The organism is Brachybacterium sp. 107, assembly GCF_052379725.1.
GTDB lineage: Bacteria > Actinomycetota > Actinomycetes > Actinomycetales > Dermabacteraceae > Brachybacterium.
This window is the reverse complement of the sequence record NZ_JBQSYW010000009.1, coordinates 1-111,737: the sequence shown is the minus strand read 5'-3', so window position 1 is coordinate 111,737 and position 111,737 is coordinate 1. Positions and strand designations below refer to the sequence as shown.

Sequence of the window (111,737 nt, the reverse complement as noted above, 5' to 3'; positions counted from 1 at the left end):
CAGCGGCCTCCCTCGCCCGTCCCGGCGGCGCCGCCCGACGTCTCGCCGGCTGAGCGTCCTCTGGGCCGCGGGGCCGCGGGGCCGTGGGGCTGCGGGCCGTTGTCGGCCGTGTGATCCGGACCGGCGGAGGTACGCCCAGCGCGGATCGGCGCCGGGTGGAGGTCCCGGCCCGGCGCGCTGTGCCACGATGACGGGGTGAGTACCCCGATGCCCTCCTCCCTGCCCTGGCCCACCGAGGCCCCCGCGATCCCGCTCCTGACGGCACGCCCCGTCCTGGACCGGATCTCCTCGCTCGCCCGCACCCATGAACAGGACGTCACCCTCGTTCCGGGCCTGGCCGTGAACGAGGAGGAGATCGCCGCGGATCCGCCGCCCGCCCTCGAGCAGATCCTCGACGAGCTCAGCGGCATCGAGCTGCGCGGCATCCCGGTGCTGAACCTGGTGATCGAGGACCGTACCGACGTGGGCCCGTACACGTTGCTGGGGGCGGCCACCACCTTCTACCCGCTGTACGAGACGCCCGAGGCGGCCGTGGTCCTCACGATCGACGACGACGGCGCCCCCGGTGTCGTCTACGGCATCGGGGAGGACCTGGCCCTGCGCCTGGCCGCCCCCGATCTGACCACCTACCTCGAGCGCTTCGCCGACGCCCTCGAGGCCACGCTGAACGCCCTGGCGCTGCGCGACGACGAGTCCGACCCGAAGGGCGTGGCCCGCACGGAGGCCGCCCAGGAGCTCATCGACCTGTACCTCTTCACCGCGCTCGTCGGGGAGGACGAGGACGAGGAAGAGGCCGACGGGGCGGCAGAGGGCGCCGCAGCCGAGGACGTCACCGTCGAGAGCGTCTCCGTACCCCTGCAGGATCCTGCTGCGTCCGGGATCAGCGGGCTTCCCGAGGGGGCGCTCCTGGTGGCCGACCTCCGCGACGCCCCGCTCGGTGCCCACGTGGACCTGATCGACGCCGAGGTCCCCGGCGACCCGCTGGACCTCCGCGTCGCCTGGCGCGAGCACGGCCGCGTCATCACGCTCCACACCAGCTGATCCCGGCTACGGTCGAAGCGACCCCACGATCGAGCCGTGCGTTCTCGGCGGTATCTGCGCCGCCACGGCACGGGACGCACGGATGGATCGGCAGCGCGGACGACGCGGAGGAAGGAGCCCAGCCATGGCCTGGGTGACTCGTCGGCAAAGATTCTGGCGCGCGGTGGAGGGCGTCATCTTAGGGCTGGCCATCGCCCTGGCGGGGTTGGCGCTCAGCCTCGGCCAGGTAGATCTCGGTGCGGTGCACATCGCTCGGAGCCCGATGCTGGGCAGCGCCCTTGCTGCGGCCGGGGCCCTGATCATGGTGTCTAAGGTGATGGCCGCTCGACGCGCCCGACGGCCAACCTCGACGGGCTGAGCCCGAGTCCAGTCCGCGACCTCGCCCTATTCCGACCCTGCGAATTCGAGCCGTACGGTTCGAGCGGTATGGACCGCTCAAGCGCACGGAACGCACGGAACGCACGGAACGCACGGCTGGTGGGGCGGTGACGCTCAGTCCGCCAAGCTGGGGGCCAGTGCGGAGCATCAGCTCCTTCGGCGGCTGGAGGCCGTGATCAGCGCGGCGAGCAGGGTCAGAGCGGCGCCGGCGACGGTCGTGACGGTGAGGTGGCCGGGTGCGGCGACGGCATCGATCACCACCGAGCCCACGATCTGGCCGGCGATGGTCGTCATCGCGAGGGTCAGCACCCCGAGCGGGCCGGCGAGATAGGCGGCCATCGCGATGAACACGATGCCGATCGGTCCGCCGAGGTAGAGCAGCGGGTTCGTCGGCAGCGCCTCGGGCGGCCCCGCCACCAGCAGGTGCACGAGAGCCACCGCGGCCAGAGCCGCGGTGCCCACCACGAAGTTGCCGAGCGTGGCGACCAGGAAATGGCCGCTGTGCTGGGTGACGCGACCGTTGATCGCCTGCTGCAGGCCCATCGCCACGCCCGCGACCATCGGCAGCGCGAGCAGGAACCACGGCGCCTCGGAGCTGAACCCGCCGGACATCGCCAGCACCACCGAGACCACCATGAGGCTCGCTCCGATCACTCGCAGCGGGGTCAGATGGCGGATGCCTCCGGGTCCGAGCCCCACCCGGTCCACGACCAGCCCGGTGACCGTCTGCCCGGCGACCACGCAGACGATGAACAGCGCCACCCCGAGCAGCGCGACCGAGAACGACTGCCCCAGCACATAGACCGCGCCGCCGAGACCGCCGATCGCGAGATACCAGGGGAAGGCGCCGGTGCGCAGCTCCCGCCAGAACCGGCCCGTGGTCCGGCGCAGCCACGGCATGACCGCACAGAGCAGCAGCAGGATCACGAGCCCCGTGCCGAAGGAGATGAGAGCGGCGGCGAACCCGTCGTCCAACTCGGAGGCCAGGTCGGAGTTGATGCGGGATTGGATCGCGCCCATCATCCCGCAGACCACCGCGGCGGGGATCGCCCAGCGGGGAGCGGGCCGATGGGAAGGGGGAGCGCTGACCTCGGAGGAATCGGTATGCGGAGTGGGGGAGGCGTTCGGGGCGGTTCCGGTCACGAGGGGACACTGTACGGGCGGACGGCCACGGAGAGGTGGCCCGTCGGCCCAGCGGTCGCACCCAGGCTGCGCGCGCCGTGGGCCGTGCTCTCCACGGCCCGATGAGCCGCCACCTGGTCCGTCGAACCACGGCATCGCCCGACGGAGCCGTCGCACCCTATGGTGTGCAGGTCACGGGCATCAGGGCAGGGACGGGTCTACCCTGGAAGTCCGACCGCCTCGATCCTGAGGCGCCCTGACCAGGAGCAGCGCCATGACCTCGTCCAGCACGGACACCCCCGCACCGGTTCTCGTCCTCGTCCCCGGCGCGGCAGGGGCTCCGGCCGACGGCAGCGCCCCGTTCCACGTCGCCGACGCCACCGCGCCGCAGCTGTCGATCACCGACCTGGTGGTCACCCGCGGTGACGGCATCTTCGAGACCATCGGCGCCTTCGACGGCACGCCGATCAACGTCGGCCCCCACCTCGCGCGGCTGGCCCGCAGCGCCTCCCTGCTGGGGCTGCCCGCACCGGACCAGGAGGTCATCGCCGCCGCGGTCGATGCGTCGATCGAGGCCCACGCCGACGTCCCCGAGCTGACCATCCGCGTCATGTACACCCGCGGCATCGAGGGTGCCGGCACCCCCACGTGCTGGATCGACGCCCATGTCTCCGACGACTGGGTCCCGTACCGCGCCGGGATCCGCGTGGCGACCCTGGACCGCGGCCTGGCGACGACCGCCTTCGAGGAGAGCCCCTGGCTGCTGCAGGGAGCGAAGACCCTCAGCTACGCGGTGAACATGGCGGCCGTGCGCGAGGCGAAGAGCCGCGGGGCGCAGGACGCCCTGTTCGTCGCGACCGACGGGTATGTGCTCGAGGGGCCGACGTCCACGCTGCTGGTGCGACGCGGCGACACCTACCTCACCACTCCCGTGAGCGCCGGTGTGCTGCCCGGGACCTGCGTGGGCATGCTGTTCGAGGCCCTGCAGAAGGAGGGCCATGAGGCGCGCGAGCAGCTCATGAGCGTCGAGGACGTCGCCACCTCCGACGGCGCCTGGCTGCTCTCCTCGACCCGCCTCGCCGCCCCGATCACGCATCTCGATGACGTCGAGCTGCCGGTTGACGCCGAGCTCACCGCCCACTTCGAGGCGATCCTCACCGGCAGGGCCTGACCGTCTGAGCTCCTCGCCCGAGCCCTCCCGGGGCAGGAGCGTCAAGGGTTCGACCCTTCAGGCGCGGGCGAGGAGCTCGCGGGCCAGGTCGGTGTCGAACACGGCGGTGTCGATGACGCCGCTGCGCAGCACGCCGAGCACACCGGGTGCCCGCTCCACCCCGGCGGCGACGCCCAGCACCTCGGGGATCCGCAGCAGCTCGGAGAAGGTCACGGCGAGCACCCGCTGGTCCGTCGGCGCCCCGAGCGGGATCCCGTGCGCGTCGATGAACCGCCCGCACACGTCTCCCACTGGATCCTGCGCCTCGAAGGCGGCCCGCTCGGCGTCGCTGAGCGCCATCAGGTCCAGCACCTTCGGGGAGGAGTGCACCCCCAGCGAGCCGATGCCCACCACGGCGAGCTCCACCTGGGCGGCGGCCTCGAGCACCGAGCCGATGCTGGACTCGGCGCGCAGGGTGCTCACCGTCGTCGCCGATTCGAGCACCGCGGGCGCGTAGAGCGTCTCGGCGCGGGCTCCGAGCCGGGAGGCGAGCACGCGCACCACGGACTCGCCGGAGTCGAACTGGTCCAGGGAGCTGTGCCCGCCGACCAGGGGGAGCACGCGCGGCGTCGGCCGCAGATGCTGGGCCTCCAGCTCGGTGACGACGCTCTGGACGGTCTGGCCCCACGAGATGCCGATGCTGCCCACGTGCGCGGCCCGCTCGGTGATCACGGCGGCGCCCTCGCGAGCCACCGCGTCGATCCCCGGGGTGCGCGGCGCGGAGACCACATGGGCCTCACGCAGGGAGAACGCCGAACGCAGCGCGGTCTCGAGGGCCTCGTCGCGGCGGGGTGGACCGTCGGGATCGTGGATCGTGATCTCGACGATCCCGCGGTCGCGGGCCTGGGTGAGGATCCGGGAGACGTTGGAGCGGGAGAGCTCCAGCTCGGCGGCGACCTCGGTCTGCGAGCGGCCCTGCTCGTAGTACAGCCGGGCGGCCCGCACGATCACGGAGGTGTCGCGGGGTGCGGGCATGGGCTCTCCTCCTGGGGGATCAGGGCGACGTCGATCCGGACCTGCACGGCGGACCCGGGCGGGCCCTGCATGATCCAGATGCGTGCTGCCGGACCGGGGCGGGGCGAGGTCGTGGCACGATGCACCCGGGAACGACTATGGCCAGCGTACGCATGGCGCTGAAGAACAGGTGCCAGAATCAGGTCACCGATGAGGGAGGCCGCATGAGCTCAGATCCACGACCGCACGACGTCGCGCCCGGCGGGGACGGCGAACCGCCGGTTCCCCTGGGGCTCACGGTGGTCGTGGCCCACCTGGACGTCTCCGACGCGGAGGACGTGCTGCGCTCGCTGGCCGGCCGTCTGCTCGATGCCGGCGCCGTGACCGTGGGCTTCCCCGAGGCGCTGCGCGCCCGCGAGCAGCGGTACCCGACGGGGCTGCCCACGCCGATCCCCACCGCGATCCCGCACGCCGATCCCGAGCATGTGCTCGTTCCGGGCCTGGCCATCGCGACCCTCGCCCGCCCCGTGGCCTTCGGGGAGATGGGCGGGACCGGCGGCACGGTCGACGCCCGCCTGGTCGCGATGCCGCTGCTCACCGACGCCCGCGCGCACCTCGCCGCGCTCCAGAGCCTGATGGGGCTGCTGCGGGACGAGGCGGCGGTCCAGGATCTGCTGGGTGCGACCGACGAGGACGAGCTGCGCGAGCGCACCATGACGCACCTGTCCGGCGGTGCCTCCGATCCGGATGATGCGGCCGACGGGAACGCGGCCGATGCGGGTGCGGCCGACGGCACCACCAACGACACGAGCAAGGGGCATGAGGCATGACGTCACCGCGACTGGGAGTGAAGGCACTGATCGTCCGCGATGGGAAGGTGCTGATGAACCGCTACATCGACCCCGACGGCAGCCACGTCTTCGCGCTGCCCGGCGGGGGCCAGGAGCACGGCGAGGACCAGGTCGCCGCGATGATCCGGGAATGCCGCGAGGAGATCGGGGCGCTCGTCGAGGTGCACCAGGTGGCCTGCCTGTTCGAGACCATGACCGAGAACCGCATGGTCGACGGGGCCCCGATCCCACCGTTCCACCAGGTCAACGTCGCCTACTGGTGCGGCCTCGCCGAGGGGGAGGAGCCGGGGGAGGGCACCGAGCCTGATCCGGGACAGTCCGGTACGGCGTGGCTGCCGCTGGATCGTCTCGGAGAGCACACGGTGCATCCGCCGGAGCTCGCCCGCTGGCTCGAGTCCGACCCGTCCAGCCGGCCGATCTCGCTCGGGGTCAGCAGGGGCTGAGCGCGGGCAGCGTGGGCCCCGCGCTCAGCCCGGTCGCCTACTGCTCCGAGTCGGGCCTCCGAGCCGGGTCGCGTGCTCAGTGGCCGAGGTTGACGTGCTCACGGTGGTGGTCGCCGGACTCGATGAGGTCGACGAGGCCGAGGGCGTAGTCCGCGGCGGAGATCGCGCCCCCGTCGCTCTGGACCGCGACGTCGTCGCCGAGGCGATAGCGGCCCAGCTCCTCGCCGGGCATCCGTGCCCCGAAGCGGAGCGCGGGGCTCACGAAGAGCCAGTCGAGCGTCGCCGGTGTGGCGGGGAGATCCTCCAGGAGGAACGCCGCCCCGTCCCGGATCTCGTCATGGAGCTCCTCCGGGATGCCGCTGAGGTCGCTGACGAAGCGATCCGCCCCGCGCACCGGACGCAGTGAGGAAGCGCCGCCGACGATGACCAGGCGCACCCCCGCAGCATCGGCCACGCGTGCGATGGTGCCGTGGGCGGTGCGCCAGGTGCCGGCCTGCTGGCCGCGCGGGGCGAGCGCGTCGACCACCACGTCGGCCCCCTCCATGGCGGAGGCCAGCGCTGCCTCGTCGGCGGCGTCCACCTGGACATAGGTCACCTGCGGGGTGGGGTGCTCAGGGAACGAGCGGCTCAGCGCGGTGACCTGGTGGCCGCGACCGGCGGCCTCTGTGACGATGGCCGAGCCGGCATAGCCGGTGCCGCCGATGACGGTGATGCGAGACATGAGGTGCCTTCCTGTGGGCTGGGGCCGGGATCGGCTCCTCACTCACCGTAGGAGAGTCACTCTCTGCGGGGAAGTAGGCACTTTCGAGTAACCGGGCAGGCACCTCGGGGTAACCGGTGGCTCTGGGTGGCTGGGCGGCCGGGCGGCCGGGCGGCCGGAACGTCGGGCCCGCGCTCGCCTCAGCCCAGGTCGACATGCAGCCGCGGGTCGATGTGGATCTTCGGGCCGACGACGACGCCATCACCGCCGACACCCACGGCCGTCCCGGAATCGGTGCCCGTGCTCGCTCCCGTCGGGCGGTTCCCGTCCAGCACGCCCGCCACCTGCTCGAGCGAGATCGTCGCGGCGATCAGCGGGCGCGGGTCGACGGTGCCCGCGGCGTAGAGCGAGATGGTCTCCTCGAGGGCCGGGGAGGCGCTCAGCACCCCGACGGCGGTGACGTCCCCGAGTACCAGGTCCCGGCTGTCCAGGCGGCTCGGCTCCCCGGCGATCCCGATGAAGACGACCCTCCCGCCCGGCTCCACCTGAGACAGTGCCCAGGCGGGCAGGTCAGGGGAGGTCGCGGCGTCGATGACCGCGTCCAGGGGCAGGTCCGGGAGGGTGTCCTTCGTCCAGACGTTCGTCAGGCCCAGGCTGCGGGCGAACTCCAGATCCGGCCCGGGCAGGCCCAGCACATGCACCTCGGCGCCGGCGGCGCGGGCGAACAGCGCGCACAGCAGACCGATCGTGCCCGGACCGATGATCAGCACCCGGTCGCCGGGGGAGAGGTCCGCTCCCTGCACGGCGCGCAGGGCGTTCCCGCCCGGCTCCACCAGCGCACCGGCAGCAGGGTCGAGGGCGTCGGGCAGAGCATGCAGCGAGGTGGCGGGCACGGTGAGCTGCTCGGCGAGGGCCCCGTGGCGGTGGCCGCGGATCCCCACCTCCTGGCGCTCCTCGCACACGTGCTGGTTCCCGCGCAGGCAGCGCCGGCAGTGTCCGCAGCCCAGCATCGTGTCGCCCATGACCCGTCGGCCGATCCATCCCGGATCGACGCCGTCGCCGACCGCGGAGACGGTGCCCATCCACTCGTGACCGATGCGCATCGGATAGCGCGCGTGCCCGGAGCGGAGGTAGGCCATGTGGCCCGTGTGGAACTCGAGGTCGGTGCCGCAGATGCCCACCCGCTCCACGTCGACCACCACCTCGCCGGGCTCCGCCCGCGGCGCCTCGACTTCCTGCACGGAGCCTTCCCCGGGGGCGGTGATCACGAAGGCGCGCATCAGGGCGGATCCTCTCAAGAGTGTTCTCACCTGCGGACTCATCGACGAGTGCGTCCTGGCGTGACGTAACCTGCAGGCAGTCATCAGCGTAGTCGACAGCGTGGGAACAGGATCAGCAATGGAGCTCCGCAGCAGCCAGTGGTACGCGGGCGAGGACCGCAACGCCTACATCCACCGAGCCTGGATGCGCCGCGGGGCGCCCGACGACTCGTTCCGCGGCCGCCCGCAGATCGCGATCGCCAACACCGCCAGCGACCTCACCCCCTGCAACGCGCACCTCACCGGCGTGGCCCAGTTCGTGAAGAACGGGATCCTCGAGGCCGGCGGCGTGCCCCAGGAGCTGCCCGTCGTGTCCCTCGGCGAGACCAACGTGCGCCCCACCGCGATGCTCTGGCGCAACATGGCCGCGATGAGCACCGAGGAGATGCTGCGCGCCAACCCCGTCGACGGGGTGGTGCTGCTGGGCGGCTGCGACAAGACCATCCCGTCCCTGCTCATGGCCGCCGCGAGCGTGGACATCCCCGCCGTGGTGGTGCCCGGCGGCCCGATGCTCAACGGCACCTTCCGCGGCGCCCCGCTGGGCTGCGGCACCGGGGTGTGGAAGCTCAGCGAGGAGGTGCGGGCCGGGACGCTTTCGCAGGAGGACTTCGCCCGCTCCGAATCGGCGATGATCCGCAGCGCCGGGCACTGCAACACGATGGGCACCGCCTCGACGATGGCGCTGGTCGCCGAGGCGCTGGGCACGATCGTCCCCGGCATCGCCGGCACGCCCGCGTCCGATGCCCGCCTCAGCGAGGCCGCCCAGCTCACCGGACGCCTCGCCGTGGACCTCGTGAAACAGGGCCGCACCCCGTCGACCTTCCTCACCAAGGGGTCCTTCCACAACGCGATCGTCGCGCTCGCCGCGATCGGCGGCTCCACCAACGCCGTGGTGCACCTGCTCGCGATCGCCGGCCGCCTCGGCATCGAGCTCAGCGTGGAGGACTTCGACCGCATCGGCTCCCACGTGCCGCTGCTGGTGGACCTCCAGACCGCCGGGCGCCACCTCATGGAGGACCTGTTCCGCGCAGGCGGCCTGCTCGCCGTGCTCCGCCAGGTCAAGGACCTGCTGGACCCCGAGGCGCTCACCATCACCGGGAAGCCGCTCGTGGACTACCTCGACGACGCGGAGATCTTCGATCCCGAGGTCATCTCCGTGCGCGAGACCCCGGTCCAGGACGACGCCGGCATCGCCCTGCTGCGCGGCAACCTCGCCCCCGACGGCGCCATCATCAAGCCCGCCGCCGCCACCCCCGAGCTGCTCCAGCACCGGGGGCGGGCCCTCGTGTTCGACAGCATCGAGGACTTCCACGAGCGCATCGACGACCCCGAGCTCGAGGTCGACGCGGACACCGTGATGATTCTGCGCGGCTGCGGCCCCAAGGGCTACCCCGGCATGCCCGAGGTCTCCAACATGCCCCTGCCCACCAAGCTCCTCGAGCAGGGCGTGCGGGACATGGTGCGCATCTGCGACGGCCGCATGTCCGGCACCGCCTACGGCACCGTGGTGCTGCACGTGGCCCCCGAGGCCGCCGCCGGCGGGCCGCTCGGCCTGGTGCGCACCGGAGACTGGATCGTGCTCGACGTCACCGGGCGCCGCCTCGACGTGGAGCTCAGCGCGGAGGAGCTCGCGGCGCGCGAGCCGTCGGCCGCGATGACCGGAGCGTTCGCCGCGCCGACCCGCGGGTGGGAGCGGCTGTACGTGGACCACGTGCAGCAGGCCGACACCGGCGCTGACCTCGACTTCCTCGTCGGCGCCAGCGGCTCCGAGGTCGCGCGCGAGTCCCACTGACCGCGCCTCCAGACCGCGCCTCGCGTCGATCCCGCTTCGGCCCTGCGGACGCGCCCGGGCCCGGGCACCGCGGACGCGACGAGTTGTGAAAGTGCTGGTCAAGACGGGGAGGAAAGCGTTAGCCTAGGAGGGTCCGTCCGGCGGCTCGGTGCCGCCCACCCCGATCACGAGGAGCATCATGCCTGTCTCTCCCTCTGTCACCTTCCACGACGGCCGGTCCATCCCGCAGCTCGGCTACGGCGTGTGGCAGGTCGAGAACGCCGTCGCGGCCGACGTCGTCGTCCAGGCCCTCGAGGCCGGCTACCGCCACGTCGACACCGCCCGCGGCTACAACAACGAAGCTGGCGTGGGCCAGGCGCTGAAGACCGCCGGCCTCACGCGCGACGACGTGTTCGTGACCTCGAAGGTCCCCAACCAGGACCAGGGCCGCGACAAGACCCTCGCCTCCTTCGACGCCACCATGGAGGACCTCGGCCTCGACGAGCTCGACCTCTACCTGATCCACTGGCCCGCGCCCTCCAAGGGCCTCGCCGTGGAGACCTGGAAGGCTCTCATCGAGCTGCAGGAGCAGGGGCGCATCCGCTCCATCGGCGTCTCCAACTTCCGCGTCGAGGATCTCGAGAAGATCGAGGCGGAGACCGGTGTGCTGCCCGTGCTCAACCAGATCGAGCTGCACCCCTACTTCAACCAGCCCGAGCTGCGCGAGTTCCACGCCTCCAAGCAGATCCTCACCGAGTCCTGGTCCCCGCTGGGCCAGGGCGGCGGCGAGCTCACCGACCCGGTGGTCACGAAGATCGCCGAGGCGCACGGGGCCGACGCCGGCCAGGTGCTGATCGCCTGGAACCTGGCGCTTGGCAACGTGGTGATCCCCAAGTCCGAGACCCCCAAGCGGATCGTCTCGAACTTCGCCTCGCTCGAGGTCGAGCTCACCGACGATGAGATCGCACAGATCACCGGCCTGCACAAGGGCGACGCCGGCCGTCAGGGCGGCAACCCGAACGACATGATCGCGCACCAGGGCGCCTGAACCGCCCAGCCCGCGAGGGCTGATCGGCCCGACGGTTCCCGTCGGCCCGGAAGTCCGACTCCATGCGCCTGGCACCAGGCAACCGGGCAACCGGGCGCCCGGCGGATCCGGCATCAGCAGACGCGGTTGCGCGCTGTGCTTCCACAACGGGAAGTACAGCGCGCAACCGCGTTCGGCTGTCTCCGGGACGACGTCTTCCCGTGCGACGGCGCCCGGTGCAACGCTGTCCGGCGCGACGACGTAAAATCTGAAGAAGGACGTCGAACCACGGCCGGAGGACCCCCATGAGCGAGAACACCTACAATGCAGAGGCCGACCCCGGCGACGAGGCGCGCGACTTCACGGGACCCGACGGAGTCGAGAGCGCCGACCGCATCCTCGAGCTGGAGCGTGACCGGGAGCGTGATGGCGCGACCCGATCCGATGACGCCGCCGACTTCCCCCGCGAGCTGGGGGAGGAGGACTCCGCCGCGGCCGATCAGGGCAACCGCGACGGCGACGAGATGGTCGCCGAGGGTGATGACGCGGACGAGGACCGGGCGCTCGACGGTGACGGCGACTCCTTCGAGGCCTTCGAGGACGAGCCCTTCACCGAGGATGATCCGCTGGCACGCGACCGCGAAGCCTGACCTCCCGCGGGCAGGGGGCGACCGAGGGCGTGTGTGCTGTGCGCGCAGGCCCGGCCGCCGTCGGCCGCACGAAAATCCCGTGACCTCCGGATCAGCCCGACGCTACGACCTGGATCGACGGCGGCGTGCTGGGAACCCTCGACCGGCTCGACCTCTCCCTGCGCCCCGGCGGCATCGCGCTGATCGGGGAGCCGTACTGGCGCGAGATCCCCCCGGCCCCGGAGGCCGTGCGCGGCAGCCAGGCCGAGTCCGTCGAGGACTACGCGACACTCGACGGGCTGATCACCTCGGTGCAGGGACACGGTTGGGACGTCGTCGAGATGGTCCTTGCCGACGAGGACAGCTGGGACCGCTACGTCGCCGCGCAGTGGCTGAACATCCGCCGCTTCTGCGACGAGAACCCGAGGACGAGCTGGTCCCGGAGCTGCGCGCCGAGCTCGAGACGGCTCCCGTGCACTATGCCCGTTACCAGCGGCGATACCTGGGATGGGGCGTGCTCGCGCTCATGAAGCGCTGACCGTGACACGCTGACGTAAGGTCGCAGGATGCCGATCCCCACCGCTGCTGCCCCTGATCAGGTCTCCGTCTCCTACTGCCTGCTCGACGCGGAGGGTCGGACGATCTCCGCACAGGGCGCCGAGCAGTCCTACTACGCCGCGAGCACCATCAAACTGCACGTGATGCTGACCGCGCTGCAGGCCACCTCGCGAGGTGCGCTCGACCTCGACCAGCAGGTTCCCGCGACCCGAACCTTCACCGGCTCCGACGGCACCCCTTTCGCTCTCGGCGGCGACCACCTCGACCCCACGCATCCTGCCGACGGGGAGCAGGTGAGCGTGCGCGAGCTGCTGGCGCGGATGATCGATCGCTCCAGCAACGAGGCCACGGACCATCTCGTCGAGCTCGTGGGCCTGGGGGCGGTGGCCGAGACGATCGCGAGCCTGGGCCTGCGAGAGACCCGAGTGGAGCGCCTGATCGGCGACGCGAGCGCGCTCGCGACGGGCGCGACCAACGAGACCAGCGCGGCGGACCTCGCCCGGACGATGCGAGCGCTCGTGCAGCAGGACGGACGCGCAGAGTCGACGACAGCGTCCGTCGAGCTCGCACGTGACGCGCTGCGGGCACAGCGGATCCCCGTGATCGCCTCGGCGCTGGCCGACGGGGTCGACTGGGGCTCGAAGTCCGGCTGGGTCGAAGGGTACCGGCACGACGTCGCCTTCGTCGGCGATCCCGACTCCAAGGAGCTGAGGGTCCTCGCGGTCATGACTGCGGGCCTGGCCCCGGAGGAGGCCGACGAAAGAATCGGCGAGCTCGTGCGCGAGCTGCTGTCCGACGTCGCCGCCTGAACCGGCGCGGCCGCCTGATTCGGCACGGCCGGCCGACCCGACCGGGCGTTCGGGCGACGCTGCGTGTCCGGAGGTCGCCGCACGACCGGTGGCCGTGTTCGGACCTGTCTTCGGGGACCGAGGGGACGGTTCCGACCGCCCTGACCTCGTCGATCGGTGTCGGGTGTCCCCTCGCTGGGGAATCCGCGCAGCGGTCGGTTCGCCGATGAACGGACGGTAAAAAATCGTGCGGGCGGCCGCCGAGGGGTTGCGCACCGGGGTGTGTCCGTGGTCACAGTGGAGGTGCCCGATCACGCACGGCACCGTCGTCCGATCGACCGGAGACCGGACCTCAGGACGGACCGTGCATACGACACGGAGGTACTGACCGTGACCGATCAAGCACTCACCACCCCCAGCCGTCGGAGCTTCTTCCGGGGCGTCGGCATCGCCGGCGCCGCGGCTGTCACCGGCGTCGCCGTCCCCGCCCTCCTCACACCCTCCGCGTCGGCGGCTCCGGTCCCCGGCTACAACGAGGAGATCACTCGCGACCGGGTCATCGAGCGCGCGAAGTTCTGGGTCGACGACCCCCGCGCCTACAGCATGGAGAACTTCGACATCGGCCCCGAGGAGGACTCCGACATCCTGTGGCGCATGGACTGCTCGGGCTTCGTGTCGATGGCCCTGGCCGTCCGCTTCGACGACAACCCCACGGGCCTGACCACCGAGACGTTGCACCCGGACGGCGGCTACGAGATCTCGCACTCCATCAGCAAGGACGATCTGCTCCCGGGCGACTTCATCCTGCAGAAGAACGCCGACTCCGAGAGCGGCGTCGGGCATGTGGTGCTGTTCAACGGCTGGGTCGATGGCGGCTACAACGTCCTCGAGCAGTCCTACGGGGCCGGCGGCACCACCTCCCGGACCGCCAGCTACCCGTACGACGACCTCGCGCACTACCACCCGTTCCGCTACGACCTCATCGTCGACTGACCGAAGAGTGCGGGGCGCCCCGCCCCGACGGGCCCTGTTCGGGCGGAGCCCCCGCATCGACGGGACTTATACGTGGCACGAGGCCCATATACGGGCTCGCTCCACGTATAAGTCCCGTTGTCGCGAGGGGCCTGTAAGTCCCGTTCCTGCGACGGGCCGGGCCGGGCCAGCGGTGGGCTTGGCCAGGGGGTGGTTGAGGGCTGGTGCCGACGTGGAGGTCGTGACTCGGCGGCTCAGCCGGCCAGGGCCACCCGTCGGGCGCCGGCGTACTCGCCGATGGGGTCGTACTCGGTCAGCGACATGATCTCGACGCTGCGCGCGGCGTTGGGGGCCTGCATGATCAGGTCGTCCCCGATGTACAGGGCCACGTGGCGGATCGAGTCGCCACCCGGCTCGGATGCGAAGAACACCAGGTCGCCGCGCTGCAGGTCGTCGCGCTCCACCGGCTCCAGGCCGGAGTGGTCCATCTGATCGCCGGCATCACGGTCGATCGAGATGCCGTGGTGATGGAACAGCGTGTACGTGAAGCCCGAGCAGTCGAAACCGTAGGCGCTCACGCCGGCCCACAGGTAACGCAGCCCGAGGAACCGCTCGCCGGTGGCGACGATGTCCTCGACGGTGGGCAGCGGCGGCTGCTCGCCGTGCTCGCGCACCACGACGTCGTCGGCGGGCAGGTAGGCGTGACGCCCGCCGGGGACCGCGACCTTCACGGCCTTCGCGGTGCGGCCGAGCACCGGCAGGATCGTGTCGAAGGAGACGTCGATCCCGGGGTGGTTGCCCGACGGGGTGCCGGTGAGGGTGCTGGTCAGCGCCGTGACGGTCGCGGTCGGCGCGGAGGCCGACTGCTGGGCGAAGCCCTCGTCGACCACGAGCTGCACGGTGGGCACCCAGCCGGGATAGCCGCGGGGATCGCGCGGGGTGCCCTGCGCGGTGACCACGATGTGCGCCCAGTCGCCGTCGATCTCGTCGACGATGACCTCGCTGCCCAGTACGGCCTGTGACTCGAGCTCGCCGGTCAGCCACTTCCTGGTCTCGGTGTCCTGCATGCTCGCGTTCCAGGCGTCGAGGTCGACGGGGTTCGTGAGCGAGGGGTCATCGATGCCGGGACGGTTCGAGCCCGGCTCCACCCACAAGGTGGTGGCCGTGACCGCGACGTGGGCGGTGGAGCCCGGGGTGAGGCCGACGCCCGGCTCAGGCAGGGTCGTCGGCCGGGCGGCCGCTCTACCTGCGTTCGCGGCCGGGGCGGCGGAGTCATCGGCCAGGGCCTGGCCGGCGCCGAGACCGGCGGCGCCCAGGCCGGCGACGGCGAGGCCGGCGGTGCCGGTCGCAGCCAGGCGCAGGCCGTCACGACGGGTGAGGCGGCAGGCTGGGGTGTGCGTGGACATCTGGGTCTCCTTCGACAGGCCCCCGAGCGGGGACCGCAGGTCACGGGATGATGGGTGGACGACCGGACTTCGGTCGAGAGCGCGGGTGGTCGCGCGGGTCACTGATCACCCCCGGACGGGTCGACGTCGGCCGGGAGGCGCTCGAGCCCGAGACCGGGCCCGCCGAGCAGGCGCAGCCAGCCGTCCTCCTGGGCGTACCCGCCGGCGGGGACATCGGAGGCGAACCAGAACGGCGGGTCGAGGTCGATCATCGTGATCGCCGGGTGGGCTATCGCGAGGTGGGCGGCGGCGGTGATCGAGATGCGCGGCTCCATCATGGCGCCGACCATGCACTCCACCCCCGCCTCGAGGGCGACGTCCGCGATGGCCAGGGCCCCGCGCAGACCGCCCGTCTTGGCGAGTTTGATGTTGAGCATGTCCACGGCGTCGGCCTCTACCAGGCGTCGGGCATCCTTGACGTTCCACACCGACTCGTCCGCCATGATCGGCACCTCGACCGCGGCGGACACCCGGGCGAGGCCCTCGATGTTCGCCGCGGCCACCGGCTGCTCGACCAGATCGATCGGGAGACCGTCCGCGAGGAACCCGGTGATGATGTCGATGGCCTGCTCCGGCACCCAGCCCTGGTTGGCGTCCAGCCGCAGCCGGACCCCGGGGGCCGCCTCGACGACCGCGGCCAGGCGGTGCCTGTCCTCCTCGATGTCGTGGCCGAGCTTGATCTTGAGGATCTGCTCGCCCCCGGCGACGGCTTCGCGGGCATGCCCGGCCATCACCTCGGGGTCTTCGAGGGAGATGGTCATGTCGTTGAGCAGACGATCTCCGGGGCGCCCGCCCAGCAGCTCCACCAGCGGCGCCCCGAGGCTCTGGGCCCAGGCGTCGTGCAGGGCCACCTCGAGCGCGGCCTTCGCGCTCGTGGCCCCGTCGAGCGCGCCGGCCACCCGGGCGGAGAGCTCCGTGATGGTGCCGGTGGCGCCGACGACCGCAGTGCGCAGCGGCCCCTGCAGGGCGACGGAGATGGTGTCGGCAGATTCGCCGGTGACCGCGACGGTCTCCGCCGCGCTGCCCTGGCCGATCGTGCCGTCGGCCAGCTCGACCTCGGCGACCACGTACTCGACCGCCTCGGTGCGGCGCGCCGCCGTCACGAAGGGGCGCAGCAGCGGGGCCCGGTGGCGGTGCGAGCGCACCGCCACCACGGCCAGGGGCGTGCTCAGCTGTGGTGCCGGGGCATCGCGGGGCGTGGATTCCTGGGTCATCGGGTTCCCCTCTCTCACAGCGCGGACATGAGCTGGGCGGCCATCAGGCCCACGAACGTGCCCAGGAACGAGCCGATCAGGGCGAACAGCACGCCGACCGGCACCAGCTGACGGTTGAAGGCCGCGGCGACGACGGGCGCGGAGGCGATGCCTCCGATGTTCGCGGTCGAGGCCACGGCCAGGGAGAACAGCTCGGTCTTGGTGAGCTTCGCGTAGACCACCATGATCGCGGCGTGGATGATCAGCACGAGCAGGCCCATGAGCAGGTAGATCGGTGCCTGGGTGAGGGCGGAGAAGTCCGAGCCCGAGGCGATCTGACCGATCACCACGAACAGCATCAGGCCGGCGACCTCGCTGGACCCGGCGGTCTCGCCGAGCGGCGTGAGGGCGATCAGCAGTCCCAGCACGGAGACGATGAGGATGGTCCAGGTGGTGGCGTTGACGACCGTGCCCCACTCCGGGAGCAGCCCGCCGACCCAGATCGCGAGGGTGGAGACGAAGATCGAGCCGAACACGACGATCGACAGCGAGGTGGCGGTGACCGGCTTCTTGTCGGTCTCATAGGCTCCTTCATGGGCGTCGAGGTAGGAGGTGTCCGCCTTGGTCCACTTGTTGAACTTGGGGGACACGGCGACCGAGGCGAACATCGCCATCAGCCAGACGGAGTAGATGATCGTGTCGGTGATCAGGGCATAGCCGAAGATCGACTCCGGTGCCTGCAGGATGTCCTGCACGGCGACCATGTTGGCGCTGCCGCCGGTCCAGGAGGCCAGCAGGGCGCCGAACACCTTCCAGGCCTCGGTGTGCACGAAGCTCTGGAAGACGACGTACACCCCGACCATCCCCAGGAACAGCGAGGCTGCGGCGACGAAGTACGTCAGCAGCAGCTTCGGGCCGAGCTTGATGATCTTGCGCAGATCGCAGCCGAACAGGAACAGCAGGATCATCGCTGGCAGCAGCACGGTCTTGACCTGGGCGATGGGCTCGCGGGTCGCCTCGTCGTCGCCGAACACGCCGAGCGTGTTGAGAGCCGCGCACAGCAGGTACATCAGCACCATGCCGGGCACGAACTTGAACAGTTTCCAGCCGGTCGTGCGCTCGAGCACGATCAGCACGCACGACAGTCCCAGCAGGACTCCGAGCATCAGCAGGCCATCGGTGATCACGGGAGATCTCCTCGTCGGTCAGGAAGTCGCCGCCGTCGGGCACAAAAAAATCGGAAGCACCAGGGATCGCCGCCTCGGGCGAGGCGTGATCCGGGTGCTTCCGACGGGATCCGGTTCGGTGAGGTTCCGGGCAGACGGTGGGCGCTTTTGAAGTTAGGCGGTGACGTCGGCCGACAAGTCGCGGTACTTCGCGGCGGCGTTGCGCACTGCTGTGGCAAGCGCCCTCTGCGAGGACCCGTGGTACCTGTCGGTGATCGACTCCACCAGGGAATCGTCATCGAGCAACGAACGACCCACCAGCAGTTCGCGAACGAACTCGACGGTGAGGGTCAGCGTGGCGGTGCAATCCGCTGCCGTGATGACGTGGGTCTCAGTATCGACGATGAGACCGATGAAGAACAATCCCCACTGCGATGTGATCGGATTGTTGCTCGGCGCTTTGGCCTCGCCGGTGAGATAGATGGTGGTGCCCATGGGGGAAGCCTAAGCGGCAGCCCCCTGACAGACACCGCGGTCGAACCGGACGACCGCGGCCGACGAGGGCCGACCGCGGCCGACGAGTGCCGACCGCGGCCGAGACGAATGCCGGCCGCGGTCGGGGAGTGGCTGGAGCGATCAGCCCAGGTTCGCGGGGCCTGCCTCCGCGGCCTTCTGCTCGGCGGTGGCGCGACGGTCGGCGCGCTGGGAGTCGAGGCCATCGGCGTGGGCCTCGGGACCGGCGGTCGCGGCGAAGGCCTGGGCCTTCTGCGCAGCCGGTGCGAGGTCGGTGAACTGGCCGCCCATCTCCCCGCGCACGCGGTTGTCGGTGCCGGTCGGTGCCGGATCGTTGCCCTCGCCGGTCAGTGCGCCACGGATGATGTTGCCCGAGACGTCGACGCCGTCGAGGTTGTCCGAGAGGGTCACGTCGGAGCCGAAGTAGTTGCCGTCCTCGCAGTCGACGAGGCCGCCACCGGTGCCGAGCTGCACGCCCGAGTTGCCGGTGAAGGTGGCCGCACCGTCGACCTCGCTGCTGCACAGGGAGGTGCCCTCTTCGTTCGCGGAGACGGTCAACCCCTTCGCGAGGGTCGAGTCGATGATGTCGGTGTACAGCGTGTTCTCGCTGCTCACAGCGCCGTCGATGGTCACGGTCTGCAGGTGCACGAGGCCCTGCTCCACGGTGAGCTTGCCCCCGATCGAGGAGTCGTAGGAGTACAGGAAGGGATCGGCCCCGTCGACGGCACGCCCGGTGTAGGACCCGCCCAGAGCGGAGTCGTCGAGGTAGACGCCGTAGCCGCCCTTGCTGATCAGGTTTCCTGCCACCTCGGTGCCGGTGGCATCGAAGTAGCCCTCGGAGGCGACCACGACGCGATCCCCGATGCTCGAGTCGGTCATGAGCAGATCGGCGCCGGCCTTCACCGTCACCTCGCCCTCGATGGTCACGCCGTCCAGGACGCAGGAGTCGCCCTTGTCGACGACGAGATCGCCGGGCACGGTGACGTCCGCGGCGTCGCCGTCGCAATGGGTGGTCAGTGCCGCGGAGGCGGATCCGGCGCCGACGGCGAGGCCCGCGGAGGCGAGGGCGAGAGCAGAGAATGAGATGACAGTTCGGGAAAGGGGGCGCACGTCGGCTCCTAGTCGCGCCGGGCACGAAGGAGCGCCGGCGGCAGATGGGGGATGAGGTTCCTCCCCGACCGTACCGGCATGTGACCCACATCGCTGAGGAATGCGGACTTTAACGCTGAAACTTTTTACACCCGTTCACCCGACGGTCAGACTCGAGTCAGAGGTACTCGAGGTTGATCTCGTTCTCGGGGTGGAAGAACACGCTGGTGCGGGGCTTGGGGCGCACGTGGATCGTCGTATCGGGCTCGATGCCCTTGAAGCCGTGGTCCAGCCGGAGCACCAGCTGGCTCCCGCGCACGGACGCGGTCATGCCCTCTGTCTCCTGGGCGCGGCAGTGGAGGAAGGCCTCTCCGCCGAGCTTCTCCACCAGGCGCACCGTGAGGGGCATGCTGGCGCCGCCGTCCTCCGGCGCGGCGCCGTGGCCCACGATCTCCCAGTTCTCGGGGCGCACGCCCACGATGACCTGGCCGGGGGTCTTCTCGGCGTACTCACGGGGCAAGTCCATGTCCAGGCCGTGGTCGGGGCCGAGCAGGGCGCGGCCGTCGGAGCTCACCGTGGCCCCGTCGATCAGGGTCATCGCCGGAGACCCGATGAAGCCGGCCACGAAGGTGTTGCCGGGGTGCTCATAGAGATGGGTGGGCTCGTCGACCTGCTGCAGCACGCCCTCGCGCAGCACGGCGACACGATCGCCCATGGTCATGGCCTCGGTCTGGTCGTGGGTGACGTACACCGTGGTCACACCCAGTTCGCGCTGCAGCGAGCCGATCTGGGCACGGGTGGACACCCGCAGCTTCGCGTCGAGGTTCGACAGCGGCTCGTCCATGCAGAACACCTTGGGGTTGCGCACGATCGAGCGGCCCATGGCCACCCGCTGGCGCTGACCGCCGGACATCTGCGAGGGCTTCTTGTCCAGCAGCGGCTCGAGCTCGAGCATCGCGGCGGCGCGCTCGACCTGCTGGGTGATCTCCGCCTTCGGCATCTTCGCGTTCTGCAGGGCGAATGCCATGTTCTGGCGCGCGGTCATGTTCGGGTAGAGGGCGTAGGACTGGAACACCATGGCCACGTCGCGATCCCGGGCGCGCAGCTCGCTGACGTCGACGTCGTCGATGAGGACGGTTCCCTCGTCGATCGGTTCGAGCCCGGCCAGCATCCGCATCGCGGTGGACTTCCCGCTGCCGGACGGCCCCACCAGCACCAGGAACTCCCCGTCGGCGACGGTGAGCGAGACCCGGTTGACCGCGGGAGGGCGGGACGGGTCGTAGATGCGGGAGGCCTGCTGGTACTCGACGGTGGCCATGGTGTTCCTCGTGCTCCTTCAGGGGGTCGGTCGGGTGCTCACAGGTTGGGGGTGATGTCCCGGTCGATGACCTTCTGCGTCTCGTCCTGCAGGTCCTTCATGACGGTCGCGACGTCCTCCTGGGCGATCGCGATGCGGTCCAGACCGGCACCGATGCGCTGACCGCCGCCGCTGACGAACACGCGGGCGTAGTCCTGCGGCGCCGTGTTCTCGCTCAGCTGGCGGATCGCCGTCATGGCGTTGGGGTTCTCCTCGAGGTACTTCGTCTCCTCGGCGTCCTCCATCGCGGACTTCCGCACCGGCATGTACCCGGTGGCCTGGCTGAACGTGATGGTGTTCTGCGTGCTGGTCAGGAAGTCCGCGAACTTCATGGCCATCACCTTGCGTTCGTCGCTGATGCCCTCGGGGATCGCGATGCCGGCGCCGCCGGTGCAGGCGCCGGGCGTCGGGCCTGGCAGATAGGTGGTGTGGAAGTCGAACTCCGCGGATTCCTTCAGGCCGCCCAGGGATCCGGTGGACTGCAGCAGCCCCGAGGAGTTGCCGATGGAGAACGCGTTGGCGGCGTCCTTCTCGATGCCGATGTGTCCCGCGGCGACCTGCTCCTGGAGGAAGGTCGCGGCGTCGATCGAGCCCTGCTCGGTGAACGTCGGGGTCCACTCCTTGGAGTAGTTGCCGCCGAAGGTCCAGATGATCCCCTGGAAGAACCAGTCGAGGTAGTCGGAGCCGTCCGGGATGACGATGGCGGGCTTGCCGCCGTTCGCGTCGAGGATCTTCGGGGCCCATTCGGCGAACTGCTCCCAGGTCTCCGGGCCCTTGTCGGTGGGCAGCCCGGCCTTCTTCATCACCTCGGTGTTGAAGTACATGAGGGTCGTGGAGCGCGAGTACGGCATGCCGTAGTGCTTGCCGTCGTACTCGTAGTCCTCGCGCAGGGTGTCCACGAAGTCGTCCGAGTCGACCTCGGCCTCCTTCCACAGGTCGTCCATCGCGGTGGTGGTGCCGGTGAAGGCGAAGTTGAACCAGGTGACGTCCGAGGCCACGATCAGGTCGGGCAGGCCGCCGCCGGCGAGCGCGGCGTTGAACTTCTGGCCGAGCTCCTCGTAACTGGCGCCGCCGTCGATGAGCTTCGCCTGGTTGTCGGGGTTGTCCTTGTTCCAGGCGTCGATGATCTTCTGCTCGAGGTCCTTCGAGCTGCCGGGGTGGTTGGACCAGAACTGGATGGAGCCGTCGCCCTCCTCGCCCTTGCCGCCACCGCCGCCGCCGGCGGAGGTGGAGCCCCCGGCGCAGGCGGCCAGTGCCAGGGCTGCGCTGCCGGCTCCGGCCATTCCGAGAAGTGAACGTCGCGTCGTTGCCATGTCGATCTCCGATTCGTGTGGTGGTGCGGGGACGGTGCGGGGCCGACGGATAGCGGCCGGGTCGAGGAAGGGGGCGGGGGAGAGGGTAGGGCGCGGTGTTCGGCGCCCGGCCATCACCCCTTCACGGCCCCGGCGGTCAGGCCCTTGATCATCTGCTTCTGCAGGATGAGGAAGACGATGAGCATCGGGACGGTGGTCAGGACGGTGCCGGCCATCACCGGGCCCCAGTTGGTCAGGCCCTCGTTGTCCTGCAGCTGGGTCAGGCCGATCGGCAGCGGTGCCACGGCGTCGGTGTCCGACATGAGGAACGGCCACAAGTACTGGTTCCACTCGTTGACCACGGTGATCAGCGTGAACGCGACCAGGGTGGGCCAGGACATCGGCAGCACCACCCGGAACAGGGTGCGGAAGAAGCCCGTGCCGTCGAGCTCGGCGGCCTCCATGATCTCCTTGGGCAGCGACAGGAAGTGGTTGCGCATCAGGAAGGTGCCGAAGGCGACCGCGGCCAGCGGCACGATGATGCCCTGGAAGGTGTTGCGCCATCCCCAGCTGGCCACGAGGGCGTAGTTGGAGATCACGGTGATCTGGTTGGGCACCATGAGTGACGCGATGACCAGCAGGAACAGCAGGTTCCGCCCCGGGAAGCGCAGGAACGAGAGGCCGTAGGCGGTCATCACGCCGAGGCTGACCTCGACCACGGTGAGGATCCCCGTGATGATGACCGAGTTGCGCAGGTACTTGTCGAACCGCACCTCATTGATCACGTAGGAGTAGTTCTCCGGCGCGAAGGGATTGGGGAACCAGCTGATGGGGTTGGAGTAGATGTCCCCGTGGGTCTTCAGCGAGGTGACGACGATGAAGTACAGGGGGACGAAGAACAGCAGCACCGCGGCCAGCATCCCGAAGTAGCCCAGGAGCTTCCCGGCGGTCCCGCCCTGGAAGGCGAGGTGCCGGGAGGTGGCGCGCTTCTTCTGCGCGGGGGTGAGCTGAGGCGGGTCGTCGTCCTCGAGCCCGGGAACGGGCGGCAGGACGGCCTGTGCGTCGTTGGTCATCGTCATGGGGGTACCTCCGTCCTTGCCTTCCTGGCCTTCTCTAGTCCTGTTTGTCCTGCAGCTTGACCTGCACGAGCGTGACGACCAGGACGATCAAGAACATGATCGTCGCGACCGCGGCGCCGTAGCCCGCTCGGTTGTTCACGAAGGTCTCCTGGTAGACCTGATAGATGAGCGTCGAGGTGCCGGTGCCGAAGGGGCCGCCCTCGGTCATCACCTGGATGATGTCGAAAACCTGGAACGAGTTCAGCAGCACCGTGACGGACAGGAAGAACGTGGTGCCCTTCAGCTGGGGCAGCGTGACCCGCCAGAACTTCCGCCAGGCGGGCGTCCCGTCGATCTCGGCGGCCTCGTCGAGGTCGGAGCGACGACCCTGCAGGGCCGCCAGGTAGATCACGAAGGTGTAGCCGAGGTTCTTCCACACGTAGGTGGTGGTGATCATGAACAGCGCCCAGCCGGAATGCTGATAGAACGCCGGGGTGTCCAGGCCGAGCCGGCCCAGCACGTCCTGGACCAGGCCGTAGCCGGGGTCGAACACGAACTGGAAGGCCACGCCGATCGCGGCGCCGGAGATGACGTACGGGGCGAACACCATGGTGCGCACCATGTTGCGGGCGCGCAGGTGCTGGTCCAGCAGGAGGGCCAGTGCGAGGCCCAGTGCCATCGAGCCGATGACCGCGACGAGCGTGAAGATCAACGTGTTGCGGGCGATCTGCCAGCTGGTGTCGTCGGTGAACCACTCGATGTAGTTCCCCAGGCCCACGAACCGCATGTCCGGCGAGGAGATGTTCCAGTTGTAGAAGGAGATGCGGAAGTTGTCGATCAGCGGGCGGTAGGTGAACAGGCCCAGCAGGATCATGTTCGGCACGATCAAGATGGCAGCCAGGCCGATATGCCGCCAGTTGAGCGAGCGGGAGCGCTTCGTCGGCTCGTCGGACGTCGTCGTCTCGAGCCCCGGGATCGCGGGAGTCGTCACAGCGGTCACAGTACGCGTCGCCGCTCCGTTTGGGAGCCAGGTCACACGGTTCGCCCAGTTCCGTGACCATACTGCGACATCCAGGTGAGCTCCTGGGTGTCGTCCCTGGTCATGGCGTCGTCAGGTCAGCGGGCTCCAGCGTCCCCCGCGGGGTCGTCGGCCCTCACAGGGGCAGGCGCACGTACGTCATCTCGAGGAACTCGGTGATGCCCTCGTGAGACCCCTCGCGGCCCAGGCCCGACTCCTTGACGCCGCCGAAGGGGGCCGACGGATCCGAGGCCACGCCGATGTTGACCGCGACCATCCCGGACTCGATCCGGCCGGCCACGTCGGTGACCTCGCCGAGATCCTCGCCCGCCACATAGGCCATGAGGCCGAACTCGGTGTCGTTGGCGGCGGCGACCATCTCGTCGATGTCGTCCAGCACGATGATCGGTGCGACCGGGCCGAAGATCTCCTCGCGGTTCACGCGGGCAGCGCGCGGCACGTCGGTCAGCACGGTGGGCTCGTAGAAGTACCCGCCGTCGCTGCTTGAGCTGTCTGAGCTGTCCGTGCTGTCCGTGCTGTCCGTGCTGGCACTGCCGCCTGCAGCGAGGGAGGCCGGTGCCGGTCGACGACCGCCCACGAGCACTCGGGCGCCGCGGTCCACGGCGTCCGCGACGAGATCCTCGATCTTCTCCAGTGCGGCGGCGTCGATCATCGGACCCATGGTCGTGCCGGGCGCGATCCCGGGGCCGACCTGGAGCTTCGCGGTCTCCTCCGCGAGGCGCGCCGTGAACTCCTCCGCGAGGGACGAGTGCACGTAGAAGCGGTTCGCGGCGGTGCAGGCCTCGCCGTTGTTGCGGAACTTGCCCAGCATCGCGGCCTTGACCGCCGTCTCGACATCGGCGGAGGGCAGCACGAGGAAGGGTGCATTGCCGCCCAGCTCCATCGACGCCTTCAGCACGTGCTCGGACGCCTGGGCGAGCAGGGTGCGGCCCACGGGCGTGGAGCCGGTGAAGGACACCTTCCGCAGCCGCGGATCGGACATCAGCGTGGAGCTCAGCCCCTTCGAATCGGAGCTGACCACACAGTTCACGACGCCGGCGGGCACTCCGGCCTCGGCGAGGATCTCCATCAGCAGCAGCGAGGTCAGCGGGGTCTTCTGCGCGGGCTTGAGCACCACGGTGCAGCCGGCCGCGAGCGCCGGGGCGATCTTGCGGGTGCCCATCGACAGCGGGAAGTTCCAGGGCGTGATCAGCAGGGTGGGGCCCACGGGGCGGGCCACGGTCAGGATCGCCTCGTCGGCGGCGGGGGCGTGGCGGAACCGTCCAGGCAGGCGCACCGCCTCCTCGCTGAACCAGCGCAGGAACTCCGCGCCGTAGGTGACCTCCCCGTACGCCTCGGCGAGCGGCTTGCCCATCTCCAGGGTCATGAGGAGTGCGAGGTCGTCGGCCCGCTCATGGCACAGGTCGTAGGCGCGGCGCAGGATCTCGGAGCGCTGTCGCGGGGTGGTCGCGGCCCAGTCCTCCTGCACGTCGACCGCCGCATCCAGCGCCTTGAGGCCGACGGCAGGCGCGTCGGCGTCGACCACCTGGGTCAGGGCGCGCCCGGTCGCGGGATCCAGCACGTCCAGGGAGGCGGTGCCGCCGAGGAAGCGACCGGCGACGAAGGAGCTGCGCGGAGTGCGCTCGAGCAGCTCGGCGATGCGGGACGCGGTGATGGTGGGCAGGTCAGCCATGGGGTGCTCCTTCGTCGACGGGTGGTCCATCCAGTCTGCACCCGACGGCCGGGCGGGGCCCGACCGCGTGGCAGGGCCCGACGGCGTGGCAGGGCCCGACGGCGTGGAAGGGCCTTGCCGCGTGGCGGGGACCGACCGCGGAGTCAGTCCCGGGTCGTGGCGAGGGCGTCGACGGCGCGGATCAGGCCCAGGTGGCTGAAGGCCTGCGGGAAGTTCCCGGCCATGCGTCCGGCGCCGCTGTCGAACTCCTCGGCCAGCAGGTGCAGATCGTTCGCGCACCCCAGCAGCTGCTCCATGAGCGCCTCGGCCTCGTCGCGGCGACCGGAGGCGGCGTACTGCTCCACCAGCCAGAAGCAGCACACCAGGAAGGGGTGCTCATCCCCGGGCAGACCGTCCTGGCCCTGCGTGCGGTAACGCAGGATCAGTCCGTCCTCGGTGCGCAGATCCTGCTCGATGCGGGCCACGGTGGCGAGCATGTGCGGGTCGTTCGCCGGCAGGAAGCCCGTGTGGGGGATCTGCAGCAGCGAGGCGTCCACCTCGGTGGAGCCGTAGGTCTGGGTGAAGGCTCCGTCGGCCCCCACCCCTCGGGTCATGATCTCCTCGCGCACCTGGTCTCTGATGTGCTTCCAGCGGGTGACCTGCTCCGTGGTGGCCGGCAGGCCGTGATCCTCGACGGCACGGACGGCGCGGTCGAAGGTCGCCCACACCATCACCCGGCCATGGGTGAAGTAGGCGGGGTCGCCGCGCATCTCCCAGATCCCCTGGTCGGGTTCGTCGATCCGGTCCTCGGTGTAGCGCACCAGTGCCTTCTGCAGCGGCCACGACCAGGCGGTCTCCTCCAAGCCGGCATCGCGCATCGCCGCGAGGGCGATCATCACCTCGCCCACCACGTCCGCCTGGTACTGATCTGCCGCCCCGTTGCCGACCCGCACCGGCACCGAGCCCTCGTAGCCCGCCAGATGCTGCACCTCCCGCTCGGGCAGGTTCCGGTCCCCGGTGATCGAGTACATGATCTGCAGCCGCTCCGGATCCCCGGCGATCGCCCGCAGCAGCCAGTCGCGCCAGGTCGCGGCGGCGTCGACGTGTCCGTGGCCCAGCAGAGCCTCGAGGGACAGGGCCGCGTCGCGCAGCCAGCAGTAGCGGTAGTCCCAGTTGCGCACCCCGCCGAAGTCCTCGGGCAGGCTCGTGGTCGCGGCGGCGATGATGCCGCCGGTGCGGCGGTGGGTCAGCGCCCGCAGCACGAGCAGGGAGCGGGTCACCGGTTCTTCGTACTCGGCGTCGACCCGCACCTGGCCGAGCCAGCCGGTCCACTCCGCGATGGTGGCCTCGAGGGCGGCCTCGCTCTCGAGTGCGGCGGGCACCTGCTGCCAGGAGGGGAACCAGGTGAGCACCCAGCACGTGCTCTCCCCGGCGCGCAGGCGCTGCGTGCCCCGGTGGGTCCGGCCGTGGGGCGTGAGTGCGGGGCCGTGCAGGGCGATGCCGTCCCCGCCGGCGACGGCGATCAGCACACGGTTCCCGGCCTCGTCCTCGCCGCGGCGCACCCAGGGCACCGCCTGCCCGTACTCGAAGCGGATCTTCAGCTCCTGGAGCACCTCGACCTCGCCCTCGTGGCATTCCACATGACGCACGAGGTCCGCGTGGTCGTCGACGTCCCCGGAGAGGGAGGAGGCGCTGCCGGGGCCCGGCGAGGACCCGGTCGCCTCACCCCCGGTGCTGTCGGCATCGGCCACGGCGGAGTCGGAGTCACCGGTGTCGGTGCCGGCTCCGGTGCCGGATTCCCCGCCGCCGGTGATCGGCATGTACTCGGTGACGGTGGCGGTCCCGGTGGGGGAGCGCCACACCGTCTCGAGCACCATCGTGCCGGGCAGGTAGCGGCGCGAGAGGACCTCGCCGTCAGCGATCCGCAGCGACCAGTGCCCGTTCTCGTCGTCGCCGAGCAGCGAGCAGAAGAGGGCGTCGGAGTCGAAGCGGGGCAGGCACAGCCAGTTGATGACCCCTTCCCTGGTCACGAGGGCGGTGGCGCGCTGGTCCGACAGCAGGGCGTGGTCTTCGATGAGCGGGCTGGTCATGGCTCCAGTGTGCACCTGCTGGTTCCGGCAGGGGTGGGAAAACTCTGTCCGACGGGCCGAGTGCCTGCCGGGGTACGGGGGTCCAGGCTTACGGTGGGGCCATGAGCACCTCGACCACTGAACCTGTCCGCGACTCTGAATCTGTCCGAGCCTCTGAACCGGCCCGCGGCTCCGGTGACGCTCCCGAGCTGACCTTCGACGTCCTCGTGATCGGCTGGGGCAAGGGCGGCAAGACCCTCGCCGCCACGCTCGGCGGGGCGGGGAAGCGTGTGGGCATGGTCGAGCAGTTCGACACCATGCACGGCGGCACCTGCATCAACATCGGCTGCGTGCCCACCAAGACCCTCGTCCACGACGCGGAGCAGCGCCGTGAGGACGACGACGCGCAGCAGTTCTGGGCCCGCGCCGTCGAGCGCCGCGACACCGTGGTGGGGAAGATGCGCGACGTCAACCACCACATGCTCGCCGACCTCGACGCCGTCACCCTGATCGACGGCCGTGCCCGTTTCACCGCCGACCGCACGGTGCAGGTCACCGGCGGCGACGACGTGCTCACCGCTTCGGCGGACGTGGTCATCGTGAACACCGGGGCCACCCCGACCCGGCCGGACCTGCCCGGCATCGACTCCCCGCGGGTGCACGATTCCACGACGCTGCAGCACGTGGACCCGCTCCCCGCCCGCCTCACCGTGATCGGAGCCGGTCCCATCGGCCTCGAGTTCGCCTCGATGTTCGCCGGGTACGGGGCCGAGGTCACGCTCGTGAACCGTCGTGAGCGCGTGCTGCCCGAGGAGGACGAGGACGTCGCCGCCGAGGTCACGAGCGTGCTCGAGGGTGACGGCATCCGGGTGCTGCACGAGGCCTCCGCGGTGCGGATCGAGGACGGTTCCGAGAGTGCGGTGGTCCTCGTGCGCGTCGGCTCCGAGGAGCGCCGGCTCGAGGCCGATGCCGTCCTGCTCGCCACCGGCCGGCGCCCCGCGACCGACGACCTCGGGCTCGAGCAGGCAGGGATCGAGGTCGACGAGCGCGGCGCGATCGTGGTCGACGAGCATCTGCGCACGAGCGCCGAGGGCGTGTTCGCGATCGGCGACGTCCACGGCGGCGCGCAGCAGACCTACCTCTCCCTCGACGACTTCCGCATCGTGCTCTCCCAGCTGCAGGGCGACGGGGAGCGCACCACCACGGACCGGGTCGCCGTACCCACCACCACCTTCCTCACCCCGCCGCTCGCGGCCGTCGGCCTCACCGCCGGCCAGGCGCTCGCCGCAGGACGCGACGTGCTCGTGGCCTCGCAGAAGGTCGCGACCATCAAGGCGATGCCGCGCCCGAAGGCCGTCGGCGATCCGCGCGGGATCGTGAGGTTCGTGGTCGACGCACAGTCCGACGAGATCCTCGGGGCGCGGCTGTTCCACGTCGACGCGCAGGAGGTCATCAACCTCGTCGCGCTCGCGATGCGCACCGGCACCACTGCCACGCAGCTGAAGAACGGGATCTGGACCCATCCGTCCTCGGCCGAGTCGCTCAACGAGACCCTGGGCAAGTTCGGACCCGTCGAGAGCTGAGGCGCGCGGCTCTCAGGGCGCCGGGTCAGTCCTCGTCGGGGGCGGCCTCGACCGCTGCGTCCTCGCCGGTCACGAACTCCGCGAGGTGCTGGGAGAGCGCGAGACGGCTGGGCTCGTGGCAGTACATCATGTGCCCCGCCTCGTAGTACTCGATGCGGATCCGCTCGGCGTAGTCCTCCCGCGGGATCGCGAGCTGGGCGAGCACGTGCTCGCTCGCATGGAACGGGGTCGCGGCGTCGTGATAGCCGTGGGAGACCAGGACCGTCGTGTGCGGGGACTTCCGCAGGAGCCGGGAGAGATCCGAGGCGACCTCGACGGAGCGGTTCTCGAAGTCCTTGTAGCTCCACGGGTGCACCCGGCCGGACATGATCTCGTAGACCACGTCGCTGGAGAAGTCGAGCTCCGTGCGCAGGTACTGGTTGATCGTCGCGGTGTACGACGGGGCGAGCTGGTCGATCGACGGGTCCGTCTCCATCGTCGCCGCGTTGCCCGCTCCCGCGGGCGCCGTGAACCGCCCGTCGATGCGGCCGGTGACCAGGCCCTGGTCACGCAGCAGCTCGGCGAGGAACGCCAGGTGCTCGACGCGCAGGTTCGCCCGCTCCACCCATTCCGGGTCGATCCCGATGAGGGCGCCGATCCGGGCCGACGCCTCCTGGACCTGCTCCGACGAGAGCCGCAGGCCCGCGGCGAGCAGCGCCGGGTACTCCTGCTCCGCGAACGCCTCCGCCTCGTCGACCACGTCCTGCAGCAGGCGCCCCTCATGCTTGCCGTGGGCATGCGCGATCGCCGCATAGGTGGGCAGGTAGTGCACGTAGGGGCTGTCGTTGCCCGGGTCGAAGCTGATGGTGCCGAAGTCGAGCACGGGGGAGATCAGCACGACGCCCGCGACCGCCACGTAGTAGCGGTCCATGAGGTGAGCGGCGACGGCGGAGGCGCGGGTGGTGCCGTAGGACTCGCCGGCGAGGTGGATCGGGGAGGTCCAGCGCTGGTTGCGGGTCAGCCAGTCGATGACGAACGCGGCGATCAGGTCGCGGTCCGCCGTCAAGCCGTGATGACGGGCGGGCTTCGCGCCGGGAGCGGGCCGCGAGTAGCCCGTGGTCATCGCGTCGACCACGACGAGATCGGCGTGGCGCAGGATCGTCTCGTGGTTGTCCACCAGCTGGTGCGGGGGAGCGGCCGGGGAACCGGCATCCCCGGAGTCGACCCGGCGCGGGCCCAGCAGGCCCAGGTGCAGCCACACGGTCGACGCCCCGGGGCCGCCGTTGAACGCGAACATCACGGGCCGCTGCGGATCGTCGGTGCCCTGGGCGAGATAGGAGACGGAGAACAGCTCGGCGTAGGCGGCGCCGCGCCCGTACTCCTCACCCTCGGGCTCCTCCCGCAGCACCACGGTGCCGGCGGTCGCGGTGTAGTCCAGCGGCCCGTCCGGCAGGGTGAGCGAATGAAGCGTCGTGACGAGGTGGTCCTCGGGGGCAGGGCTCGCGGAGCTCCCGTCGGAGTCGACCTCGGGGGAGGGGGTCGTGGGCTGGGCGTTCACTCGTGCTCCTTCGTCGGGGACGGCATCGGCGTCGATGCTACGCGGGCGGTGCGAACAGCGGTGCTCGGTGGCGGTGGTGGTGGCGGGCGGCGTCTCCGCTCGGGAGCGGGATGCGCGATTCCCTCGAAACGTGCCCGTGGCGGGACGTTTCGAGGGAATCGAGGTGTGGTGGCGTCCGCTCCGGGGCCCGCTACGACACCCGGGATGCGCGAATCCATTGAATCCCTTGAAACGTGCCCGTGGCGGGACGTTTCGAGGGAATCGAAGTGGGGTGGCGTCACCTCCGGGACTCGCTAGGACGCTCGGGATGCGCAAATCCCCCGATACGTGCCGTGAGTGGCACGTATCGAGGGATTCGATGAAGGTCGAGCGGGTGTCGGCGAGGGTCGAGCGGGTGTCGGCGGGGGCCGAACGGGACTCGGCGGGGCAGAGCGGATGTCGAGCGGGTGTCGGCCCGGTCGGCCCGGTCCGCCCGGTCAGGTCATCGCTCAGTCGAGGGGAGCGATGTCCCGGGGGACCTCGGCGCCGTCCTCGTTCTCGCGGACGACCATGCGGATCGGGTTCAGCTTCGTCCAGACGACGAAGGCGATGGCCACGACGATCATGGCCAGGCCCGCCCACAGGTTGGCGTTCATCCCGCCGGTCTTCGCGGCCGCCGCGTCGTCGAACGCGAACAGGCCCATCAGCGTCAGCAGGATGCAGAAGAGGCCCAGCAGCGTGCCGATGAAGTTGCGGATGTCGAAGGCGCCGGCGGTCTGGACGTCCGCGCCCTCGGGTGCGGCGTCGGCCCCGAGCGGGGCGCTCGACGCCGAGGCGTTCTCCGATGGCGGCGTGGCGGCCGACGTCGGCTCGGCCCCGGTGGCCCGGCGCTTGCCGTGGCTCTGATCCTTGTGTGCACTCATGAGTGTTCTCCTCCGTCCGCGCTCAGGCGAAGACGATGTTCAGGATGACGACGAGGACGAGGCCGATGCCCGCCATGGGGACGGGGCGGCGCCAGAAGGGAAGATCCTTCTCGTCGGCGTCGACCAGATCGGCCTTCGGGGTCTCGGAGTAGACGAGGCCCTTCAGCTCGTGCGCCGGCTTCGGCGCGGTGAACTGGGTGACCACCACGGAGACGATGATGTCGACGACGAACGCGGTGGCCGCGCAGACGAAGGCGAGGCCCTGGCCCGGCAGCTCGAAGAGGTGGAAGAACGTGGAACCCGCCCAGAGGCCGACGGCCGAGAGCGTGCCCGCGACCAGACCGGCCCAGCCGGCGGTCGGGGACATCCGCTTCCAGAACATGCCCAGGATGAACGTCGCGAACAGCGGCGCGTTGAAGAACCCGAAGAGGGCCTGCAGGTAGTCCATCAGGTTCGAGAAGCTGCCGGCGATCAGCGCGGTGAAGATCGCGATGATGCAGGCGGCGAGGGTCGCGAAGCGCCCCACCTTGATGTAGTGCGCGTCGGGCGCATCCTTCTTCACGTACTGCTCGTAGAGGTCGTACGTGATCACGGTGTTGAAGGCCGAGATGTTCGCGGCCATGCCGGCCATGAACGCGGCCAGCAGGCCGGCGATCGCAACGCCCAGCAGGCCGTTGGGGAGCACGTCGCGCATGAGCAGCAGCAGGGCGTCGTTGTAGGTGACGCCGGTGGAGGCGGCGCCGGCGGCATCACCCGCGAAGTCCAGCTTCTTGAACTCGGTCAGCTCACCGACCAGCACCGCGGCGAGCATGCCGGGGATGATCACGATGAACGGGATGAACATCTTGGGGAAGGCGCCGATGATCGGCGTCATCCGGGCGGCGGTGATGGACTTCGACGCCATCGCCCGCTGGACCTCCACGAAGTTCGTGGTCCAGTAGCCGAAGGAGAGCACGAAGCCGAGGCCGAAGACGATGCCGACGACCGAGAGGATCGGGCTGTCGAAACCGGACAGCGCCTGGCCGGGCCAGGAGTGCAGCTGCTCGTCGCCGAGCATGCCGTCACCGGCGATGCGCTCCTTCATGCCGTTCCAGCCGCCCACGCGGTGCAGGCCGATGAGCGTCAGCGGCAGCAGCGCCGCGACGATCACGAAGAACTGCAGCACTTCGTTGTAGATCGCGGCGGAGAGGCCGCCGACGGTGATGTAGAAGAGCACGAACGCCGCGGCGAGCACGAGGCCCACCCACATCGGCCAGCCCAGCAGGCGGTTCACGATGATGGCCAGCAGCGACAGGTTCACGCCGGCGATCAGCAGCTGCGCGACGGCGAAGCTGATCGAGTTCACCAGGTGGGCGCCGGTGCCGAAGCGCATGCGCATGAACTCGGGGACCGAGCGCACCTTGGAGCCGTAGTAGAACGGCATCATCACGACGCCGAGGAACAGCATCGCGGGGATCGCGCCGACCCAGAAGTAGTGCATGGTCGGCATGCCGTACTGGGCGCCGGTGGCGGACATGCCCATGATCTCGACGGCGCCGAGGTTGGCGGAGATGAAGGCGAGGCCGGTGACCCAGGCGGGCAGCGAACGGCCGGAGAGGAAGAACTCGATGGAGTTCGAGACTCCGCGCTTGGCGTACCAGCCGACGCCGAGCACGAACACGAAGTACAACGCGATGATCGCGTAGTCGATCCACTGAGCATCCAGGCGGATGTCGACCATGGGGATGATCCTTGGTGAAGAAGGGGTGAGGAGGCGCCGCTGACGTGCGCGGAAGGGCACGAGGGCAGGGCGGCCGGGGCCACCGCGCGGTCACGCTACCACCGTGAAACTATTTCTCGGCCGCCAGGAATGTCCCACGGAGCCGGACGATGCGCATATCACAATGTAGGGTTCTACGAGGTTCGTTCACGAAGTTGCCAAAGATCGCGTTTGTGATGTGACGCACCCGCAGGTCACGGTCCGAACCGGGTGGTCGCAATCACTCCGGACCCGGCTATCGTGAACGTTCACCCCTCGACGAGGAGGAAAGGAGACCACCCTCATGAAGAGCTACACACGGCGCGCGGCACTCGCCGCCTCCGGTGCCGCCGGCATGGGCGCCGCCTTGGCCGCATGCGCCCCGCCGAACCCCGGCAACGTCAACGCCGAGGCGACCATCCCCCCATCCGACGGCCCCGTCACCATCAGCTACTGGGCCTGGCTGAAGGACCTGCAGAAGGTCGCCGACGTCTACAACGCCAGCCAGGACCGGATCAAGGTCGAGACGACATGGATCCCAGGCGGCAATTCCGGCGGCTACGCCAAGATCCTGTCGGCGGTCGCCGCGGGCGGCGGTCCCGACATCGCCCAGGTCGAGCTGCGGCAGGTCCCGGAGTTCGCTCTCGCCGGCGCCCTGGTCGACCTCACCCGCTACGGCTTCGCCGAGCAGGCATCTGCCTTCGACCCCGGCGCGATCGCCCAGGTCAAGGTCGGCGACTCCTACTGGGCCGTTCCGCAGGACACCGGCCCCGTGGCCACCTTCTACAACCGTGAGGTCCTCGAGGACGAGCTCGGACTGCAGGTCCCGGCCACCTGGGACGCGTTCCGCGAGACCGCGGCCGCCGTCTCCGAGGCCGGCAAGCAGTTCATCAGCCTGGATCCCTCCGACGGCTCCCACCCGATCGCCTGGGCCATGCAGTCCGGCGCGGTCTGGTTCCGCCCCGAGGGGGACGGCTGGATCGTCGACATGCTCGGTGAGGACTCGATGCGAGTCGCCGACTTCTGGGACGAGATCCTCGCCTCGAAGACCATCGGCACCGGCTACGGCTCCTACTCCACGCCCTGGATGGCGGCTGCCGGCGACGGCAAGGTGCTCGCCTCCATCAGCGGCTCCTGGTCCGACGCCCTGACCGAGTCCGTCCCCGGCGGCTCCGGCAAGTGGGCCGTGGCGCCCATGCCGCGCTGGAAGGACGGCTACGCCTCCGGCGGCCACGGCGGCTCGTCGGCCGCGGTGCTGTCCACCAGCAAGCATCCCGTCGAGGCGCTGGAGTTCCTCACCTGGATGTGCACCGACCCTGAGGGCATCGACGCCATGATCGAGTTCTCCGGCATCGGCTGGTCGCCCGCCAAGGACTACATCGGCAAGATCCGTCAGCAGCCCTCCGAGTTCTTCTCCGGACAGAACTACAACGAGGAGGTCATCGTCCCGATGGCGGAGGGGCAGAACCTCGACTGGACCTGGGCGCCGATGATGCAGCGGGCTCAGGCCATCATCGGTGACGGCTTCACGCAGGCCGTCGCCGGCGAGCAGACGCTCGTGGACATGCTCGAGAACTCGCAGAAGGAGATCATCAAGATCATGCGGGACATGGGACTGGATGCGGAGGAGGCACGATGAGAAGCAGAACCGCACCCTGGGTGCTGCTCGCACCCTTCCTGATCGTCTTCATCGGCACGATGATCGTGCCGATCTTCATGGCCATCGGGTACAGCTTCACCACCGTCACCCGCTCCGGCCTGCTCGGCGAGGGTGGCCTGACGAACAGCTTCGCGTGGTTCGACAACTACGTCGCCGCCCTGACGAACGCGAACTTCGTGGCCTCCATCGGCCGCATGATCCTGTTCGGCATCGTGCAGGTGACGGTCATGATCATCGCCGCCACCGTGCTCGCGCTGCTGCTCGAGAGCGCCTCGGCGAAGTGGCCCGGATTCTTCCGCGCCACCTACTTCCTGCCCTACGGCATCCCCGGCGTCATCGCCACGATCCTGTGGTCGTTCCTCTACATCCCGGGCCTGTCCCCGATCGTGGACGTCCTCGGTGCCGTGGGCATCAACATCGACTTCCTCGGCCCGAACATGGTGCTGTGGTCCATCGCGAACATCGTGACCTGGACCTACACGGGCTACAACATGCTCATCATCATCGCGCAGCTGAAGTCGATCCCCGGTGAGCTCTACGAGGCCGCGAAGCTCGACGGCGCCAGCTCGCTGCGTGTCGCGACCTCGATCCAGCTCCCGCTGATCCGCCCGGCCCTGATGCTCACGGTGATCTTCTCGATCATCGGCACCCTGCAGCTGTTCGCCGAGCCGCGGCTGCTGCAGACCATGAGCGCGGGCATCACCTCGGAGTACACCCCGAACATGTCCGCCTATGCGTTCGCGTTCCAGTACAACGACATCGGCATGGCCGCGGCGCAGTCCGTGATCATCGCGGTCGCCGCCTTCCTGCTCTCGGCCATCGCGCTGGGGGTCTCGAACTGGATGGAGAAGCGCGGATGAACACCACCGACAACACCCCCGCGGGCAGCACCGCCACCGCCACCCGGGGAAGCAAGCCCCTGGGCAATGCCGCCAAGGCCGCCCGGGGCGACGACGGCCGCGCCGGGAACCGGGACGCCGGTCGCAAGCCGACCACCACGATCCTTCTCACCGCGATCCTCGCGATCGTCGCGCTGTACTTCCTGGTGCCGGTGTACTGGGTGGTCATCAACGCCACCAAGTCCACCGAGGACCTCTTCGGCACCAGCGGCTTCTGGTTCGGCGAGAACTTCCAGCTGTGGGAGAACGTCAAGGCCGTGTTCGCGGCCAACGGCGGGATCTTCCCCCGCTGGGGGCTGAACTCGCTGCTGTACTCCGGGGTCGGCTCCGTGCTGGCCACCTACTTCTCGGTCGCCGCCGGGTACGCCCTGGCCAAGTACCGCTTCCGGGGTCGGAAGCTCGTGTACGGACTGGTCCTGGGCGGCGTGCTGGTCCCCGGCACCGCCGTGGCCCTGCCGCTGTTCTTCGTGTTCTCCTCGATCGGGATCACGAACACCTACTGGGCAGTGCTGATCCCGTCGCTGGTGAGCCCGTTCGGTCTGTTCCTGGCCTCGATCTACGCGGGCGCCGCGGTGCCCGACGAGCTGCTCGAGGCAGGTCGCATCGACGGCGTCGGCGAGCTGGGGCTGTTCCACCGCCTCGCGCTTCCGCAGCTCACCCCGGCGATCGTGACCATCCTGCTGTTCCAGTTCGTCGCGATCTGGAACAACTACATGCTCCCGCTGGTCATGCTGGCCGACGAGAAGCTGTACCCGATCACCCTGGGCCTGGACAACTGGCGGGCCCAGACGGATCGTCTGCCGGAGTTCTACCAGCTCACCACCGGCGGCGCCCTGCTGTCGGTGATCCCGCTGGCGATCCTCATCCTGGTGCTGCAGCGATTCTGGCGCGGCGGCCTCACCGAGGGCTCTGTCAAGGGCTGACACCCCGCCCGTCGGCTCGGCCGCTGCGTCATCGCGCCGGCCGGGACCCGGCGTCATCGCGACGGCCCAGCGTCGCCGCGCAGGCCCGACGCCTGCGTCGTCGCGACGCGATTGTGCGCTGTGCTTCCGAGTGTGGAAGCACAGCGCACATTGTCGTTCGGGAGGGGATCGGGCGAGAGTCGGCAAGGATCGGAGGGTCGAGGTGGGCGCGGGCCGGGAGGGGATAGGTCAGGGCGGGGTGCTGATCGACGGTCCCTGATCGGGGCGGACGGGACTCTTCCGCACCTCGAGGCGCTTGCATCCGCGGCGTCGGCCCTCTTCGATAGGACCCATGACGTCACCAACCTCCCGTTCCGTGCCGCGTCCCGGCCCTCCTCGCCGTGCCGTGCTCGCTGTCGGGGCGGCGCTCCCGCTGGCCTCCGTCGGCCTCGCCGCCTGCAGCGACGAGACCGGCACGGGCGAGATCGCGGAGCCGGACCTCGCCGCTGACCTGCCGCGCGCGGATCCCGGCCCGGCCGATGGGGCCGGTGCCCTGGCGATCCCCTTCACCGCGCGTCTGCTCGGGGCCGTGGACAGGGCCGAGGTGAACACCGTCTGCTCACCGCTGTCGGCGCAGATCGCCCTGACCATGGCCGGCCTCGGCGCGGCGGGGGATACCCGTGCCCAGATGGAGGAGGTGCTCGGCGGCAGCATCGACGAGCTCGCGGCCACCGCGAACACCCTCTCGAGCGTGCTCGCCGCCGTCGGCGACGAGGAGCGGGAGGAAGCCGACGAGGCCGACGAGGACGCGCCCGAGCCGGCAGTCGCCGCGCTCGTCAACGGCACCTGGCTGCAGGAGGATTTCGCCGTCGACGAGGATTTCCTGGCCAGCCTCGCGACCCACTTCGGCAGCGGCATCTACGAGGTCGACTTCACCGACGGGCGGACACGGGAGAAGGGTCGCGAACGCATCAACGACTGGGTCGCCGACGCCACGGACGACCTCATCGAGGACCTCATCCCCGAGGGGGCGCTCGAGGACTCGACACGCCTGGTGCTGGTCAACGCCCTGCACCTCAAGGCTGCCTGGCCGCAGCCCCTGACCCCGGAGGGAGGCACCTTCGCCACCGGCGCGGGCGAGGAGATGAGCGCGGAGATGCTCCGCGGCACCACCTCCTCCTGGTACGAGGACGACCTGTGCCGCGCCACCGCCCTGGACACCGCCGCTGGCGACCTCGCGCTCGCCCTGGTCCAGCCGGTCGCGGACCTCGCGAGCGTGCTGGACGCCTGGGCCGACGCCGCGGACGATTCCCGCGCCGGGCTGGGCGCCCTGCTCGACGGACTCGTGGAAGGAGGGGCGACCACCGAGCTGACCTTCCCCGGCTTCGACATCGACTGGGACGCGTCCTTGCAGGAGACCCTCCGGGAGCTCGGCATGACCGACGCCTTCACGGGCGCGGCCGACTTCTCCGGCATCACGACCCAGGAGGAACTGGCCATCTCCGCGGTCCTGCAGAAAGCTGTGATCACGGTCGACGAGCACGGTATGGAGGCTGCCGCCGCGACCGCAGTGGGCGTCGGGGCCGTGTCGGCACTGGCGGACGTGCACGAGCTGGTCCTGGATTCGCCGTTCCTGTTCGTCGTCTACGAGAGGACCACGCGGGCGCCGCTGGTGCTCGGCTGGATCGGGGACCCGACGCAGACGCGGTGACGAGCTGACGGGGCGACGCGCTGACGGGCTGACGCGATGACGGGCTGACGGGCTGACGCGATGACGTGATGACGGGCTGTCGGGGCGACGCGCGGACGGGCGCGCAGGCGGGCGTGTGGAGCCCGTCGGCCCGCTCCTCCCTCGGGTCGTCGAATGCATCGAAATGGCTCACCGGTGGGACGTTTCCGTGGACTCGGCGGCCCGAGGCCCGACGTGTCGCACCCGCGGCCCGCGGCCCGGCGTGTCGCCCCCGCGGCCCAAGGCCGGCGTGTCGCATCCGTGGCCCGCGGTGCGGCGCTCGGACGCGAGGGGGCGGGAGGGCGGATGCCGGGGCTCGGATCCGCGGAAATCGCGTGCGGTTGTCCCACCCGCGTGAAAGGTTTGTCCGATGGGCATCTTCGCGGTGGGGGCATGGAGCATCCGGCAGGCGTGGCGGGCGGCCCCGCGCATGGTTCTGGCCGCCGTGGTCCTGGGTCTGCTCGTCGCGGCCGTCCCGTCGCTCCAGGTGATCCTCATGGCGGACTTCGTCGGCTCCCTCACCGGCGCGGACAGCTTCGACGATGTCTCCCGACCTTTCGCGGGCCTCGTGCTGCTCATCGCCTTCACCGGGCCGGTCGAGGCGATCGCCGGCACCATGCAATGGCGGGTCGTGGACCTCATCGGCCTCCACTCCAAGCGCGAGGTCGCCGACACCCTCTCGACCCTCCCGCCCACCGTGCTGGCGGACCCGGGAGCCGCCGCCGACATCGAGGCGGGGAACAAGGCCGCCGAGGAGGAGCTGGCCTTCCTCTACCCCTTCGTGCTCAGCCTGCTGCGCGACATCCTGTCGGTGGTGGGAGTGTTCCTCACCCTGGCCACGATGAGCCCGCTCGCGGCGGTGTTCGTGCTGGTCTCCCTGCTCCCGATGCTGATCGCCTCGCAGCGGATCACGCGCATCAGCTCGCGGATGTGGGACGACATCGGCAAGCTCTACTGGCGTTCGCGCTATCTCCACCAGCACCTGGTCACCACGGCACCCTCGATCGAGCTGACCTCGCTCGGCGCCACCGGGCAGATCTCCTCGAAGGTCTCCTCGACGATCGGCGAGATCACCGACCGCAAGGCGCAGACCTACCTGCCGATGCTCTCCTGGCGCCTGCTAGCAGGAGTGGCGACCTCGCTGCTGCTGGCCGGGGCGCTCGCCGCGCTGGTGGTCGGCGTGCAGTACGGCCCGGCTGCGGCCGGCGGCGTCTACGGGGTGATGGCGGCGATGGGCGCCGTCGGCTCCCTCGGCTCGAACCTCGGGCAGATCGTCGAGGGCGGGGCTCCCTTCGAGCGGTACCAGAAGCTGCTGGCCATGCGGCGCGAGGGACGGGACCCCTCGCTCGCCCGCGATGCGCTCTCCCTCGTGGTCCGGGGCGTCTCCCACACCTATGAGGGCAAGGACGAACCGTCGCTGGTGAACCTCGATCTCCGGATCGACAAGGGCAGCATCGTGGCCCTGGTCGGAGTGAACGGCGCCGGCAAGACCACCTCGGTCAACTCGATCGTGGGCACCCTGGACCCGCAGCACGGCGAGATCAGCATCGACGGACGCACCCGCGCGGACATGCCCTTCCAGGACTGGGTAGGGCACTTCGGCACCCTCACCCAGGAGTTCGGGCGCTACGAGCTCACGGTGCGCGAATCGCTCCAGCTGGGCACCCCGCGCACCGATGTGCGCGACGAGGAGATGTGGGCGGCGCTCGAAGCGGCGAACGCCGCCGGCATGGTGCGTGGCTTCGACATGGGCCTGGACCAGCAGCTGGGGTCTCAGTGGGATGGGGGAGTGGGGCTCTCGGGAGGGCAGTGGCAGCGGATCTCCCTGGCCCGTATCCACCTGCGCGCGGCTCCGATCTGGATCCTCGACGAGCCGACCAGCGCGATCGACGCCGAAGCGGAGCAGGACATCTTCCGCGAGCTGCAGCGCTCGCGGGCCGACAGGATCACGATCGTCGTCTCGCACCGGGCCTGGACCCTGCGCGGCATGGACGAGATCCTCGTGGTCGACGAGGGCCGCGTGGTCGAGCGCGGGCGCTACGACGAGCTGCTCGTCCGTGGTGGGCGCTTCACGGAGATCTTCGCCGAGCAGGCCGGCTGAGAGGGCGCGGACGGCGCGCGCCGCCCTCGGAATTCCTGAGACACTGGGCGTAAGACGTTTCACCGAGAGGACGACCACCGATGACCGCCCTGCTGCAGCCCACGCCCGACGGATTCCTCCGCGCCGGCGACCCCCACCTCGTGATCTCCGGGGCTATCCACTACTTCCGGGTCCACCCCGACCAGTGGCGCGATCGCCTGCGTCGCCTGGTCGCGATGGGCTGCAACACGGTGGAGACCTATGTGGCCTGGAACGTCCATCAGCCGGCTCCGGACGTCGTCGACTTCCACGGCATCGCGGACCTCGGCCGCTTCCTCGACATCGCCGGCGAGGAGGGCCTGGACGCGATCGTCCGCCCCGGTCCCTACATCTGCGCCGAGTGGGAGAACGGCGGGTTCCCCGGCTGGATCCTCGCCGACCGCAACCTGCGCCTGCGCAACCGCAATGCTCCCTATCTCGCGCTCGTCGATGCCTGGTTCGACCAGCTCATCCCCGTGATCGCGCAGCGTCAGGCCAGCCGCGGCGGCAACGTCGTGATGGTCCAGGTGGAGAACGAGTACGGCAGCTTCGGCGATGACAAGACCTACCTCGCTCACCTGCGCGACGGTCTGCTCGCCCGCGGGATCGACGAGCTGCTGGTGACCTCCGACGGGCCGGCCCGCATGTGGCTGACCGGCGGGACCGTCGAGGGCGCGCTGGGCACCGTGAACTTCGGCTCGCGCGCGCTCGAGGTGCTCACGATGGCGCAGGAGGAGCTGCCTGCGCAGCCTCAGATGTGCATGGAGTTCTGGAACGGCTGGTTCGACCACTGGGGCGAGGAGCATCACGAGCGCACCGGGGGCGATGCCGCCGGCGAGCTCGCCGACATGCTCGACAACGGCATGAGCGTCAACTTCTACATGGCCCTCGGCGGCACCAACTTCGGCCTGCGCGCCGGCGCCAACCACGACGAGGCGCTCCAGCCCACCACCACGAGCTACGACTACGACGCCCCGATCGCGGAGAACGGCGAGCTCACCGAGAAGTTCCGCGCGTTCCGTGAGGTCATCGCCCGCCACGTCGAGCTGCCGCCGCTCGAGGAGCACCTGGCCCTCCTGGGCCTCGACGCTGTCCCTGCCCGCCTCCCCGCGGCCGAGGTCGCGATCGAGAAGGTCGTCGCCCTGCGCTCCACCGAGCGCTTCACGCGCTCCGCGGAGGTGCATCCCACGCCGCCGGCCTTCGAGGATCTCGGGCTCGAGCGCGGCCTGCTGCGGCTTTCCCGCGACATCGAGATCGCCGCCTCCGTGCGCGAGGGGCGCACCGAGATCTCCCCGCTGAAGCTCTACGACCTGCACGATCGCGCGTGGGTCTACGTCGACGGGATCTACGTCGGCGCCACCGGCGTGGTGGGCAACGAGGTGCGGGACATCGACCCCGCCACGGTCGAGCTGAGCCCCTTCGCCGACCGACTCCTGCCCGACGGCGGCCGTCGTACCGTGCGCGTCGAGATCCTGGTCGAGAACCTCGGCCGCGTGAACTTCGGTCCGCGGCTGGGGGAGCGCAAGGGCATCCTCGGCGGCGTGTGGCAGACCATCCGCTTCCTCAACGACTGGGAGGCCGACGCCTGGCCGCTCGAGGACATGGGTGCCGAGCTCGCGCAGCTGGCAGTCGGAGCCGAGTCGGTCGGCGCGGAGGGGGCCGACGGGGCTCGAGGGGCCGTCGGTGTGGCGGAGTCCGGCACGTCGACGGTGCTCGACGACGCCCTGCCCGTGCTGGTCAGCGCCTCCTTCGAGGCCGACGGCGCAGCGGACACCTTCCTCGACGTCTCTGCGGCCGGGCACGGTGTCGCCTACGTCAACGGCTTCTGCGTGGGTCGCTACTGGAACATCGGCCCGCAGCAGACCCTCTACGTGCCCGCTCCGCTCGTGCGCGAGGGGACCAACGAGGTGCTGCTGCTCGACCTCGAGAAGCGGCCGACGCGCCTCGCCCTCGCTGAGGAGCATGTCTTCGGCCGCACCGGCGGCTGAGGCAGCAGGACCCGATCCCCGGCCCGTGCCGATCCCTGGACCGGCACGGCCTCGGCGGCCACCTGCTGCGATGGTGCAGGTCAGGTCACGAAGTGGTGACGGATTCTCCGGTCGCTGATCCGCAGTTGACGTTTTCGGGGATCGCCGCTTACGCTTCGTAAATCCTTTTGCGAACGTGACTGTCCGCACATCGCGACATGGTCGTCGCCGGGGTGGGGCACCGTTCTGATGCTCTCCGCGAAGACCGCCCGCGTACCGTCCCCGAGAAGCCGGAGAACCGACGATGACCCGTGAGGCTCAGCGATGACGCAGCCCACCGCGACCGGTCGACGTGAGGTCGCCCTGGAAGAACCGCTCCGCCCGGAGTCCGCTCTCCCCGGCGTGACCGGTGCGAAGCGCCGTCGCGGAGCAGGTGGCCGCGGGGCGTACTTCCTGCGCCGCCTGGGGAGCTATCTCGTGGTGATCTGGGCTGCGGTCACCTTGAACTTCTTCATCCCGCGCTTCATGCCCGGCGACCCGGCCGAGGCGATCCTGCGCAAGATCCGACAGACCACGGGCGAGCCGCCGTCGGATTCCCAGGTCGCCTCCGTGCGCCGCATGTACGGCAACCCCACCGAGAACATCGTCCACCAGTACTTCGACTACTGGGTGGGCGTGGCGAAGTTCGACTTCGGTGTCTCGACCGCGCACTACCCCACCCCGGTCTCCGAGATCGTGCTGCAGGCGCTGCCGTGGACCCTGTTCCTGATCGGGGTGAGCACGATCGTCGCCTGGATCATCGGCACGATCCTCGGCGCGGTCATGGGGTGGAAGCCCGGCAACCGCTTCGACTCCTGGTTCGCTCCGCTGTCCACGTTCTTCCACGCCTTCCCGGGTTTCTGGATCGCGCTGGTGCTGCTGTGGATCTTCTCGATCACGCTGGAATGGTTCCCGGTCTCAGGCGGATACGACACGTCGGTCCCGATGTCCCTGAACAACTTCTACTTCCTCCTCAGCGTCGTGTACTACGGCGCCCTGCCGATGTTCGCCCTGATCTTCATCGGCTTCAACGGCTGGCTGTTCTCGATGCGCAACGTCATGGTCGCCACCGTCACCGAGGACTACGTGCTGATGGCCCGCGCGAAGGGCCTGCCGGAGAAGAAGGTGCTGTTCAGCTATGCGGCGCGGAACGCGCTCCTGCCCAACGTCACCGGTCTGGCGATGGCGATCGGCGGCGTGATCGGCGGCGCGGTGCTCATCGAGGCCGTGTTCACCTATCCCGGCATGGGGTACCTGCTGCAGACCTCCATCACCGGGCACGACTTCCCGGTCATGCAGACGGTCCTGCTCCTGCTGACCTTCACCGCGATCGTCGCGAACTTCATCGCCGACTCGATCTACGTGCTCCTCGATCCGCGCGCGGCCGACACGAACTGAGGCACTCCCATGTTCACCGGATTCCTCCACAACCGCCGCGTGCAGATCGGCCTGGCCGCCTTCGGCCTCTGCGCCGGGATCGCGATCTTCGGCGACCTGATCCTGAAGGTGTACGGCTTCGGCCCCCTGGACGTGGACTACGACTACGTCGCCAGCGCGCCGCTGCGGGGCGGGCACCTCCTGGGCACCACGATCTCGGGCCAGGACGTGCTGTCCCAGCTCATCGCCGGTGCCCGCGGCTCACTCGCCGTCGGGACTCTCTCCGCACTGCTGGCCTGCACGATCGGTGCCCTCCTGGGCGTCTCGGCCGGCTTCATCGGCGGGGCGTACGACACCGTCGTCAATGCGATCACGAATGTCTTCATGACCATGCCGTCCTTCGCCCTGACCCTGATCGCGGCCGGGTACATCTCCGCCGCGGGCGGGCCCGGATCGGCCGGGATGGGCTGGGTGATGATGGCCTTCCTCATCGGCATCTTCGAGTGGCCCGGCATGGCCCGGTACATGCGCGCCCAGACCCTCACCCTGCGCGGCCGCGACTTCTCGATGGCCACCAAGCTGCTGGGCGAGAAGACCTGGCGCCTGGTCCTGTTCGAGATCATGCCGCATCTGCTGGGCATCATCTCCGCGCGCTTCCTGGCCGCGATCATGGCCGGCATCCTCGCCGAGGCCGGGCTGAACTTCCTGGGCGTCTCCACCGGCGGCGTCATCTCCTGGGGAACGATGATCACCAATGCCCAGAACCAGGGCGCGCTCACCCTGGGCTTCTGGTGGTGGTTCCTGCCCCCCGGCCTCGCGATCGCCGTGATCGGCACCGCGACGGCGATGGTGAACTTCGGCCTGGACGAGGTCACCAACCCGAAGCTGCGGACAGGCAACGAGAAGGTCGTCCGCGCCTTCCTCAGACGTCAGCGGGCCGAGGCACGCGCAGAGCAGCGCACCGCCGTCACGGCATCGAACTGACTGTTCCACCCCCTGCAGTTCTCCCTGATGTTCCTTCCGCACGAATCAGAGGTACAGACATGACCACGAGCTCCACGCGACGCACCTTCCTCGCCGGCTCAGCTGCGGCGGCCGCCGTCGGCGCGGCCGCCGGATGCAGCTTCGACAAGACTGCCGGTGACGGGGGCGGCGACGGGGCCAAGGCCTCCATAAACGTCAACTCCTTCGGTCCACGTCCCACGTTCATCGAGAACTTCAACCCGTTCTCCCCGACCGACGGCGTGATCGGCTCGAACTACCTCTACGACACGCTCGGATACGCCGACGTGAACAACAAGTACGAGATCGTCCCGTGGCTCGCCGAGAGCATCGACTTCGATCCGGAGGCCCGGAAGGCCACCGTGACCCTGCGCGATGACGCGACGTGGTCGGACGGCGAGAAGATCACCACCGCGGACCTGGTCTACACGGTGATGGAGCTGCCGAAGCAGGCTGAGAAGCAGAAGGCCACCGTCACCAGCTACGACTTCGAGGTCACCGCGGTCGACGACCTCGTCGCAGAGGTCACCTGGAGCGAGGAGAACGCCGACATCAGCGGCGATCGCAAACTCGCGGAGGTGCCGCTGTACCCCGAGCACGTCTTCTCCGCCGAGGACCTCGCATCGTTCACCAACGCCGATCCCGTGACCTCCTCTCCACTGGTGGTGAAGGAGTTCACCCCGCAGCGGGTCTCCTTCGCCGTCCGCGACGACCACTTCATGGGCGCCTGGGATCACATCGGCACCGTGAACTGGACGCCGTACGGCAGCGCCGAGATCGGCAAGTCGATGATCCTGCAGGGCACGATGGATGTGGCGACCCTCTCGCTGCAGAACGCCGAGGACACGATCGTGGCCAAGGGCAACCACTACTGGACCGTGGAGCTGGTGGGCACGGAGAGCCTCATCTTCAACACGGCCAAGGCGCCGTTCGACGACAAGAACGTGCGCCGGGCCGTCTACGCCGCACTGGACACCGACCAGATCCATTCGCTGTTCGACATCGGTCTCTCCTCGACCAGCCCCACCACGATGGACGAGAAGATCTTCGGCGAGGCCGTGGCCTCGGAGTACCGGGTCCAGCATGCTGCGGACCACGAGGCCGCCAAGAAGTTCCTGGCCGACGGCGGCTGGAGCGTCGAGGGCGGCAAGCTGGTCAAGGATGGCGAGTCCTACCCGGTCTCCTTCAAGACGGTCGCCGACTACGTCAACTGGTCCACCTGGTCCGATGGCGTGAAGGCGCAGCTCAAGGACGTGCTGGGCCTCGATGTGGCGGTGCTGAAGATCCCGGACGCACAGATCTGGGATCAGTTCGGCACCGGCGAGTTCGAGATCGGCATGAGCTGGGTGGGCGGCGGCCCGCATCTCTCCGCGGTCTACGCCGACTTCCACTCCAAGGATGCCCTCCCGATCGGGGAGTCGAGCGATGGGAACTACGGCCGCATCCAGAATCCCGAGCTCGATGAGCTGCTGGACGCCTCCCGCGTCGAGTACGACGAGACCAAGCTCGTCGAGCTCAGCCAGCAGATGCAGAAGATCGTGGTGGAGGAGGGTTACTGCGCGCCGTTCAACGCCTCGGCCTCCTTCCTCGAGGCCAGCGGCAAGAACTTCGAGGGCTTCCCGCAGAGCCCGCTCGGTGAGGGAGACATCGTTCCGCGTCCGTACGGCCCGGAGGGCTGGCAGACCATGGCCAAGCTCAAGCCGATCGCCTGATGTCGTCGGGCGGGTGGTGCAGACGCCCATCCGCCCGACGGATCGGCCGTCCCGGGGCCGCCGGCCCGCTGAACCCCTGAATCCGCAGTCATCCAGTTCTCAAGGAGCCCACCGTGACCCGTCGCGATGTCGGAGATGTCCTGCTCGAGGTGCAGGACCTCAGCGTCGACTACCTGACCCTCAACGGCGCCGTCAGCGCCGTCTCCCATGCGTCCTTCACCCTGCGCCGGGGAGAGATCCTGGGCCTGGCCGGGGAGTCCGGCTCCGGGAAGTCGACGCTCACCACTGCGCTGCTGCGCCTCCAGCGCTCGCCGGCGGTCACCGTCGGCGGGAAGGTGCTCTACCACGGGGACGACGGGACCGTCACGGATCTCGTGCCCCGTACCGACAAGGAGCTGCTGCACCTGCGGTGGAACAAGCTCGCCATCGTCATGCAGAGTGCGATGGACGCCCTGAACCCGGTCAAGCGGCTCGGCGCCCAGTTCGTCGACGTGCTGCGCCAGCACGATCCGCGGATGAGCGAGAAGGCGGCGCTCGAGCGGGCCGGCGACCTCCTGGCCCTCTCCGGCATCCCTCGTGACCGGGTGGACTCCTTCCCGCATGAGATGTCCGGCGGCATGCGCCAGCGCTCCCTGATCTCCCTCGCTCTGGCCTGCGACCCCGATCTGGTGGTGATGGACGAGCCCACGACCGCGGTCGACGTCGTCATGCAGCGGACCATCATGAGTCAGGTGCTGCGGCTGCAGCGCGAGCTGGGATTCGCGATCGTGTTCGTCACCCACGACCTCTCCCTGCTGCTGGAGCTCTCGGACCGCCTGGCCATCATGTACGCCGGGAAGGTCGTCGAGATCGGACCGTCGACCGAGCTCTACCACCACCCCAAGCACCCGTACACGAAGGCGCTGCGGGACTCGTTCCCGCCGCTGTACGCACCGCTGGTCGAGATGCGCGGGATCCCCGGCACGGCGCCGGACCTCATGAACCTCCCCGACGGCTGCGCCTTCGCACCGCGCTGCGCCCGGGCGATGGACCTCTGTCTCACGAAGCGACCCGAGCTGGTGCAGGTGAGCGAGAAGGTCGACGCGGCCTGTCATCTCAACGACCCCCAGAAGGAGCCCGTGGGCGCCGGTCCCTCCGACGCCCGCTCCGAGAACGGACACGCAGCATGACCACGACATCCACCCGCACCGAGCAGCCCCGACAGGACGCCGAGCGTGAGGTCGTCCTCGAGGCCCGTGACGTCACCAAGCACTTCACCGTGCGTGGCAAGAAGGGCAGCGCTGTCGTGCGCGCCGTCGAAGGCATCGACCTCGAGCTGCACCGCGGCGAGATCGTCGCCATGGTGGGGGAGTCGGGGTCCGGGAAGACCACCGTTGCCCGTCTGCTGAGCCTGTACTACCCGACCACCGGCGGGGAGATCCTGCTCGAGGGGAAGCCCGTCAGCCACGTCACGGGGCGCAAGGCGCTGACGTACTACGGCCAGGTGCAGCTGCTGTTCCAGGACCCCTTCGCCTCCTTGAACGCGCTGAAGCCGATCCGCCACATCTTGGGCAGGGCGCTGAAGATCCACGGCAAGGCCCGTGGGGCGAAGCAGGTCGAGCAGCGGATCCATGAGCTGCTGACGCGCGTGAACCTCACCCCGCCCGAGCAGTACATCGACAAGTACCCCCATGAGCTCTCCGGAGGGCAGCGTCAGCGGATCGTGATCGCCCGTGCGCTCGCCGTCGAACCGCGGGTGATGCTCGGCGACGAGCCGATCTCGATGCTCGACGTCTCCATCCGCCTGGATGTGCTGAACCTGCTCAAGAAGCTGCGCGACGAGGAGGGCCTGGCCCTGCTCTACATCACGCACGACATCGCGTCGGCCCGGTACATCGCCGACCGCATCAACGTCATGTACGCCGGGCAGATGGTCGAGGGCGGCAGCTCCGAAGAGGTCATCCACGACTCGCAGCATCCGTACACGCGCCTGCTGCTGGACTCCTCCCCGGACCCCGGCCGTGGCCTGGAGGGTGATCAGCAGTCCCTCTTCGACGAGGTGGGGGATCTCGGCGAGCCGCCCAGCCTGATCACCCCGCCGAAGGGATGCCGTTTCAACCCTCGCTGCCCCTTCGCGATGGACATCTGCAACGAGAAGGAGCCGGAGAAGGTCGAGGTCTCACCCGGTCACTGGGCGAAGTGCTGGCTGCATCAGGAGGGCAGGGCGGATCTGCTGAAGCAGCGGAACATCCAGTTCGGGGTCCCGATCGAGACCGCCGCAGCGGAGGCCGGGATCGATACGGTCAACGCCGAGGACATCCTGGACCGGACCGTCGCCCTAGAGGGCGAGACCACCGCCGACCTGGGACCGTTCCAGCCCTGACCCGGGTGCCGGACGCCGGGCGCCTCAAACCCGGTTCGAGGGGGTGACCGGGACGTCGTCCGGCAGCAGCTCTGAGAACTCCTCGAGGATCTGCTTGCCGCCCTTCTCCTCCCAGTCCCGGAGAGCGGCCTTGAAGTCGTCGATCGTGCCGCGGCCCTGGATCGCCTCGTCGCGCGCCTCGTCCAGGCGGGTCTTGATCTTGGTGCCGAGACGCGAGTTGGTCGGCGAGTACAGGCCCTTGATCGGGCTCTTCTGCGCCAGGGGCAGCAGCTCCTGCTCGCACTCGTAGATGTAGCGGGTGTCCTCGGGGATCGGGTTGTAGATGACGCCTTCGCCCGCAGCCATGATCTGCAGGGCGCTCTGCAGGCCGGGCACGTTCTGGGCCCCCGCCTCCGTGAACACGTAGTTGCCGTCCTCGACCGTGTACTCCTTGCCCTCGGTGCCCCAGTTGACCTGCATGTACTCGGTGGTCCCGAAGGGAGCAGACAGATAATCGACCACGCTCAGCAACTCGCGGATGCGGGCCTCGTCAGCAGTCTTGCGGAACGGGGTGAAACCGACAGTGCCGTACCCCATGTCATAGGTGGGGATGCGCCCGTCGACGGCAGGGAACGGGATCAGGATGTCGCCCAGGAGATCGGGATTGTTCAGGCGAGTCTCCGCCGCACCGCGCGGCCCCACCGAGACCATCGCGGCAAGGGTGCCGTTGGCCAGCAGCTGGGGTGCTTCCGCGAGGTTCAGGTCGGGATAGAACGCCCCTGCGGCGAACAGCTCACGAGCGAACTCGAGAGTTTCGAGGTACTCGTCGGTCTGCTGCGCGGCGGTGAGGCTGCGGTCCTCCTCGACCCTATATCCGTTGGGCACACCGAACCATTCGCCGATCATATGGAACGCATTGGGCAGGAAGGGCTCGAGCGCCCAGCGCTTGCCCGGGATCGACAGCTCCTGGCATTTCTCCAGGAACTGGGCTGCGCTCTCGGCGGTGAATCCGTCCACCTCCTGCCAGACCTCCGGATTGCCGACGTAGACCTGGCCGAAGGGTGTCGACGGGATGGGAGCTCCCCAGATCCTCCCGTTGACCACCGCGGTGCGCCAGGAGTCCTGCCGGAGAGCGGCGAGGTTCGGGTACTCGAGCACTGCGTCGCCGGCCAGGTAGTCGGTGAGATCGGTGAAGGCCGCATCGAGCATCGGCCCGATGTTGGGTATGCCCTGGTTCGGCGGCACCCACATGAGATCCGGCAGATTGCCCGAGGCCAGGGTGGTGGCGAACTTCGAGGGATAGTCGTCCACCACCACGTCGAGATCGAGCACGCCACCCATCGCCGAGTTCAGGCGCTTCCAATAGGGGTTGCGGTCCATCGGCGGAGGAGGGGTCTGGAAGGTCTGGGTCAGGCCGGAGATCGTGCCCGAGGTGATGGGTCTGCCTGAGGTGGTCGAGATCAGCTGCTCGGGGACCGTCAGGTACGCGTCATGGAGACCATCGGCATTGCCGACCAGATCCGGGGCGAGTCCTTCCAACGGCTGATAGGTCGGCAGGGTGATGTCCGGGACGTCGGGAAGCTCCGGCTCGGGCCGGGGGCCGCACGAGGCGGCGCCGGCTCCGAGCGTGAGTGCTCCGGCGGCGGCGAGGACGTGGCGACGTCGGGGTTCGGGGCTCATGGGTGCCTTTCTCGAGGGCAGTTCGTTCAGCCCTTGACGGCGCCGGTGATGACGCCCTTGGAGAAGTACTTCTGGAGGAAGGGGTAGACCAGCAGGATCGGGACCAGCGCCACGACGACGACGGCCATCTTGATCGACTGCGGGGCGGCGGTCTGCTGGACGCCGAGCTGGTCCGCAGTCATCGATGTGCCCTGGATGACGTAGCTGCGCAGGATGAGCTGGATCGGCCAGAGCTCCTGGTCGTTGATGTAGAGCATCGCGTTGAAGAAGGCGTTCCAGTACGCCACCGCGTAGAACAGCCCGATCACGGCGATCACCGCTTTCGACAGCGGGATGACGATCTGCCAGAGGATCCGGAAGTCGCTGGCCCCGTCGATGCGGGCGGCTTCGAGCAGCTCCTGGGGCAGCGCCATGAAGAACGAGCGCATCACGATGAAGTTGAAGGCGGCGAATGCCGTCGGCAGGATCAGGGACCACAGGCTGTCCAGCATGTGCAGTTCTTTGATCATGAGGTACAGCGGGATCAGCCCGGGGGAGAAGAACATCGTCAGCACGATCGCCAACAGCATCGGCTTGCCGAACAGGACCGGGCGGCTGAGGGCGTAGGCCATCGTGATCGTCACGAACAGCGCGATGAGCGTTCCAGCCACCGTCACCAGCACGCTCACACCCAGCGAGCGGAAGATGAGCGGGCTGGCGAAGATGGTGCGGTATGCCTCGAGCGTCGGCTCGGTCGGGAAGAGCACGTAGCCGCCGGCCTCGCGGATCTCTGCGTCCGAGGCGAGCGAGGTGGAGACCACGACGAGCATCGGCACCAGGATCGAGATCGAGATCGCGAGGATCACGAGGGTCTTGAGGAGGGTCAGCGAGGGGGAGGGCCTCTCCATCCATGCGGGCCGTTCCGAGCGTCCGCCGATCAGGTCCCAGAGCCGTCGGTGGAATCCCCGTTCGTCCGGCAGCGCGGAGCGTGTCGAGTTCTCGAGGGGGTGCGTGGTCGATGTGCTCACTTGCTGCTCCCGCGGTAGATGCCGTCCTCACCGAGCAGGTGGGCGATCTTGTTGGAGGCGAGGATGAGGACCGTGCCCACGACTCCCTTGGCCAGGCCGGCGGCCGCGCCCATCGACCAGCTGCCGTCGATCACGCCCGCGTAGTAGCTGTACGTGTCGAGCACTTCGGCGGCATCGGGGCCGACGGCGTCTCGCTGGAGGATGAACTGCTCGAAGCCGACGGTGAGGATCGACCCGAGCTGCAGGATCAGCAGCAGCACGATCACCGGGCGCATGCCGGGAAGCGTGATATGCCAGATGCGATGGAGGCGTCCTGCGCCGTCCGTCGCGGCGGATTCGTACAACGAGGCCGGGATGGAAGCGAGCGCCGCGAGGAAGATGATCATTCCCCATCCGGCGTCCTTCCAGACCACCTGCAGGGTCACCAGCAGGGGGAAAGTGCTCGGGTTGGTCATGAAGGGGATCGTGTCCATGCCATGGGAGGCCAGGAACTGGTTGATGAACCCAGCGCCGCCCAGCATCTGCTGGAACAGGGCGATGACCAGCACCCATGACAGGAAGTGCGGCAGGTAGACGATCGACTGGAAGGCCTTGCGGAAGCGCGGCGTCATCACCGAGTCGACGATCAGCGCGAGCACGATCGGGACCGGGAAGAACAGCACCAGCTGGACGACCGCCAGCACGAGCGTGTTGCGCAGAGCGATCAGGAACTGCTCGTCGTTGAACAGGTCGATGAAGTTCCACAGCCCTACCCACTCGGCCTCGGGGATCGTGATGAAGGGGTAGTAGTCCTGGAAGGCGATGACATTGCCGAGGATGGGGACGTAGAAGAACAGCAGCAGGCACAGGGCCCCAGGGATCATCAGGACGAGCATCTGCCAGTCCTTCCGCACCCGGTTGCGGAAGGTGCCCCGTGGTCTCCGGGGCGCGGACGATGTGCTCCGAGCGGCCCTCACCACCTGCGGGGGCGGTGCGGGGGATTGCGCTGTCGAGGTGGTCAAGAGATCGGTCCTCTCGGTCGGCGCCCCGGGGAGGCGGCACTCACCCGTCGGCATCGGCACCTTGACAGGGTGAGATCGAGAGTAAATGCTTTCACCTACTTTGTAAATCGGTTCAAACTCGTGGAGCGTTCGCCTCCCGCGCCGACCCTGCTCGGGGGAGGATGGGACGAAGCGCGTCATGCACCTCATCGAAAGTGGTTCCCTTCATGTCTGACCTCAAGATCGGAGTCGTCGGCTTCGGCGCCCGAGGCGGCCTCGCCCGCCACGCCCACCAGCCGGGGGAGGGATCCCGCGTCACGGTCGTGGCCGACCCGACGCCTCGCAGCAAGGACTCGGCCCGCGAGCTGTTCGGGGACGACGTCGCGACCGTCGACGACGTCGACCAGCTGCTCGCGGAGCACGAGGTCGACGCGGTCATGATCCTGACCCCCGACTTCGCCCACGCCGAGGTCGCGCTGAAGACGCTCGCCGCCGGCATCCCCACCTTCTCGGAGAAGCCCATGGCGATCCGGGTCGAGGACACCGACGCGATGCTCGCCCTCGCGATGGAGAAGCGCACGCGCCTGTTCGTCGGCCACAACATGCGCCACATGCCGGTGATCCGGCAGATGAAGGCCATCGTCGACTCTGGGCGCATCGGCCGGGTGCGGGCGATCTGGTGCCGCCACTTCGTGGGCACGGGCGGCGACTTCTACTTCAAGGACTGGCACGCGGACCGCTCCAAGGCGACCTCTCTGCTGCTGCAGAAGGGCGCCCACGACATCGACGTGATCCACTGGCTGGCCGGCGGCTACACGCGCCGCGTCTCCGGCATCGGCGACCTCGCCGTCTACGGAGACGTCACCGATCGCCGCGACAACTCCGACCGTCGCATGTGGGACTGGTACGACGAGGACAACTGGCCGCCCACGGAGCAGAAGGAGCTCAACCCCGTCGTGGACGTCGAGGACATCTCGATGCTGAACATGACGCTCGACAACGGGGTGCTCGCCTCCTACGAGCAGTGCCACTTCACCCCCGACTACTGGCGCAACTACACCGTCATCGGCGACGCCGGACGGATCGAGAACATGGGAGACGGCAGCGGCGACCAGATCCACATCTGGGAGTCCCGCCGCTCCGGGCCCGGCCGCCCCGACGCGGTCGAGGTCATCGCGCGGGCCGACGGCGGCCACGGTGGCGCCGACCCGAGCCTGGTCGCAGAGTTCCTGCGCTTCGCCCGCGAGGGCGGGATCACCGACGTCTCCGTCATCGCGGCCCGGGAGGCCGTGGCGACCGGCGTCTACGGGGCCGAGTCGATCCGGAACGGCGGCGTCCCCTACGACATCCCGCCCGTCCTCGCCGACGTCGTCGAGTACTTCGACGGCGGCCAGCAGGCTCCCCAGAACACCCGGACAGTCGCGGTCTGAGCGCATCGCGACGACCCCGGAGAACACCGCTACCCCAGGAGGATTTCCCATGATCGAGTTCGGCACCGGCGGCTGGCGCGCCATCATCGGCGACGAGTTCACCCGGGAGAACGTCCGCCTGCTCGCGCAGGGGCTCGCCGACAGGATGCATGACGAGGGAGTGGTCGAGCGCGGAGTCGTGCTCAGCTACGACCGTCGCTTCCTCTCCGATGTCGCCGCCTGGTGGGCGATCGAGGTGCTCGCCGGCAATGACGTGCCGGTCACCGTGATCACCCGCCCGGTCCCCACCCCGATGTGCATGTGGACCGTGAAGCAGAAGGGCAGCGCCTACGGGATCACGGTCACGGCCTCCCACAACCCCGCTCTGTACAACGGCATCAAGGTGTTCACCGAGGGTGGTCGCGATGCCGAGCTCGAGGTCACCGACGAGATCACCGCGCACGTCAGGACCCTGGACCCTGCTGCGGTGCGCTCCCTGGCCCCGCACGAGGTGGCGGACAGCCCGCTGGTCACCCAGCAGAGCTCGATCAACTGGTATCTCGACGCGATCATCGAGCAGCTGGATCTGGACGCCATCCGCCACGCCCACCTCTCGGTGGTGCTGGACCCCATGTTCGGCGTGGCCCAGACCAGCCTGCAGACGATCCTCGTCAGCGCCCGCTGCGAGGTCTCCGTCATCAACGCCCGCCACGATCCGCTGTTCGGCGGCCGCATGCCGTCCCCCGCGGAGGGCTCGCTCTCGCCGCTGCGCCAGGCGGTCCTGGATCAGGGTGCAGACCTCGGCATCGCCACCGACGGCGACGCGGACCGGCTCGGCATCATCGACGACCTCGGGAACTACCTCAGCCCCAACCAGGTGCTCGTGCTGCTGTACGAGTACCTGCTCACCGGCAAGGGGTGGAGCGGGCCCGTGGTCCGCAACCTCTCGACCACGCACCTGCTGGATCGGGTCGCCGCCGCTCATGGCGAGGTCTGCCACGAGGTCCCCGTGGGCTTCAAATGGATCAGCTCGAAGATGGCGGAGACGGACGCCGTCATCGGCGGCGAGTCCTCCGGCGGGCTCACCGTGCGCGGCCACATCCCCGGGAAGGACGGCATCTACGCCGGCAGCCTGCTGGTGGAGATGGTGGCCCGTTCCGGGAAGACGCTCTCGGCGATCTATGCGGACCTCGTGGCGCGCTACGGCGAGCTGGTGATGGAGGAGTCCTCCTACGGCTACACGCCCGCGCGCCGCGACGAGCTGCAGCGACGGATCTTCGAGGAGCACGATCTGCCCGGCTTCGAGCGGGAGATCGACCGGACCTCCTGGGAGGACGGCTGCAAGGTGTACTTCGCCGACGACTCCTGGCTGACCATCCGCTTCTCCGGCACCGAGCCGGTCATCCGGGTGTTCGCCGAGGCGCCGACCGCCGAGGAGGCCAAGGATCTGTCCCGGACGGTCGCCGACCACTACGGGCTGAAGGCCTGACGCCGGCCCGTCAGTGCGCCCGCCGTCCCGTCAGGGAGCCCGCCGTCCCGTCAACGCGCCCTGCGTACGGAGTCCTTGTAGCCCTGCGGCATCGGGGCGGTGAGCACCTCGTCGGCCGTGAACCAGCGCAGATCGGAGTGCTCCTCGCTGACCTGCAGCGACGAGCTGTCGGGGAGGGTCGCGCGGTAGGTGACGATGCAGACCCGTCCCAGCTCGCCGAGGTCGTAGATCCACGAGTCCAGGATCGGGCCGACGTCGACCGCGAGGCCGGCCTCCTCGAGGAGCTCGCGCCGCAGCGTGTCCTGGGGCGAGGCGTCCTCGGGGTCGGGCCGGCCGCCCAGCAGCTCCCATTCCTGACGCGGGTTCCGTCCCAGCAGCACGCGGCCGTCGGCGTCCAGCAGGACGGCTTTGATCGAGACCGCGAGGCTCATGATCCGGCGCCCGTGGTCGCGGCCGGTCCGACGCCGGTGGCCGCGGCCGGTCCGGCACCCGTGGTCGCGGCTGATCCGACGCCTGTGGCCGCGGCCGTCCCCGTCGGCCCCGTGCCCGCCGAATCCCGCGCCGGCACCGCGCGCTCGTACTGGAACCATTTCTCGGTGACTGCCTCGACCGGGTCGATGCCCATCTGCTGCGCATAGACCAGGCACATGCCGAGCACGTCGCCCACCTCGTCGGCCAGCACCTTCCGCTGAGCATCGGCCGCCAGCCCGCGGTCGCGGCTCTGCCCGGTCGCGGTCAGGTGCGCCTGCGCGAGCTCCCCGACCTCCTCGGTGAGCTTGAGCAGCGCCCATTCGCCGGAGCGCTCGATGCCGTAGACCTCCGCGTACTGGGTGGAGAGCTTCTCGATCCGGGCGGCGATGTCGTGGAGGTCCATCCCGGCACCCTATGTGTGGGGTCGTGCGCTCTCGTCCCGGCGCACCGAGGTCGAGCCCGCCGTTCGACGCCGGGCCCACCGGTCATGCGATGACGTCGTAGGCCGCGAGGGCCGCTCGCACCTCATGGACGGCGGAGGAGCCGGCGTGCACCGGGAGCGACGCGGCCACGTAGCCGTCGGGCCGCACGAGATACAGCCGATCCGTGCGGAGCCGGGCCTGGGGGTCCGGGGAGAAGTGCAGCGGTCCATCGACCCAGGTCGGGACGTCGATCGGCCGGCCGGCGTCGGCCCCATAGGTGTGGAGCTGCCAGCTCATCGCGCGCAGGGCCTCGGCGTTCTCCGCGGTCGGGGGAAGGCGCAGGCCGACGGCGGGATCGGTGGCCCACTGCGGCACCGGCGCCTCCGCGGGCACCGGGTGGTAGCGGATCCGGTACTGGCCGAGCAGGCCGCCGACGTAGGGGCCGAGACGCGTGCTGAGCAGCCGCGGCGCGAGCTCGGCCATCACATCCCGGGCCCGTCGGCGCAGGAAGGCCGTGCCGCGGCCGGGTCGGGCGACGAGCCCGAAGGCGCGGTCGGTGGCGGTGATCAGGGTCGTCGCGACGGGTCGACGCTCGCTGTCGTAGCGGTCCAGAGCCGCCTCGGTGCACCGCCCGGAGGTGACGTCGGCCAGCAGGTGCGCGAGGTGGTGGGCATCCTGCAGGCCGGTGTTCATGCCCTGGCCGCCGAGGGGTGAATGCACGTGCCCGGCATCGCCGGCGAGGAAGGCGGCACCCTGCCGGAAGCGCGGGGCGATGCGGTGGTGCACGCGGTAGGTGGAGAACCAGTCGACCCTGTCGTAGTCGATGTCGAGGTCGGCGCGGGCCTCCGCGAGGGCAGATTCCTGCTCGGGATGCTCATCGCCGTGCAGCCAGATCAGCCGCACATGGCCGCCGGGCCCGAGCGGGAACAGGACCGCGAACTTCTCGTCCCCGAAGCGGGCGGCCAGGGACTTGTCGGGCAGCCCGGTGACGCCGTGGAGATCTGCCACGCAGAACGTCGCGTCATCGGTGACACCGTCGAAGGGCAGGCCCAGCTCGTGGCGCACGGTCGAGCTCGCCCCATCGGCGCCGATGCACCAGCGCGCCCGGATCCGCAGCGGCCCGTCCGGGCTGCTGACCAGTGCTTCGACCGGGCTTCCGGAGGGTGCGTCCAGCGACTCCAGCGCATGCCGCCACAGGACCGGACGGCCCTCGTCGGCGAGGACCCGGGCCAGCAGCTCCTCGTTCCGGGACTGCTCGAAGACCTGGACTCCGGGGAACGGAGTCTGACCCTGCTGCATGCGCTCGATGTCGACGCCGCTCGCGCTCGACAGCAGACCGCCCGACGCGCTCTCCGCACGGATCTGCATGCCCTCCGCGGCCACGGCCCCGTCGATCACCTCCTGCGCGAGACCCAGCTGGTCGTAGATCTCCATGCTGCGCGCCTGGACCACGATCGCTCGCGACTCCCGCGTGGGTCCGGCCTTGGCGTCGATCACGAGGGCAGGCACCCCGCGCCGGGATAGGACCAGGGCGGCCATCAGTCCGGTGGGCCCGGCGCCGACGACGAGCACGTCTGTCTCCAGCAGCGGCAGACCCTTCTCCGTCGCTGCAGTCGATGACTGCGACGTGGCCGACTCCGTCGTCGCTGGTGGTGTCGTCATGGGAGGCGCCTTTCCTCGGCACGTCCGGTATGGGCGTGCTTCTACGGTAGTGCGCGGGGTCAAGGGCAGGAAGGGGAGCACAAGATCAGCCCGCCGTCGCTCAGGCGAGAACCTCATCCCGTCCTGACGACAGAGAGCCACCGACCCGTCCTGACGACAGAACGAGCCGTGCGTTCTGTACGGAGAGTGAGGCCTGTCTGCACAGAACGTACGGCTCGATCAAGGGTGCCGGGCATCGGGACCTGCCCGTCGGATCAGCCCTTCTGCCGACCCTTGAACCGGGGGTCCTTCGTGTTGATCACGTAGATCCGGCCGCGGCGACGCACCACCTGGGCGCCGGGCTTGCGGATCAGGGACCGCAGCGAGGAGCGAACCTTCATCAGGCACCCGCAGTCTCTGCGGCACCGGCACCGGCACCGGCACCGGCACCGGCACCGGCATCGTCAGCGGCGGCCGGCTGAGGGGCGGACTTCCCGTAGCGACGACGGAACTTCTCGACCCGGCCTGCGGTGTCGAGCACGGTCGCCTTGCCGGTGTAGAAGGGGTGGGAAGCCGAGGAGACCTCGACGTCGATCACGGGGTACTCCCTGCCGTCCTCCCAGGTCACCCTCTTGTCGGAGGTACGGGTGGAGCGGGTCAGGAACGAGAAGTCGGCGCTCGCGTCGCGGAAGACGACGCTGCGGTACTCGGGATGGATAGCTGTCTTCATGGTCGAGTCCTCTCCGGGTGATCTCTCACCGGAACGTTGTGGTTGGGGTTGTTGTTGTGGCTGGCAGGCGACCGGACGGGCCCGGTTCCTCACCGCGGCGCGTCGTGGTCACCAGCTGGATTTCGTGATGCCGGGCAGCTCACCGCGGTGGGCTGCGGCCCGGAAGTGGACTCTCGAGAGCCCGAAGGTCCGCAGGTAGCCGCGGGGCCTGCCGTCGATCGCGTCGCGGTTGCGCAGGCGGGTGGGGCTGGCGTCCCGTGGTAGACGCTGCAGGGCACGTTGGGCCTGGACCTTCTCGGCGAGGGTCGTCGACGGGTCCTTGATCGCGGCCTTGAGGGCGGCGCGGTGCTCGGCGTGCCGGGCGACGGTCCCCCGTCGGCGCTGGTCAGCGGCGATCTTCGAGGTCTTCGCCATCAGCGCTCCTCGCGGAACTCGACGACGGCGCGAGCGCGCGGATCGAACTTGCGGGCAGAGAGCCGATCCGGGGTGTTCCGGCGGTTCTTGCTGGTCATGTACGTGTAGCCGGTGCCGGCGGTGGAGCGCAGCTTCACGGTGCCGCGCACGTCGTTCTTCCTGGCCATGGGTATGGCTCCTTTCAGATCTTCTCGCCGCGGGAACGGATCTCGGCCACGACGGCCTCGATCCCGCGGCGATCGATGGTGCGCAGGCCGCGTACGGAGACTCGGAGCCTCACGGTGCGGCCCAGGGACGGGACGTAGAACCGCTTGCGCTGGATGTTGGGGTCGAACCGGCGCGAGGTGCGTCGATGCGAGTGGGAGATGGACTTCCCGAAGCTCGGTGCGGCTCCGGTGACTTGACAGTGCTGGGACATGCTCAGCGATACTATTAATGAGAATCGTTATCGTCAAGTAAGGAAGGTGGTGTCGGCATGACCGACGTCCACGGGTTCGATCAGTTTCAACGACCGCGGGGTGATGGGCATTCCCTGCCTGTCGCCGTGGTCACGGCCATCGATCCGGTGCTCCGGGATGCGCTGGTCGCGAGCCTGCTGCTCGACGGCCAGGGCGTGGTCGAGCTCCGCTACGAGGTGGATGCGGCCTCTGCCGCACTGCGCCGCCTGGTCCTGCGGGCCGACGGTGTGATCGAGGACGAGGTCATCCACCTCGAGCACCCGTGCGTCTCCTGCGCCATGCGCGAGGACGCCGTGCCGACCCTGGCCCGTCTCGCGGGGGATCCCCGGTGCGCCGGTGTGCTGCTCGCACCTCCCCTCAGCGCCGATCCCACGGTCGTGGTGGGAACTCTGCAGCCCCATCAGGACCGCTGGCATCTCGCAGGTGCCGCTGCGGTGCTCTCCTCCGACTCCGCACTGGATGATCTGCTCGGGGACGCCACGCTCGCCGAGCGCGGCGTGCAATGGGCCGACGGGGACCAGCGAAGCGTCGGCGAGGCGCTCGCCGCGCAGATCGAATACTCCGACCTGCTCGTCGTGGACGGAGATCCTCGCTCGGAGGGCGCTGAGCTGCTGGAGCATCTGCGTGCCCCGGATCAGATCCTCGCAGCCGGGCCGCACGAGGTCGGGCTCGACCAGGTTCTCGGAGGGCACCTCGATCATCTCGTCGGCCTGCGCCGACGCGACATGCGATACGTCGAGCCCTACGGCGGCCTGACCGCGCACGGCACCTGGACGCTCGACCTCACCTCCCGGCGACCGTTCCATCCGCAGCGCCTGCTCGAGAACATCGAGGACCTGGGATCCGGGAAGCTGCGCAGCCGGGGTCGGTTCTGGGTCCCTGACCGGCCCGACAGCATCTGCCAATGGGACGGCGCCGGCGGTCAGGTCTCCGTCGGCGCCGTGTGGAAGGCGGGTCTCGAGCTGCCCACGACGCGCCTGGTGGTCACCGGCGTCGACCCGGCCGATCGGGAGCGGGTGCGCGGGGCCTTCGGGCGCAGCCTGCTCACGGCGGACGAGTGGTCCGACGGTCTTGCCCCGTGGCTCGGCGCCGAGGATCACCTTGCGCCGTGGTTGGGGGCCCGGGACGCGACCGTCTGACCGGACGCGGTCAGGCGGTCAGGACCCCGGTGCGGCCGTAGCGGCGACGGAACTGCTCGATCCGGCCCGCGGCGTCGCGCACGGCGGCGCGGCCGGTGTGGAAGGGGTGCGAGGCGGAGGAGATCTCGATGTCGATCACCGGGTACTCCTTGCCGTCCTCCCAGGTCACCGTGGTGGACGACGTACGGGTGGAGTTGGTGAGGAACGAGTGGTGGGCGCTCGCGTCACGGAAGACGACGGGGCGGTACTCGGGGTGGATGTTCTTCTTCATGGTGTTCTCCTCGCCTGCTGGCGGACGCGGCCTGGTGGGGTGCGGTGCCGGTCGACCGACGCTCGTGCCGAGAGCCGTTGACGTGAATTTTCAACGAGGGGAGGGGATGGTGTATTCCCCGCCAGTCGAACGGGTTCCGGCGGCCACCTTCCCGGCGGGCGGAAGGGCCCGCCGCACGAAGGCGCGATGGGCGAGGATCGTGAGCGTCAGCAGGGCGCCGACGCTGATCACACCGATCAGGAAGTGGAGGATCCCGCTGGTGGTCGCATCCCAGGCGGTGTGCATCACGATCGCGCCGACGTAGGCGACGGCCAGGGCGAGCACGCCGCGCAGCTTGTGGGAGGTCTCCACCAGGAACCACAGGGCCGCGCAGATCGCGCCGGTCCAGGCCACGTGCCCGGCCGGCACGAGGATGCCGCGGAGGATCAGGGTCGAGTCGAGCGCGCCGAGTCCGCCGCTCCGGGACAGCAGGGCGTTGAACCCGTAGCCCATGGTCTCCAGGACCGCGAACCCGGTGCCGGCCGCGATGCCGATCACGACGCCCCCGCCCCGGGTGCTGCGATGGGCCAGGCCCAGCACGATCAACGGGACCACGAGCTTCGCGGTCTCCTCGATCACGCCGACCAGCAGGATCGAGGCCTTGCCCAGGAGCAGGCCGGCGATGGTCTCCTCCAGGCCGGCGGCGCAGATCCCGAACAGCCCGCCCAGCGCGACCGTCACCAGGACGGTGCGGGTGGGCACGAGCGGGCCCACCCGGCTGGACTGCGCGAACAGCAGGACCGTGAGGGGGATGGTCGCGGCGCCGACCAGCAGCACGGTGGGCAGCATCGTGGGGTTCCGGGTCAGCAGCATGATCACGAACGTCGCCACATACGCGACGATCCCGGCCACCAGCGCGAGGATCCACGCGAAGCGCAGGTACCAGGGGTAGCGGGCGGTGCCCGCGGTGCCTGACGATGGAGCCGCGGTCAGCGACGGGGCCGGTCCGGGGTGCGGACCCGACGATGCCTGCGGCATCCGCGGGGGAACCGACGGTGCCTGCGGTGTTGGCGGGGGACCGGATGGCGCGACGGTCGGGGCCTGCGGGGGGATGACTGGCTGCTCGCTCATCAGACGATCCTTCCTGGAGCGGGATCGGACCCGCCCACCCGAGGTGCGGCGTCGTCGAAGCGGCGGCGTCGCTCTCAGTATGCGCCCCGGCCGCGGGCGGACGGGGCGATCATCAGGAAGCGTTCTGCGTCTGCGTCTGCGTCTGCGTCTGCGTCTGCGCCTGCGTCTGCATCTGCGTTCGCGTCGGCGTTCAGGTTCGCGTCCGCAGCTCGGCGAGGTGCGGGGGCTGGGCGCCGTGACGCCCTACGGTGAGCGCGGCGCTGCGGAGCGCGATGCGGGCCCAGCCCTCGACCGTCCGCCGGCGCAGGTCACCGGTGCGCACGGACTCGTCGCCGTCCTTCGAGAGCACGGCGTACAGCAGCCCGGACATGAAGGCGTCGCCTGCACCGATCGTGTCGACCATCGATGTCGGCTCGGCCGGCATCCGGCCAGACCACTCGGCGGTGCTGAGGAAGCATCCGCACGCACCGAGGGTGACTACGAACAGTCGCACCCCGGCCCCGTGCATCCTTGCCGCGACCTCGCCCGGTGACGCGCCCGGGTACAGCCACTCGAGGTCCTCGTCGCTCATCTTGACCAGGTGGGCGCGGCCGATGGCGACCTCGAACCGTGCCAGAGCCTCGTCCCGAGGGAGGCCGAGGGACGGCCGGATGTTGGGGTCGAGGGAGACGAGGGTGGAGGCGGTCGCCGCGGAGAGTGCAGCCGAGACCTCGGACGCGCCGGGCTCCAGGACCATCGCCAGGGACCCCGTATGAAGCGCCCGCACCTCACCGACGCTGATCGGGCCCGGGTCCCAGTCGATGTCGAAGGAGTAGATCGCCGCACCGTCGGGGCCGATCCGGGCCACGGCGGTGGAGGTGCGATCGGGCCCGGCCGAGATGGCTGGTACCAGGCCGACGCCCGCCTGCTCGAGATGGCTGCGCAGCTCGTCCCCGTAGGCGTCCGGCCCGATCCGGCACAGCAGATCGGTCGCCACCCCGAGCCGCGCGAGCCCCACGGCGATGTTGGCCGGACTGCCGCCCGGACGCGCCTCCTCGGCGCCGTCGGCCCCGATCACCACGTCGGTGAGCGCTTCGCCGACGACCAGCACGGTCAGGTCGCTCATGCCGAGCGCTCGACCAGCACGGCGACGGTATCGGCAGCGGGGAAGATCTGCTGGGAGACCATGGCGCGGCCGCCATCGAGCTCGAGGTCCACGCAGGAGCGGTCCACGACCAGGTCGAAGGCGACGCCCTCGGCTCCTGCCAGGGGGCTGTAGGGCAGTGACCGGGAATGGTCGGGAGCGAAGGGCTCGAGGTGCGCGCGGCTGCGGTCCAGGACCACGTGCCCCTCCGGGTCCAGGCCCAGCACGAGCTCGCGCTGCGCCGGTCCGGCACCAAACCGGAGCACGATCCGTCGTGCCCCCTGCGGGGAGAGGGTTCCTCGCAGAAGGAAGGGCTCGTCCGCGTCCAGCTGGACGGGCTCCCCGTCGACCGCGGCGTCGAGATCCACGGATCGCAGACCCCCCGGGACGATCGCGTGCTGGACCACGTGGAGCGTCCCGTCCGCGGCCGGCTCCACGTGGAGGGTCCGCGGCAGCGTCATCGCCGAGCGCCACGGCGCGGTCGGAGTCTGCTCCGCATAGGCCCAGTTGTTCATCCAGCCCAGCAGCACCGGATCGCCGTCCACGCCCGAGAAGGACACCGTCGCGTAGCAGTCCTGCCCCAGGTCCAGGGGGACCGGCGACGCGTCGCTCGTGAAGCGGGTCCCGTCGAAGTCGCCGATCAGCGCGTAGGTGCCGGATCCACCGGCCGGTCCACCGGGGTTGGTGCTGATCACCAGGACCCATGCCTCCCGCCCGGGGGCCCGGTCAGTTCCCGGGACCTGCACCCGCAGGAGATCCGGACACTCCCAGATGCCGCCGTCGAGCCCCGGGTGCGTGACGGTCGAGGCAGGCTCCCAGGACAGCAGGTCGGTGGATGTGTGGAGATGAACGGCGTGGTCCAGGGCCTCGACCGTGACCATCACCCAGCGGCCGCTCTCGGGATGGAAGAACACCTTCGGGTCCCGGAAGTTCTCCGAATCTCGTGTGAGCACTGGGTTCTCGGCGTAGAAGTCCCAGGTCGTGCCGCCGTCGAGGGAGAAGGCGATCGACTGCGCCTGGATGCCGGGAGCCGTCGCATGCTCCGGCGTGTACGCGCTCGTGTAGAAGGCCACGAGCGGACCGTCCTCGCCCGGCGCCCCCAGGCCGGAGGTGTTCGCGGCGTCATGGACGATGCTCCCGGAGAAGATCATCTCCGTCTCGGAGCAGAGGAGTGCGACCGGCAGGTGGGTCCAGGTCGCGAGGTCATCGGAGACCGCGTGGCCCCAGGACATGTTCCCCCAGGTGCTGCCGAAGGGGTTGTTCTGGAAGAACGCATGCCAGACGCCGTCGTGGTGGATGAGCCCGTTGGGATCGTTCATCCAGGTGGCCTCGGGGGTCAGATGGAACTGCGGGCGATGCTGATCGGTGCGCTGGCGGGACGGGGAGGTGATGGTCATGGTCTCTCAGTCGATTGTCGTGGGGCCGGCTGGGGACACCGCGTCCAGAGCGGAGCGTGGTGGTGAGCCGTCTGGGTGATCGGGTGTTCGAGGTCAGGTGTTCGAGGTGAAACGGTCGTAGGCAGTCTGGTAGACCTCGACGACCTCGGGAAGGCCGATGCTCTCCAGCTGGGCGACGTAGCCTTCCCACTGGTCCTCGATGCCTCCCTTCACGATCCAGGTGGCGATCTTCTCGGTGACCAGGGTGTTGATGTCCGTCTCGATGGTGCTGATCCGGTTCAACTCGTCCACCGAGAGCATGACCGGTGGGTACTTCTCGTTGGCGCGATGGGGCTCATAGTGCTCGGCGATCTGGGCCTGGCGCTCGGCGGCCCGGGGCTCCGCGAGCACGACCGTCTCGAAGTCCTTCGCGGTGATGATCTTCGGGCCGCCGGGGGCGACCTTCACCCGACGCTCCTGCTCGGTCTCGCCCTCGCCCACGGGGATCTGCTCGAGCAGTCCGTCGTCGTTGATCTCCTGCGAGATGCCGATCGGGCCCCAGTTGGCCTGGGCGCTCATGACCGGGTCGAAGAGCATGTCCGCCCAGCGCAGGGTGGCGGCGGCGTACTCGTTGGTGCGGCTGATCGCGAAGGCGCCGCGGTTGATCTCCTGGTTGTTGGCGACGCTGGCCCGCTGGACGCCGTCGGGGCCGGGGAAGATCGGCACGATCGCGTACTGGTCCGCGCGCTCGGGGCCGACCACCTCCGGGATCTCCCAGAAGTAGAACGATCCCAGGGTCTGCGGATCCGCCTTGCCCTTGGAGACGAACTTGACGTAGTCCTGGGAGAACGACTCCTGGTCGATGAGTCCTTCCTCGTACCAGGTGTGGAGCTCGGCGATCGCGTCGCGGAAGCCCTCGGTGTTCGCGGTGTAGATGACCTTGCCGTCCTGGACGATGCGGTGATCGGGGTTGTCGGGCTGCCCGCCGATCGCCGCGATCAGGTCCGCGATGTCGCTGACCTCGAGGAAGGACAGGGGAAGGACGCCACCGGGCACATTCTCCTTGAAGGCCAGCAGAACCTGGTGGTACTCCTCTACCGTCGTGGGCATCTCCAGGTCGAACTCCTCGAGCCAGTCCGTGTTGAGGAACAGCATGCGAGGGAACTCGACCAGGCCCATCTCCTCGACGGAGGGCAGGGTGTAGATGTGCCCGTCGGATGCCGTGATGGCGGCCTTGATGTCCGGTCGCTCCGCGAGGATCCCCGCCAGGGTGGGGGCGTTCTCCTCGATCAGGTCCTCCAGGGCGATCAGGGTGCCGTTGGCCCCGTACTTGGCGACCTCGGCATCGGAGAGCCCGGTGTTGAACAGGGCGTCGGGAAGCTCACCGCTGGCCAGCAGCAGGTTCTTCTTCTCCCCCCAGACCTCGTCGGGCTCGTTGTTCCAGGTGATCTCGATGCCGGAATCGTCTTTCCAGGTCTTGACCAGCTCCATCGTCTCGAAGTCCGGGGCGAGCGCGGACTTCGCGCCGCCGAAGGCGAGGGTCAGCTCCTCGGTCACGATCGGCACGCCGGAGTCAGTCATGCCGACGTCGGAGGAGAGATCCTCGGTGGTGCGCTCCGAGGGTCGGGAGCAGCCCGAGACCCCGAGCATCGTGACGCCGAGAGCGGTGGCGGACAGGGTGAAATGACGGCGAGAAAGCATAGCGGTACTCCTTCGTAACGGTGATGCAGTGAGGGGGTGATGCAGGGAGGGGATGCGGGGTCAGCTCTTCAGAGCGCCGAGCGTGGCGCCCTTGATGAAGTGGCGCTGCAGGAAGGGGAAGGCGATCAGGAGCGGGATCGTGGAGACGACGATCATCGAGTACTTGAGCAGCTCGCCCATCTTCTGGGCGGCGGCCGTGCTGTCCATGGAGGCCATGTCCATCCCGGAGGCCGAGGCCTGGGACTGGATGAGCACATTTCGCAGGATGAGCTGCAGCGGATACTTCGATTCGTCGTTGAGGTAGATCATCGCGTCGAAGAACGCATTCCAGTTCGCGACGAGATGGATCATCACCATCAGCACGATGAGCGGCTTGGACAGCGGGATCGCGATGCCGAAGAAGAAACGGAAGTCGGAGGCACCGTCGAGCTGGGCGGCCTCTCGCAGCTCTGGGGAGAGGTTCTGCTGGAGGAACGTGCGGGCGATGATCAGGTTCCAGACCCCGACTGCGCCGGGCAGTACGACCGCCCACATGGTGTTGAGCATGCCGAGCTCCTTCACCACGAGGTAGCGGGCGATCATGCCGCCGTCGAAGAACATCGTGATGACGAACAGGATCATGAAGAGGTTGCGTCCGGGCATGTCCTTCCTGCTCAGGGCGTAGGCGCCGGTGAGGATCATGGTCACGCTGAGCGCGGTGCCCACCACCGTGTACAGCACGGAGTTCGCGAACCCGCGCACGATGGTCGAGGTCCCGAAGATGGTCAGGTAGCCGTCGAACGTGATCCCCCGGGGGAAGAGGACGACCTTGCCCTGCTGGACGAGACTCGGGTCGGAGATCGACGCGATCACGATGAAGTAGAGCGGGTAGACGATCAGCACGATCGCCACGGCGATCAGACCGTAGGTGACGACGCCGAACAGGGGATCGGCCATGCGGCGGTGGAGAGGCTCCCGGCGCAGGGAGGTCTTAATGGAGTTCTTCGCGGGGGACAGGGTGCTCGACATGTTCATCACCACAGGCTCGATTGATTGGCCTTCTTCGCGACCCAGTTGAAGGTCAGGAGAAGCAGGAGGTTGAGGACGGAGTTGAAGAGCCCGATGGCTGCCGAGTAGCTGAACTGGGCGTTCTGCAGACCGGTCTTGTACACGTAGGTGTTGATGACCTCGGAGGTGGGGAGGTTGAGGTCTGTCTGCATCAGATAGACCTTCTCGAACCCGAGGTTGAAGATGTTCCCCACGGCGAGGATGAACAGGATCGTGATGACGGGAAGGATCCCGGGGATGTCGATGTGCCGGATCCGCTGGAAACGATTCGCGCCGTCCATCCGGGCCGCCTCGTGCAGCGACGGATCGATGGCCGTCAGCGCCGCGAGGTAGATGATCATCGAGAAGCCGGCGTTCTGCCAGATGTCCGAGCCGATGTAGAGGGGCCGGAACCACTCAGGCGTCCCCATGAAGAAGATCGGTTCGCCGCCCAGCAGGGAGATCGCGTGGTTCACCATGCCGGAGCTGGGCGAGAACAGCAGGTGGATCATGCCCACGATGACCACGACGGAGATGAAGGACGGCGCGTAGAGGATCGTCTGCGTCATCCGCTTGAACCGCTCGCTGGGCAGCTGGTTCACGATGAGGGCGAGGATGATCGGGACCGGGAACGCCACCAGCAGGCCGACGGTGTTGATCGTCAGCGTGTTGGCGACCAGCCGTTCGAACTGGAACGAGGTCACGAAGGCGACGAAGTGGTCCAACCCCACCCAAGGGCTCCAGAAGAACCCGTCGACCGGGTTGTAGTCGCGGAACGCGATCTGGGCCCCGTACATCGGCCAGTACTTGAAGACGACGAGGTAGATGAGCGCCGGGGCGAGTAATACGTATAACTGCCAAGCCTGAAAAATGCGGGTCGGGAGGTGCTTTCTGGCGCGCGGGGGCGGAGGCCCGGGCGATGCTCCCTGAGGTGGAGCGCCGGGGTCGGAATCGGTCGGCGACGTGGTTCCGACATCGGTGGCGGTGAGCGAGTGCGACATCATCGTCCTTTCGGCGGGGCAACGGACTTGCGGTGGATGACCGGGCAGTGGACCAGGTGGACGTCCGCCGGCGCAGAGGGGTCGAGCGCCAGGGCGGCGGCCTTGTCGCCCATCTCGGCGAAGGGGAGGCGGACGGTGGTCAGCGCCGGATGGAAGAAGTCGCGCAGCAGATCCTGGTCGTCGAAGCCGACGACGGAGACGTCGCCGGGGACGTGGAGGCTCAGCTCGGCCAGTGCCTGATAGGCGCCGAGGGCGCTGCGGTCGTTGCCGCAGAAGATTGCGGTGGGCGGCGCCGGCAGGGCCATCAGGTGGCGGACGGCCTCGAAGCCGGAGCGCTGGATGCCCTCACCCTGGTAGACCAGTTCCGGGTCCACCTCGATGCCCACCTCGAGCAGTGCCCGCTCGTATCCCTCACGTCGACCTCGGGCTGCAGGCAGCGTGTCGTGGATGTTGACCATGGCGATGCGGGTGTGGCCGGCGTCGAGAAGGCTGCGGGTGGCCTCGTAGCCTCCCGTGACCTCGTCGGGGATGACGCTGGGAGCTCGACCGTCGAGATCGCGAGCGTTCAGGCAGACGACGTGGGTGTCGAGGGCGGCGGCCGGGACCGTCACTTCACGGTGGTACATCGCGGTGTAGATGATTCCGCGGACCCGATGGGACAGCATCGTCTCGATCGCCGCGCGCTCGAGATCGTCGTCACCGCCGGTATCGACGGTCATCAGCGTGTGCTGATCCTGCCAGGCGCGGTCCTGCGCGCCCTTGATCATCATGCCGGAGAACGGTGACGTGGCGACCTCGTCGCCAACCAGCCCGATGATCTCCGTGACGCCCGTTTTCAGGCTCTTGGCCTGCAGGTTCGTGCGGTATCCGAGTTTCGCGGCGGCATCTCGGACGCGCTGGGCCGTGGTCTCGGAGGCCCGACCGGCGGACGATCCGCTGAGCACGAGGGACACGACGGCCTGCGATACGCCGGCGGCGGCGGCGACGTCATGCATGGTGGGGCGCTGTGCCATGGCCCCTCCTCGGGGTCGGATGCGGATGTGAACTCGGTGCGGTTCGTCGTGCGTCGGTTCGTCGTGCGTCGGTTGCGTCGGCCGTGTCGGCCGTGTCGGCCAGTTCGGCTGCGTCCGCGCAGCGGCGCCAGTGTGATCCGCTGGACGTTATTCGTATGACGAGGATCCTGCACTGCGAACTTCGCGCGTGTCAAGAGCGACGGCGAGTGGGGCCTCTGTGCCCGCTGTCAGCCCGCGTCGTCGTCGCCCTCGCGGTGCTCGCGCCGGGCGGCGCGGTCCACCATCATCAGCACGTCGACGGGCCCGCCCTCGGCGCCGAAGGCGTGGGGGAGCATCGTGTCGAACTCGGCGCTCTGGTTCGCCTCGATCCGATAGCGCCGATCGCCCAGCAGCAGGGTGAGCGTTCCGGAGAGCACCACGAGCCACTCCTGGCCAGGGTGGGCTCGCGCCCGATCCGTGGCGGGCGGCGGCCCGGTCACGCGGCGGCGCAGGATGGTGGTGCCGGGGGAGCGACGCACCGACCAGTGCAGGGAGTCCAGGCCGCGGTCCATCATCGCGTTCGAGACGACCTCGTCCTCCTGGACCTCGACCAGCTCGTCCAAGCTCGTGTCGAGGCCGCGTGCGAGGAGCACCAGCTGGTCCAGGGCGAGGCGTCGCTGGCCGTTCTCGATCCGCGAGAGGGTCGAGGGGCTGAGGTGTGCGCGCTCTGCGAGGTCCCCGAGCGACAGGCCCTGGGCGAGACGCAGGGCACGCAGGCGTTGGCGCACGAGGCTGTCGACATCTCTGATTCCTTGCGTCATGCGCAAAAGACTATGCATGTGCGGCAACGCTGTCTAGCGTCGGGAGCATGACGTCACCACTTACCGCCGCTCCCGTTTCCCTGTCCGACTCGTCCGTGCCCGACGCCCTCGACGCCCTCGACGCCCTCGACGACCTCGTGGATGTCGTCGTGATCGGCGGTGGCGCCGCCGGTCTCAACGGCGCGCTCATGCTGGTCCGCTCCCTCCGCTCGGTGGTGGTGATCGACAGCGGAGACCCTCGCAATGCCCCGGCCGAGGGCATCCACGGCCTGCTCGGCAACGAGGGCACCCCGCCTACCGAGTACCTCGAGCGCGGGCGCGGGGAGGTGCGCCGGTACGGCGGCATCATCGTGCCCGGCGAGGTCATCTCCGCGCGGGCCGCGGAGCCGTCGGCCGACGGGGACCTGCGCTTCACCGTCGATCTCGCGGACGGTCGCCGGCTCACGGCCCGCCGCCTGCTGGTCGCGACCGGGCTGCGTGATGAGCTGCCCGAGATCCCGGGCCTCGCCCGGCACTGGGGGCACGGGCTCGTCCACTGCCCCTTCTGCCACGGTTATGAGGTGCGCGGCGAAGCCATCGGCATCGTCGCGACCCGCCCGGCATCCCTCCACCAGGCGCTCATGTTCCGTCAGCTGAGCGAGGACATCACCGTCTTCGTCCACGGGTTCGAGCTCGACGAGGACTCCCGGGAGCGCTGCGCCGCCCGGGGCATCTCCGTCATCGAGACCGGGATCGAGGAGATCGTCGCCTCCGAGAACGGCTCCGTCGCGGGGGTGCGGCTGGTCGGCGGGGAGGTCGTGCCGCGCACCGTGCTCGTCGCCGCGACCGTGATGCACCCGCGGCTGGAGGGCCTGGACGCGCTGGGTCTTGCCGTCGAGGAGGTGCCCGGCGGGATGGGCGAGAAGATCTCCAGCGGCTTCGCCGGAGCCACCGAGGTGCCCGGGGTCTGGGTGGCCGGCAACGTCACCGATCCCAGCGCCCAGGTGGGGCCGTCGGCCGCGGCCGGGTCGCTCGCCGGGGGACACATCAACGGCATGCTGGTCATGGCCGATGCCGATGCCGAGGCGGCGGTGGCGGCGCACCGGGAACGCTCCGCCGCCTGACCGCCTGACCGCCTGACCGCCTGACCGCCTGACCGCCTGACCGCCTGACCGCCTGACCGCCTGACCGCCTGACCGCCTGACCGCCTGACCGCCTGACCGCCTGACCGCCTGACCGCCTGGCCGCTCACCCCCGGCACCGCTGTCGGGACATCGGGGAACGACGATCGAGCCGTGCACCACCTGCCTTCAGACCGTGGTCTGAGCAGGGAGTGCACGGCTCGAGATGATCGGCCGCTGCCGATGCGTGGCAGATGCCGGGTCTGCGCCGGCTGCGAGGTCAGCCGCGGGCGGCGGCGCTCTTCGAGCGGCGACGGCGGGCGCGACCGGAGCGGCCGGCAGAACCGGCCGTGCCGGTGCGGCGATGGCCGGCCAGATGGGCCGCGGAGGACAGGTCCACCTCGATGACGGGGTAGACGTTGCCGTCCTCCCAGGTCGTCGAGAGGTCCGTCGGGCGATCCGAGCTGGTCAGGTAGCGCACACCGGCGCTCTGGTCGCGGAACACGACGGTGCGGGTGCCGGAAGGCTGCGAGGCGCTGGGGGCGGTCGGGGCCGCCGGGGTGGTCGGACTGTACGTGGTGCTGAGGGTCGTCATGGTGTTCTCCTTCGGCGCCAGCGGAAGGCTGACGCATGCGACGTCGACCGGAGCCGACGCAATGATGTGGGTGCTGGATTCTCACCAGCGAGGTGTCGTGTCACCGGGATGCCTGCCCTGGTGGGCGGCGGCCCGGAAGCGCACGTGCGGCAGGCCTGAACTCTGCGGTTCCCCGCAAGGTCGGGCCGGAGCCTGCACGGTCGCGCGGTGTGGAAAGGTCGCGCGCATCGCTTCGGTGGTAGTAGCTGTTGAGCCGGGAGTTACTCGTCCATGAGGCGCTCAGGACGGTGTTCGGTCACCGTGCTTCGCCGCGGACTCCAGCTATCCACCACCACTACAGTCCCCCACAACGGCGTGGTCCGCAAGTTTATTCCCGTCGGATGTGAGCAGAGCTCGCCACCGCCCGGCAGGGGCGATGGCGAGCAGCGGACGGTGGAGAGGGGGATCCTGCGCGCGGACCGACGGCGAACCTCGCACCGGCGGACCAGCGATGTGCGGGCCGACGGCCCCGAGCGGCCGACGAACCCAAGACGGGCGGGAGAGGTCACCGTGCGTGGTGTGCATCCCGTTCGCGGAGGATCAGCAGGCCCAGAGGGATCAGCACCAGGGCCGCGCCGACGGCGCCGACCAGCAGTGGCCCGCGCGTGCCGAGACCCGAGCTCAGGCTGGCCCCGGCGATGCCGGTGCCGATCGCCGTGCCCAGGTTGAAGATCGAGGTGGGCATCGCCGTGGCCAAGGTCGAGGCCTCTCCGCCGTAACGGTTGGCCAGACCCACCAGCACCGGATTCGCGGACAGGCCGACGAGCCCGAGCAGCACGAACAGCACGAGCACTGCGGCCGGCACCGCGGCGACCTGGAACAGGGCAAGGGCGACCACGAGGGTCGCGATGCTCGTGACCAGCGGGGTGGCCAGGGGCCGGGTGTCGCCCATCCTGCCGCCGAGCACCGAGCCGATCAGCGCGGCGATGCCGAAGCCCATGAGAGCCGCAGGGACCCAGGACTGCGGGAGGCCGGCGCCGTCGGTGAGGATCGGGGAGATGAAGCTGTAGATCGACAGCACGCCGCCTGTGACCATTGCGCAGGTGGCGAGCACGAGCCAGAGCTTCCCGGAACGCAGGGAGGCGAGTTCGGCCCGGATCGAGGGGGCGGGCGAGGGCCCGTCGGCCGTCGTGGTCCCCGGCACGCTGCGCGCGACCGCCACGGAAAGGACTGCAGCCAGCAGCGCGAGCGCCCAGAAGGTGCCCCGCCAGCCGATGACCTGGCCCGCGAAGGCGCCGAGCGGCACGCCGAGGACATTGGCGAGCATGCCCCCGCCCAGCACGATCCCCAGGGCTCGTGAGCTGGCCCGGGGACCGGCGGCGTTCACGGCGGCGACCGAGGCCACGGCCCAGAACGCTCCGGTGGCGATCGCCGTGAGCACGCGGGTGCCCAGCAGCACCGCGTAGTCGGGAGTGAGGGCGCCGATGGCGTGGCCGACGGCGAAGACCAGCAGCGCCGCGGTGAGGGTGACCCGGTGCGGTACACGCAGCGTCGCGAGCGCCATCGTCGGGGCCCCGACGATCATGCCGATCGCGAAGACCGTGATCGCGAGGCCCGCGGCCGCGATGCTCACGGAGAAGTCGGCCGCGACGGCGGGCAGCAGCCCGGCGACCACGAACTCGGTGGTCCCCATGAGGAAGGTGCCTGCGGTGAACACGTAGGTGACGGCCGGGAGCTTCGCGGGAGCGGGAGCGAGTGCGTGCGGGGACGCGGTGCTGGACGCAGCGTCCGGGGAGGGTGCCGGCGAGGGGGCTGCTGGCGGGATCGTGGCGGTCATGGGCCCTTCTCGGGGTGGGGTGTGGGGTCGAGGTGGTGATGCTGGTCCCCGGCGGGCGGGGTTAGAGGGTCAGCAGCACCTTGGTGGCGCGGCGCTCGTCCATGGCGCGGTAGCCCTCGGCGGCGTCGGCCAGGGGCAGGGTCAGGTCGAAGACCTTCCCCGGGTCGATCGTCCGGTCCCAGATGAGCTGGATCAGCTCGGGCAGGTAGCGGCGCACCGGAGCAGGGCCGCCGTGGAGGTGGACGGCGGAGAAGAACAGCTCGTCACCGGGGATCTGCACGTCGTGCGAGACGCCCACGAAGCCCACGGATCCGCCGGGGCGGGTGGAGCGGATCGCCTGCATCATCGACTCCTGGCTGCCGACGGCCTCGATCGTGGAGTGCGCGCCGAGCCCGTCCGTGAGCTCCTTCAGACGCGCCACGCCCTCGTCGCCCCGTTCCTCGATGATGTCGGTGGCTCCGTACTCGCGGGCCAGCGCCTGCCGGTCGGCGTGGCGGCTGACGACGATGATGCGCTCGGCGCCCATCTGCTGCGCGGCCAGCACGCCCATCAGGCCCACGGCGCCGTCGCCCACCACGGCGACGATCCTCCCGGGACCGGCCTGGGCGGCGTCGGCCGCGAACCAGCCCGTGCCGAGCACGTCGGAGGCGGCGAGCAGCGAGGGGATGAGCGCGGCGTCCGGCTGGCCGGGCGTCGCCACGAGGGTGCCGTCGGCGAAGGGGATCCGGGCCCTCTCGGCTTGGGTGCCGATCGCGCCGTCCACGAACACCGCGTTCACGCAGCGGGACTGGTGGCCCGCGCGGCAGATCTCGCAGGTGCCGCAGGAGATCACGAAGGAGCCGACGACGAAGTCCCCGACCTCCAGGGTCTCGACGGCGGAACCGACCTCGTCGACGACGCCCACGTACTCGTGGCCCATGTGCTGGTGGTCGGGCTGGTCGGCGCCGCGGTAGGGCCACAGGTCCGAGCCGCAGATGCAGGTGGCGGTGAGGCGGATGATCGCGTCCGTCGGATCGATGATCCGAGGGTCCTCGCGCTCCTCGACGCGGACGTCGCCGGGGGCATGCATGATGACTGCGCGCATGGGGTGCTCCTTCGTGCTGGGTCGTTCCCGTCCGATCAGGTCCGGTCCGGGGACCGGGATCGCTCGGGTGATGACCCCATTCCACGACCTGCACGCGGCCTGGGGGAGTCCCTGCCGAGGGGTGTACCGGCAGGGGACCTCTCCGGCCGGGCGGCGCGGCTCGCGGAGTCCTATGGTGGCGGCATGGACAATCGAGCCGAGGTTCGCGAATTCCTCATGTCGCGCCGTGCGAAGGTGACGCCGCAGGCGGCGGGGCTGCCCGCGGGCGGCGGGTCCCGTCGGGTGCCGGGGCTGCGTCGCAGCGAGGCCGCGATGCTCGCCGGGGTGAGCGTCGAGTACTACGCCAAGCTCGAGCGCGGGGCGATCGCCGGGGCGTCGGCCTCCGTGCTGGATGCGGTCGCCACGGCCCTGCAGCTCGACGAGACGGAGCGCATCCACCTGCTGGATCTGGCCCGCGCGGCGGACGGCATCCCGACGTCGGGCCGGCCCCGTCGGCGCAGCGCCGCGACCCCCGCTCCGGTGCGCCCCGCCCTGCAGTGGGCGCTGGACTCCCTGACCGACGGCGTCGCCTTCGTGCGCGATCAGTACCAGAACCTGCTGGCGACCAACGAGCTGGGCCGCGCCTTCTACTCGCCGCTGGTCGGTGACGGCACGGCGGGACGGATCCCCAACCTCGCCCGCTTCCAGTTCCTCGATCCGGCCTCGAAGGACTTCTATCCCGAGTGGGAGCGGTTCGCGCAGATGTGCGTGGGGAGCATGCGCGTCGAAGCCGGGAAGGACCCGCACGACGCGACGCTCCAGGACCTGGTGGGTGAGCTGTCCACGTGCAGTGACACCTTCCGACGGCTGTGGGGTGCGCACGACGTGCACACCCACGGGTCCGGGACGAAGCGCTTCGAGCATCCGGTGGTCGGCGAGCTGACCGTCGCCTACGAGGAGCTCGCGCTCACGGCGGAGCCGGGTCGCGCGATGATCGTCTACTCCGCCGAGCCGGGCTCGCAGTCCGAGGAGCGGATGAGGCTGCTCGCGAGCTGGGCGGCGACCCGCCGCGCCGAGCAGCAGCCGGACCGACTGCCGGGCAGCAGCCGGAACGAGATGCCGGGCGGCAGCCGGACCGACATGCCGGGCAGCAGGCCGGATGAGAGCGGGTCAGCTCGCAGGGTCCGCCCAGGGGCGCAGCGGGGAGACGGCGTCGATCCGGTCGCGCCGCCAACCGTCCGGGCCTTGCACCATGTTGGAGGCCAGCGGGATCTGGTGCGAGGCGCTCTCCAGGATGTGCATGAGGTAGCCGGCGGTGTTGGGCAGGGCCACGATGTCTCCTCGGTGGACCCCGTGTGGGAAGCGCAGACGTCGACGCTGGATCAGCTCCGCCTCGATGCAGTAGGCGCCCACCAGGAACGCGTCCACCGGTTCCGATGTGCTCTGCGGCGGCACGGCGCCGGCGCGGACCAGCACCGGGTCCACGAGGAAGTCATCCGAGGTGGATCGGCACTGGGTGCGGTTCATCTCGAGCCCGATCAGGGGGATCCCGTCGCTCGTGGAGGTGCGCTGGATGACCCGGGCCAGGGTCATGCCGCAGCCGTCGAGCATCGAGCGCCCGGGCTCGCAGCGCAGCTCCAGGCCGCGCTCGCGCAGGGCGTCGGCGGCCGTGGTCCCCGGGGCCACCTCGGCGGCGAGGACGGTGGTCAGCCACGGCCCGCGCACCATCTGCTGGTGATACGGATACACCTGTCGCAGCGGTTCCCCGCGCCAGGTCAGCGAGCTGTCCGCCGTGCCGGTCCGGTCCTCGTGCGCGCTCCAGAAGGCGGCCCATTCCTCGGGGTCGTCGAGGTAGGACATGGGAATCCCGCCGCCGATGTCGATGAACCGAGGTCGGTGGCCGAGCGCACGCAGGGCATCGACCAGCTCGATCGCCTCGGTGAGGGCATGGGCGCGGGCGAGGGGGTCGTAGCCGTGCAGGTGGAAGTGGATGCCGTCGAGGCGCAGAGCGTCCTGGACGGGGTCGCGGGACTGGGCCCACTCGCGCCAGGTGCGCGCGGATTCTCCGAACCGGGTGGGGCCGACGGTCTCGCTCGGCGTGGGCGCGAGCCGCAGGGCGACGGGCCGACGGGTGGGGGCCGGGACGGAGCTGGGCGAGGCGAGCAGGGCATCGACCGCGGCGGCCTCGTCGAGGTTGTCCAGCACCAGCATCGCCCCGGAGGTCAGCGCCAGGCGCAGCAGCGGGGACGGCTTGATGGCCGCCGTGACCACGATGTCCTGTGCCGGGACACCGAGTTCGAGGGCCTGCTCCAGCTCGCGCTCGCTGCCCATGTCGAGCCCGAGCCCGGCATTCTGCGCCGCCGTCATCAGACCGAGGGTCTTGTTCGCCTTGCGCGCCACGAAGATGCGCAGGTCGACGCCCTGTTCTGCGGCGGCGTCCGACAGCTCGGAGGCATTGCGGGGCAGCGCCGAGAAGTCGTGCACGTTCAGCGGGCTGCCGTGCTCCTCGAGCAGGTCGCGGCAGGCGACGGGATCGGCGAGGAGCTCGCGCATCCACGGTTCCAGGCGCGCGGTCAGCGGAGGCAGGCCCTGGCAGCCGGACCGGAGATCCGCATCGTCGGGAACGTCGGGGACGTCGGGTCGTTGCAGGCTGGGACGGCGCGGGCTGGGACGGCGTGCGCCGAGAAGTCGAGCGCCGAGGCGGCGAGCCCAGAGCCCCGGCTCGGCATGCAGATGGCGGTTGAGGGTGTCGTGGCCGATCACGTGGTCCTCCGTCGGCCGGCCCAGGAGCGCCAGTCCCTCGACGCGACTCCCGTCGGGCGCGATCGCGGTGGCGTCGGGGTCGATGACCGCGCCGCGACGGCCGGGACGCACCGACACCAGGCCTGTCTCCAGCAGGTGTCGCGCCAGCGGATCGGAGACGCCGACCAGGCCAGGAGGGGGCTGGACCGCGTCGACCACGACATCGGCCGGGGCAGAGCCGGCGGGCAGGCCCTGGATCCCCTGCGCGGTGATCGTGGTGCCGGCGTCGACCCAGGACAGGTCCACCGCGCCGGAGTCGACCATCGCGAGCAGCTCGCGCGCGGTGTCCAGGGGCGGCCCGAAGGCGTAGCGGTCCAGCACCAGCTCGGCCTCCCGGAACCGGGACCAGGCCGTCTCGTCGACCGTGCAGTCTCGCAGCGCCGCGGTGATCTGGGGATACATCAGCACCCAGGCGCGGCCGAGGGCCCAGCTGGGCCCTGGCTTCCGGCTGCCCTCGGCGACGGCCACGCTGCGACGCAGCGCCTCCGCGGCGCGTCCTGGCCCGGAGGGCAGCTCGGGATCGGAGCCCTCGCCGAGCGTGCGGCGCACGGCGAGGGCTGGCGCCGAGCCGGTGTCGACATCGACATCGACATCGGAATCGACATCGTCGAGCAACCGAGCGGCGACGCCCAGCACGATCTCGAGCACCTGATCCGGGGTCAGGGAGCCGGAGAGGGAGGTCTCGTACGCCAGCTGGCGTCGGCCCTCCTCGATCGCCGCCTCAGCAGCGTCGGGCAGGGCGGTTCCCGGATCGGGCTTCGCCTCCAGGAGCAGGCCGTGGCGGGTGGTGGGGAGGATCGCAGACGGCTCCTCGGGACTGCGCTCGTGGAGCAGCCGCCCGGATCCGGCGGAATCGGGGTGGAAGCGGGCGCCGCGGCCGACGGTGAGCGTGAGGGCAGCATCGATGAAGGTCAGGGCCCCACCCCGCACAGCCACCCGGGACCCGGGTGGCACGTGAGCCGCCGCGAGCATGGTCCCGACCGGCAGGACGGCGGGGCGCAGCGGCAGCCCAGCAGACCACCGGCCTGAGGCCCGCGCGGTCGCCAGGGAGCTGTCGTGCCCCGCCGCGTGGCCGGTCGCCACGAGCACCTCGTCGGCGGGAATCTCGCCAGCCGGAGCTGCGGGGGTCTCAGCTGCGTCGGCCGGCGCGAGCGGCGCCGAGCCCTCCCCTCGCGAGACCAGCCATCCGTCGGCGTCCCGATGGACGGCGACGGCGCGGTCGCGGAGCAGGCGGACAGTCCCGAACGGGGCGAGGGACTCCTGCATCCGCTGCCAGCGCTCGGTCAGATAGCGGCCGACGACGGCGCGCGGCGGGTACGGCTCCTCTGCCAGCTCCGGATGCTCACGCGCCGCCCAGTCGGGGAAGGACGCGAAGGCGCCGGCAGCCGGGGCATCGAGGATCCCGGAGCCGACGTTCAGCAGCAGCTCGGGAGGTTGGGAGAGGTCGTAGGCGGCTCCGGTGCCGGGATGCTCGCCGGGGTCGAGGACCGTGATCTCCAGGAGCTCTCGCGGGGAGCCGGCCCCAGGGCGCCCGACGGGTTCCGGGTGACCGACCAGCAGCGCGGCGAGCTCCTCGAGGGCGAACAGGGCCTTGGGGCCGGCCCCGATCACGGCCAGGCGCAGGGGTCCTGTGGCGGCGCGCTCAGCCACGCGCGGCGGTGTCCAGCAGGGACGAGGTCGCGGCGGCGAGGGCGTCGACATCGGCGTCGAGGGTCTGCTGGACCCAGGCATCGTCGTAGACGGTCTCGAGATAGGGCACTCCGCCATCGTGCACGATGAACGCGAGCCGCGTGCCGGGTTCCAGGTGCGGGACCAGCATGCCCAGTGCGTGGACGATCCCGCCGGTGGAGGCGCCGGCGAGGATCCCTTCGCGACGTGCGAGCAGTCGCGCGCCGACCACGCAGTCCAGCCCGCTCACGCGCATCACCTGGTCGGGCTCGACGGTGCGGGAGATGTCGGTGACCACCCCGGCGCCGAGGCCCGGCAGGGGACGCGGCGCGGCGGTGCCGCCGAACAGGACGCTGCCCATGGCGTCGACCGCGATCGTGCGGGTCGCCATGCCGGAGTCCTGGATGTAGGCGGTGCAGCCGGCGATGGTGCCGGTGGTGCTCACGGCGGCCATCAGCACGTCCAGCCGGTGATCGGTGGCCTCGGCGATCTCGCGCATCGTGCCCGCGGCGTGGGCGCCGGGGTTCGCCGGATTGCCGTACTGGAACAGGTTCACCGCGCCGGGGATCTCCTCCAGGAGCTGCTCGACCCGTCGGAACCTCGCCGTCAGCAGATCGCCGGTCTCGGGGTCCGGCTCGGAGACCAGGGAGATCTCCCCGCCGAGCGCCCGGATGGTGGCCACGGTGGTGGCGTTGGTGCGCGAGTCCACCACGCACACGAAGCGCACCCCGTGCGACGTGCACACCCGCGCCAGGGCGACCCCGAGGTTGCCCGAGCTGGATTCGACGACCGTGCCGCCGGCGGCGAGGCGGCCGCTGCGGATCGCGTCGCGCACCATCGCGAGCGCCGGGCGGTCCTTGGTGCTGCCGCCGGGATTCACGGATTCCAGCTTGGCGAGGATCTCGACGCCCGAGTCGGGGAACAGGTGGTCGAGACGGATCAGCGGGGTGCGGCCCACGGCGGCGGAGACGCCGACAGTGATGCCGGGGGCGACAGCGCCGGGCGTGCCGAGGCCGGGCTCCTGGGCGGACTGCGCGAGGTGTGTGGTCACGTTCGTCAAAATACGGCACCACGGGGTCCGTGCCGAGGGTCCTCCCGACCTTCTTCGTAACCGCCGCGCGTGGCGGGTGGAGGACGGTCGACGTGCTAGCAGGAAATCGTCGCAGGCGGGATGGGCGCGCGCAGGATGCCGGTGCGTCGGAGACCTGTGCACGCCCGTGAGAATCGGTACCGAACGGTCGGGTCCGCGCCCGGGATCGGAGGGCGCGAGTACCGTCGGACGGGACAGCACAGGCGACGCGGGAGGACCCCTCATGACCGACGACACCCTGGCCCTGGAGGACGTGGTGGACACGCTCCGCGACGCCGACCTCGTCATGCTCACCACGGCGCTCCCGGGCGGCAAGCTCCTGTCCCACCCCCTGTCCATCCAGGGCGTGACCGACGACGCGGACGTCTGGTTCTTCGTCGGACTGCGCGGCGGCCAGGCCGAGGCGCTGCGCAGCGGACCGCAGGTGAACCTCTCGATCTCGCAGGCAGGGTCGTGGCTGTCGGTCGCGGGACATGCCGAGTTCGTCGAGGACCGCTCTCTGGTGGAACAGCTGTGGACCAAGCGGGCGGCCGCCTACTTCCCCGACGGTCCGGACGACCCGGACCTGGGGCTGCTGCGGGTCAGCGGCGAATCCGCGCAGTTCTGGGGCCTGCCCGGGGGCAAAGTCGCCGGGCTTGCGCAGATCCTCAAGGCGAAGGTGGTCGGGGAGCGCCCACCCGGCGGCACGGCCACCACCGAGCTCTGAGCACGGAGACCGCGGGTCACCCGGTGTCAGCGGCGTGCGTCGCGCCGGGTCTTCAGCCAGCCGTCGAGGATGTCCCACACCGGGATGCCCACGAGCATGAACCAGGTCAGGATTCCGAGTACCCGCATCGAGTCCGGCTCGACGCCGTTGGCGATGAACACCGTCTGCAGGAAGTCAGGGTTCAGCAGGAGGCCGTTGCCCATCAACGTGAGCACCAGAGTCATGGCCAGCATGGCGAGCACGGTGTTGAGCACTGCGAGCCGCACGGTCCAACGACCGTTCGCAGAGAGCATGACGGCCAGGACCGCCTCGAGGGCGATCAGGGCGAGCAGGCCGGCCATCGCCCAGGGCCACAGCCCGGGGTTCAGGATCGACAGCGACTCCCCGTCGATCCTGAGGAAGCCGATGAAGTGGTCCCACAGGAGGGCGACCACGCCGGCCGCGGCCAGGATGAGGGAGGCGATGAGGTCCGCCCGGCCCGTCCCCGTCGAGGTCGGCTCGCGCAGTTGATCCACGTCCCAGCCGGGGCCGGTGTCCGCGCCGGCACGCTCGAGGAGCACGAACACCAGCGTCACCCAGAAGACCAGATGCACCGTGGCGGTGACCCCCACGCCGATCGCCTGCCCGATGATCGCGCCGATCGAGGCGCCGGCGATCACCTGTGCGAGGGCGACTGCGAGGACAGCGCACACCGGCACGATCATCAGCAGGGTCCTCAGCAGCTGCCTCCAGGCGAGGTGGTAGCGGGGGCCCAGCAGGTGCAGCGGACGGTCGGCATAGCCCGCTGCGAGGGCGGCGGGGTCACCCAGCTCGGTGAGCACCTCGCGTTCGGCCGACGTCGGCTCCTCGCCTTGGTCGAGGCGAGCTTCCATGGCGTCCGCGATGGAGCCCTCGAGCTCTTCGCGCACGTCGTCCTGCGCGTCCGGCGGGAGGGAGGTGATGGTGGCGCTGATATAGCGCTCGGTGAGTGAGGTGGCCATGTCAGTTCTCCTCCGGGGTGCCCGGGTCATCGGTGACGGATGCGATCGATCGCGTGAGGTCGTGCCATTCCGTGCTGAGGGTGTCGGCCAGGCTCATGCCCTCCGCCGAGGTGACGTAGAACTTGCGGGGCCGTGTGTCCTCGGTGTTCCACTCGCTGGTCAGGAAGCCCTGTTTCTCGAGCCGACGCAGCAGGGGGTAGAGCGTGTTCGCATCCGTGAGGACACCGTGCGACTCGAGCTGCTCGAGCAGGTTGTAGCCGTAGCCGGGGGTGCGCAGCAGCTGCAGGCACGCCAGCACGACGGTGCCGCGCCTCAGCTCCTGCAGGTGGGTGTCGAAGGACTCGCTCATGTCTCACACCATAGTGTGTGAGACACAGTGTTGTATATAGCGCGGTCGCGCGAGGGGTGGTCAGTCGGGTCTGCGCGCGCTGAAGCGTCGCTGCAGCTGCGGGGAGTGGCCGGGGACGACGCCGTGGGCACGATCCAGCGCGAGCACCTCGGTCAGGGGATCGGCGCGCACGTCCGCGAAACCGGCCGCCTCCCACTCGGCGACGATCTGCTCGGTGCCGGCGCGTCCGAAGGTCAGGCGCTCGAAGGCCTCCGCGTCGTAGGCCGACGCGAAATGGTCCTGCCGCTCGGTCCCGTGGGGCAGCGTGTCCTCACCTCGGAACCAGGGGGCATCGACCGCCACCAGTACCCCGCCGGGACGCAGCAGCTCGAACCACTGGCCCAGCGCGGTCGGGGCATCGCGCAGCGTCCACAGCAGGTACCGCGAGACGATCGCGTCGAAGGTGCTCGGGGCGAAGGGCGGATCCACGGCGTCCCCGACCAGGAACGTCGGCGGATTCGGATGGTCCGCGCACTTGGCGTGCGCCTGCTCGAGCATGCCCGTGGCCAGGTCGATCCCGGTCACGGTGTGGCCCGCGCCCGCGAGCAGCAGGGCCATGTTCCCGGTGCCGGTTCCTGCGTCGAGGATCGTGGACGTCCCCGTCGGGAGCACCTCGGTCCAGACCCGGGACCAGGTCTCACGTTCCTCGGGGTGGGCGAGGCGGCACAGCTGGTGCTCGTCGTACTCGGCCGCGTATCGGGTCCAGTAGTCGTTCCAGCGGGCCTGGGCGGGGTCGGCGGTGGGCGTCAACGTCGGGCTCCTCGGGGGTGGAGGCGGTGGGGAAGAGGGGGCTGGCGGGTGCGCCGGGTGCGCCGGGTGCGCCGGGTGCGGCAGGTGCGGCCGACGGGCCGGGTGCGGCAGGGCCGGGGGGCGGCTCCTGCCCGCGGAACAGGAACTGCGCGGTGCCGTCGTCGGCCGTGGCCCGTTCGGCGGCGACCCCGTAGGTGGCGCTGACCAGGGAGGCGGGCAGTGCCTCGCCGGGCGGGCCCGCGGAGTGCACGAGGCCGTCGGCCAGCACGATGACCCGATCGCAGTAGCGGGCGGCGAGGTTCAGGTCGTGCAGCACCACGATGGTCGCCACGCCCTTGGTGCGCACGATCTGCAGCACGTGGTGCTGGGAGCCGATGTCGAGATGGTTGGTGGGTTCGTCCATGAGCAGCAGATGCGGTCGTTGGGCGAGCGCCCGCGCGATCAGCACCCGCTGCTTCTCCCCACCGGAAAGAAGCCCGAACTCCCGCCGGGCCAGGTGCAGGGCGCCGGAGTCCTCGAGCGCCCGGGTCGCGATCTCCAGGTCCGCATCGGACGTCGAGCCGAAGGTGCTGGAGTGAGGGATGCGGCCCAGCAGCACCACGTCCGCCACGGTCAGAGACACCTCGCCCGTGATCTCCTGCGCCATCACGGCGATGCGCCGGGCCCGCTCGCGCCCGGAATAGCTGCCCAGCTCGCGGCCCTCGAGCAGCACCTGCCCGGCGTCGGGCACGAGCTCGCGGTGCAGGAGGCGCAGGGCGGTGGTCTTGCCGCTGCCGTTGGGGCCCACGAGGCCCACGATCTCCCCGGCCGACACGGACAGGTCCACCCCGCGCAGCACGGGCTCGGTCCCGAAGGCGTGCGTGAGGCCGCGGGCCTCGAGGACGGGTGCGGCGGGCGAGGAGCCGGGGTCGGGACTCATCCCTCGATCTCGAGCAGCCACTCGTGGATCCTCTCCAGCCCCTCCACGACCAGCGGGGACGCGGGCTCGGCGAAGTTGAACAGCAGCGGCAGCACGGCCTCGTCCTGCACCGCGCGCAGTCCGGTCAGCTGGTCCTGGGTGGTCATCTCCGCGGTGACGTCGCTGCCGTCGCCCTCTCCCTGGTAGAGCACGATCAGCACGTCGGGGTCGGCCGCCAGCAGCGGCTCCGAGCTGATCTCGAACACCCGCTCGGCGGTGTCGGCGAAGACGTTCTCGATGCCCAGCGCATCGAGCTGCGCGGTGACCATGGACCCCGCCCCGTAGGTGTACAGCGGGCCGCCGCCGAGCGAGGGGTAGAGCACCGCGGCCGTCGTCGTGCGGAGGGCCTCGGCGGATTCGGAGACCGCCGTGACCCGGTCCGTCAGCGCAGCCGTGAGGTCCTCCGCCTCCTGCGCGTGGTCGAAGATGCGGCCGTAGGTGGCGATCGTGGAGTACAGGGTCTCGAAGCTCGCCCGCTCGTCGTCCGTGCCGCAGTAGATGTCCTGGACCACCACCTGCGCGCCGGCGTCGGCCATCGCCTCGCGGGTCACGCCGTCGGGCAGGCCGAACACGATGTCCGGCGTCTGGGCGATCACCATCTCCTGGGAGATCTGCAGGTGGCCCGAGGCGTCGATGTCGTCCGAGAGCGTCGGGATCTCCTCGACCCGGGCGTCGAGCTCCTCGTCGTAGTACCCCGGGGGGAACACCCCGGCCCGGGCGACGACCCGGTCCAGCACCCCGATCCCGTCCAGCGTGGTCACGGGCGCGGATTCCAGCAGCACGATCCGCTGCGGCGGGGCGTCGAAGGTCAGCGTGGCCTCGCAGTTGGCGAGCTCGAGCGGGAAGCCGTCGGCTCCCTCTGAGCCGGACGTCGAGCCGCCGGCGGTCCCCGAGCTGCAGGCCGTCGCGCTGATCCCGAGGATTCCGGCGAGCCCTGCGAGCGCCGAGCGGCGGCTGAGGGTGCCGGCGGACGGACGGCGGGCGGCGGACAGATCCATGGGGACCTCTTTCTGGGGCGGGGGAGAGGGATGGAGTGGGGCGCTCAGTGCTGTCGGGCGTACATCCGGCGCACGAGGATCAGCAGGAACGGTGCGCCGATCGCCGCGGTGATCACCCCGATGGGCAGCTCGCGGGGCTGCATGACGATGCGGGCGGTGGCGTCGGCCCAGAGCAGGAACAGCGAGCCCAGCAGGGCGCTCGCCGGGATCAGCACCCGGTGCCGGGCGCCGACCAGGCGGCGGGCGAGGTGCGGGATCACGAGGCCGACGAAACCGATCGAGCCGGCCCCGGCGACCGCCGCCGCGGTGCACAGCGAGACCACGATCAGGAAGCCGATGCGGGCACGGTCCGGGGAGATGCCCAGGCCGTGGGCGATCTCGTCGCCTGCGCTGAGGGCGTCCAGCACCCGCGCCCCCAGCAGCATGATGAGCGTGCCGATCCCGGCGGCGAGCACCGCGATCAGCAGGAAGGCGTTCCAGCGTGCGAGGGACAGCGAGCCCAGCATCCAGAACATCACCGAGCGCGACCCCTCGGCGGAGTCCGAGGAGAAGATCAGCAGGTTGGTCACGGCCGTGAGCGCGTAGCCGACGGCGACCCCGGACAGCAGCAGGCGCAGCGAGGTCACCCGCCCGCCGGCCCGCGCGATCGCGAACACCAGCAGGGCCGCGCCGAGGGCCCCGACGAAGGCGAGCACCGACTGCGCGTACTCGCCCATCGCCGCGCCCACACCGAAGAGGATCGCGGCCGCCGCTCCGGTCGAGGCGCCGCCGGAGACGCCGAGGATGTACGGGTCGGCGAGCATGTTGCGCACCATCGCCTGCAGGGCGGCGCCGCTGATCGCGAGGCAGGCGCCGACGGCGGCTCCCATGAGGGCCCGGGGCAGGCGCACGGTCCAGATGATCGCCTCGGTGGCCGAGTCCGCGGCGGATCCCGTGGCCGGAGCGGGAGCCAGCCCGAGGTGCTGGGCGATGACCTGCGTGGTGGTGCCGGGGGCGATGGGGACCGGGCCGATGCCCAGGCAGATCAGCAGGCTGAGCAGGGTGGCCGCGGCGAGCAGAAGGAGCACCAGGGCGGAGCGCCGGGCGCGGGAGCGCACGCCGAGCGGGTCGGTGAGACCCGGCCGACGGGCGCCGGTCGTGGTCGCCATGGCCGCCCCTCCTGCTGTCCGCTCGGTGTCCGTCGCCGAATCCGACGAACTACTTGAAGGACTCTACAAGTATCCGGCGCTCAGGGAGCAGGGCGGTGCCGCTGGCTGTCGACAGTCAGGTCTCGGGGGCGTGCTCGTGGTGGTGGATGCCGGGCAGGTGGTCGGAGCCGAGATCGTGCAGGAGCGAGTGGGCGAACCCGTCGGCCAGCTCGTAGCGCACCTCGCGGCCCGCGCGTCGTGGCCGCACCCATCCGGCCTCGCGCAGCAGGGCCAGCGCATGCGATGCGGTCGAGTCGCTCGCCCCGATGGCCCGGGCGATGTCCGAGCTGCGCACCCCGGGGTGGGCGTGCACGCAGAACAGGATCCGCAGGCGGCGCGGGTCGGCGAGCAGCGCCATGCGCTCGGCCATCGCCTCGAGGCCGGTCACCGAGTCCAGCAGCTCGGTGAGCTCGGCGACCAGGTGATCGTCCGGCGGGGCGGTGTCGTCGGCCCGCACGTGCAGGGGGTGGTCGGCGTCCATGGGCTCAACCTACCGGGGGCTGATCGGGGCCATTTGCAGAACCTGCTCCTGGACCTCCGACCCGACTCCCGTACTCGTACCCGCCGCAGCGTCGAGCCGCAGCTCGTAGGTCGTGCCGTCCACGCGTGCCTGCTGGCCCGCCGTCGGGACGACGCCGACCTCCTCGACGCAGTCGGCGATCATCCGGTGCAGACGGCCGATCCTCTGCGTCGTGGTCATTTCGGGCGCGGCGAACCGCACCTCCGCGCCGCCGAGCGCCGCGAGCCCGGCGGTCCGTGCGGCGTCGTCCGCGCCGGGTCCGTCGGCGCCGATGCTGACCAGCGCCGACTCGGGGTGGACCCGGCACGTGGTGGGCAGCCCGGCCGCGATATCTGCCGAGAACTGTGCGGCGGTGGTCAGATGCCGCTGATGGGGGATCCAGATCGCGAGGGCCTTTCCGGCCTCGACCAGCAGCTGCGCCATCGCCGCTGCGCCAGCCACGGTCGCGCCGTCGCCTGGGCGCTCCGGGGAGAGCGTGAGCACCGTGGCGTGGCTGGTGATCGCCTCGCGGAGCACGGCGAGCTCCTGCTCCGGCAGCGCGGCGAGCTCGAGGTCGTCTGCGAGGGCCGACGGGGCGAAGCGCCCGCCCACCCGCCAGCGCAGCGGCTCGGGACCGATCGGCAGCACGAACTCGTCGATGCCCTGCGCGCCGAGCTGCTCCGCCATGTTCGGCAGCACCCCCTCGAGCACCTGACCCAGATGCTCGGCCGGCTCCCGCAGCAGCACATGCATTCGCCACGGCGCCGGCCCGTCGGTCACGGATTCGCGCGCCGGATCGAGGACCGCGGTGACCCCGGCCCGCTCGAGGCGGTCCAGCACCATGTCGCCACCTGAGGGGACGGAGACCCTCAGCGCGAGCTCCTCGTCGGTGGCCGGGAGCACCGCGAGGATCTGCACGCCACCGGCGGGGGTCGGCGCGTTCATCAGCTGCGGCGGGTATCCGTAGGGCGGGCCGATCAGCGCCCCGGTGAAGGGGACCGACGGGTCGTAGCACGTGCCCAGATTCGTGATGCTGTGGCCCCAGTCCAGCGTGGAGCCGTCCTCACCCGGGATCCGCGCGGTGTCCCGCAGGAGATGCAGCGGCCAGGAGTTCGGGTTCTGTTCCAGCAGCTCGGGCTGGGGAGGATCGATGCCCGGCCATCCTGCGGGAAGACCCATCAGCAGTTCGAGCCGGTACTCCTCGCCGCTCTCGGTGCGCATCGGACTCTCGGACAGACCGAGCGTGACCAGGGTGGCGTGGGGAACCTGCTCCGACGGGGCGAACACGGCCAGGTCGATCGGAGCGGGGAGCCCCGAGGAGACATCGGGACCTGTCGCGCTGCCGGGAACCGTCGTGTCCGTGGCGATGACGTACTGATCCCCGAGGAACTCCGTGAGGTGCGCCAGCAGCGCCTCCCGGTGCGGGGTGCCGTGCGGCGTCGGGTCCATGAGTGCTCCAAGGGTGCGGGTCGATCGGGGATCCGGGGGATCCGTGCACGGTCCATCTTCGGTCATCGGCGCTGTCACCGGCGACGGTTGGGCCGCCGGGCGTCGGCCCCTACACTGGCGCGCGCATCGGGGCTCTGGTCCCGATTCCCGGTTCCCGATCTGCAGTCATGAGGTGAGCGTGATGGTCGACCTGCTCTGGGGCCTCGGTGGAATGGCAGGCCTCCTGCTGATCGCCGTCGCCCTCTCCAGCAACCGCCGGGCGATCCGGCTGCGCACCGTGATCGGTGCCCTCGCCCTGCAGGTGGGCTTCGGAGTGCTGGTCCTGTACTGGGGCCCCGGCCAATGGGCGCTCGGGAAGGTCTCGGCCGGCTTCCAATCCGTCATCGACACCTCCGCCGAGGGCATCTCCTTCCTGTTCGGGCCCCTGATCCCGGCCGACGGAGAGGGCAGCGTCTTCGCCCTCCAGGTGCTCCCGGTGATCATCTTCTTCGCCTCCCTCACCGCGGTGCTCTACCACTGGAAGATCCTGCCCAAGCTCGTCGCGCTCCTGGGCGGCGGACTCGGGAAGCTGCTCGGCACCGGCTACGCGGAGTCCGTGAACGCCGCGGCCAACATCTTCGTGGGCCAGACCGAGGCGCCCCTGGTGATCCGTCCCTACATCAAGAGGCTCTCGCGGTCCGGCCTGTTCGCAGTGATGGTGGGCGGCCTCTCGACAGTCGCCGGATCCGTGCTCGTGGGCTACTCGCTGCTGGGCGCCCCGCTGGAATACCTGATCGCGGCGAGCTTCATGGCCGCCCCGGGCGCCCTGCTCATGGCCAAGATCCTGGTGCCCGAGGACGACCCCGACGCCCTGGCGCGGGAAGCCGCCCTGGTGGAGGCCAGCAACCAGCGATCCGGGGGACGGAGCGCGAAGGCGGCCGACGACGGGGCGGCCACGGCCGGGACAGGCGCCACCGCCCGCACGACCACGACGGCCGAGGACGAGGACACCGAGGACGATCTCGAGGAGATGCAGTACGCCAACGTCATCGACGCCGCGGCCGGAGGAGCGGCCGACGGGCTCAAGCTCGCCGCGACCGTCGGCGCGATGCTGCTGGCCTTCATCTCCCTGATCGCGCTGATCAACCTGCTGCTGGGCACCGTCGGCGGCTGGTTCGGGGCCGGCGATCTCACGTTCCAGCAGATCCTCGGCTGGGCGTTCGCCCCGATCATGGCCATGATCGGCGTGCCCTGGGGCGAGGCCGTGAGCTCCGGCAGCTTCGTGGGGCAGAAGGTCGTGGTCAACGAGTTCGTCGCCTTCGCCGGCTTCGGCCCCGAGATCGACAGCTTCAGTCCGAAGACCGCCGCGATCACCACGTTCGTCCTCACCGGCTTCGCGAACCTCAGCTCCCTGGGCATCCTGCTGGGCGGGCTCGGCGGCCTCGCCCCGAGCCGACGCTCCGAGATCGCCCAGCTCGGCCTGAAGGCGATCCTCGGCGGCACCCTGGCCAACCTCATGAGCGCCGCGATCGCCGGGGTCCTGCTGGGCTGATCGCGGCGCTCCGGCATCTCAGAGGGTCGTGGCGAAGGGGTCGAAGTCGGCCGGCATGGGCTCGACCTCGGTGAAGGTGGAGCTCACCTCGACGATCGAGCCCTCGGCGATGGCGGTCTCGATGCCCACCATGACGTCCAGGACGTGCGCGGCGATCTCGCCCTGGGCGCGGTGCGGGACGCCGGCACGGATCGAACGGGCCATCTCCAGCACGCCCAGCCCGCGGCCGGTGACGGCGCCGGTGGCGGGGATCGGGGTGGCCGTCTCGCCGCGGTAGGTGGTCAGCGCCGAATCGCCGTCGAAGACGTTGGGGTCCGGGAAGGCGAGCGTCGCCTCGGTGCCGTACACCTCGACGAAGCCGGTGCGGGTGTGCGGGGAGTCGAAGCTCAGCAGCACGGTCGCGTTCTGGCCGGACTCGAAGCTCAGCAGCGCTGCGACCTGGGTGGGCACGGTGACGTCGAAGACCTCGCCGGCCTTGGGGCCCGAGCCGATGGTGCGCTGCTCACGAGCCTTGGAGCCCACGGCGCTGACCGAGGTGACCGGGCCCAGCGCGAGCACGAGGGTGGTCGTGTAGTACGGCGCGATGTCGAACAGCGGCCCGGCGCCCTCCTGGAACAGGAAGGCCGGGTTCGGGTGCCAGGACTCCGGGCCGGGGGACTGGAACAGGGTCAGCGCGCTGGCCGGGGTGCCGATCGAGCCGTCGCGCAGGGTGCGCAGACCGGTCTGGATGCCGGCCCCGAGCACGGTGTCGGGAGCGCCGCCCACGCGCACGCCCGCCTTCTCGGCCGCCTCGAGCAGCGCCGTCGCGTCGGCCGGGACCGTGGTGATCGGCTTCTCGGTCCACACGTGCTTGCCCGCGGCGACGATGGCCTGGGAGACCTCGGCGTGCGCGGTGGGGATCGTCAGGTTGATGACGATCTCGACGTCCGGGTGATCCAGCACGTCCTGGGCGGTTCCGAAGGCGGGGACGCCGAACTCCTCGGCGCGCTTCTGAGCGGCCTCGGGGTAGAGGTCGCCGATGACGTGCACGGTGACGTCCGGGAAGGAGGTGAGGTTCTCGAGGTACTGGCCGGAGATGGTGCCGGCGCCGATGATGCCGATGCCGACGGGGCCGGTCTGGTTCTGGGAGGTCATGGAGACAATCCTTCGTGGTGCGAGGGGAGCGGGCCCCGGAGCGGGGCGCGGATGGTGCGGGGGCCGACGGGCGGGTTCGTCGTGCGTGCTCGTCGGATGGTGCGGTGCGTGCGCCGGGTCAGACTGCGGTCCTGAGGTGGGCGAGCGAGGCGGCGATGCCGTCGAACATGTCCCCGGCGTACGCGTCGAACTCGATCACGCCGTAGGCCGTCTGCGCCGAGGCGTCCAGGGTCTGGGCGAGCGGCATGGCGCCTTCGCCGAGCGGCAGCTGCGTGGACGCATCCGTGGAGAGATCGCCGTCCTTGAGGTGCACGAGCTGCACGCGCTCGCCGAGGGCGCCGAGCAGGGCGGGCACGTCGGCCCCGCCCACAGCGGCCCAGTAGGTGTCGACCTCGAGCACGACCCGCGGATCGAGCTCGTCGGCGAAGAGCTCGAGGGCGCTGCGGCCCTCCAGCTGGGAGGAGAGCTCGATGTGGTGGTTGTGATAGCCGACGCGGATACCCGCGGCCGCCGCCTGCTCCGCGCGCTCGTTCAGCCTCGCCGCCACGGCGCGGACCTTCCCGGCGTCGGACCAGTCCTCGGCCCTCCACGACGGGTCGATCAGGTACGTCACTCCCACGGCACCTGCCGCCTCGAGCACCGTGGCGAAGTCGGTGTCCTCACCCAGGAAGGACTGGTGGGCGCTGGGGAAGTCGATCGCGAACTGCTCGCGCGCGCGCACCAGCTCTTCGCGGTACTGGAGCAGGCTGAACGGCTCGGCGTGGGTGAGGCCGAGCTCGACCAGGCGCGCGACGGTGCCCTGGAAATCGGACGCGAGGGCCTCGCGCACGCTGTACATCTGGACGGAGATCTCCATGGGGTTCCTTCCGGAGGGAGGTCGGGGCGGGTTGTCTCGCCGGGGCGGGTCACTTCACGGCGCCGGCGGTGAGGCCGGCGACGAAGTTCTTCTGCATCATGAGGAAGCCGACGACCACCGGGATCGACACCGCGAGCGAGGCGGCGAGGACCTGGTTCCAGTAGACGTTGGTCTGCGTGGCGTACTGCCGCAGCCCCACCGCGAGCGTACGGGTGTCCTCCGTGGTCAGGACAGAGGCGAACAGGACTTCTCCCCAGGCCGTCATGAAGGCGTAGATCGCGACGGCCACGATGCCGGGCCGTGCGGCGGGCAGGATGATGCGCAGCAGGATGGTGAGGTTGCTGGCACCGTCGACCTTGCCGGCCTGGTCGAGCTCCTGGGGGATGCCGTCGAAGTAGCCCACCAGCATCCAGATCGCGAAGGGCAGCGAGAACGTCAGGTACGTGATGATCAGGCCGATGCGGGTGCCCACCAGCGGGATCCCGAAGGTCGCGTCGATGTTCACGAAGATCAGGTACAGCGGCAGCAGGAACAGCACGCCGGGGAACATCTGGGTGGACAGCACCGTGGTCATGAACGGGCCGCGGCCGTGGAAGCGCCAGCGTGAGACGGCGTAGGCGGCGAGGGTCGCCACGGCCACGCTGAACAGGGTCGCGACCGAGGTGACGATCAGCGAGTTCATGAAGTACTTCGCCAGCGGCACCGTCGACCACATGTCGATGAACGGCTGGATGGTGAGGGTGCTGGGGATCCACGAGAACCCGGCCTGCACATCGCCGAGCGGCTTCAGCGAAGTGGTGACCATGACGTACAGCGGCACCGCGACGAACACGGTGAGGACCACGAGCACGATGGTGCGGAAGACTTTCTCTCCGACGGTCTCACGCATTGTTCTTCTCCTTCTTCCACTGGGTGAAGTAGAGGTACACCAGCGACACCGCCAGCAGGAACAGCAGCAGCAGGACGCTCATCGCGCTGCCCACCCCGAAGTCCCAGGACAGGAACGAGGCGTTGTAGATGTGGAAGCTGATGAGGTCGCCGGCAGGGGGCTGAGCCGTCCCGAACAGCACGTACGGGGTGTTGAAGTCGTTGAACACCCACAGGAACATCACCAGCATCATGGTCTGGTTGACCGGTGCGAGCATCGGCAGGGTGACCGAGCGCCACTGCCGCAGCGGAGTGGCGCCGTCCATCGCGGAGGCCTCGTAGAGCTCGCCGGGGACCGACTGCAGGCCGGCCATGAACATGAGGAAGGCGAAGGGCCACATGCGCCAGATCGCGACCACCACCACGGAGATGAAGGCGTTGTTCCCGATCAGCCAGAAGGGGGCGCCGTCGACCAGCCCGAGCTGATCCACGATCACGTGGTTCACGGCGCCGGTGTCCCGCTGGAGCATGAAGTTCCAGGTGATCACCGCGGCATACAGCGGCAGGGCGTAGGGGATCAGGAACAGCGTGCGGAAGATGCCGCGGCCGCGGAAGGGCCGCTGCAGAGCGACCGCGGCGGCCATGCCCAGTCCCCAGCTGAGTCCCACCACGAGGGCCGTGAACGCGAGCGTCACGACGAAGGAGTTCAGCAGCTCCTGGCCGACGGGCGTGTTGAGATCCACCGCGATCCGGTAGTTCTCCAGGCCCGCGAAGGGGGCCTCCGTCCAGCGGCGGATGAAGAACTTCGTGAGCTCGATGAAGCTCATCCAGAAACCGGTGGCCATCGGGATGATGTGGATCAGCAGCTCCAGCAGCACGGCCGGCGCGATGATCAGGTACGGGAACAGGTGATGGCGAGGGCGCCGGGGCGTCGGCCGATCGGGATGCTTCGGAGGCTGCTTGGTGCTCTCCGGGGCGAGCTGGCTGGTCATAGGGCTCTTCTCATCGAGGTGGCGGGCATGCGAGGCGGGCATGCGAGGGCCGACGGGGGCTGAGCCCCCGTCGGCCGGTCGGACCCTCAGGCGCGGATCGAGTCCTGCGCGGTCTGCATGGCGGTCTTGACGTCGTCACGGGTGACCGTGCCGCCGGTCGCGATGGTCGCGAACATGGTGTTCATGGCCTGGCCCACGGAGGTCTCGAACTGGTCCTCCCACGGCACCAGCGGCAGCGGCTCGGCGCGCTCGCCGTAGATCTCCATGAACATGTCCGCCTGCTCGGTGTCATCGGTGAAGGTGGGCTTGCCGTCGGCCAGCACGGGCAGCGAGGCGAAGGGCTTGCCCAGCTCCGACTGCGTCTCCTCCGACGTCATGAAGTTCAGGAACTTCAGAGCGCCCTCCTCGTTCTCGGTGTCCTTCATGATCGCGAGGTTGATCCCCGCGAGATGCGAGGCGCAGTCGCTCACGGCGTCCGCCGGAGCGGGGAAGGGGACGGCCTTGAACTGCTCGGGCTTCATGCCCTGCGACTCGATCGTGGCGTTGGCGTTGTTCTGGTTGATGATCATCGCCGCCTCGCCGTTGGCGAAGGAGGTGACGGACTTGGTGCCGTTGTCGAACTGCGCGTTGGAGGGGTTGACGACCTTGTGCTCCTGCATGAGGTCGAGGTAGCGCATGATGCCGTCGATCACGCCGTCCTCGGTGAAGGAGGGCTTGCCGTCCTTCGTGTTCAGCGCGGCACCGTTCTGGGTGGCGTTGATGAACGCGAAGTGGTTGTTCTCCGTGTAGGAGCCGGCGGCCAGGGACATGCCGTAGACGCCCTTGTCCGCATCGGTCAGGGCCTTTGCGGCCTCGACCATCTCCTCCCAGGTGGTGGGAGGCTCGATGCCGGCATCCTCGAACATCTGCACGTTGTAGTACATGCCGTAGGCCAGGCCGTACAGCGGGATGGAGGTGGGGTCGGTGTCGACCGCGCCGCCGGTGGCGAGCGCCGCCGGCACGTAGCGATCCCGGCCGCCGAGCGCCTCGAACTGCTCGTCACCCAGGTCCAGCAGGCCGCCGGTGGCCTGGAGGCTGACGCCCCAGGTGTTGCCGATGTTGACCACGTCGGGGCCCTGGCCGGAGGTGATGGCCGTCTGGATGCGGGTCTGGAGGTCGGCCCAGCCGATGACCTCGAGGTCCACGGCGATGCCGGTCTCCTCGGTGAACTTCTCGAGGACCGGGGTGAGCACCTCCTTGTCGTTCTCGACGCTGGTGCCCTGGTTGGAGGCCCAGTAGGTGAGCTTGTCCGGGCTGTCGTTCGAGCCGCCGGACCCGGAGCCGCAGGCGGCCAGACCGGCGGCGCCGGCGGCGGCGAGGGGGATCGAGGTCAGAAGTGTGCGTCGTCGCATCGGAGAACTCCTTGGCGAACCGTCATCGGTCGCCGTTGCAGGAACGGGGAGGCGCAGGCCCGGGAGGGCCGCGCGACAGAACTGCTTAATCGATTCGAACTTAATCGATTCGGTGGGTATTGCCCGATGGTGCGGCGGGTGTCAACGGGGGAGTGTCACGGTGCGATCACGGATCGAGCCGAGCGCTCGGAGAGGCGGTGCGGGGTGCGGTGACGGCGGCCGTGCCTCGGGGTTGCGCGGGATGCGCAGCGGGTGTCGTCGTGGGGTGTCCACCGGCCTGGGGTGTTCAGCGCGTGCCGTCGTGACGTGTCCACCGGCCTGAGGTGTGCAGCGGGAGACGGTGTGACGTATCCACTGGCTTGTGGTGTGCAGCGGGCGTCGTTGTGGCGTATCGACTGGCTTGTGGTGTGCAGCGAGGGCGAATATGCCTCAGCCTGCACACCTCCCGCCGGTGGGTACGCGGCCGGACGGTACGGCACAGCGTGGCTGTGCAGGCCGGAGCAGGGCGAGTCGGGACCAGGCAGGGCCTGGCAGAGCAGTGCAGTGCAGGTTCAGGCCGGGGTATGCAGGCCAGAGCAGTGCGGGTCCGGACCGGACAGGGCCTGGCAGAGCAGTGGGGTTGGGACCGGGGTGTGCAGGCCGCGGCAAGGCGGGCCGGGACAGGGGTGTGCAGGCCGCAGCAAGGCGGGCCGGGACAGGGGTGGGCAGGGTGTGGCAGCCCGGGCGGGTCAGAGGGCGCCGGTGGACTCGCGGCCGATCAGTGAGGCGGGCTCGACCTCCAGCACGGTGCACGGCGGCTCGGCGCCCTCGATCTGGCGCACCAGCAGGTCACCGGCATGATGGCCCATCTCGAAGGGCCTGCGGGCCAGTGCCGTGACCGCGGGGACGGTCAGCTCGGCGATCAGCGAGTCGTCCCAGCTGACCAGGCCGAGCTGCTCGGGCACCGCGATGCCCCGACGCAGAGCTCCGCGGAGCGCGCCGATCGCGAGCAGGTCGCTCGAGGCGACCACCGCCGGCCGGCTGCTGAGCTGCAGGTCGGAGGCCTCGAAAGCGGCGAGCCCGGCGTCGATCGTGTAGGGGCCCGAGGCGTGGACGTGCGGGATCCCGTGCTCCTGGCACAGCGAGCGCAGCAGCTCCAGGCGGCTGCGCTCGTGGGCGAACTGCTCGGGGCCGGTGAGCTGGATGCAGCCGTCGTAGCCGCGCTCGACGATGTGCTCCACGACGGTGCGTGCGTCGTCGGCCTCCGCGGTCATCACCTTCGCGAAGGACTCCGGGCCGGTGTAGTGGCCAAGCACCGAGAAGTCCATGTTCAGCGACTCGAGCACAGCGGGGCGATGGTCGTCCTCGGCGATGTCCAGCAGGACGACGCCGTCGACGCGACGCTGATGGGCCCAGGTGCGGAACACGTCGGACTCCGCGTCGGCGCCTCCCTGCACGAAACGGATCAGCAGCTCGTAGCCGTGCGCCGAGGTGGCGGACTCGATCCCGGCGGTCACCGAGGAGTAGAAGGGCTCCCTCGAGACCTCCTGCGGATCCCGGATCAGCACGAGCCCGACGTTCCCGCTGCGGCCGCGGCGCAGGGCCTGGGCGCCCGAGTGCGGGGTCCACCCCACCTCATGGGCGCGCACGAGAACACGTTCGCGCATCGCAGCGCTCACCCCCGGCTTGTCGTTGAGGGCATAGCTCACCGTCGCGGGAGAGATGCCGAGGTCGCGCGCGATGGTGGCGACGGTCGGACGAGTCGATTTCCGCGACATGGCTGCTTCCGGTCTGTGGGTGGGACGCTGGGAATGCTCTCCAGCGCGGAGGTCACCGCAGGTCGGCAGGTCGGCAGGTCGCTGGATGGCCACATGATAGGTCCCAGGTCTGCGGGGACGGCGTCGCACGGCGGTCGTCGAGGCCGTTCACGAACGATCGAGCGTGGCCCAGCCCATGGAGTACGCCCAGGCCATCCGATGCCGGAGCGGGGTGCGCAGCACCGCCCGGATCCCGGCGTCCCGCACGCCCGCGACCAGGGTTGATCGAGGTCGCCCGAGGACCATGTTCAGCTCTGCCAGGAGTCCGGCGGTGCGTGCTGCGAGTCTCCGGTCGCGGTCGAATCGCTGCAGCAGCGGCATGGTGGGCAACGGGTGGCGGAGATCGCGGGTGATGACCTGCTCGAGCAGGGGTGCCAGCGCGAGGGCGTCGAGCCAGCCCAGGGTGATGCCCTGGCCGCCGATGGGGCTGATCTCGTGGGCGGCGTCCCCGATCAGCACCTGGCGGCCGCGCAGCATGGTCCGGGCCGTCCGCCGCTGCACCGTGAACGCGCTGATCATCGTGGTGGTCGCCGGGTCGATCCGGGCTCCGGTGCGGCGGCGGACGATGGCGGCGAGGTCGTCGGGGTCCGACGCCGTCGGGGCGGTCCCGGTGTGTGCCACCCAGCGGCGTCCGCTGCCCGGCAGCGGGAAGGACTCGACCACGCCGCCGGGGTGGAGATGGATCGTCGCGGGCCGTGCGGCGTGCGATGCCGCGGTGCGCCGGGCGTCGTCAGAGTCGGCGACGTCGCCCATGAGGTACGTGTCGGGGTAGATGCGCAGGTCCGTGCGGATCCCGGCGAGCTCGCGCACCGTGCTGCGCGCCCCGTCGGCGCCCACCACCACTCGGGCGCGCCACGTCGTGGGTCCCGGGTCGGTGCCGGCCGAACCCGCTGCGGGGCTGGCCGAACCCGCTGGGGTGCCGGCCCCGTCGGGCGCCGTTCCCTGCCCGTCCTCCCGTGGGGTTCTCCGGGCTGTCACCTGGACGTCCGCTCCGCGATCCTGGATCGCGACGACGTCGATACCGCGGTGAAGTGCCGCGGGAGCCAACTGGGTCAGGCGCTGGGTGAGCATCTCTTCGGTGACGCTCTGGGGCAGCGCGAGCACGTAAGGACGCTCCGGACAGGACAGCTCGAAGCTCAGAGACCCCAGGTGGCGGTCCCTGCTGCGGGCGGCTCCGCGAAGGATCGGTGCACCTCGGGCGATGGCCGCCGCGTCGAGGCCGACAGCCGTCAGCGCGGCCAGCGCCGGCGGGTGCAGGCCGATGGCGCGGGAGTGGGTGCTGAGCTGCCACCGACGCTCCAGGACCACGGCGTCCACACCCCTCTGCTGCAGCAGGATCGCGAGCAGGAGGCCGGCGGGCCCGCCTCCGACGACGAGCACATCGCAGGTTCGGGCCGATGGATCGGGAACGTCGACGGGATCGGCCGTGCCCGCAGGGTGGCTCGCGGACGTGCTGGTCACGACGGGCCGAGGTGATCTGGGTCGGGCAGGCGGTCGGCCCAGCTGAGACGTGCTGGATCAGCATCGGGGTCGTGGAGGAGGTCGGCGTCGTGGTGGAGGAGGATCCGCGACGGGGCCTGCTCGGTCACGCGCCACACGGGCGGGACCACGGCGCGCAGTTCCGGGACGGTGTAGCTGCGGCGGATCGAGGTCAGCCCGTCCTCCCGGATGAACGACGTCCGGAAGACGGGGTGGAGGGCCGCGGTGCCGGCGGCGAACAGCAGATAGCCCCAGCGGCTGCGCCGGATGTCGCTGTGCACCGCGCGGACCCGGGCGAGCCGCTGGGAGTCGACGAGCAGATCGGAGAGCTGCTCGTCGTCGAGATGATGGAGCAGGTGGTTGGAGATCACGAGGTCGAACGTGCGACCCTCGCCGACGAGCTCGCGGCTGGTCGCCCGGCGGAAGCTCGCGCCGGGAACCGGGGGCCGACGCCTCGCCCACGCATGCGCCCGAGGATCGGGATCGATGCCGGTGACGCGCACGTCGAACCCGTCGCGCCGCGCCCACCGGACCAGACCGCGGGAGAGGTCCCCGCCGCCGGAGCCGATGTCGAGCACGGTGGTGGGTCGATCTCGGGACAGCACCGGACGCAGGTGACGGGTGTAGGTCGTGCGCCAGCCGGCGACCAGCGCGTTGACGATCCGGAACCGGGCGTAGGTGCGATCCAGCATCTCCGGGTCGCAGTCCGCGGCGTCCATCTGCTCGGTGAGGCTCCGCGCCCGGTGGCGCAGCGGGGGAGGGATCATCAGGTCCCCGTCGGCCCGACCGGCGTGACCGGCCCGACCGGCGCGATCCGGGCGGCGGCGGGCGAGAGCCGCGGTGAGGCGGGGCTGCCCGGGACCCGGGTCATCAGCGCAGATTCGACGGTGAGGCCCGGCCCGAACGCCATCGCGCAGACCCGCTCCTCGGCGACGGCCGACCCGCCCTCGAGGATGTGCTTGAGCACGAACATCACGGTCGCGCTGCTCATGTTCCCGTAGTCGCGCAGGGTGTCACGGGCCGGGACCAGCTGCTCGGCGCTCAAGTCCAGCCGGGCCTCGACCTTGTCCAGGATGCTGCGGCCGCCCGGATGGATCGCCCAGTGCTCGATCTCGGCGTAGTCGCGCTGCGCGAGGGAGGGATCGTGCGCGAGCAGAGGGGCCAGCGCGCCGGTGATGTGCTCGTCGATGATGTGAGGGACGTAGGTGCCCAGCACCATCTCGAAACCGTGGTCGCCGATGTTCCAGGCCATGGCCTCCTCGCCGACCGGCGTCAGGACCGTCTCGAAGTGGTCCAGCGTCAGGACCGGTCGCTGCGAGGGGAGATCGCGGCCGGTGACCACGGCCGCCGCGGCGCCGTCGGCGAACAACGAGGAGCCGACGATGGTGTCCGGGTCGTTGGAGGTGCGCACGTGCAGGGTGCACAGCTCGACGGTCACGACCAGCACCACCGCCTCCGGATCGGCGCGGCAGATGATCTGGGCCTGCCGCAGGGCCGGGAACGCGGCATAGCAGCCCATGAACCCCAGGTGGTAGCGCTGCACGGAAGGATCCAGGCCCAGGGCGCGCACGATGCGGTAGTCGGGACCGGGGGCGAAGAACCCGGTGCAGGAGACGGTGATGACGTGGGTGACGTCCGCCGCGCCGAGACCCTCGCTGGCCTCCAACGCCGCAGCCGCAGTGCGTACGTAGAGCTCGGTGGCCTCCCGGGCGAAGACCTGGTTGCGGGCGCCGGTGGTCGGGTTCAGGAAGGCGTGGGTGGTGGCGTCGAAGAACACCGGGTCCTCATGCGCCGCGTCCTCGCCCCATTCGGTGAGCGCGGAATAGCGTCGCTCGATCCCGGAGTTGTCGAAGGCCGAGCTGACCAGCCGGGTGCCGAGCCGGCTCAGGCCGGGCTGGGCGAGGAAGACGTCGCGCAGCTCCTGCTGGGCGAGCTCCGTGCCGGGTACTGCCAGTTCCAAGGACCTCAGGGTGACCGTCATGCTTCATTCTCTCGGTGCGTGATCCGGGGCACAACGGGTCGTGGAGAGGCGGCGGGCTGCGTGAGGGCGCGACCGAGCCCGGCACCGGTCCACGTGCGTGCCTGGTGCGTCGGGGCGGTTCGATATCGGTGTGGACCGATCGGTCGAGGGTCGAAGGTGGAGGGTCGAGGGTCGAGGGCCGGGGTCGGGAGGGGTGGGGAGCGGTGGGAACGAGCAGTGGTGAGCGAGGTCAGCTGCGCAGGGCGATCCAGATCAGCAGCTGGGTGAGCAGGAACCCGGTCAGCAGGTTCAGGGCCAGGAACCGCCGCCAGCCGGGACGGGCGCGGTCGCCGTGCTCGTCGGACAGCGAACGGTACGGCCAGATGCTCGCGATGTAAGGGATGACCAGGAGTCCTGCCAGCAGTGCGGGCCATCCGGCGACGAGCATGAGGAGCCCGGCGGCGGCGTACAGGGCCAGCGAGAGGCGAACCGTCGTGCGTGCCCCGAGCACGGTGGCGATCGATCCGATCCCGGCCTCCCGGTCGGGCACGATGTCCTGCACGGCGCCGAAGGCGTGCGAGGCCATGCCCCACAGGAAGAACGCGGCCAGCGCCGCGAGGGCGGCGAGTGTGAGCGGTGCGCCGGACAGGGCCAGGCCCACGGCGGCGGGGCCGACGAAATGCGTCGACGAGGTGAGCGAGTCCAGCACCGGACGCTCCTTGAGGCGCAGCCCCGGCGCGGAGTATCCGATCACTGCCGCCAGCACGACCATGAGCACGAGGGCGGAGGTCAGCGAGCCGAGCAGCAGGAGCGCGATCACGAAGGGCAGGGCGAGCAGCCCGGCGGACCACAGTGTGAGCGTGTGCCAGCGGCTGTCCAGCACGATCCCCTCGACGCCGCCCTTGCGCGGGTTGCGCAGGTCCGATTCGTGGTCGAAGACATCGTTGATCCCGTACATGAGCAGGTTGTACGGCACGAGGAAGAACACCGTGCCGAGCACGAGCGTGAGGGTGATGCCGCCGCCGGCCAGCAGGTATGCCGCTGCGAAGGGGTAGGCGGTGTTGATCCAGCTCAGCGGGCGGGAGGAGCCCACCACCTGGCGGACGGCGCCGGGCGCGCCGGTGGTCGTGGTCATCGGTCCTTCTCCTGGGGGTTCAGCAGCAGGGCGAGTGAGGGCAGCAGCAGTCCGGCGGCGATCGGCCAGGCGAGGTCCTCCACCGGCACCAGCGCGATCCGCAGCCCGCTCAGCTGGGACTCGTCGTACCGGAACAGGTCCGCCGCGATCATCGCGGTGTCGAACACGATCGTGAGGAGCAGCAGCCCGACGACGGTCCCGGCGGTCACCGCCCACCAGCGTGGTCCGGGCCGACGCACCACGGCGGCGAGCGCCGTCACCAGCACCGGGGGCAGGAGGAAGAGGGCGGCGAGCAGGGCGTAGGTCATGCCGCCCTCCTCCGGCGCTCTCTCCTCCGGGGCATCGCACGGGCGAGCAGGCCCCACAGCACGAGCGTCGTGTAGGCGAGGAAGCTGACGAACACGAGCTCCTCGAGGGGCAGATCGGGCAGGAGCTCGATGCCGGTCATCGCCGGGCTCTGACCGGTCCGGTAGTGACCGGAGGCGATCGCGGCGAGATCCCAGAGCAGGAAGAAGACGATCCCGATCGCGAGGGTGAGCACGAGGGTTCGGGCAGCGCGCTTCGGCGTCCGCCACAGGACGAGGCGGAAGCGATGATCCAGCAGCACGATGCATCCGGTGGGGACCAGCAGCACGGCGAGGTACAGCCCGGCCATCAGGCGTCGACCCCGGTGCTCGCGGCCGTCGTCGTCCGAGTGCCGGCCTCGCCGGGCGCGCGGGATCCCGCCGGCGGTTCGGGCAGCGGCGCGGAGGAGCGGTCTCCCCGCAGCCTCTTGGCCACGAGCTCCGCGCTGATCAGGCACATCGGCAGGCCGATGCCGGGCAGCGTGCTGGAGCCCGCGTAGAACAGCCCGGACACGTGGCGGGAGGCGTTGCCGGCGCGGAAGAAGGCGCTCTGGCGCAGGGTGTGCGCCGGGCCGAGCATGCTGCCCTGCCAGGCCCCGAGATCCTCGGCGAACTCGGCCGGACCGACCGTGCGGCGCACCACGATGCGCTCGGTGAGGTCGGGGATCCCGGCCTGCTCGGCGATCCGCGCGATCGCCTCGTCGGCGATGCGCTCGACGGCGGGGGAACCGCTCCCGTCCACGCCGCCGTGACCCAGCGACGGGTCCGACGGCACGGGGACCAGCACGAACAGGTTCTCGTGTCCGGGTGGCGCGACCGACGGATCGGTCGCCGAGGGCCGGCACACGTACGACGAGGCCGGGGACGGGACGCGTCCCTCGCGGATCGCCCCGAAGTTCTCGTGCCAGTCGCGGGTGAAGAGCAGGGTGTGGTGCTGCAGCTGCGGAAGCTCGCCCCGCACGCCGAGCAGCACCAGCACCGCGCCGGGTCCGCTCGTGCGCCGCCGCCACCACGACTCCGGATAGGTCTGCAGCGGGCGCGGCAGCAGGGTGGTCTCGACGTGATGGAGGTCCGCGGTGGCGACGACGACGTCGGCGTGGAGGACGCGGTGGTCCCCGTCGGCCGTCCGCACCTCGACTCCCTGCACCTCGGGCTTCCGCGCCCGTGTGCCGCGTCCCTTGGCGCTCGGGGCGGTGAGGATCCGTGTGGCGCGCGTGCCGGTGTGCAGGCGCACGCCCTCGCGTTCGGCGAGGCCGACGATTGCATCGATCAGGCGAGCGAAGCCACCCTGCGGGTACTGGACGCCACCCGTCAGGTCCAGGGCGCTCATCAGGTGGTACATGCTCGGGGTGCGGTCCGGCGAGGAGCCGAGGAACACCGCCGGATAGCCGAGCACCTGGCGCAGCCGCGGATCCCGGAAGCGCCGTGCGACGAACCGTTCGAGGGGCTCGGCGAGCAGTGCCAGCAGCCGGGGTGCCCGGGTGATCACGGCAGGGTCCAGGAATCCTCGCAGCGAGGTGAAGGACGTATACAGGAAGTGCTTCAGCGCCAGGTCGTAGGTGTTCCCGGCGGAGTCGAGGTACTCCGCGAGCCGGCGTCCCGCGCCGGGTTCGATCTCCTCGAAGGCGTCGGCATTGCGGGCGGCGGAGGCGTGGATGTCCAGCGGCTCCTCGTATCCCTCGAAGAGCACGCGGTAGCCCGGGTCCAGGGGGCGCAGGTCCAGCTGCTCGGCGGACGATGTGCCGAGGAGGCGGAGGAAGTGGTCGAAGACCTCGGGCATCAGGTACCAGGAGGGGCCGGTGTCGAAGCGGAAGCCGTCGCGCTCCCACGAGCCGGCGCGGCCGCCGAGCTCCTCGCGCGCCTCGACCAGGTCCACCTGGTAGCCGTCGCGGGCCAGCAGGGCGGCGGTCGCGAGTCCGGAGATCCCGCCGCCGATGACGACCGCGGTGCGGGGGTTGGAAGCGCTGGCGATGGAGGCGCGGGGATCGGTGGTGCGGGGCCTGGAGGGGCGAGGATCGGAGGTGCTCATGCGCGCCTGCTCAGCAGGACGCGCACGAGGATCTGCGCCTTCTCATGATCGGGGACCCGCACCCGGGTGCGGCGGATCTCCGCGGCGGGGGTGGCCCGCAGCCGGCGGGACAGCGCGCTGTACAGGCCGTGCGCGGCGGCCACGGCCCGACGGCTGCCGCCGGGCAGGTGGGGGATCGCGGCGGCGGCGCGATCGAGATCCGCGTCGATGTCGTCGAGCAGCTGGTCGCGGTGCGCGTCGGAGAAGTGTGCGGGGTCCAGGCCCGGGAAGTAGGTGCGGCCCAGCTGGTCGTGATCCTCTGCGAGGTCGCGCAGGAAGTTGACCTTCTGGAACGCGGCGCCCAGGCTCTGCGCAGGCTCCCGCAGCCGCGCATAGGCGGCATCGTCCCCGGCGACGAAGACCCGCAGGCACATCAGCCCGACCACTTCGGCACTGCCGTGCACGTACTCCTGCAGGCTCGCCGGGTCGTGCTCGGTGACGGACAGGTCGGCGCGCATCGAGGCGAAGAACGGGTCGAGCAGCTCGGGCCCGATGCCGTAGCGGCGGGCGGTGATCGCGAAGGCCTGCACCACGAGGTTGGTGGAACGGCCCCGCTGCACCGCCCGCGCCGTCTCGGCGGCGAGGTCGTCGAGCATCTGGGCACGGAGCGTGTCCGGCAGGAGCGGGTCGGGGTCGTCCACCGTCTCGTCGGCCACGCGCACCAGCGCATAGATGCTGCGCACATGCGTGCGCACCGGTTCCTCCAGGAGCCGCACGGCCCAGCCGAACGAGGTCGAGTAGCCCGCGATGACGGTGCGCGCGCTGCGCTGCGCGACCCGGTCGTAGTGGGCGCCGGGCCCTTCGGGCGGGCGCAGGGTGCTCATCGCACAGCCCCGTCCGGTGCCCGTCGGCCGCGCAGCCATCCAGTGGCCGCGGCGATCGTGATCACGAGGGCCGCGGTGGCGGCGGCGATCGCGACGACGGGGGAGTGCGGGGCGTCGGCGGCACGGCCCACGGCGATCCAGGCCAGGCCCCAGACCATCGCGGCCGGTGCGGCGATCGGGCGCCGCCCCGCCACCGTGAGGGCGATGCCGAGCGCGGCGACGACCGCGAGCACCACGACGGCGATCACCTCCGGGACCCCGAAGCCCAGGAAGCCGGCACCCTTCAGCGCCGCGGCGATGTTCGCGCAGGTCGCGACGCTCACCCAGCCGAGATACAGGCCGAAGGTGCCGTCGACGACGACCCGCTCGAGGGCGCTGCGGGCCGGGTGCACCGTGATCCGGTGGAACAGCAGGGCCAGCACGCCCAGCAGCACGGCGATCACCGGCACGCTGACCCACACCCAGCCGGCCTGGATCGTGAGGATCCAGGCGGCGTTGAGCAGCAGCGAGGCGATGGCCGGGACGGCGATCCCGCGCTCGTCGCGGGCGTCCCACCACTGCCACAGGGTGTAGGCCCCGAGGCCCAGGTAGATCAGCGACCAGATCGAGAACGCCGAGGAGGCCGGGGCGAGATGGGTGGAGTCCGCGGCGAGCAGTCCGCCCGCGGCCTCGGCGATCGGATCTCCTCCGAAGGCACCCACGCCGATGGCGGTTCCGACCATGGCGGCCAGGAAGGCGAGGGTCACGGCCCCGCGGCGGAGGATCGTCATGAGCTGGACTCCTGATCGGGTCGACGGGAGGTGCGGGGGAAGGTCGTGCCGGAACCGGTCGAGCCGGAATCGGTCGGGTCAGAACCGGTCAAGCGGGGGCGGGCGGTGGGAGCACTCGTGGTGGCGCCCTCGGCGGCGCGGGCGATGTTGCGCTGCATACCGCCGAAGACGATGCCGTGGAAGGGCCAGACGGCCCACCAGTACGCGTCCCCGAGCAGGCCGCGCGGGTGGTAGATGGCGCGCTGGTGCAGGCGCGAGCCGCCGTCGGCCTCGGCCTCGACCCGCAGCTCGAGCCAGGCCTCACCCGGGACCCGCATCTCGGCGCGCAGGCGCAGCAGACGGCCCGACTCGAGCCGTTCCACCCGCCACCAGTCCAGGGCATCGCCCACCGAGAGGCGCTGCGGATGACGGCGACCGCGGCGCAGTCCCGGACCGCCGACGATCCGATCCATCAGCCCGCGGGCGACCCAGCCGAGACGCCAGGAGTACCAGCCGTTCGCGCCGCCGATGCCCTCGACGACGGACCACAGGGTCTCCGCGGTCGCCGCGACGCGCCGGCTGCGTTCGTCGCCCCGGACGATGCCGCCGGCCCACTGCGGGTCCTCGGGCAGCGGGGCCGACGGTGCCCCGGCCGGTGCTGCGGAGTGCCAGGCGGTGCTCACGTCGAGCTCGTGGATCCGGGTCAGGGCGAGGGAGATGGCACGGTCCACCCCGGTGAGCCCTCCCTCGGGGTCGGGGATGAGCCTACGGAGGTCGGACTCCGCCGCGACGGACTCGTGGATCAGCGACTCGACCAGCGGACGGGCGATCCCGGTGGGGACCGGCGTGACCAGGCCGATCCAGTGGCTCGCCAGGCGCGGGGTGAGCACGGGGACCGCCTGGATCCGGCGCGGTCGCAGCCCGGCGACCCGCGCATAGGCCCGCAGCAGGCCGGCGTAGGTGAGCACGTCGGGTCCGCCGACGTCGAAGGTGCGGTTCGGTGCGCCCTCGAGCCGGGCTGCGCCGACGAGGTAGTGGAGCACGTCGCGCACGGCGATCGGCTGGATGCGGTTGTGGACCCAGCGCGGCGCGATCATCACCGGGAGACGCTCGGCGAGGTGGCTCATCACCTCGAAGGAGGCGCTGCCGGAGCCGAGGATCACCGCGGCGCGCAGCACCACGGCAGGGACCTCGCCGGCCAGGAGCACGTCCCCGACCTCCTTCCGGGAGGCCATGTGCGGGGAGAGCTCCTCATCCTCGGGATGGATGCCGCCGAGGTAGACGATGCGTCGCACCCCGGACCGTGCCGCGGCGTCCGCGAAGTTCTGCACCCCGGTGCGGTCGTGGTCGGCGAATCCCTTGCCGCCGCCCATGGCGTGGATCAGGTAGTAGGCGACGTCGACGCCGTCCAACGCGTCGGCCAGCGTCGCGGCATCCATGACGTCCGCCTCGACCACCTCGACGTCGTCCCGCCAGGGGCGCCCGTCGAGCCGGTCGGCGTGCCGGGCCATCGCGCGCACCCGCAGGCCGGCGCGGAGCAGCTCGGGGATCACCCGGCCGCCGATGTAGCCGGTGGCGCCGGTGACGAGGACCAGCGGGGCGTCGGGTCCGGAGCCGGTGCTGCCGGCGGGGGTGATGCCTTCTGAAGTGCTGCCATCTGCAGTGCTCATGAGGAGGATCCTGTCGTCGCCGGGCTGCGGTGCGCGGGGGCTGCACGGGTGGGGTCTCGGTACGCGGCGCCGCGATGAGGCGAAGTGTCCCCGTCGGGGCGAGGGGCTGGCAAGGATTCTGCCGGGTCCGCTTCCCGGCCCGGGGCCGACGACGGCTGCGAGGAGAGCAGGAGATCGGCGGTGCGCAGGATCTCCTCGGTCGCGGTGCTCAGGGCGTGCACGAGGGCGGCCGGCAGCCGGTGGCGGATCGCGGAGGAGACGGCGCTGGCCAGGTGCCAGCGGGCCAGCTCCTCCGTCCATGCCCGGGAACCGCTGTCGGTGAGCAGCCTGCGCGCGCGACGGGCGTCCTCGCCGTCGAGGTCCGGCCGTCCCAGCAGCGGCTGGAGCTGAGGCCACTGGGCGGTGGTGGTCGCGTGCGCGATGAGCACGGTGCGCTTGCCCTCGCGCAGGTCGCCGAGCGTGCTCTTGCCGGTGCGGCGCTCGTCGCCGAACAGCCCCAGCAGGTCGTCGAACAGCTGGAAGCCGATGCCGAGCAGGCTGCCGATCTCGTCGAGGGCGGCGAGGGTCGCGTCCTCGGCGTCGGCGAGCAGCGCGCCCGCGTGGAGCGGGAACTGGAAGGAGTAGACCGCGGTCTTGAACTCGGCGACGGCCAGAGCGTCCCTCAGCGCCGCGGACTGCGCTGTCTGGCTCGACTGCGCCGTCTCGCTCGACTGCTCCGCCTGATCGGGGTGCAGCTCGGATCGCAGGTCCAGCTGCAGGCGCACGTCGGCGAGCTCGCCGACAGCGGACTCGTGGACGGTGGTCTCGACGAGATCCAGCAGGCGGTCGACCACGGGGGCAGGGGCTTCGCAGCGGGCGATCGCCCGGAACGCCGCGAGCAGGCCGAGATCGCCGGCGAGGATGCCGGCCGCCTCGCCGTAGCGCTGGGCAGCGGCGAGGGAGGCCCCGCGCTGCTGGACGTCCTGCGCGAAGCTGCCGGGAAGGCTGGGCACGCCGCGTCGCGTCGGATCGCCGTCGATCACGTCGTCCTGGACGACGAAGGCGGTGTGCAGCAGCTCGAGGGCGGCGGCGACCTGGACCGCAGCCACCTCACGCCCACCGCCGAGGGCGCCGTGCGTGGCCGTGAGCAGCGCGGGTCGGAACCGCTTCCCCCCGTCGGCGGCGCGGGCGAAGGCATCCCACAGGTCGCGGTGCTCCGGGCTCGAGGAGGTGACGCCGCGCGAGAGCAGGCGCGCGATCTCCCGGTCCACGGCGCCGTGGTCGTGGGCGCTCATGACCTGCTCGCGGGTGCGGGTGCGGGTGCGGGGGCGGGGGCGGCGGCGGGGCCCGGCGTCTGTGCGGCCGACGGGACGAGGCGTCCACGCAGATCGGGGACCTGGGAGACCATCCACGGGCTCAGGGTCCAGGGCGCGAGGTCCACGAGTGCGGCGATCTCTCCGGGGGCGACCCAGTGCAGGTCCATGACCTCTGCGGGATTCGGCGTGGGCTCGCCGACGGCGTCGGCGATGAAGACGGGGCAGATCTCGTTCTCCACCACTCCGGAGGCGTCAACTGCGCGATAGCGGAAGTCCGGCAGTGCTTCGCGCACCCCGCGCACCTCCAGGCCCAGCTCGTGGGTTGCGTGGCGGGCGACGGCAGCGGCGAAGGACTCGCCCTGGCGCGGATGCCCGCAGAAGGAGTTGGTCCAGACTCCGGGCCAGGTGCGCTTGGTCAGGGCACGGCGGGTGACCAGCACCTGGCCGTCCGCGCGCACCACGTGGCAGGAGAACGCGAGATGGAGCTGCGTCGTGGCGGTGTGGACGGTGGCGCGTGCGGCGAGGCCCAGCGGAGTGCGGTTCTCATCCATCAGGATCACGTGGTCCTGAGGTGCGGAAGACACCTCGACACCGATCCCCTGTGCAGTCTCGGTCATGCCGCCTCCTCAATAGTGTGTGGCCCAGGCCCACCGTCATGTCCTTAGCCAATCTAGGTAGTTTAACGGTAACATCGGAGGATGGTCGAGAGCGCGGGGGAGACGAGCGGGAGCTCGGGCGGTTCGTACTGGTACGACGGCGGCGATTCGGCTGTTGACCTCCTGTCGGCCCTGCGAGGATTCCGCGCGGCCGATCACGAGCTGCGTCGGCGCATGAGCGCCGGCATGGAGATGAACACCACGGACCTCTCCGCGCTCCGCTACGTGATCGCGCACGAGCTCGGGGAGGATCCCGCGACCCCGCAGGCGCTCGCGCGGAACCTGGGGATCTCGGGGGCGTCGACCTCGAAGCTGCTGGATCGGCTCACCGAGTCCGGCCACCTCGAGCGCGTGCCTCACCCTCGGGACGGCCGCTCCCGCATCGCCGTGGCCACGGACCACGCCCATACCCAGGTCCGTGAGCGACTCGGTGGGATGCACGAGCGGATGCTCGAGATCGCCCACCTGGTGCCGCCGTCGGCCCGGCCGGCCGCCATCGAGTTCCTCCGGGCGATGGCCCGGCATCTCGAGACCGAGGCGCCGCCCGAGGAGCTCACCGCCCGCGAGGTGTGAGACCGTCGACGGATGGTCGACACCCTGCAGGATCGTGCGCAGAAGCTGTGGGCCGCCGCGGTGCAGCCCGAGGCGGTCACCGGCTGGCTGCAGATCGCCAAGGCGGTGATCGCGGGCACCGTCGCCTGGTGGCTGTCGCGGGACGTGCTCGACTCCCAGATGCCCTTCCTGGCCCCGTGGACCGCCCTGCTCACGGTGCATCTCACGGTGTACCGATCCGTCTCCCGCGGCCTGCAGACCCTGGTCGCCTCGATCCTCGGCGTCGCGCTGTCCTTCGTGATCGGCGCCTGGCTCGGGGTCAGCGTCGGCACCTTCGCGCTCGCCCTGGCCGTCGGGATGGTCCTGGCGCTGGTGCCGTGGATCCGGGACGAAGGGGTCGCGATCGCGACCACCGCGATCTTCGTGCTGGGCGCGGGCTTCGGGCAGCAGCAGCCGCTGCTGCTGGACCGGATCCTGGAGATCGGGCTCGGCGTCGCCGTGGGGATCGCCGTGAACCTGCTGATCATCCCGCCGCTGCGGGAGAAGCAGGCGGCGCGCTACGTGGACAGCATCAACCGCCGGATGGGCGGCGTGCTGGTCGACATGGCCGACGAGTTCGCCACCGCCTGGGACACCGAGCGGGCCGACGCCTGGGTCGAGGAGACCCGGTCGATGTCCCGGGAGCTCGCCAGCGCCTGGCAGGAGGTGCACTTCGCCCGCGAGAGCGAACGGGGGAACCCCCGCACCCGGCGCGCGGGTGCCCTCCTCCGCCGTCACCGCGGCACCCCGGCGGATGATGCCGAGGAGGCCTCCTACGAGGAGATCCTGGCCCGGGTCGAGGAAGGGATCTCGCACCTCCGGCACCTGTCGCGCACGCTCCGCGAGGGCGCCTACGCCGAGGGTGAATGGGACGACCGCTTCCGTCAGCGCTGGGTCGCGATCGTCCGCGATGCGGGCCGGTCGATCGCGGATCCCGATGCGGAGGTGGAGCCGATCGCCGACCGGCTTTCGGGCCTCGCCCTCGACCTGGCCGACAACACCGAGCTGCCGCGGCGCTCCTGGCCGCTCTACGGCTCCCTGATCGCGAGCATGCTGCACATCGCCGTCATCGTGGACGACGTCGCCTCCGCGCGGGCCGCCCGTGAGACGCCATCCACCTCATAGTCGAGGCCGGGCAGCAGAGACCGGTTGGATGAGGTCGGCTGGGTCAGGCCGGACGCAGATCGGCGCGGACCTCCGCGGGTTCCCCCGCAGGACGTCCGCGCCGATGTCGGCCCAGAAGGTGCCGATTCAGAAGGTGCCGGCGGCCACCTGGTCGCTGCGCTCCTGCTGGCGCTCCACGTCCCGGGGGTACACCTTGTAGAACAGCATCCAGTACAGGGCGTTGAGCAGGTACGGCACGACGACGAACCACAGGAACATCGTCTGGCTGCTGAAGGCCTCGGCGACGAAGCCGAGCCCCAGGGACATGAGGGCGGTGACGCCGCCCTGGATGAGCGAGAACAGCATCGCGAAGGCGGTGGCACTGAGCTGGGTGGGCACCACGTTGGAGACCATCGGCAGCACGCAGCCGGAGAAGCCGATCGAGAACACCAGGCCCAGCAGGAAGGTGATCGGGGCCGCGGCGCCGAAGCCCTCGTAGGGGAGCTGGGTCACGATCGCGACGGTCGCGGCGAACGAGACCAGGTAGATCTGCATCAGCATGATGCGGCCCTTCTCGCCGAACTTCCGCACGAACAGGTCCGCCAGGCGGCCGCCGAGGAAGGCGGAGAACACTGCGCCGATCGAGAAGCAGGACATGGTCAGGGTGGTCTCGAAGACGCTGACCCCCCGTTCGACGACCAGGAAGTTCGGGTAGAAGGCGAGCAGCACGAGGCTCGTGACGAGCACGACCATGCCGGCCATGAGGGAGATGGTGGGGATCTTGAAGAGCTTCACGCCGTCGGAGATCTTGAACGTCCCGGCCTCGGCCATGGGACTGCCGCG

The 111,737-nt window shown here is 70.2% G+C and carries 101 protein-coding genes and 2 pseudogenes (1 of these 103 running past the window's edge); 33 read left to right on the top strand and 70 right to left on the bottom strand.

The window, feature by feature from the left end:
* The 3 genes from ACT3UL_RS11700 to ACT3UL_RS11690 all read left to right on the top strand — a co-directional run.
* On the top strand, positions 1 to 53 hold the 3' portion of the coding sequence (locus ACT3UL_RS11700) for a GHMP family kinase ATP-binding protein (protein WP_444578369.1). 1,264 nt of this gene lie to the left of the window's left edge; only the last 53 of its 1,317 coding nucleotides appear in the window; its start codon lies beyond the left edge, outside the window; it ends in the stop codon at positions 51 to 53.
* Positions 54 to 195: 142 nt separating this feature from the next.
* Entirely contained in the window at positions 196 to 1,041 is an 846-nt protein-coding gene (locus ACT3UL_RS11695) for a hypothetical protein (protein WP_443352064.1), read from the top strand.
* A 124-nt stretch (positions 1,042 to 1,165) separates the two neighbouring features.
* Entirely contained in the window at positions 1,166 to 1,399 is a 234-nt protein-coding gene (locus ACT3UL_RS11690; protein ID WP_444578367.1) for a hypothetical protein, read from the top strand.
* A gap of 167 nt (positions 1,400 to 1,566) precedes the next feature.
* Here the strand turns inward: ACT3UL_RS11690 and ACT3UL_RS11685 are convergent, their stop codons facing one another.
* Entirely contained in the window at positions 1,567 to 2,562 is a 996-nt protein-coding gene (locus ACT3UL_RS11685) for a DMT family transporter (RefSeq protein WP_444578366.1), read from the bottom strand.
* Between the two features lie 253 nt (positions 2,563 to 2,815).
* Here ACT3UL_RS11685 and ACT3UL_RS11680 point away from each other — a divergent pair, with 253 nt between their 5' ends.
* Positions 2,816 to 3,712, top strand: a complete 897-nt coding sequence (locus ACT3UL_RS11680) for an aminodeoxychorismate lyase (RefSeq protein WP_444578365.1) — start codon at positions 2,816 to 2,818, stop codon at positions 3,710 to 3,712.
* A 57-nt stretch (positions 3,713 to 3,769) separates the two neighbouring features.
* Here ACT3UL_RS11680 and ACT3UL_RS11675 read toward each other — a convergent pair whose 3' ends face one another.
* A complete protein-coding gene (locus ACT3UL_RS11675; protein WP_441448179.1) occupies positions 3,770 to 4,726 on the bottom strand; it encodes a sugar-binding transcriptional regulator in 957 nt (318 codons plus the stop codon).
* Between the two features lie 203 nt (positions 4,727 to 4,929).
* On the opposite strand from ACT3UL_RS11675, the gene ACT3UL_RS11670 reads away from it, so the two are divergent.
* Together ACT3UL_RS11670 and ACT3UL_RS11665 are read left to right on the top strand one after the other, a co-directional pair.
* Positions 4,930 to 5,535, top strand: a complete 606-nt coding sequence (locus ACT3UL_RS11670) for a PTS sugar transporter subunit IIA (RefSeq protein ID WP_444578364.1) — start codon at positions 4,930 to 4,932, stop codon at positions 5,533 to 5,535.
* The gene (locus tag ACT3UL_RS11665; protein ID WP_444578363.1) at positions 5,532 to 5,999 is read left to right on the top strand and encodes an NUDIX domain-containing protein; all 468 of its coding nucleotides are present in this window, start codon (positions 5,532 to 5,534) and stop codon (positions 5,997 to 5,999) included. The genes ACT3UL_RS11670 and ACT3UL_RS11665 overlap by 4 nt, the downstream gene beginning before the upstream one ends.
* Before the next feature lie 76 nt (positions 6,000 to 6,075).
* Here ACT3UL_RS11665 and ACT3UL_RS11660 read toward each other — a convergent pair whose 3' ends face one another.
* Positions 6,076 to 6,720 carry an NAD(P)-dependent oxidoreductase gene (locus ACT3UL_RS11660; protein ID WP_444578362.1) on the bottom strand — a complete coding sequence of 215 codons (645 nt, stop codon included), beginning with the start codon at positions 6,718 to 6,720 and terminating at the stop codon, positions 6,076 to 6,078.
* 179 nt (positions 6,721 to 6,899) lie between these two features.
* A complete protein-coding gene (locus tag ACT3UL_RS11655; protein ID WP_444578361.1) occupies positions 6,900 to 7,979 on the bottom strand; it encodes a zinc-dependent alcohol dehydrogenase in 1,080 nt (359 codons plus the stop codon).
* 118 nt (positions 7,980 to 8,097) lie between these two features.
* On the opposite strand from ACT3UL_RS11655, the gene ACT3UL_RS11650 reads away from it, so the two are divergent.
* The 6 genes from ACT3UL_RS11650 (at position 8,098) to ACT3UL_RS11625 (ending at position 13,784) form a co-directional block, all read left to right on the top strand.
* A complete protein-coding gene (locus ACT3UL_RS11650; protein ID WP_444578360.1) occupies positions 8,098 to 9,810 on the top strand; it encodes an IlvD/Edd family dehydratase in 1,713 nt (570 codons plus the stop codon).
* Between the two features lie 178 nt (positions 9,811 to 9,988).
* Positions 9,989 to 10,837 carry an aldo/keto reductase gene (locus tag ACT3UL_RS11645; protein WP_444578359.1) on the top strand — a complete coding sequence of 283 codons (849 nt, stop codon included), beginning with the start codon at positions 9,989 to 9,991 and terminating at the stop codon, positions 10,835 to 10,837.
* Between the two features lie 284 nt (positions 10,838 to 11,121).
* A complete protein-coding gene (locus ACT3UL_RS11640) occupies positions 11,122 to 11,466 on the top strand; it encodes a hypothetical protein (RefSeq protein WP_444578358.1) in 345 nt (114 codons plus the stop codon).
* Between the two features lie 125 nt (positions 11,467 to 11,591).
* Complete coding sequence (locus ACT3UL_RS11635; protein ID WP_444578357.1) at positions 11,592 to 11,975, top strand: hypothetical protein; 384 nt, start codon at positions 11,592 to 11,594, stop codon at positions 11,973 to 11,975.
* A gap of 36 nt (positions 11,976 to 12,011) precedes the next feature.
* Complete coding sequence (locus tag ACT3UL_RS11630; RefSeq protein ID WP_444578356.1) at positions 12,012 to 12,812, top strand: serine hydrolase; 801 nt, start codon at positions 12,012 to 12,014, stop codon at positions 12,810 to 12,812.
* A gap of 369 nt (positions 12,813 to 13,181) precedes the next feature.
* On the top strand, positions 13,182 to 13,784 hold the full coding sequence (locus ACT3UL_RS11625; RefSeq protein ID WP_444578355.1) for an NlpC/P60 family protein: 603 nt from the start codon (positions 13,182 to 13,184) through the stop codon (positions 13,782 to 13,784).
* A gap of 233 nt (positions 13,785 to 14,017) precedes the next feature.
* Here ACT3UL_RS11625 and ACT3UL_RS11620 read toward each other — a convergent pair whose 3' ends face one another.
* The 11 genes from ACT3UL_RS11620 to ACT3UL_RS11570 all read right to left on the bottom strand — a co-directional run bounded on the left by ACT3UL_RS11620 (position 14,018) and on the right by ACT3UL_RS11570 (position 27,656).
* The gene (locus ACT3UL_RS11620) at positions 14,018 to 15,169 is read right to left on the bottom strand and encodes a C40 family peptidase (RefSeq protein WP_444578354.1); all 1,152 of its coding nucleotides are present in this window, start codon (positions 15,167 to 15,169) and stop codon (positions 14,018 to 14,020) included.
* Positions 15,170 to 15,267: 98 nt separating this feature from the next.
* Positions 15,268 to 16,422: a dipeptide epimerase gene (locus ACT3UL_RS11615; RefSeq protein WP_444578353.1), complete on the bottom strand. Its 1,155-nt coding sequence runs from the start codon at positions 16,420 to 16,422 to the stop codon at positions 15,268 to 15,270.
* Positions 16,423 to 16,436: 14 nt separating this feature from the next.
* Complete coding sequence (locus tag ACT3UL_RS11610) at positions 16,437 to 17,588, bottom strand: DUF819 family protein (RefSeq protein ID WP_444578352.1); 1,152 nt, start codon at positions 17,586 to 17,588, stop codon at positions 16,437 to 16,439.
* 153 nt (positions 17,589 to 17,741) lie between these two features.
* Positions 17,742 to 18,062: a DUF3870 domain-containing protein gene (locus ACT3UL_RS11605; RefSeq protein WP_193116597.1), complete on the bottom strand. Its 321-nt coding sequence runs from the start codon at positions 18,060 to 18,062 to the stop codon at positions 17,742 to 17,744.
* A 141-nt stretch (positions 18,063 to 18,203) separates the two neighbouring features.
* On the bottom strand, positions 18,204 to 19,190 hold the full coding sequence (locus tag ACT3UL_RS11600) for a hypothetical protein (protein ID WP_444578351.1): 987 nt from the start codon (positions 19,188 to 19,190) through the stop codon (positions 18,204 to 18,206).
* Between the two features lie 157 nt (positions 19,191 to 19,347).
* Positions 19,348 to 20,487: an ABC transporter ATP-binding protein gene (locus ACT3UL_RS11595; RefSeq protein WP_444578350.1), complete on the bottom strand. Its 1,140-nt coding sequence runs from the start codon at positions 20,485 to 20,487 to the stop codon at positions 19,348 to 19,350.
* A gap of 38 nt (positions 20,488 to 20,525) precedes the next feature.
* Positions 20,526 to 21,839 (bottom strand): ABC transporter substrate-binding protein, encoded by a 1,314-nt coding sequence (locus tag ACT3UL_RS11590; protein WP_193116600.1) that lies wholly within the window; start codon positions 21,837 to 21,839, stop codon positions 20,526 to 20,528.
* A gap of 113 nt (positions 21,840 to 21,952) precedes the next feature.
* Positions 21,953 to 22,897 carry a carbohydrate ABC transporter permease gene (locus tag ACT3UL_RS11585; RefSeq protein ID WP_443335884.1) on the bottom strand — a complete coding sequence of 315 codons (945 nt, stop codon included), beginning with the start codon at positions 22,895 to 22,897 and terminating at the stop codon, positions 21,953 to 21,955.
* 34 nt (positions 22,898 to 22,931) lie between these two features.
* Positions 22,932 to 23,867, bottom strand: coding sequence for a carbohydrate ABC transporter permease (locus ACT3UL_RS11580; RefSeq protein ID WP_319021515.1), 936 nt, complete (start codon positions 23,865 to 23,867; stop codon positions 22,932 to 22,934).
* A 163-nt stretch (positions 23,868 to 24,030) separates the two neighbouring features.
* Positions 24,031 to 25,587 (bottom strand): NAD-dependent succinate-semialdehyde dehydrogenase, encoded by a 1,557-nt coding sequence (locus tag ACT3UL_RS11575; RefSeq protein WP_444578349.1) that lies wholly within the window; start codon positions 25,585 to 25,587, stop codon positions 24,031 to 24,033.
* Between the two features lie 143 nt (positions 25,588 to 25,730).
* A complete protein-coding gene (locus ACT3UL_RS11570; protein WP_444578348.1) occupies positions 25,731 to 27,656 on the bottom strand; it encodes a glycoside hydrolase family 15 protein in 1,926 nt (641 codons plus the stop codon).
* Positions 27,657 to 27,757: 101 nt separating this feature from the next.
* Between ACT3UL_RS11570 and ACT3UL_RS11565 the strand changes: the two genes are divergently transcribed.
* Positions 27,758 to 29,218, top strand: coding sequence for an FAD-dependent oxidoreductase (locus ACT3UL_RS11565; RefSeq protein ID WP_444578347.1), 1,461 nt, complete (start codon positions 27,758 to 27,760; stop codon positions 29,216 to 29,218).
* A gap of 25 nt (positions 29,219 to 29,243) precedes the next feature.
* Here the strand turns inward: ACT3UL_RS11565 and ACT3UL_RS11560 are convergent, their stop codons facing one another.
* The 3 genes from ACT3UL_RS11560 to ACT3UL_RS11550 all read right to left on the bottom strand — a co-directional run bounded on the left by ACT3UL_RS11560 (position 29,244) and on the right by ACT3UL_RS11550 (position 33,377).
* The gene (locus ACT3UL_RS11560) at positions 29,244 to 30,755 is read right to left on the bottom strand and encodes a S10 family peptidase (protein ID WP_444578346.1); all 1,512 of its coding nucleotides are present in this window, start codon (positions 30,753 to 30,755) and stop codon (positions 29,244 to 29,246) included.
* A 488-nt stretch (positions 30,756 to 31,243) separates the two neighbouring features.
* On the bottom strand, positions 31,244 to 31,657 hold the full coding sequence (locus tag ACT3UL_RS11555) for a hypothetical protein (protein ID WP_444578345.1): 414 nt from the start codon (positions 31,655 to 31,657) through the stop codon (positions 31,244 to 31,246).
* A 22-nt stretch (positions 31,658 to 31,679) separates the two neighbouring features.
* Entirely contained in the window at positions 31,680 to 33,377 is a 1,698-nt protein-coding gene (locus ACT3UL_RS11550) for a sodium:solute symporter family protein (RefSeq protein WP_444578344.1), read from the bottom strand.
* A 322-nt stretch (positions 33,378 to 33,699) separates the two neighbouring features.
* On the opposite strand from ACT3UL_RS11550, the gene ACT3UL_RS11545 reads away from it, so the two are divergent.
* From ACT3UL_RS11545 to ACT3UL_RS11495, 11 genes are all read left to right on the top strand, one after another.
* On the top strand, positions 33,700 to 35,034 hold the full coding sequence (locus tag ACT3UL_RS11545) for an ABC transporter substrate-binding protein (protein WP_444578343.1): 1,335 nt from the start codon (positions 33,700 to 33,702) through the stop codon (positions 35,032 to 35,034).
* The gene (locus tag ACT3UL_RS11540; protein WP_444578342.1) at positions 35,031 to 35,915 is read left to right on the top strand and encodes a carbohydrate ABC transporter permease; all 885 of its coding nucleotides are present in this window, start codon (positions 35,031 to 35,033) and stop codon (positions 35,913 to 35,915) included. Before ACT3UL_RS11545 ends, ACT3UL_RS11540 begins: the two co-directional genes overlap by 4 nt.
* Positions 35,912 to 36,877 (top strand): carbohydrate ABC transporter permease, encoded by a 966-nt coding sequence (locus ACT3UL_RS11535; RefSeq protein WP_444578341.1) that lies wholly within the window; start codon positions 35,912 to 35,914, stop codon positions 36,875 to 36,877. Before ACT3UL_RS11540 ends, ACT3UL_RS11535 begins: the two co-directional genes overlap by 4 nt.
* A gap of 331 nt (positions 36,878 to 37,208) precedes the next feature.
* On the top strand, positions 37,209 to 38,567 hold the full coding sequence (locus ACT3UL_RS11530) for a serpin family protein (RefSeq protein WP_444578340.1): 1,359 nt from the start codon (positions 37,209 to 37,211) through the stop codon (positions 38,565 to 38,567).
* Between the two features lie 388 nt (positions 38,568 to 38,955).
* Positions 38,956 to 40,686, top strand: a complete 1,731-nt coding sequence (locus ACT3UL_RS11525) for an ABC transporter ATP-binding protein (protein ID WP_444578339.1) — start codon at positions 38,956 to 38,958, stop codon at positions 40,684 to 40,686.
* 80 nt (positions 40,687 to 40,766) lie between these two features.
* On the top strand, positions 40,767 to 42,692 hold the full coding sequence (locus ACT3UL_RS11520; RefSeq protein WP_444578338.1) for a glycoside hydrolase family 35 protein: 1,926 nt from the start codon (positions 40,767 to 40,769) through the stop codon (positions 42,690 to 42,692).
* 303 nt (positions 42,693 to 42,995) lie between these two features.
* Positions 42,996 to 44,108, top strand: a complete 1,113-nt coding sequence (locus tag ACT3UL_RS11515) for an ABC transporter permease (protein ID WP_443353625.1) — start codon at positions 42,996 to 42,998, stop codon at positions 44,106 to 44,108.
* Between the two features lie 9 nt (positions 44,109 to 44,117).
* Positions 44,118 to 45,071 (top strand): ABC transporter permease, encoded by a 954-nt coding sequence (locus ACT3UL_RS11510; RefSeq protein WP_193116613.1) that lies wholly within the window; start codon positions 44,118 to 44,120, stop codon positions 45,069 to 45,071.
* 59 nt (positions 45,072 to 45,130) lie between these two features.
* Positions 45,131 to 46,801 carry an ABC transporter substrate-binding protein gene (locus tag ACT3UL_RS11505; protein WP_193116614.1) on the top strand — a complete coding sequence of 557 codons (1,671 nt, stop codon included), beginning with the start codon at positions 45,131 to 45,133 and terminating at the stop codon, positions 46,799 to 46,801.
* Between the two features lie 113 nt (positions 46,802 to 46,914).
* On the top strand, positions 46,915 to 47,970 hold the full coding sequence (locus ACT3UL_RS11500) for an ABC transporter ATP-binding protein (RefSeq protein WP_193116615.1): 1,056 nt from the start codon (positions 46,915 to 46,917) through the stop codon (positions 47,968 to 47,970).
* Positions 47,967 to 49,163, top strand: a complete 1,197-nt coding sequence (locus tag ACT3UL_RS11495; protein WP_444578337.1) for an ABC transporter ATP-binding protein — start codon at positions 47,967 to 47,969, stop codon at positions 49,161 to 49,163. The genes ACT3UL_RS11500 and ACT3UL_RS11495 overlap by 4 nt, the downstream gene beginning before the upstream one ends.
* Before the next feature lie 24 nt (positions 49,164 to 49,187).
* On the opposite strand, the gene ACT3UL_RS11490 is transcribed toward ACT3UL_RS11495, so the two are convergent.
* Genes ACT3UL_RS11490 through ACT3UL_RS11480 form a run of 3 tightly spaced genes read right to left on the bottom strand, consistent with a single transcriptional unit; the run spans position 49,188 to position 52,704 of the window.
* Positions 49,188 to 50,822, bottom strand: a complete 1,635-nt coding sequence (locus ACT3UL_RS11490) for a sugar ABC transporter substrate-binding protein (RefSeq protein WP_443353624.1) — start codon at positions 50,820 to 50,822, stop codon at positions 49,188 to 49,190.
* Between the two features lie 26 nt (positions 50,823 to 50,848).
* On the bottom strand, positions 50,849 to 51,829 hold the full coding sequence (locus ACT3UL_RS11485) for a carbohydrate ABC transporter permease (RefSeq protein ID WP_319021516.1): 981 nt from the start codon (positions 51,827 to 51,829) through the stop codon (positions 50,849 to 50,851).
* Positions 51,826 to 52,704 (bottom strand): ABC transporter permease, encoded by an 879-nt coding sequence (locus ACT3UL_RS11480; protein WP_226849757.1) that lies wholly within the window; start codon positions 52,702 to 52,704, stop codon positions 51,826 to 51,828. The genes ACT3UL_RS11485 and ACT3UL_RS11480 overlap by 4 nt, the downstream gene beginning before the upstream one ends.
* A 332-nt stretch (positions 52,705 to 53,036) precedes the next feature.
* Between ACT3UL_RS11480 and ACT3UL_RS11475 the strand changes: the two genes are divergently transcribed.
* On the top strand, positions 53,037 to 54,239 hold the full coding sequence (locus ACT3UL_RS11475; RefSeq protein WP_444578336.1) for a Gfo/Idh/MocA family protein: 1,203 nt from the start codon (positions 53,037 to 53,039) through the stop codon (positions 54,237 to 54,239).
* 49 nt (positions 54,240 to 54,288) lie between these two features.
* Positions 54,289 to 55,707 (top strand): phosphoglucomutase/phosphomannomutase family protein, encoded by a 1,419-nt coding sequence (locus tag ACT3UL_RS11470; protein ID WP_193116618.1) that lies wholly within the window; start codon positions 54,289 to 54,291, stop codon positions 55,705 to 55,707.
* Between the two features lie 50 nt (positions 55,708 to 55,757).
* On the opposite strand, the gene ACT3UL_RS11465 is transcribed toward ACT3UL_RS11470, so the two are convergent.
* The 8 genes and pseudogenes from ACT3UL_RS11465 to rpmB all read right to left on the bottom strand — a co-directional run bounded on the left by ACT3UL_RS11465 (position 55,758) and on the right by rpmB (position 59,803).
* Positions 55,758 to 56,138, bottom strand: coding sequence for an NUDIX domain-containing protein (locus tag ACT3UL_RS11465; RefSeq protein ID WP_193116619.1), 381 nt, complete (start codon positions 56,136 to 56,138; stop codon positions 55,758 to 55,760).
* Positions 56,135 to 56,581 carry a MazG nucleotide pyrophosphohydrolase domain-containing protein gene (locus ACT3UL_RS11460; RefSeq protein ID WP_193116620.1) on the bottom strand — a complete coding sequence of 149 codons (447 nt, stop codon included), beginning with the start codon at positions 56,579 to 56,581 and terminating at the stop codon, positions 56,135 to 56,137. Before ACT3UL_RS11460 ends, ACT3UL_RS11465 begins: the two co-directional genes overlap by 4 nt.
* 82 nt (positions 56,582 to 56,663) lie before the next feature.
* Positions 56,664 to 58,262 carry an FAD-dependent monooxygenase gene (locus tag ACT3UL_RS11455; RefSeq protein WP_441463119.1) on the bottom strand — a complete coding sequence of 533 codons (1,599 nt, stop codon included), beginning with the start codon at positions 58,260 to 58,262 and terminating at the stop codon, positions 56,664 to 56,666.
* A gap of 254 nt (positions 58,263 to 58,516) precedes the next feature.
* Positions 58,517 to 58,642: a 50S ribosomal protein L36 gene (gene rpmJ, locus ACT3UL_RS11450; protein ID WP_193116622.1), complete on the bottom strand. Its 126-nt coding sequence runs from the start codon at positions 58,640 to 58,642 to the stop codon at positions 58,517 to 58,519.
* 95 nt (positions 58,643 to 58,737) lie between these two features.
* Positions 58,738 to 58,971, bottom strand: a pseudogene (locus ACT3UL_RS11445) (type B 50S ribosomal protein L31); the annotation flags it as partial.
* A gap of 108 nt (positions 58,972 to 59,079) precedes the next feature.
* Complete coding sequence (gene rpsN / locus ACT3UL_RS11440; RefSeq protein ID WP_193116624.1) at positions 59,080 to 59,385, bottom strand: 30S ribosomal protein S14; 306 nt, start codon at positions 59,383 to 59,385, stop codon at positions 59,080 to 59,082.
* Positions 59,385 to 59,552: a 50S ribosomal protein L33 gene (rpmG, locus tag ACT3UL_RS11435; RefSeq protein WP_193116625.1), complete on the bottom strand. Its 168-nt coding sequence runs from the start codon at positions 59,550 to 59,552 to the stop codon at positions 59,385 to 59,387. The genes rpsN and rpmG overlap by 1 nt, the downstream gene beginning before the upstream one ends.
* Positions 59,553 to 59,566: 14 nt before the next feature.
* A complete protein-coding gene (gene rpmB, locus ACT3UL_RS11430; RefSeq protein ID WP_193116626.1) occupies positions 59,567 to 59,803 on the bottom strand; it encodes a 50S ribosomal protein L28 in 237 nt (78 codons plus the stop codon).
* 57 nt (positions 59,804 to 59,860) lie between these two features.
* Here rpmB and ACT3UL_RS11425 point away from each other — a divergent pair, with 57 nt between their 5' ends.
* Positions 59,861 to 60,982, top strand: coding sequence for a CobW family GTP-binding protein (locus ACT3UL_RS11425; RefSeq protein ID WP_444578335.1), 1,122 nt, complete (start codon positions 59,861 to 59,863; stop codon positions 60,980 to 60,982).
* Between the two features lie 10 nt (positions 60,983 to 60,992).
* Here the strand turns inward: ACT3UL_RS11425 and ACT3UL_RS11420 are convergent, their stop codons facing one another.
* The 9 genes from ACT3UL_RS11420 to ACT3UL_RS11380 all read right to left on the bottom strand — a co-directional run bounded on the left by ACT3UL_RS11420 (position 60,993) and on the right by ACT3UL_RS11380 (position 70,403).
* The gene (locus tag ACT3UL_RS11420) at positions 60,993 to 61,253 is read right to left on the bottom strand and encodes a type B 50S ribosomal protein L31 (protein ID WP_193116628.1); all 261 of its coding nucleotides are present in this window, start codon (positions 61,251 to 61,253) and stop codon (positions 60,993 to 60,995) included.
* Positions 61,254 to 61,343: 90 nt separating this feature from the next.
* A complete protein-coding gene (locus ACT3UL_RS11415) occupies positions 61,344 to 62,363 on the bottom strand; it encodes a PrsW family glutamic-type intramembrane protease (RefSeq protein WP_444578334.1) in 1,020 nt (339 codons plus the stop codon).
* A gap of 190 nt (positions 62,364 to 62,553) precedes the next feature.
* Positions 62,554 to 63,468 (bottom strand): carbohydrate kinase family protein, encoded by a 915-nt coding sequence (locus tag ACT3UL_RS11410; protein WP_444578333.1) that lies wholly within the window; start codon positions 63,466 to 63,468, stop codon positions 62,554 to 62,556.
* On the bottom strand, positions 63,465 to 64,883 hold the full coding sequence (locus tag ACT3UL_RS11405) for a GH32 C-terminal domain-containing protein (protein ID WP_444578332.1): 1,419 nt from the start codon (positions 64,881 to 64,883) through the stop codon (positions 63,465 to 63,467). Before ACT3UL_RS11405 ends, ACT3UL_RS11410 begins: the two co-directional genes overlap by 4 nt.
* Positions 64,884 to 64,976: 93 nt before the next feature.
* Positions 64,977 to 66,563 carry an extracellular solute-binding protein gene (locus ACT3UL_RS11400; protein WP_193116632.1) on the bottom strand — a complete coding sequence of 529 codons (1,587 nt, stop codon included), beginning with the start codon at positions 66,561 to 66,563 and terminating at the stop codon, positions 64,977 to 64,979.
* A 60-nt stretch (positions 66,564 to 66,623) separates the two neighbouring features.
* The gene (locus ACT3UL_RS11395; RefSeq protein WP_444578331.1) at positions 66,624 to 67,577 is read right to left on the bottom strand and encodes a carbohydrate ABC transporter permease; all 954 of its coding nucleotides are present in this window, start codon (positions 67,575 to 67,577) and stop codon (positions 66,624 to 66,626) included.
* The gene (locus ACT3UL_RS11390) at positions 67,577 to 68,593 is read right to left on the bottom strand and encodes an ABC transporter permease (protein ID WP_443343052.1); all 1,017 of its coding nucleotides are present in this window, start codon (positions 68,591 to 68,593) and stop codon (positions 67,577 to 67,579) included. The genes ACT3UL_RS11395 and ACT3UL_RS11390 overlap by 1 nt, the downstream gene beginning before the upstream one ends.
* Complete coding sequence (locus ACT3UL_RS11385) at positions 68,590 to 69,603, bottom strand: LacI family DNA-binding transcriptional regulator (RefSeq protein ID WP_443426637.1); 1,014 nt, start codon at positions 69,601 to 69,603, stop codon at positions 68,590 to 68,592. The genes ACT3UL_RS11390 and ACT3UL_RS11385 overlap by 4 nt, the downstream gene beginning before the upstream one ends.
* 227 nt (positions 69,604 to 69,830) lie before the next feature.
* Positions 69,831 to 70,403 (bottom strand): helix-turn-helix domain-containing protein, encoded by a 573-nt coding sequence (locus tag ACT3UL_RS11380; RefSeq protein ID WP_193116634.1) that lies wholly within the window; start codon positions 70,401 to 70,403, stop codon positions 69,831 to 69,833.
* Between the two features lie 47 nt (positions 70,404 to 70,450).
* Here ACT3UL_RS11380 and ACT3UL_RS11375 point away from each other — a divergent pair, with 47 nt between their 5' ends.
* On the top strand, positions 70,451 to 71,506 hold the full coding sequence (locus ACT3UL_RS11375) for an NAD(P)/FAD-dependent oxidoreductase (RefSeq protein ID WP_444578330.1): 1,056 nt from the start codon (positions 70,451 to 70,453) through the stop codon (positions 71,504 to 71,506).
* Between the two features lie 277 nt (positions 71,507 to 71,783).
* On the opposite strand, the gene ACT3UL_RS11370 is transcribed toward ACT3UL_RS11375, so the two are convergent.
* The 3 genes from ACT3UL_RS11370 to ACT3UL_RS11360 form a co-directional block, all read right to left on the bottom strand.
* Positions 71,784 to 72,098, bottom strand: coding sequence for a type B 50S ribosomal protein L31 (locus tag ACT3UL_RS11370; RefSeq protein ID WP_444578329.1), 315 nt, complete (start codon positions 72,096 to 72,098; stop codon positions 71,784 to 71,786).
* Between the two features lie 544 nt (positions 72,099 to 72,642).
* The gene (locus tag ACT3UL_RS11365; RefSeq protein ID WP_444578328.1) at positions 72,643 to 73,914 is read right to left on the bottom strand and encodes an MFS transporter; all 1,272 of its coding nucleotides are present in this window, start codon (positions 73,912 to 73,914) and stop codon (positions 72,643 to 72,645) included.
* A 61-nt stretch (positions 73,915 to 73,975) separates the two neighbouring features.
* A complete protein-coding gene (locus tag ACT3UL_RS11360) occupies positions 73,976 to 74,998 on the bottom strand; it encodes a zinc-dependent alcohol dehydrogenase family protein (protein WP_444578327.1) in 1,023 nt (340 codons plus the stop codon).
* 183 nt (positions 74,999 to 75,181) lie between these two features.
* Between ACT3UL_RS11360 and ACT3UL_RS11355 the strand changes: the two are divergent.
* A pseudogene (locus tag ACT3UL_RS11355) lies at positions 75,182 to 76,054 on the top strand (helix-turn-helix domain-containing protein); the annotation flags it as partial.
* 93 nt (positions 76,055 to 76,147) lie between these two features.
* On the opposite strand, the gene ACT3UL_RS11350 reads toward ACT3UL_RS11355, so the two are convergent.
* Positions 76,148 to 79,429, bottom strand: coding sequence for an FAD/NAD(P)-binding protein (locus ACT3UL_RS11350; protein WP_444578326.1), 3,282 nt, complete (start codon positions 79,427 to 79,429; stop codon positions 76,148 to 76,150).
* The gene (gene sbnA / locus ACT3UL_RS11345) at positions 79,422 to 80,498 is read right to left on the bottom strand and encodes a 2,3-diaminopropionate biosynthesis protein SbnA (protein WP_444578325.1); all 1,077 of its coding nucleotides are present in this window, start codon (positions 80,496 to 80,498) and stop codon (positions 79,422 to 79,424) included. Before sbnA ends, ACT3UL_RS11350 begins: the two co-directional genes overlap by 8 nt.
* A gap of 262 nt (positions 80,499 to 80,760) precedes the next feature.
* Between sbnA and ACT3UL_RS11340 the strand changes: the two genes are divergently transcribed.
* Complete coding sequence (locus tag ACT3UL_RS11340) at positions 80,761 to 81,243, top strand: pyridoxamine 5'-phosphate oxidase family protein (protein WP_441463134.1); 483 nt, start codon at positions 80,761 to 80,763, stop codon at positions 81,241 to 81,243.
* A gap of 26 nt (positions 81,244 to 81,269) precedes the next feature.
* Here the strand turns inward: ACT3UL_RS11340 and ACT3UL_RS11335 are convergent, their stop codons facing one another.
* From ACT3UL_RS11335 to ACT3UL_RS11300, 8 genes are all read right to left on the bottom strand, one after another.
* Entirely contained in the window at positions 81,270 to 82,223 is a 954-nt protein-coding gene (locus ACT3UL_RS11335; RefSeq protein WP_444578324.1) for a permease prefix domain 1-containing protein, read from the bottom strand.
* Position 82,224: 1 nt separating this feature from the next.
* Positions 82,225 to 82,572, bottom strand: a complete 348-nt coding sequence (locus tag ACT3UL_RS11330) for a PadR family transcriptional regulator (RefSeq protein ID WP_444578323.1) — start codon at positions 82,570 to 82,572, stop codon at positions 82,225 to 82,227.
* A gap of 60 nt (positions 82,573 to 82,632) precedes the next feature.
* Positions 82,633 to 83,361: a class I SAM-dependent methyltransferase gene (locus tag ACT3UL_RS11325; RefSeq protein WP_444578322.1), complete on the bottom strand. Its 729-nt coding sequence runs from the start codon at positions 83,359 to 83,361 to the stop codon at positions 82,633 to 82,635.
* Positions 83,249 to 84,280: an ABC transporter ATP-binding protein gene (locus tag ACT3UL_RS11320; RefSeq protein ID WP_443351436.1), complete on the bottom strand. Its 1,032-nt coding sequence runs from the start codon at positions 84,278 to 84,280 to the stop codon at positions 83,249 to 83,251. Before ACT3UL_RS11320 ends, ACT3UL_RS11325 begins: the two co-directional genes overlap by 113 nt.
* Entirely contained in the window at positions 84,277 to 85,317 is a 1,041-nt protein-coding gene (locus ACT3UL_RS11315) for an ABC transporter substrate-binding protein (RefSeq protein ID WP_444578321.1), read from the bottom strand. The genes ACT3UL_RS11320 and ACT3UL_RS11315 overlap by 4 nt, the downstream gene beginning before the upstream one ends.
* Before the next feature lie 44 nt (positions 85,318 to 85,361).
* Positions 85,362 to 86,465: a FecCD family ABC transporter permease gene (locus ACT3UL_RS11310; protein ID WP_444578320.1), complete on the bottom strand. Its 1,104-nt coding sequence runs from the start codon at positions 86,463 to 86,465 to the stop codon at positions 85,362 to 85,364.
* Between the two features lie 115 nt (positions 86,466 to 86,580).
* Positions 86,581 to 86,985, bottom strand: a complete 405-nt coding sequence (locus ACT3UL_RS11305; RefSeq protein ID WP_443426629.1) for an ArsR/SmtB family transcription factor — start codon at positions 86,983 to 86,985, stop codon at positions 86,581 to 86,583.
* 9 nt (positions 86,986 to 86,994) lie between these two features.
* Positions 86,995 to 88,452, bottom strand: coding sequence for a suppressor of fused domain protein (locus ACT3UL_RS11300; protein WP_444578319.1), 1,458 nt, complete (start codon positions 88,450 to 88,452; stop codon positions 86,995 to 86,997).
* A gap of 181 nt (positions 88,453 to 88,633) precedes the next feature.
* On the opposite strand from ACT3UL_RS11300, the gene ACT3UL_RS11295 reads away from it, so the two are divergent.
* A complete protein-coding gene (locus ACT3UL_RS11295) occupies positions 88,634 to 89,983 on the top strand; it encodes a NupC/NupG family nucleoside CNT transporter (protein ID WP_444578318.1) in 1,350 nt (449 codons plus the stop codon).
* An 18-nt stretch (positions 89,984 to 90,001) separates the two neighbouring features.
* Here ACT3UL_RS11295 and ACT3UL_RS11290 read toward each other — a convergent pair whose 3' ends face one another.
* The 18 genes from ACT3UL_RS11290 to idi all read right to left on the bottom strand — a co-directional run bounded on the left by ACT3UL_RS11290 (position 90,002) and on the right by idi (position 109,160).
* Positions 90,002 to 91,117, bottom strand: coding sequence for a Gfo/Idh/MocA family protein (locus tag ACT3UL_RS11290; protein WP_444578317.1), 1,116 nt, complete (start codon positions 91,115 to 91,117; stop codon positions 90,002 to 90,004).
* Between the two features lie 118 nt (positions 91,118 to 91,235).
* A complete protein-coding gene (locus ACT3UL_RS11285; protein WP_443343074.1) occupies positions 91,236 to 91,973 on the bottom strand; it encodes a sugar phosphate isomerase/epimerase family protein in 738 nt (245 codons plus the stop codon).
* A gap of 49 nt (positions 91,974 to 92,022) precedes the next feature.
* A complete protein-coding gene (locus tag ACT3UL_RS11280) occupies positions 92,023 to 92,862 on the bottom strand; it encodes a carbohydrate ABC transporter permease (protein WP_441448205.1) in 840 nt (279 codons plus the stop codon).
* Positions 92,855 to 93,832, bottom strand: coding sequence for a carbohydrate ABC transporter permease (locus ACT3UL_RS11275; protein ID WP_441448206.1), 978 nt, complete (start codon positions 93,830 to 93,832; stop codon positions 92,855 to 92,857). Before ACT3UL_RS11275 ends, ACT3UL_RS11280 begins: the two co-directional genes overlap by 8 nt.
* Before the next feature lie 86 nt (positions 93,833 to 93,918).
* Positions 93,919 to 95,223 (bottom strand): ABC transporter substrate-binding protein, encoded by a 1,305-nt coding sequence (locus ACT3UL_RS11270; RefSeq protein WP_444578316.1) that lies wholly within the window; start codon positions 95,221 to 95,223, stop codon positions 93,919 to 93,921.
* A 728-nt stretch (positions 95,224 to 95,951) separates the two neighbouring features.
* A complete protein-coding gene (locus ACT3UL_RS11265; protein ID WP_444578315.1) occupies positions 95,952 to 96,980 on the bottom strand; it encodes a LacI family DNA-binding transcriptional regulator in 1,029 nt (342 codons plus the stop codon).
* Between the two features lie 147 nt (positions 96,981 to 97,127).
* Positions 97,128 to 98,480, bottom strand: coding sequence for an FAD-dependent oxidoreductase (locus ACT3UL_RS11260; protein ID WP_441448209.1), 1,353 nt, complete (start codon positions 98,478 to 98,480; stop codon positions 97,128 to 97,130).
* The gene (locus tag ACT3UL_RS11255; RefSeq protein WP_441448210.1) at positions 98,477 to 99,265 is read right to left on the bottom strand and encodes a class I SAM-dependent methyltransferase; all 789 of its coding nucleotides are present in this window, start codon (positions 99,263 to 99,265) and stop codon (positions 98,477 to 98,479) included. Before ACT3UL_RS11255 ends, ACT3UL_RS11260 begins: the two co-directional genes overlap by 4 nt.
* Entirely contained in the window at positions 99,265 to 100,479 is a 1,215-nt protein-coding gene (locus ACT3UL_RS11250) for a type III polyketide synthase (protein ID WP_444578314.1), read from the bottom strand. Before ACT3UL_RS11250 ends, ACT3UL_RS11255 begins: the two co-directional genes overlap by 1 nt.
* Before the next feature lie 229 nt (positions 100,480 to 100,708).
* The gene (locus ACT3UL_RS11245; protein WP_441448212.1) at positions 100,709 to 101,593 is read right to left on the bottom strand and encodes a prenyltransferase; all 885 of its coding nucleotides are present in this window, start codon (positions 101,591 to 101,593) and stop codon (positions 100,709 to 100,711) included.
* Positions 101,590 to 101,901, bottom strand: a complete 312-nt coding sequence (locus tag ACT3UL_RS11240) for a lycopene cyclase domain-containing protein (RefSeq protein ID WP_441448213.1) — start codon at positions 101,899 to 101,901, stop codon at positions 101,590 to 101,592. Before ACT3UL_RS11240 ends, ACT3UL_RS11245 begins: the two co-directional genes overlap by 4 nt.
* Positions 101,898 to 102,248 (bottom strand): lycopene cyclase domain-containing protein, encoded by a 351-nt coding sequence (locus ACT3UL_RS11235; RefSeq protein WP_441448214.1) that lies wholly within the window; start codon positions 102,246 to 102,248, stop codon positions 101,898 to 101,900. Before ACT3UL_RS11235 ends, ACT3UL_RS11240 begins: the two co-directional genes overlap by 4 nt.
* Entirely contained in the window at positions 102,248 to 103,966 is a 1,719-nt protein-coding gene (crtI, locus tag ACT3UL_RS11230; protein WP_444578313.1) for a phytoene desaturase family protein, read from the bottom strand. The genes ACT3UL_RS11235 and crtI overlap by 1 nt, the downstream gene beginning before the upstream one ends.
* Positions 103,963 to 104,829 carry a phytoene/squalene synthase family protein gene (locus ACT3UL_RS11225; protein WP_444578312.1) on the bottom strand — a complete coding sequence of 289 codons (867 nt, stop codon included), beginning with the start codon at positions 104,827 to 104,829 and terminating at the stop codon, positions 103,963 to 103,965. Before ACT3UL_RS11225 ends, crtI begins: the two co-directional genes overlap by 4 nt.
* Entirely contained in the window at positions 104,826 to 105,599 is a 774-nt protein-coding gene (locus ACT3UL_RS11220; protein WP_444578311.1) for a tryptophan-rich sensory protein, read from the bottom strand. Before ACT3UL_RS11220 ends, ACT3UL_RS11225 begins: the two co-directional genes overlap by 4 nt.
* A complete protein-coding gene (locus ACT3UL_RS11215) occupies positions 105,596 to 107,248 on the bottom strand; it encodes an SDR family oxidoreductase (protein ID WP_444578310.1) in 1,653 nt (550 codons plus the stop codon). The genes ACT3UL_RS11220 and ACT3UL_RS11215 overlap by 4 nt, the downstream gene beginning before the upstream one ends.
* Entirely contained in the window at positions 107,245 to 108,522 is a 1,278-nt protein-coding gene (locus tag ACT3UL_RS11210) for a polyprenyl synthetase family protein (protein ID WP_444578309.1), read from the bottom strand. The genes ACT3UL_RS11215 and ACT3UL_RS11210 overlap by 4 nt, the downstream gene beginning before the upstream one ends.
* On the bottom strand, positions 108,519 to 109,160 hold the full coding sequence (gene idi, locus ACT3UL_RS11205; protein ID WP_444578308.1) for an isopentenyl-diphosphate Delta-isomerase: 642 nt from the start codon (positions 109,158 to 109,160) through the stop codon (positions 108,519 to 108,521). The genes ACT3UL_RS11210 and idi overlap by 4 nt, the downstream gene beginning before the upstream one ends.
* Positions 109,161 to 109,241: 81 nt before the next feature.
* Here idi and ACT3UL_RS11200 point away from each other — a divergent pair, with 81 nt between their 5' ends.
* Together ACT3UL_RS11200 and ACT3UL_RS11195 are read left to right on the top strand one after the other, a co-directional pair.
* Positions 109,242 to 109,772: a MarR family winged helix-turn-helix transcriptional regulator gene (locus ACT3UL_RS11200; RefSeq protein ID WP_444578307.1), complete on the top strand. Its 531-nt coding sequence runs from the start codon at positions 109,242 to 109,244 to the stop codon at positions 109,770 to 109,772.
* Between the two features lie 12 nt (positions 109,773 to 109,784).
* The gene (locus tag ACT3UL_RS11195) at positions 109,785 to 110,915 is read left to right on the top strand and encodes an FUSC family protein (RefSeq protein WP_444578306.1); all 1,131 of its coding nucleotides are present in this window, start codon (positions 109,785 to 109,787) and stop codon (positions 110,913 to 110,915) included.
* 126 nt (positions 110,916 to 111,041) lie between these two features.
* On the opposite strand, the gene ACT3UL_RS11190 is transcribed toward ACT3UL_RS11195, so the two are convergent.
* Positions 111,042 to 111,737: MFS transporter (locus ACT3UL_RS11190; RefSeq protein WP_444578305.1), on the bottom strand; the 696-nt coding region annotated here is incomplete at its 5' end.

What these genes read in the sequence shown, in the direction of transcription:
- ACT3UL_RS11425 (WP_444578335.1), top strand. Translation starts at nt 59,861, where the DNA reads ATGACCGACGTCCACGGGTTCGATCAGTTTCAACGACCGCGGGGTGAT.
- ACT3UL_RS11370 (WP_444578329.1), bottom strand. Translation starts at nt 72,098, where the DNA reads ATGACGACCCTCAGCACCACGTACAGTCCGACCACCCCGGCGGCCCCG.
- ACT3UL_RS11550 (WP_444578344.1), bottom strand. Translation starts at nt 33,377, where the DNA reads ATGGTCGACATCCGCCTGGATGCTCAGTGGATCGACTACGCGATCATC.
- ACT3UL_RS11595 (WP_444578350.1), bottom strand. Translation starts at nt 20,487, where the DNA reads ATGGCCACCGTCGAGTACCAGCAGGCCTCCCGCATCTACGACCCGTCC.
- ACT3UL_RS11285 (WP_443343074.1), bottom strand. Translation starts at nt 91,973, where the DNA reads ATGGAGATCTCCGTCCAGATGTACAGCGTGCGCGAGGCCCTCGCGTCC.
- ACT3UL_RS11455 (WP_441463119.1), bottom strand. Translation starts at nt 58,262, where the DNA reads ATGACGACACCACCAGCGACGACGGAGTCGGCCACGTCGCAGTCATCG.
- ACT3UL_RS11505 (WP_193116614.1), top strand. Translation starts at nt 45,131, where the DNA reads ATGACCACGAGCTCCACGCGACGCACCTTCCTCGCCGGCTCAGCTGCG.
- ACT3UL_RS11670 (WP_444578364.1), top strand. Translation starts at nt 4,930, where the DNA reads ATGAGCTCAGATCCACGACCGCACGACGTCGCGCCCGGCGGGGACGGC.
- ACT3UL_RS11195 (WP_444578306.1), top strand. Translation starts at nt 109,785, where the DNA reads ATGGTCGACACCCTGCAGGATCGTGCGCAGAAGCTGTGGGCCGCCGCG.
- ACT3UL_RS11310 (WP_444578320.1), bottom strand. Translation starts at nt 86,465, where the DNA reads ATGGCGACCACGACCGGCGCCCGTCGGCCGGGTCTCACCGACCCGCTC.
- idi (WP_444578308.1), bottom strand. Translation starts at nt 109,160, where the DNA reads ATGACCGAGACTGCACAGGGGATCGGTGTCGAGGTGTCTTCCGCACCT.
- ACT3UL_RS11540 (WP_444578342.1), top strand. Translation starts at nt 35,031, where the DNA reads ATGAGAAGCAGAACCGCACCCTGGGTGCTGCTCGCACCCTTCCTGATC.
- ACT3UL_RS11265 (WP_444578315.1), bottom strand. Translation starts at nt 96,980, where the DNA reads ATGTCGCGGAAATCGACTCGTCCGACCGTCGCCACCATCGCGCGCGAC.
- rpmB (WP_193116626.1), bottom strand. Translation starts at nt 59,803, where the DNA reads ATGTCCCAGCACTGTCAAGTCACCGGAGCCGCACCGAGCTTCGGGAAG.
- ACT3UL_RS11240 (WP_441448213.1), bottom strand. Translation starts at nt 101,901, where the DNA reads ATGACCTACGCCCTGCTCGCCGCCCTCTTCCTCCTGCCCCCGGTGCTG.
- ACT3UL_RS11235 (WP_441448214.1), bottom strand. Translation starts at nt 102,248, where the DNA reads ATGGCCGGGCTGTACCTCGCCGTGCTGCTGGTCCCCACCGGATGCATC.
- ACT3UL_RS11250 (WP_444578314.1), bottom strand. Translation starts at nt 100,479, where the DNA reads ATGACGGTCACCCTGAGGTCCTTGGAACTGGCAGTACCCGGCACGGAG.
- ACT3UL_RS11315 (WP_444578321.1), bottom strand. Translation starts at nt 85,317, where the DNA reads ATGGATCTGTCCGCCGCCCGCCGTCCGTCCGCCGGCACCCTCAGCCGC.
- ACT3UL_RS11515 (WP_443353625.1), top strand. Translation starts at nt 42,996, where the DNA reads ATGACGCAGCCCACCGCGACCGGTCGACGTGAGGTCGCCCTGGAAGAA.
- ACT3UL_RS11605 (WP_193116597.1), bottom strand. Translation starts at nt 18,062, where the DNA reads ATGGGCACCACCATCTATCTCACCGGCGAGGCCAAAGCGCCGAGCAAC.
- ACT3UL_RS11665 (WP_444578363.1), top strand. Translation starts at nt 5,532, where the DNA reads ATGACGTCACCGCGACTGGGAGTGAAGGCACTGATCGTCCGCGATGGG.
- ACT3UL_RS11300 (WP_444578319.1), bottom strand. Translation starts at nt 88,452, where the DNA reads ATGGACCCGACGCCGCACGGCACCCCGCACCGGGAGGCGCTGCTGGCG.
- ACT3UL_RS11565 (WP_444578347.1), top strand. Translation starts at nt 27,758, where the DNA reads ATGAGCACCTCGACCACTGAACCTGTCCGCGACTCTGAATCTGTCCGA.
- ACT3UL_RS11510 (WP_193116613.1), top strand. Translation starts at nt 44,118, where the DNA reads ATGTTCACCGGATTCCTCCACAACCGCCGCGTGCAGATCGGCCTGGCC.
- rpmG (WP_193116625.1), bottom strand. Translation starts at nt 59,552, where the DNA reads ATGGCCAGGAAGAACGACGTGCGCGGCACCGTGAAGCTGCGCTCCACC.
- ACT3UL_RS11375 (WP_444578330.1), top strand. Translation starts at nt 70,451, where the DNA reads ATGACGTCACCACTTACCGCCGCTCCCGTTTCCCTGTCCGACTCGTCC.
- ACT3UL_RS11385 (WP_443426637.1), bottom strand. Translation starts at nt 69,603, where the DNA reads ATGGCACAGCGCCCCACCATGCATGACGTCGCCGCCGCCGCCGGCGTA.
- ACT3UL_RS11480 (WP_226849757.1), bottom strand. Translation starts at nt 52,704, where the DNA reads ATGCTCGTCCTGATGATCCCTGGGGCCCTGTGCCTGCTGCTGTTCTTC.
- ACT3UL_RS11415 (WP_444578334.1), bottom strand. Translation starts at nt 62,363, where the DNA reads ATGAGCGAGCAGCCAGTCATCCCCCCGCAGGCCCCGACCGTCGCGCCA.
- ACT3UL_RS11305 (WP_443426629.1), bottom strand. Translation starts at nt 86,985, where the DNA reads ATGGACGCCGACCACCCCCTGCACGTGCGGGCCGACGACACCGCCCCG.
- ACT3UL_RS11545 (WP_444578343.1), top strand. Translation starts at nt 33,700, where the DNA reads ATGAAGAGCTACACACGGCGCGCGGCACTCGCCGCCTCCGGTGCCGCC.
- ACT3UL_RS11690 (WP_444578367.1), top strand. Translation starts at nt 1,166, where the DNA reads ATGGCCTGGGTGACTCGTCGGCAAAGATTCTGGCGCGCGGTGGAGGGC.
- ACT3UL_RS11535 (WP_444578341.1), top strand. Translation starts at nt 35,912, where the DNA reads ATGAACACCACCGACAACACCCCCGCGGGCAGCACCGCCACCGCCACC.
- rpsN (WP_193116624.1), bottom strand. Translation starts at nt 59,385, where the DNA reads ATGGCGAAGACCTCGAAGATCGCCGCTGACCAGCGCCGACGGGGGACC.
- ACT3UL_RS11555 (WP_444578345.1), bottom strand. Translation starts at nt 31,657, where the DNA reads ATGAGTGCACACAAGGATCAGAGCCACGGCAAGCGCCGGGCCACCGGG.
- ACT3UL_RS11365 (WP_444578328.1), bottom strand. Translation starts at nt 73,914, where the DNA reads ATGACCGCCACGATCCCGCCAGCAGCCCCCTCGCCGGCACCCTCCCCG.
- ACT3UL_RS11390 (WP_443343052.1), bottom strand. Translation starts at nt 68,593, where the DNA reads ATGATGTCGCACTCGCTCACCGCCACCGATGTCGGAACCACGTCGCCG.
- ACT3UL_RS11290 (WP_444578317.1), bottom strand. Translation starts at nt 91,117, where the DNA reads ATGACCTCCCAGAACCAGACCGGCCCCGTCGGCATCGGCATCATCGGC.
- ACT3UL_RS11380 (WP_193116634.1), bottom strand. Translation starts at nt 70,403, where the DNA reads ATGACGCAAGGAATCAGAGATGTCGACAGCCTCGTGCGCCAACGCCTG.
- ACT3UL_RS11530 (WP_444578340.1), top strand. Translation starts at nt 37,209, where the DNA reads ATGACGTCACCAACCTCCCGTTCCGTGCCGCGTCCCGGCCCTCCTCGC.
- ACT3UL_RS11420 (WP_193116628.1), bottom strand. Translation starts at nt 61,253, where the DNA reads ATGAAGAAGAACATCCACCCCGAGTACCGCCCCGTCGTCTTCCGTGAC.
- ACT3UL_RS11575 (WP_444578349.1), bottom strand. Translation starts at nt 25,587, where the DNA reads ATGGCTGACCTGCCCACCATCACCGCGTCCCGCATCGCCGAGCTGCTC.
- ACT3UL_RS11490 (WP_443353624.1), bottom strand. Translation starts at nt 50,822, where the DNA reads ATGAGCCCCGAACCCCGACGTCGCCACGTCCTCGCCGCCGCCGGAGCA.
- ACT3UL_RS11495 (WP_444578337.1), top strand. Translation starts at nt 47,967, where the DNA reads ATGACCACGACATCCACCCGCACCGAGCAGCCCCGACAGGACGCCGAG.
- ACT3UL_RS11210 (WP_444578309.1), bottom strand. Translation starts at nt 108,522, where the DNA reads ATGAGCGCCCACGACCACGGCGCCGTGGACCGGGAGATCGCGCGCCTG.
- ACT3UL_RS11200 (WP_444578307.1), top strand. Translation starts at nt 109,242, where the DNA reads ATGGTCGAGAGCGCGGGGGAGACGAGCGGGAGCTCGGGCGGTTCGTAC.
- ACT3UL_RS11585 (WP_443335884.1), bottom strand. Translation starts at nt 22,897, where the DNA reads ATGACGATGACCAACGACGCACAGGCCGTCCTGCCGCCCGTTCCCGGG.
- ACT3UL_RS11655 (WP_444578361.1), bottom strand. Translation starts at nt 7,979, where the DNA reads ATGCGCGCCTTCGTGATCACCGCCCCCGGGGAAGGCTCCGTGCAGGAA.
- ACT3UL_RS11570 (WP_444578348.1), bottom strand. Translation starts at nt 27,656, where the DNA reads ATGACCAGCCCGCTCATCGAAGACCACGCCCTGCTGTCGGACCAGCGC.
- ACT3UL_RS11220 (WP_444578311.1), bottom strand. Translation starts at nt 105,599, where the DNA reads ATGACGATCCTCCGCCGCGGGGCCGTGACCCTCGCCTTCCTGGCCGCC.
- ACT3UL_RS11410 (WP_444578333.1), bottom strand. Translation starts at nt 63,468, where the DNA reads ATGAGCGACCTGACCGTGCTGGTCGTCGGCGAAGCGCTCACCGACGTG.
- ACT3UL_RS11630 (WP_444578356.1), top strand. Translation starts at nt 12,012, where the DNA reads ATGCCGATCCCCACCGCTGCTGCCCCTGATCAGGTCTCCGTCTCCTAC.
- ACT3UL_RS11590 (WP_193116600.1), bottom strand. Translation starts at nt 21,839, where the DNA reads ATGGCAACGACGCGACGTTCACTTCTCGGAATGGCCGGAGCCGGCAGC.
- ACT3UL_RS11645 (WP_444578359.1), top strand. Translation starts at nt 9,989, where the DNA reads ATGCCTGTCTCTCCCTCTGTCACCTTCCACGACGGCCGGTCCATCCCG.
- ACT3UL_RS11340 (WP_441463134.1), top strand. Translation starts at nt 80,761, where the DNA reads ATGACCGACGACACCCTGGCCCTGGAGGACGTGGTGGACACGCTCCGC.
- ACT3UL_RS11255 (WP_441448210.1), bottom strand. Translation starts at nt 99,265, where the DNA reads ATGATCCCTCCCCCGCTGCGCCACCGGGCGCGGAGCCTCACCGAGCAG.
- ACT3UL_RS11395 (WP_444578331.1), bottom strand. Translation starts at nt 67,577, where the DNA reads ATGAACATGTCGAGCACCCTGTCCCCCGCGAAGAACTCCATTAAGACC.
- ACT3UL_RS11405 (WP_444578332.1), bottom strand. Translation starts at nt 64,883, where the DNA reads ATGACCATCACCTCCCCGTCCCGCCAGCGCACCGATCAGCATCGCCCG.
- ACT3UL_RS11520 (WP_444578338.1), top strand. Translation starts at nt 40,767, where the DNA reads ATGACCGCCCTGCTGCAGCCCACGCCCGACGGATTCCTCCGCGCCGGC.
- ACT3UL_RS11470 (WP_193116618.1), top strand. Translation starts at nt 54,289, where the DNA reads ATGATCGAGTTCGGCACCGGCGGCTGGCGCGCCATCATCGGCGACGAG.
- ACT3UL_RS11245 (WP_441448212.1), bottom strand. Translation starts at nt 101,593, where the DNA reads ATGACCACGACCACCGGCGCGCCCGGCGCCGTCCGCCAGGTGGTGGGC.
- ACT3UL_RS11465 (WP_193116619.1), bottom strand. Translation starts at nt 56,138, where the DNA reads ATGAGCCTCGCGGTCTCGATCAAAGCCGTCCTGCTGGACGCCGACGGC.
- ACT3UL_RS11225 (WP_444578312.1), bottom strand. Translation starts at nt 104,829, where the DNA reads ATGAGCACCCTGCGCCCGCCCGAAGGGCCCGGCGCCCACTACGACCGG.
- rpmJ (WP_193116622.1), bottom strand. Translation starts at nt 58,642, where the DNA reads ATGAAGGTTCGCTCCTCGCTGCGGTCCCTGATCCGCAAGCCCGGCGCC.
- ACT3UL_RS11640 (WP_444578358.1), top strand. Translation starts at nt 11,122, where the DNA reads ATGAGCGAGAACACCTACAATGCAGAGGCCGACCCCGGCGACGAGGCG.
- ACT3UL_RS11675 (WP_441448179.1), bottom strand. Translation starts at nt 4,726, where the DNA reads ATGCCCGCACCCCGCGACACCTCCGTGATCGTGCGGGCCGCCCGGCTG.
- ACT3UL_RS11475 (WP_444578336.1), top strand. Translation starts at nt 53,037, where the DNA reads ATGTCTGACCTCAAGATCGGAGTCGTCGGCTTCGGCGCCCGAGGCGGC.
- ACT3UL_RS11650 (WP_444578360.1), top strand. Translation starts at nt 8,098, where the DNA reads ATGGAGCTCCGCAGCAGCCAGTGGTACGCGGGCGAGGACCGCAACGCC.
- ACT3UL_RS11330 (WP_444578323.1), bottom strand. Translation starts at nt 82,572, where the DNA reads ATGAGCGAGTCCTTCGACACCCACCTGCAGGAGCTGAGGCGCGGCACC.
- ACT3UL_RS11460 (WP_193116620.1), bottom strand. Translation starts at nt 56,581, where the DNA reads ATGGACCTCCACGACATCGCCGCCCGGATCGAGAAGCTCTCCACCCAG.
- ACT3UL_RS11270 (WP_444578316.1), bottom strand. Translation starts at nt 95,223, where the DNA reads ATGCGACGACGCACACTTCTGACCTCGATCCCCCTCGCCGCCGCCGGC.
- ACT3UL_RS11320 (WP_443351436.1), bottom strand. Translation starts at nt 84,280, where the DNA reads ATGAGTCCCGACCCCGGCTCCTCGCCCGCCGCACCCGTCCTCGAGGCC.
- ACT3UL_RS11400 (WP_193116632.1), bottom strand. Translation starts at nt 66,563, where the DNA reads ATGCTTTCTCGCCGTCATTTCACCCTGTCCGCCACCGCTCTCGGCGTC.
- ACT3UL_RS11615 (WP_444578353.1), bottom strand. Translation starts at nt 16,422, where the DNA reads ATGACCCAGGAATCCACGCCCCGCGATGCCCCGGCACCACAGCTGAGC.
- ACT3UL_RS11360 (WP_444578327.1), bottom strand. Translation starts at nt 74,998, where the DNA reads ATGCGCGCAGTCATCATGCATGCCCCCGGCGACGTCCGCGTCGAGGAG.
- ACT3UL_RS11275 (WP_441448206.1), bottom strand. Translation starts at nt 93,832, where the DNA reads ATGACCAGCCAGCTCGCCCCGGAGAGCACCAAGCAGCCTCCGAAGCAT.
- crtI (WP_444578313.1), bottom strand. Translation starts at nt 103,966, where the DNA reads ATGAGCACCTCCGATCCTCGCCCCTCCAGGCCCCGCACCACCGATCCC.
- ACT3UL_RS11295 (WP_444578318.1), top strand. Translation starts at nt 88,634, where the DNA reads ATGGTCGACCTGCTCTGGGGCCTCGGTGGAATGGCAGGCCTCCTGCTG.
- ACT3UL_RS11660 (WP_444578362.1), bottom strand. Translation starts at nt 6,720, where the DNA reads ATGTCTCGCATCACCGTCATCGGCGGCACCGGCTATGCCGGCTCGGCC.
- ACT3UL_RS11680 (WP_444578365.1), top strand. Translation starts at nt 2,816, where the DNA reads ATGACCTCGTCCAGCACGGACACCCCCGCACCGGTTCTCGTCCTCGTC.
- ACT3UL_RS11335 (WP_444578324.1), bottom strand. Translation starts at nt 82,223, where the DNA reads ATGGCCACCTCACTCACCGAGCGCTATATCAGCGCCACCATCACCTCC.
- ACT3UL_RS11620 (WP_444578354.1), bottom strand. Translation starts at nt 15,169, where the DNA reads ATGTCCACGCACACCCCAGCCTGCCGCCTCACCCGTCGTGACGGCCTG.
- ACT3UL_RS11280 (WP_441448205.1), bottom strand. Translation starts at nt 92,862, where the DNA reads ATGCGTGAGACCGTCGGAGAGAAAGTCTTCCGCACCATCGTGCTCGTG.
- ACT3UL_RS11525 (WP_444578339.1), top strand. Translation starts at nt 38,956, where the DNA reads ATGGGCATCTTCGCGGTGGGGGCATGGAGCATCCGGCAGGCGTGGCGG.
- ACT3UL_RS11215 (WP_444578310.1), bottom strand. Translation starts at nt 107,248, where the DNA reads ATGAGCACTGCAGATGGCAGCACTTCAGAAGGCATCACCCCCGCCGGC.